Annotated in this window: 100 protein-coding genes, 4 pseudogenes and 1 riboswitch (2 of these 105 cut by a window edge); of the genes and pseudogenes, 58 read left to right on the forward strand and 46 right to left on the reverse strand. The window is 66.8% G+C overall.

What is annotated here, in order from left to right; translation table 11 throughout:
• On the reverse strand, positions 1 to 672 hold the 5' portion of the coding sequence (gene cysQ / locus ASD25_RS14950; RefSeq protein WP_056618289.1) for a 3'(2'),5'-bisphosphate nucleotidase CysQ. Its footprint begins 114 nt before the window's first position; only the first 672 of its 786 coding nucleotides appear in the window; its start codon is at positions 670 to 672; its stop codon lies beyond the left edge, outside the window.
• A gap of 89 nt (positions 673 to 761) precedes the next feature.
• Here cysQ and chpT point away from each other — a divergent pair, with 89 nt between their 5' ends.
• From chpT to ASD25_RS14970, 4 genes are all read left to right on the forward strand, one after another.
• Positions 762 to 1,430, forward strand: coding sequence for a histidine phosphotransferase ChpT (gene chpT, locus ASD25_RS14955; protein ID WP_056618290.1), 669 nt, complete (start codon positions 762 to 764; stop codon positions 1,428 to 1,430).
• A 98-nt stretch (positions 1,431 to 1,528) separates the two neighbouring features.
• On the forward strand, positions 1,529 to 1,900 hold the full coding sequence (locus ASD25_RS14960) for a PleD family two-component system response regulator (RefSeq protein WP_056618291.1): 372 nt from the start codon (positions 1,529 to 1,531) through the stop codon (positions 1,898 to 1,900).
• A gap of 7 nt (positions 1,901 to 1,907) precedes the next feature.
• Positions 1,908 to 2,723, forward strand: coding sequence for a protein-glutamate O-methyltransferase CheR (locus tag ASD25_RS14965; RefSeq protein ID WP_056618293.1), 816 nt, complete (start codon positions 1,908 to 1,910; stop codon positions 2,721 to 2,723).
• A gap of 81 nt (positions 2,724 to 2,804) precedes the next feature.
• Positions 2,805 to 3,584, forward strand: a complete 780-nt coding sequence (locus ASD25_RS14970; RefSeq protein WP_056618295.1) for a hypothetical protein — start codon at positions 2,805 to 2,807, stop codon at positions 3,582 to 3,584.
• Between the two features lie 67 nt (positions 3,585 to 3,651).
• Here ASD25_RS14970 and ASD25_RS14975 read toward each other — a convergent pair whose 3' ends face one another.
• Positions 3,652 to 4,083: a hypothetical protein gene (locus ASD25_RS14975; protein ID WP_056618296.1), complete on the reverse strand. Its 432-nt coding sequence runs from the start codon at positions 4,081 to 4,083 to the stop codon at positions 3,652 to 3,654.
• Between the two features lie 163 nt (positions 4,084 to 4,246).
• Between ASD25_RS14975 and ASD25_RS14980 the strand changes: the two genes are divergently transcribed.
• From ASD25_RS14980 to ASD25_RS30505, 7 genes and pseudogenes are all read left to right on the forward strand, one after another.
• On the forward strand, positions 4,247 to 6,127 hold the full coding sequence (locus ASD25_RS14980; RefSeq protein WP_056618298.1) for a M20/M25/M40 family metallo-hydrolase: 1,881 nt from the start codon (positions 4,247 to 4,249) through the stop codon (positions 6,125 to 6,127).
• Positions 6,124 to 6,570 carry a MaoC family dehydratase gene (locus ASD25_RS14985; protein ID WP_056618300.1) on the forward strand — a complete coding sequence of 149 codons (447 nt, stop codon included), beginning with the start codon at positions 6,124 to 6,126 and terminating at the stop codon, positions 6,568 to 6,570. Before ASD25_RS14980 ends, ASD25_RS14985 begins: the two co-directional genes overlap by 4 nt.
• Before the next feature lie 111 nt (positions 6,571 to 6,681).
• Positions 6,682 to 6,969 carry an LPXTG cell wall anchor domain-containing protein gene (locus tag ASD25_RS14990; RefSeq protein WP_056618303.1) on the forward strand — a complete coding sequence of 96 codons (288 nt, stop codon included), beginning with the start codon at positions 6,682 to 6,684 and terminating at the stop codon, positions 6,967 to 6,969.
• Positions 6,970 to 7,201: 232 nt separating this feature from the next.
• Positions 7,202 to 8,058: recombinase RecA (recA, locus tag ASD25_RS14995; protein WP_235562742.1), on the forward strand; the 857-nt coding region annotated here is incomplete at its 3' end.
• Between the two features lies 1 nt (position 8,059).
• Positions 8,060 to 8,131 (forward strand): annotated as a pseudogene (locus tag ASD25_RS33220) (hypothetical protein); the annotation flags it as partial.
• Positions 8,132 to 8,140: 9 nt separating this feature from the next.
• Positions 8,141 to 8,352, forward strand: a pseudogene (locus ASD25_RS32030) (DNA recombination/repair protein RecA); the annotation flags it as partial.
• Positions 8,353 to 8,527: 175 nt separating this feature from the next.
• Positions 8,528 to 8,695, forward strand: a pseudogene (locus ASD25_RS30505) (DNA recombination/repair protein RecA); the annotation flags it as partial.
• A 249-nt stretch (positions 8,696 to 8,944) separates the two neighbouring features.
• Here ASD25_RS30505 and ASD25_RS15000 read toward each other — a convergent pair.
• Positions 8,945 to 9,280 (reverse strand): hypothetical protein, encoded by a 336-nt coding sequence (locus tag ASD25_RS15000; RefSeq protein ID WP_056618304.1) that lies wholly within the window; start codon positions 9,278 to 9,280, stop codon positions 8,945 to 8,947.
• Between the two features lie 154 nt (positions 9,281 to 9,434).
• On the opposite strand from ASD25_RS15000, the gene ASD25_RS15005 reads away from it, so the two are divergent.
• Positions 9,435 to 9,905, forward strand: a complete 471-nt coding sequence (locus ASD25_RS15005; protein ID WP_056618307.1) for a hypothetical protein — start codon at positions 9,435 to 9,437, stop codon at positions 9,903 to 9,905.
• A 91-nt stretch (positions 9,906 to 9,996) separates the two neighbouring features.
• Positions 9,997 to 12,660, forward strand: coding sequence for an alanine--tRNA ligase (alaS, locus tag ASD25_RS15010; RefSeq protein ID WP_056618308.1), 2,664 nt, complete (start codon positions 9,997 to 9,999; stop codon positions 12,658 to 12,660).
• On the opposite strand, the gene ASD25_RS15015 is transcribed toward alaS, so the two are convergent.
• The 3 genes and pseudogenes from ASD25_RS15015 to ASD25_RS15025 all read right to left on the reverse strand — a co-directional run bounded on the left by ASD25_RS15015 (position 12,657) and on the right by ASD25_RS15025 (position 15,184).
• On the reverse strand, positions 12,657 to 13,217 hold the full coding sequence (locus tag ASD25_RS15015; RefSeq protein WP_056618313.1) for a DUF2939 domain-containing protein: 561 nt from the start codon (positions 13,215 to 13,217) through the stop codon (positions 12,657 to 12,659). The two genes, alaS and ASD25_RS15015, sit on opposite strands and share 4 nt — an antisense overlap.
• 76 nt (positions 13,218 to 13,293) lie before the next feature.
• Complete coding sequence (locus ASD25_RS15020; protein WP_056618317.1) at positions 13,294 to 13,896, reverse strand: DUF2939 domain-containing protein; 603 nt, start codon at positions 13,894 to 13,896, stop codon at positions 13,294 to 13,296.
• Between the two features lie 153 nt (positions 13,897 to 14,049).
• Positions 14,050 to 15,184 (reverse strand): annotated as a pseudogene (locus ASD25_RS15025) (NADP-dependent isocitrate dehydrogenase).
• Positions 15,185 to 15,374: 190 nt separating this feature from the next.
• Here ASD25_RS15025 and ASD25_RS30510 point away from each other — a divergent pair.
• From ASD25_RS30510 to ASD25_RS15040, 4 genes are read left to right on the forward strand one after another with little or no spacing between them, the layout of a single operon-like run.
• On the forward strand, positions 15,375 to 15,560 hold the full coding sequence (locus tag ASD25_RS30510) for a hypothetical protein (protein WP_156389330.1): 186 nt from the start codon (positions 15,375 to 15,377) through the stop codon (positions 15,558 to 15,560).
• On the forward strand, positions 15,505 to 15,714 hold the full coding sequence (locus ASD25_RS15030; RefSeq protein ID WP_056618318.1) for a DUF2945 domain-containing protein: 210 nt from the start codon (positions 15,505 to 15,507) through the stop codon (positions 15,712 to 15,714). Before ASD25_RS30510 ends, ASD25_RS15030 begins: the two co-directional genes overlap by 56 nt.
• Before the next feature lie 19 nt (positions 15,715 to 15,733).
• Complete coding sequence (locus tag ASD25_RS15035) at positions 15,734 to 16,813, forward strand: DUF1176 domain-containing protein (RefSeq protein WP_056618320.1); 1,080 nt, start codon at positions 15,734 to 15,736, stop codon at positions 16,811 to 16,813.
• Positions 16,810 to 17,724: an NAD(P)/FAD-dependent oxidoreductase gene (locus ASD25_RS15040; RefSeq protein ID WP_056618323.1), complete on the forward strand. Its 915-nt coding sequence runs from the start codon at positions 16,810 to 16,812 to the stop codon at positions 17,722 to 17,724. Before ASD25_RS15035 ends, ASD25_RS15040 begins: the two co-directional genes overlap by 4 nt.
• A gap of 161 nt (positions 17,725 to 17,885) precedes the next feature.
• Here the strand turns inward: ASD25_RS15040 and ASD25_RS15045 are convergent, their stop codons facing one another.
• Positions 17,886 to 19,730, reverse strand: a complete 1,845-nt coding sequence (locus tag ASD25_RS15045) for a DUF885 family protein (protein ID WP_056618324.1) — start codon at positions 19,728 to 19,730, stop codon at positions 17,886 to 17,888.
• A 204-nt stretch (positions 19,731 to 19,934) separates the two neighbouring features.
• Positions 19,935 to 20,066: a hypothetical protein gene (locus ASD25_RS32835; protein WP_255356164.1), complete on the reverse strand. Its 132-nt coding sequence runs from the start codon at positions 20,064 to 20,066 to the stop codon at positions 19,935 to 19,937.
• 99 nt (positions 20,067 to 20,165) lie between these two features.
• On the opposite strand from ASD25_RS32835, the gene ASD25_RS15050 reads away from it, so the two are divergent.
• Positions 20,166 to 21,092 carry a LysR substrate-binding domain-containing protein gene (locus ASD25_RS15050; protein ID WP_056618325.1) on the forward strand — a complete coding sequence of 309 codons (927 nt, stop codon included), beginning with the start codon at positions 20,166 to 20,168 and terminating at the stop codon, positions 21,090 to 21,092.
• Here the strand turns inward: ASD25_RS15050 and ASD25_RS15055 are convergent.
• The 5 genes from ASD25_RS15055 to ASD25_RS15075 form a co-directional block, all read right to left on the reverse strand.
• Positions 21,089 to 22,882: a DUF885 family protein gene (locus ASD25_RS15055; protein ID WP_056618326.1), complete on the reverse strand. Its 1,794-nt coding sequence runs from the start codon at positions 22,880 to 22,882 to the stop codon at positions 21,089 to 21,091. The genes ASD25_RS15050 and ASD25_RS15055 overlap by 4 nt on opposite strands.
• A gap of 35 nt (positions 22,883 to 22,917) precedes the next feature.
• Positions 22,918 to 24,750 carry a DUF885 family protein gene (locus ASD25_RS15060; protein WP_056618328.1) on the reverse strand — a complete coding sequence of 611 codons (1,833 nt, stop codon included), beginning with the start codon at positions 24,748 to 24,750 and terminating at the stop codon, positions 22,918 to 22,920.
• Between the two features lie 82 nt (positions 24,751 to 24,832).
• A complete protein-coding gene (locus ASD25_RS15065; protein ID WP_056618331.1) occupies positions 24,833 to 26,677 on the reverse strand; it encodes a M61 family metallopeptidase in 1,845 nt (614 codons plus the stop codon).
• A gap of 67 nt (positions 26,678 to 26,744) precedes the next feature.
• Entirely contained in the window at positions 26,745 to 28,775 is a 2,031-nt protein-coding gene (gene cckA, locus ASD25_RS15070) for a cell cycle histidine kinase CckA (protein ID WP_056618333.1), read from the reverse strand.
• A 211-nt stretch (positions 28,776 to 28,986) separates the two neighbouring features.
• Positions 28,987 to 30,078 carry a Glu/Leu/Phe/Val dehydrogenase gene (locus ASD25_RS15075; protein WP_056618334.1) on the reverse strand — a complete coding sequence of 364 codons (1,092 nt, stop codon included), beginning with the start codon at positions 30,076 to 30,078 and terminating at the stop codon, positions 28,987 to 28,989.
• A 176-nt stretch (positions 30,079 to 30,254) separates the two neighbouring features.
• On the opposite strand from ASD25_RS15075, the gene ASD25_RS15080 reads away from it, so the two are divergent.
• Complete coding sequence (locus ASD25_RS15080; protein WP_156389331.1) at positions 30,255 to 30,446, forward strand: hypothetical protein; 192 nt, start codon at positions 30,255 to 30,257, stop codon at positions 30,444 to 30,446.
• 41 nt (positions 30,447 to 30,487) lie between these two features.
• Here ASD25_RS15080 and ASD25_RS15085 read toward each other — a convergent pair whose 3' ends face one another.
• The 3 genes from ASD25_RS15085 to ASD25_RS15095 are packed head-to-tail and all read right to left on the reverse strand — an operon-like array spanning position 30,488 to position 32,395.
• Complete coding sequence (locus tag ASD25_RS15085; protein WP_056618337.1) at positions 30,488 to 31,486, reverse strand: alpha/beta fold hydrolase; 999 nt, start codon at positions 31,484 to 31,486, stop codon at positions 30,488 to 30,490.
• Entirely contained in the window at positions 31,483 to 32,091 is a 609-nt protein-coding gene (locus ASD25_RS15090; protein WP_056618338.1) for a uracil-DNA glycosylase family protein, read from the reverse strand. The genes ASD25_RS15085 and ASD25_RS15090 overlap by 4 nt, the downstream gene beginning before the upstream one ends.
• Complete coding sequence (locus tag ASD25_RS15095; RefSeq protein WP_056619181.1) at positions 32,075 to 32,395, reverse strand: DUF3253 domain-containing protein; 321 nt, start codon at positions 32,393 to 32,395, stop codon at positions 32,075 to 32,077. Before ASD25_RS15095 ends, ASD25_RS15090 begins: the two co-directional genes overlap by 17 nt.
• An 83-nt stretch (positions 32,396 to 32,478) precedes the next feature.
• Between ASD25_RS15095 and ASD25_RS15100 the strand changes: the two genes are divergently transcribed.
• Positions 32,479 to 32,913 carry a PaaI family thioesterase gene (locus tag ASD25_RS15100; protein WP_056618341.1) on the forward strand — a complete coding sequence of 145 codons (435 nt, stop codon included), beginning with the start codon at positions 32,479 to 32,481 and terminating at the stop codon, positions 32,911 to 32,913.
• 6 nt (positions 32,914 to 32,919) lie between these two features.
• Here ASD25_RS15100 and ASD25_RS15105 read toward each other — a convergent pair whose 3' ends face one another.
• Positions 32,920 to 33,534, reverse strand: a complete 615-nt coding sequence (locus ASD25_RS15105; protein ID WP_082572432.1) for a TetR/AcrR family transcriptional regulator — start codon at positions 33,532 to 33,534, stop codon at positions 32,920 to 32,922.
• 104 nt (positions 33,535 to 33,638) lie between these two features.
• Between ASD25_RS15105 and ASD25_RS15110 the strand changes: the two genes are divergently transcribed.
• The 8 genes from ASD25_RS15110 (at position 33,639) to acs (ending at position 47,067) form a co-directional block, all read left to right on the forward strand.
• Entirely contained in the window at positions 33,639 to 34,838 is a 1,200-nt protein-coding gene (locus ASD25_RS15110) for an efflux RND transporter periplasmic adaptor subunit (protein WP_056618344.1), read from the forward strand.
• A gap of 7 nt (positions 34,839 to 34,845) precedes the next feature.
• Positions 34,846 to 38,100, forward strand: coding sequence for an efflux RND transporter permease subunit (locus tag ASD25_RS15115; protein WP_056618348.1), 3,255 nt, complete (start codon positions 34,846 to 34,848; stop codon positions 38,098 to 38,100).
• Positions 38,100 to 39,533, forward strand: coding sequence for a TolC family protein (locus ASD25_RS15120; protein WP_056618351.1), 1,434 nt, complete (start codon positions 38,100 to 38,102; stop codon positions 39,531 to 39,533). The genes ASD25_RS15115 and ASD25_RS15120 overlap by 1 nt, the downstream gene beginning before the upstream one ends.
• A 65-nt stretch (positions 39,534 to 39,598) precedes the next feature.
• A riboswitch (SAM riboswitch) is annotated at positions 39,599 to 39,720 on the forward strand.
• A gap of 104 nt (positions 39,721 to 39,824) precedes the next feature.
• Positions 39,825 to 40,808, forward strand: a complete 984-nt coding sequence (locus tag ASD25_RS15125; RefSeq protein ID WP_082572434.1) for a homoserine O-succinyltransferase — start codon at positions 39,825 to 39,827, stop codon at positions 40,806 to 40,808.
• A complete protein-coding gene (gene metB, locus ASD25_RS15130; RefSeq protein ID WP_056618356.1) occupies positions 40,805 to 41,995 on the forward strand; it encodes a cystathionine gamma-synthase in 1,191 nt (396 codons plus the stop codon). The genes ASD25_RS15125 and metB overlap by 4 nt, the downstream gene beginning before the upstream one ends.
• Before the next feature lie 9 nt (positions 41,996 to 42,004).
• Positions 42,005 to 43,231: a homoserine dehydrogenase gene (locus tag ASD25_RS15135; protein WP_056618357.1), complete on the forward strand. Its 1,227-nt coding sequence runs from the start codon at positions 42,005 to 42,007 to the stop codon at positions 43,229 to 43,231.
• Between the two features lie 229 nt (positions 43,232 to 43,460).
• Positions 43,461 to 45,116, forward strand: a complete 1,656-nt coding sequence (locus ASD25_RS15140; RefSeq protein ID WP_056618358.1) for an MFS transporter — start codon at positions 43,461 to 43,463, stop codon at positions 45,114 to 45,116.
• Between the two features lie 13 nt (positions 45,117 to 45,129).
• Complete coding sequence (acs, locus tag ASD25_RS15145) at positions 45,130 to 47,067, forward strand: acetate--CoA ligase (protein ID WP_056618359.1); 1,938 nt, start codon at positions 45,130 to 45,132, stop codon at positions 47,065 to 47,067.
• 386 nt (positions 47,068 to 47,453) lie between these two features.
• On the opposite strand, the gene ASD25_RS15155 is transcribed toward acs, so the two are convergent.
• Positions 47,454 to 50,642, reverse strand: a complete 3,189-nt coding sequence (locus ASD25_RS15155) for an autotransporter outer membrane beta-barrel domain-containing protein (RefSeq protein WP_056618364.1) — start codon at positions 50,640 to 50,642, stop codon at positions 47,454 to 47,456.
• Positions 50,643 to 50,855: 213 nt separating this feature from the next.
• Complete coding sequence (locus ASD25_RS15160) at positions 50,856 to 52,331, reverse strand: hypothetical protein (protein WP_156389332.1); 1,476 nt, start codon at positions 52,329 to 52,331, stop codon at positions 50,856 to 50,858.
• A gap of 226 nt (positions 52,332 to 52,557) precedes the next feature.
• On the opposite strand from ASD25_RS15160, the gene rfbC reads away from it, so the two are divergent.
• The 4 genes from rfbC to rfbA are packed head-to-tail and all read left to right on the forward strand — an operon-like array spanning position 52,558 to position 56,044.
• Positions 52,558 to 53,178 (forward strand): dTDP-4-dehydrorhamnose 3,5-epimerase, encoded by a 621-nt coding sequence (gene rfbC, locus ASD25_RS15165; RefSeq protein ID WP_235562743.1) that lies wholly within the window; start codon positions 52,558 to 52,560, stop codon positions 53,176 to 53,178.
• A gap of 14 nt (positions 53,179 to 53,192) precedes the next feature.
• A complete protein-coding gene (gene rfbB / locus ASD25_RS15170; protein WP_056618368.1) occupies positions 53,193 to 54,245 on the forward strand; it encodes a dTDP-glucose 4,6-dehydratase in 1,053 nt (350 codons plus the stop codon).
• A gap of 30 nt (positions 54,246 to 54,275) precedes the next feature.
• The gene (gene rfbD / locus ASD25_RS15175) at positions 54,276 to 55,178 is read left to right on the forward strand and encodes a dTDP-4-dehydrorhamnose reductase (protein WP_056618370.1); all 903 of its coding nucleotides are present in this window, start codon (positions 54,276 to 54,278) and stop codon (positions 55,176 to 55,178) included.
• Positions 55,175 to 56,044, forward strand: a complete 870-nt coding sequence (gene rfbA / locus ASD25_RS15180) for a glucose-1-phosphate thymidylyltransferase RfbA (RefSeq protein WP_056618377.1) — start codon at positions 55,175 to 55,177, stop codon at positions 56,042 to 56,044. The genes rfbD and rfbA overlap by 4 nt, the downstream gene beginning before the upstream one ends.
• Before the next feature lie 19 nt (positions 56,045 to 56,063).
• Here rfbA and ASD25_RS15185 read toward each other — a convergent pair whose 3' ends face one another.
• The 9 genes from ASD25_RS15185 to ASD25_RS15225 are packed head-to-tail and all read right to left on the reverse strand — an operon-like array spanning position 56,064 to position 64,632.
• Positions 56,064 to 56,663: a sugar transferase gene (locus ASD25_RS15185; protein ID WP_056618379.1), complete on the reverse strand. Its 600-nt coding sequence runs from the start codon at positions 56,661 to 56,663 to the stop codon at positions 56,064 to 56,066.
• Positions 56,660 to 57,877, reverse strand: coding sequence for a glycosyltransferase family 4 protein (locus tag ASD25_RS15190; RefSeq protein WP_056618380.1), 1,218 nt, complete (start codon positions 57,875 to 57,877; stop codon positions 56,660 to 56,662). Before ASD25_RS15190 ends, ASD25_RS15185 begins: the two co-directional genes overlap by 4 nt.
• Positions 57,878 to 57,884: 7 nt before the next feature.
• Positions 57,885 to 59,000, reverse strand: coding sequence for a non-hydrolyzing UDP-N-acetylglucosamine 2-epimerase (gene wecB / locus ASD25_RS15195; protein ID WP_235562744.1), 1,116 nt, complete (start codon positions 58,998 to 59,000; stop codon positions 57,885 to 57,887).
• Between the two features lie 19 nt (positions 59,001 to 59,019).
• Positions 59,020 to 60,129, reverse strand: a complete 1,110-nt coding sequence (locus ASD25_RS15200; protein WP_056618381.1) for an NAD-dependent epimerase/dehydratase family protein — start codon at positions 60,127 to 60,129, stop codon at positions 59,020 to 59,022.
• Positions 60,126 to 61,169: a polysaccharide biosynthesis protein gene (locus ASD25_RS15205; protein ID WP_056618382.1), complete on the reverse strand. Its 1,044-nt coding sequence runs from the start codon at positions 61,167 to 61,169 to the stop codon at positions 60,126 to 60,128. Before ASD25_RS15205 ends, ASD25_RS15200 begins: the two co-directional genes overlap by 4 nt.
• The gene (locus tag ASD25_RS15210; RefSeq protein WP_056618385.1) at positions 61,166 to 61,948 is read right to left on the reverse strand and encodes an AglZ/HisF2 family acetamidino modification protein; all 783 of its coding nucleotides are present in this window, start codon (positions 61,946 to 61,948) and stop codon (positions 61,166 to 61,168) included. The genes ASD25_RS15205 and ASD25_RS15210 overlap by 4 nt, the downstream gene beginning before the upstream one ends.
• Positions 61,942 to 62,562 (reverse strand): imidazole glycerol phosphate synthase subunit HisH, encoded by a 621-nt coding sequence (gene hisH / locus ASD25_RS15215; RefSeq protein ID WP_056618389.1) that lies wholly within the window; start codon positions 62,560 to 62,562, stop codon positions 61,942 to 61,944. The genes ASD25_RS15210 and hisH overlap by 7 nt, the downstream gene beginning before the upstream one ends.
• Complete coding sequence (locus ASD25_RS15220) at positions 62,559 to 63,788, reverse strand: N-acetyl sugar amidotransferase (RefSeq protein ID WP_082572436.1); 1,230 nt, start codon at positions 63,786 to 63,788, stop codon at positions 62,559 to 62,561. Before ASD25_RS15220 ends, hisH begins: the two co-directional genes overlap by 4 nt.
• Complete coding sequence (locus tag ASD25_RS15225) at positions 63,781 to 64,632, reverse strand: glycosyltransferase family 2 protein (protein ID WP_082572438.1); 852 nt, start codon at positions 64,630 to 64,632, stop codon at positions 63,781 to 63,783. The genes ASD25_RS15220 and ASD25_RS15225 overlap by 8 nt, the downstream gene beginning before the upstream one ends.
• A gap of 282 nt (positions 64,633 to 64,914) precedes the next feature.
• Here ASD25_RS15225 and ASD25_RS15230 point away from each other — a divergent pair, with 282 nt between their 5' ends.
• Genes ASD25_RS15230 through ASD25_RS15250 form a run of 5 tightly spaced genes read left to right on the forward strand, consistent with a single transcriptional unit; the run spans position 64,915 to position 72,072 of the window.
• Complete coding sequence (locus tag ASD25_RS15230; protein ID WP_162252084.1) at positions 64,915 to 66,222, forward strand: flippase; 1,308 nt, start codon at positions 64,915 to 64,917, stop codon at positions 66,220 to 66,222.
• A gap of 7 nt (positions 66,223 to 66,229) precedes the next feature.
• Positions 66,230 to 67,969, forward strand: coding sequence for a cyclopropane-fatty-acyl-phospholipid synthase family protein (locus ASD25_RS15235; protein ID WP_082572440.1), 1,740 nt, complete (start codon positions 66,230 to 66,232; stop codon positions 67,967 to 67,969).
• Positions 67,956 to 69,887 (forward strand): nucleoside-diphosphate sugar epimerase/dehydratase, encoded by a 1,932-nt coding sequence (locus ASD25_RS15240; RefSeq protein ID WP_056618397.1) that lies wholly within the window; start codon positions 67,956 to 67,958, stop codon positions 69,885 to 69,887. Before ASD25_RS15235 ends, ASD25_RS15240 begins: the two co-directional genes overlap by 14 nt.
• Before the next feature lie 59 nt (positions 69,888 to 69,946).
• Positions 69,947 to 71,224 carry an O-antigen ligase gene (locus ASD25_RS15245; RefSeq protein ID WP_056618398.1) on the forward strand — a complete coding sequence of 426 codons (1,278 nt, stop codon included), beginning with the start codon at positions 69,947 to 69,949 and terminating at the stop codon, positions 71,222 to 71,224.
• The gene (locus tag ASD25_RS15250; protein ID WP_056618399.1) at positions 71,224 to 72,072 is read left to right on the forward strand and encodes a glycosyltransferase; all 849 of its coding nucleotides are present in this window, start codon (positions 71,224 to 71,226) and stop codon (positions 72,070 to 72,072) included. The genes ASD25_RS15245 and ASD25_RS15250 overlap by 1 nt, the downstream gene beginning before the upstream one ends.
• Before the next feature lie 16 nt (positions 72,073 to 72,088).
• On the opposite strand, the gene ASD25_RS15255 is transcribed toward ASD25_RS15250, so the two are convergent.
• Positions 72,089 to 73,270, reverse strand: coding sequence for a DegT/DnrJ/EryC1/StrS aminotransferase family protein (locus ASD25_RS15255; RefSeq protein WP_056618400.1), 1,182 nt, complete (start codon positions 73,268 to 73,270; stop codon positions 72,089 to 72,091).
• 637 nt (positions 73,271 to 73,907) lie between these two features.
• On the opposite strand from ASD25_RS15255, the gene ASD25_RS15260 reads away from it, so the two are divergent.
• The 4 genes from ASD25_RS15260 (at position 73,908) to ASD25_RS15270 (ending at position 79,234) form a co-directional block, all read left to right on the forward strand.
• Positions 73,908 to 76,160: a polysaccharide biosynthesis tyrosine autokinase gene (locus tag ASD25_RS15260; RefSeq protein ID WP_082572441.1), complete on the forward strand. Its 2,253-nt coding sequence runs from the start codon at positions 73,908 to 73,910 to the stop codon at positions 76,158 to 76,160.
• Between the two features lie 113 nt (positions 76,161 to 76,273).
• Positions 76,274 to 77,422, forward strand: a complete 1,149-nt coding sequence (locus ASD25_RS15265) for a lipopolysaccharide assembly protein LapB (RefSeq protein WP_156389333.1) — start codon at positions 76,274 to 76,276, stop codon at positions 77,420 to 77,422.
• 152 nt (positions 77,423 to 77,574) lie between these two features.
• Positions 77,575 to 77,802, forward strand: coding sequence for a hypothetical protein (locus ASD25_RS30515; protein ID WP_156389334.1), 228 nt, complete (start codon positions 77,575 to 77,577; stop codon positions 77,800 to 77,802).
• Positions 77,803 to 77,896: 94 nt separating this feature from the next.
• Entirely contained in the window at positions 77,897 to 79,234 is a 1,338-nt protein-coding gene (locus ASD25_RS15270) for an O-antigen ligase (RefSeq protein ID WP_056618405.1), read from the forward strand.
• Positions 79,235 to 79,279: 45 nt separating this feature from the next.
• Here ASD25_RS15270 and ASD25_RS15275 read toward each other — a convergent pair whose 3' ends face one another.
• From ASD25_RS15275 to neuC, 4 genes are all read right to left on the reverse strand, one after another.
• The gene (locus ASD25_RS15275) at positions 79,280 to 80,125 is read right to left on the reverse strand and encodes a metallophosphoesterase family protein (RefSeq protein ID WP_235562745.1); all 846 of its coding nucleotides are present in this window, start codon (positions 80,123 to 80,125) and stop codon (positions 79,280 to 79,282) included.
• 109 nt (positions 80,126 to 80,234) lie between these two features.
• A complete protein-coding gene (locus tag ASD25_RS15280) occupies positions 80,235 to 81,284 on the reverse strand; it encodes a nucleotidyltransferase family protein (protein ID WP_056618406.1) in 1,050 nt (349 codons plus the stop codon).
• Positions 81,284 to 82,381, reverse strand: coding sequence for an N-acetylneuraminate synthase (gene neuB, locus ASD25_RS15285; protein ID WP_056618410.1), 1,098 nt, complete (start codon positions 82,379 to 82,381; stop codon positions 81,284 to 81,286). Before neuB ends, ASD25_RS15280 begins: the two co-directional genes overlap by 1 nt.
• Positions 82,374 to 83,513: a UDP-N-acetylglucosamine 2-epimerase gene (neuC, locus tag ASD25_RS15290; protein ID WP_200943638.1), complete on the reverse strand. Its 1,140-nt coding sequence runs from the start codon at positions 83,511 to 83,513 to the stop codon at positions 82,374 to 82,376. The genes neuB and neuC overlap by 8 nt, the downstream gene beginning before the upstream one ends.
• Before the next feature lie 112 nt (positions 83,514 to 83,625).
• Here neuC and ASD25_RS15295 point away from each other — a divergent pair, with 112 nt between their 5' ends.
• Positions 83,626 to 84,258: a NeuD/PglB/VioB family sugar acetyltransferase gene (locus ASD25_RS15295; protein WP_082572443.1), complete on the forward strand. Its 633-nt coding sequence runs from the start codon at positions 83,626 to 83,628 to the stop codon at positions 84,256 to 84,258.
• Between the two features lie 37 nt (positions 84,259 to 84,295).
• On the opposite strand, the gene ASD25_RS15300 is transcribed toward ASD25_RS15295, so the two are convergent.
• Positions 84,296 to 85,306 (reverse strand): NAD-dependent 4,6-dehydratase LegB, encoded by a 1,011-nt coding sequence (locus ASD25_RS15300; protein ID WP_056618415.1) that lies wholly within the window; start codon positions 85,304 to 85,306, stop codon positions 84,296 to 84,298.
• A 177-nt stretch (positions 85,307 to 85,483) separates the two neighbouring features.
• Between ASD25_RS15300 and ASD25_RS15305 the strand changes: the two genes are divergently transcribed.
• Positions 85,484 to 86,485, forward strand: coding sequence for a M48 family metalloprotease (locus tag ASD25_RS15305; protein ID WP_056618417.1), 1,002 nt, complete (start codon positions 85,484 to 85,486; stop codon positions 86,483 to 86,485).
• Here the strand turns inward: ASD25_RS15305 and ASD25_RS15310 are convergent, their stop codons facing one another.
• The 5 genes from ASD25_RS15310 to gluP form a co-directional block, all read right to left on the reverse strand.
• Positions 86,486 to 87,172, reverse strand: coding sequence for a cytidylyltransferase domain-containing protein (locus ASD25_RS15310; RefSeq protein ID WP_056618421.1), 687 nt, complete (start codon positions 87,170 to 87,172; stop codon positions 86,486 to 86,488).
• Positions 87,169 to 89,379 (reverse strand): AGE family epimerase/isomerase, encoded by a 2,211-nt coding sequence (locus tag ASD25_RS15315; RefSeq protein ID WP_056618424.1) that lies wholly within the window; start codon positions 89,377 to 89,379, stop codon positions 87,169 to 87,171. Before ASD25_RS15315 ends, ASD25_RS15310 begins: the two co-directional genes overlap by 4 nt.
• Positions 89,380 to 89,454: 75 nt before the next feature.
• Positions 89,455 to 91,515 carry a S8 family peptidase gene (locus tag ASD25_RS15320; protein ID WP_156389358.1) on the reverse strand — a complete coding sequence of 687 codons (2,061 nt, stop codon included), beginning with the start codon at positions 91,513 to 91,515 and terminating at the stop codon, positions 89,455 to 89,457.
• A 384-nt stretch (positions 91,516 to 91,899) separates the two neighbouring features.
• Entirely contained in the window at positions 91,900 to 92,487 is a 588-nt protein-coding gene (locus tag ASD25_RS15325; protein WP_056618427.1) for a hypothetical protein, read from the reverse strand.
• A gap of 106 nt (positions 92,488 to 92,593) precedes the next feature.
• On the reverse strand, positions 92,594 to 93,886 hold the full coding sequence (gluP, locus tag ASD25_RS15330; protein ID WP_056618430.1) for a glucose/galactose MFS transporter: 1,293 nt from the start codon (positions 93,884 to 93,886) through the stop codon (positions 92,594 to 92,596).
• A gap of 194 nt (positions 93,887 to 94,080) precedes the next feature.
• Between gluP and ASD25_RS15335 the strand changes: the two genes are divergently transcribed.
• Positions 94,081 to 95,100: an NAD-dependent epimerase/dehydratase family protein gene (locus ASD25_RS15335; RefSeq protein ID WP_056618433.1), complete on the forward strand. Its 1,020-nt coding sequence runs from the start codon at positions 94,081 to 94,083 to the stop codon at positions 95,098 to 95,100.
• 57 nt (positions 95,101 to 95,157) lie between these two features.
• Here the strand turns inward: ASD25_RS15335 and ASD25_RS30520 are convergent, their stop codons facing one another.
• The gene (locus ASD25_RS30520) at positions 95,158 to 95,379 is read right to left on the reverse strand and encodes a hypothetical protein (RefSeq protein ID WP_056618436.1); all 222 of its coding nucleotides are present in this window, start codon (positions 95,377 to 95,379) and stop codon (positions 95,158 to 95,160) included.
• The gene (locus ASD25_RS15345) at positions 95,345 to 97,960 is read right to left on the reverse strand and encodes a pitrilysin family protein (RefSeq protein ID WP_056618438.1); all 2,616 of its coding nucleotides are present in this window, start codon (positions 97,958 to 97,960) and stop codon (positions 95,345 to 95,347) included. Before ASD25_RS15345 ends, ASD25_RS30520 begins: the two co-directional genes overlap by 35 nt.
• A gap of 294 nt (positions 97,961 to 98,254) precedes the next feature.
• Here ASD25_RS15345 and ASD25_RS15350 point away from each other — a divergent pair, with 294 nt between their 5' ends.
• The 6 genes from ASD25_RS15350 (at position 98,255) to ASD25_RS15370 (ending at position 105,367) form a co-directional block, all read left to right on the forward strand.
• A complete protein-coding gene (locus ASD25_RS15350) occupies positions 98,255 to 99,571 on the forward strand; it encodes an ammonium transporter (RefSeq protein ID WP_056618441.1) in 1,317 nt (438 codons plus the stop codon).
• 54 nt (positions 99,572 to 99,625) lie between these two features.
• Positions 99,626 to 100,006: DNA polymerase ligase N-terminal domain-containing protein (locus ASD25_RS29500; RefSeq protein WP_304439654.1), on the forward strand; the 381-nt coding region annotated here is incomplete at its 3' end.
• A 46-nt stretch (positions 100,007 to 100,052) separates the two neighbouring features.
• A complete protein-coding gene (gene ligD / locus ASD25_RS15355; protein WP_369816610.1) occupies positions 100,053 to 102,383 on the forward strand; it encodes a DNA ligase D in 2,331 nt (776 codons plus the stop codon).
• A gap of 217 nt (positions 102,384 to 102,600) precedes the next feature.
• Positions 102,601 to 103,644: a UbiA family prenyltransferase gene (locus ASD25_RS15360; RefSeq protein ID WP_056618444.1), complete on the forward strand. Its 1,044-nt coding sequence runs from the start codon at positions 102,601 to 102,603 to the stop codon at positions 103,642 to 103,644.
• Complete coding sequence (locus ASD25_RS15365; protein ID WP_056618447.1) at positions 103,641 to 104,465, forward strand: RsiV family protein; 825 nt, start codon at positions 103,641 to 103,643, stop codon at positions 104,463 to 104,465. The genes ASD25_RS15360 and ASD25_RS15365 overlap by 4 nt, the downstream gene beginning before the upstream one ends.
• A gap of 23 nt (positions 104,466 to 104,488) precedes the next feature.
• Positions 104,489 to 105,367 (forward strand): DUF3298 and DUF4163 domain-containing protein, encoded by an 879-nt coding sequence (locus ASD25_RS15370; RefSeq protein ID WP_056618450.1) that lies wholly within the window; start codon positions 104,489 to 104,491, stop codon positions 105,365 to 105,367.
• On the opposite strand, the gene ASD25_RS15375 is transcribed toward ASD25_RS15370, so the two are convergent.
• Genes ASD25_RS15375 through ASD25_RS15385 form a run of 3 tightly spaced genes read right to left on the reverse strand, consistent with a single transcriptional unit; the run spans position 105,364 to position 106,893 of the window.
• Positions 105,364 to 106,305: an alpha/beta fold hydrolase gene (locus tag ASD25_RS15375; RefSeq protein ID WP_056618453.1), complete on the reverse strand. Its 942-nt coding sequence runs from the start codon at positions 106,303 to 106,305 to the stop codon at positions 105,364 to 105,366. The two genes, ASD25_RS15370 and ASD25_RS15375, sit on opposite strands and share 4 nt — an antisense overlap.
• A gap of 31 nt (positions 106,306 to 106,336) precedes the next feature.
• A complete protein-coding gene (locus tag ASD25_RS15380; RefSeq protein ID WP_056618456.1) occupies positions 106,337 to 106,534 on the reverse strand; it encodes a helix-turn-helix transcriptional regulator in 198 nt (65 codons plus the stop codon).
• Entirely contained in the window at positions 106,534 to 106,893 is a 360-nt protein-coding gene (locus ASD25_RS15385; RefSeq protein WP_235562746.1) for a hypothetical protein, read from the reverse strand. The genes ASD25_RS15380 and ASD25_RS15385 overlap by 1 nt, the downstream gene beginning before the upstream one ends.
• Before the next feature lie 171 nt (positions 106,894 to 107,064).
• On the opposite strand from ASD25_RS15385, the gene ASD25_RS15390 reads away from it, so the two are divergent.
• The 8 genes from ASD25_RS15390 to ASD25_RS15425 all read left to right on the forward strand — a co-directional run bounded on the left by ASD25_RS15390 (position 107,065) and on the right by ASD25_RS15425 (position 111,740).
• Positions 107,065 to 108,030: a fatty acid desaturase family protein gene (locus tag ASD25_RS15390; protein WP_056618460.1), complete on the forward strand. Its 966-nt coding sequence runs from the start codon at positions 107,065 to 107,067 to the stop codon at positions 108,028 to 108,030.
• A gap of 56 nt (positions 108,031 to 108,086) precedes the next feature.
• The gene (locus ASD25_RS15395; RefSeq protein ID WP_056618462.1) at positions 108,087 to 108,413 is read left to right on the forward strand and encodes a helix-turn-helix transcriptional regulator; all 327 of its coding nucleotides are present in this window, start codon (positions 108,087 to 108,089) and stop codon (positions 108,411 to 108,413) included.
• A complete protein-coding gene (locus ASD25_RS15400; RefSeq protein ID WP_056618465.1) occupies positions 108,410 to 108,841 on the forward strand; it encodes an SRPBCC domain-containing protein in 432 nt (143 codons plus the stop codon). Before ASD25_RS15395 ends, ASD25_RS15400 begins: the two co-directional genes overlap by 4 nt.
• Before the next feature lie 9 nt (positions 108,842 to 108,850).
• Positions 108,851 to 109,276 carry a DUF1801 domain-containing protein gene (locus tag ASD25_RS15405; RefSeq protein WP_056618468.1) on the forward strand — a complete coding sequence of 142 codons (426 nt, stop codon included), beginning with the start codon at positions 108,851 to 108,853 and terminating at the stop codon, positions 109,274 to 109,276.
• Positions 109,277 to 109,288: 12 nt separating this feature from the next.
• Complete coding sequence (locus ASD25_RS15410) at positions 109,289 to 109,720, forward strand: DUF1801 domain-containing protein (RefSeq protein ID WP_056618470.1); 432 nt, start codon at positions 109,289 to 109,291, stop codon at positions 109,718 to 109,720.
• The gene (locus tag ASD25_RS15415) at positions 109,717 to 110,379 is read left to right on the forward strand and encodes a methyltransferase (protein WP_056618473.1); all 663 of its coding nucleotides are present in this window, start codon (positions 109,717 to 109,719) and stop codon (positions 110,377 to 110,379) included. Before ASD25_RS15410 ends, ASD25_RS15415 begins: the two co-directional genes overlap by 4 nt.
• Positions 110,380 to 110,437: 58 nt before the next feature.
• Positions 110,438 to 110,821: a hypothetical protein gene (locus tag ASD25_RS15420; protein WP_056618476.1), complete on the forward strand. Its 384-nt coding sequence runs from the start codon at positions 110,438 to 110,440 to the stop codon at positions 110,819 to 110,821.
• A gap of 70 nt (positions 110,822 to 110,891) precedes the next feature.
• Complete coding sequence (locus tag ASD25_RS15425) at positions 110,892 to 111,740, forward strand: neutral zinc metallopeptidase (protein WP_056618478.1); 849 nt, start codon at positions 110,892 to 110,894, stop codon at positions 111,738 to 111,740.
• Here ASD25_RS15425 and ASD25_RS15430 read toward each other — a convergent pair.
• Together ASD25_RS15430 and ASD25_RS15435 are read right to left on the reverse strand one after the other, a co-directional pair.
• Positions 111,737 to 112,684, reverse strand: coding sequence for a retropepsin-like aspartic protease (locus tag ASD25_RS15430; protein WP_056618481.1), 948 nt, complete (start codon positions 112,682 to 112,684; stop codon positions 111,737 to 111,739). The genes ASD25_RS15425 and ASD25_RS15430 overlap by 4 nt on opposite strands.
• Positions 112,685 to 112,916: 232 nt before the next feature.
• Positions 112,917 to 113,392: the 3' portion of an LD-carboxypeptidase gene (locus ASD25_RS15435; RefSeq protein WP_056618485.1), read on the reverse strand. The gene runs 346 nt beyond the window's last position; the window shows 476 of its 822 coding nt (coding positions 347-822); the start codon falls outside the window, past its right edge; the stop codon is at positions 112,917 to 112,919.

A 113,392-nucleotide genomic window follows, 5' to 3' on the forward strand; every position in this document is an offset into this window, starting at 1 on the left:
CGCCGCCGTGTCCCACTCGGACGTCGGGCCGGTCCGCGGATAGGCGTCGAACCGTCCCTCGGCGATCAGACAGAATTTCAGCGAGGAATCCGTCCCCTGCCACTGCACGCAGCCGTGGCGCGAGGCGAGGCGCTCGGCCTCGGCGTCGGTCATGCTGTGGCTCATCACGGCCATGGGAGAGGCGGGCCGGTTGCGCACCTTGATCGCCTGCCAGCCTTCACCGAAGCGACGGCGGAAGGCGCCGCCTTTCGTCGGGCCGCTGCGCCAGGTCGTGGCCGTGGCCGGGGCCGTGACCACACCCGCCACAGGCGCGCCCTTGTGGATCAGGGCGATGTTGACGGTGAAGCTTTCGCGTCCCTCGACGAAGCCGCGCGTGCCGTCCAGCGGATCGATCAGCCAGAACCACTCGGCGGTCTCGGTCGGCGCGCCGTCGGCGGCCACGGCCTCTTCAGCGACGGTCTGGACGCCCGGATACAGCGCCTCCAGCCGGGCCAGGATCAGCGCCTCGGCCTCCTTGTCCGCCTGGGTCACGGGGCTGTCGTCAGCCTTGGTCTCGGCCACCACGCCGCTGCGCCAGTAGGGCAGGATAACGCGGGCGGCGTCCTCGGCGATGTCGGCCAGGGACTCGGTCAGGGCGCCGGACTTCAGGTCGGCGGTCAGTCGTTTGATCATCGCGCGGCATTAGAGCATCCGGGCGGTTTCGCGAACCGGCAAATCAGGTCAGCGTCGGGCGCGATATCCGACTGTTGCCCCGGGGCCCTATGACCGACACCTCAACCACCCTGCCCGACGGGCAGGCTCTTCCTGACGGACAGGCCCTGGCCGCTCTGATCGCGGGAAAGCTGTGCCACGACTTCATCAGCCCGGCCGGCGCGATAACCTCCGGCCTCGACCTGCTGAAGGACCCGTCGGCCCAGGACATGCGCGACGACGCCATGGGCCTGATCGAGGCCAGCGCGAAGAAGATGGTCGCCCTGGTCTCCTTCGCCCGCGTGGCCTTCGGCGCCGCGACCTCCGCCGAACGCTTCTCGGGCGCCGAGCTGGGCGAACTGGTGGCGGGCCTGACCGAGGGCGGCCGCGCGACGCTGAGCTGGACCGCCGAGGACGCCAGCTATTCCAAGGCCCAGTCGCGGGCGCTGGTGAACCTGGCCTATCTGACCATGGCCGCCCTGCCGTCCGGCGGAACCGCCACCGTCTCGACCCGCCGCGACGACGGCGATCTGATCATCGAGGGAAACGCAGAGGGAAACCGCGCCCGCCTCAAGGGCGAGGCCGTCGCCGGTCTGGCCGGACAGCCCCTCAGCGAGGGCCTGCCGGGCCAGTGGATTCAACCGTACTGGCTGTGGCTCACCGCCCACGACGCCGGCGGCTCGCTGGACGTCCGGACCGAAGAAGGCCGCGTTATCCTCACCGTTCGCATGCCTAACTGACCCTTAAGCCGGTTTCCCAAGGACTCGTTAACCGGCTCGGGGCGACTATAGATGCGCGCACACGCGGGCGTTGTGCGGCGCTGAATCGGAACCCGACCTTGACCCCCAGAACCTGTCTGATCGTCGACGACAGCCGGATCATCCGGAAGGTCGCGCGCCGCATCGTCGAGGGACTCGGCTTCGAAGTCGACGAGGCCGCGGACGGCTCCGAGGCGCTGGCCTTCTGCGCCGGCGTGATTCCCGAAGTCATCCTGCTGGACTGGTCCATGCCCGTCATGGACGGCATGACCTTCCTGCGCCGCTTGCGCGCCCTGCCCGGCGGCAAGGCCCCCAAAGTCCTGTTCTGCACCATCGAGACCCGCGCTGAACGCATCGCCGAGGCCCTGTCCGCCGGCGCCGACGACTATGTGATGAAGCCGTTCGACGGCGAGATCCTGACCTCCAAATTCGCCGAAGTGGGGGCCGTCTGACACCGCCATGACGCCTGACGACTTCGATCGCCTTCAGAATCTGATGGCCTCGCGCGCGGGGTTCAGGCTGACGCGCGACCGGATGAAACTGGCCGAACACCGTCTGGGCCCCGTCGCCCGGCGCGAGGGCTTCGAGAGCGTCGACGTCATGCTCGCCACCCTGTGGGCCAAGCCGGTCGCCTCGCTCGGCTGGGCCGTGATCGAGGCCCTGCTGAACCCCGAGACCTGGTTCCGCCGCGACCGCACCAGCTTCGACACCCTGGCGCAGGACCTGCTGCCGGCCCTGGGCAAGGCCCGCGCAGGCCAACCCGTGCGTGTCTGGTCCGCGGGCTGCTCCACCGGTCAGGAAGCCTGGTCCCTCGCCATCGCCGCGCAGGAAGCCCACGTCCCCGTCGAGATCATCGCCACCGACCTGTCCCAGCGCGCGCTCGAAAAGGCGCGATCGGGCGCCTACACCGGTTTCGAGATCCAGCGCGGGCTCAGGGCCGAGACCATGCTGCGCTGGTTCGATCAGGCCGAGGATGCCTGGATCGCCAAGGCCGAGCTGCGGGCCACCGTCCATTTCGCCCGCGCCAACCTCGCCGACGCCCCGACCGACGATCATCGCTTCGACGTCATCTTCTGCCGTCATGTGCTGGGGGACGCCGACCCGGCGCGCCGCCGCGACATGTTCGACAATCTGGAACGCCGCCTCGTCGACGACGGCTGCCTGTTCCTCGGCCCCGAAGAACAGCCGGACGGCGACAGCATCGCCTTCCGCGCCGTGGCCGGCCGCAAGGGCCTGTTCGTCAAATCCCCCGCCGCCCTGCGCCGCGCCGCCTGACCGCACGCCGCTTCGTTCAGTACTGGCGCGCGGTCGCAGACCCGTGCAGGGTGAACGCTGATTTCTCGGCGGGGACCCAACATGAAGACGACTGCCTGCGCGGCCATGGCTGCGCTGCTGCTGGGCCTTACAGCCTGCAATCAGGCCCCGATCGCCACAGGCGCTGAAACCGCGCCCGTTACCTTCGAGGCCCGGCCGGATCTGGCGCAGAACGTCGGCGCCCTGCCCCGGCTGGTCGGCGAGGGCGCGGCCATCGCGGCGATCAACGCCGACCTCGACCTCCGGGACACGGCGGCCAAGGCCGAGGGCTGCGACGAGGGTGACGGCGGGTACAGCCGAAGCGTCAGCCAGCCGATGACGGGCCCCGACTTCGTCAGCTTCATGATCACCCAGGAGTACGCCTGCCAGGGCGCGGCGCACCCCAGCTTCGACCAGACCGCCATCACCTATGATCTGGCGACCGGCCGGGCTGTCGACTGGGTCGCGGTCTCGCCCGGGCTGGAGCTGGCGCGCGTCGAGATGGACGAAATGCCGGCGGACTATGTGCCCGGCGTCTACTCCCCCGCCCTGTCAGCCTGGTACAGCGCAAAGGCTCTGGCCTCGACGGACCGCGAGCATCTGACAGATTGCGCCGAGCTGTGGTCGACCGACGCCCTTGAGAGCAAGACGTTCAAGGTCTGGCTGGACGCGCAGAACGGCGGAGTGTCGTTCAATCCCGAGTTCGCCCACGTGGCCCAGGCCTGCGCCGACACCGCCACCCTCACTGCGGAAGAGATGCGACGCTTCGGCGTCTCACCGGCGATCATCGACGCAGTCACGGCCGCCCATGCAGCCGGCTCCTGGGCGCCGAAGGACGAGTAGGGCGACCAGCCGCGCCGCCCTGCGCCTTCCCGCGCTATCCGCTGGAGCAGGCGGGGACGCGATCGCGCTATTCAAACGCCCCGAGGACGGTGTCGAGCCGGGCGATGACACCGGGCTCACCTGAACGGGCGTCACGCATGGCGCGGGCCTCGGCGATCAGTTCGTCTCCGCATCGAAGCTCGTCCATTTGCGTGTTCAGCCATTGGTCGCGTTCGGAACCGTCCCCTCCGAACTCCCCCGAATAGTGAGCACACAAAACGGCACGCCGCTCCAGAGCTTCCAACGGGTCGGACGGCGCAACCTCGACCTGCCGATAGCGGTCCTGCATAGCCTCCCATGATACCGAAGCGGAAGGCTGCGGAGCGCTTGTCGCCGCGACCGGCGCAGCAGCCTCTGGCTGCGCCGTCTGATCCGCAGGCTTGCAGGCCGCAAGGACGAGGACGGTCAGGCCAAGAACCACAATGCGAGACATGATGCGCCCCTCCCCGGGCATGTTCATGTGACGCTACTCCGGCTTCCGCGAACTCTGAAATGCAATATTCCGGATGCCGGGCCGCCCCCCGTCCGCCGCTGTGGGCCGCAGCCGGTCTTCGCTCCATCGCTGAAGGATGACGAACCCGCCATAGCCCGCTAGCGTGGCCTTTCATCGGGGAGGATGACCTATGCGGCTGCTCTGGCTTGGCGGATCACTGGCGCTGGCGTTGCTGATCGCGGTGCCCACCCTGCAGAGTCCCCGCCCCGTTCCCGCCGACGCGCCGGCGACAGCCTTCTCCGCCCAACGCGCCATGGTCGACGTCCACGAGATCGCGCAACGGCCCCACCCCGTCGGCTCGGCGGACCACATCCGGGTCCAGACCGTCCTTCTGGATCGCATGGCCGCGCTCGGCCTGCAGACCTCGACACAGACCGGCCCCCTGTCGCCCGAGGCGGTGCAGAGGATCGAGCGCAACGGCGGATCCGCGGCCGGCCTCGAACTGGTCAATCTGATCGGCGTCCTGCCCGGGCGCGATCCGCGCCTGCCCGCCGTCGCCCTGATGGCCCACTACGACACCGTGCCCGACTCCGCCGGCGCCGCGGACGACACGGCCGGCGTCGCCGCCATTCTCGAGACCGTCCGCGCCATCCGGGCCCGCGGTTCGGCCGACCGCACCCTCGTCGTCCTGCTGACCGACGGCGAGGAGCTGAACCTCGACGGCGCCCGTGTCTTCTGGGGCGGTCATCCCCTGCGCGACCGGATCGGCGCGGTGGTCAATCTGGAGGCGCGCGGCGGCGGCGGCCGCGCCATGATGTTCGAGACCGGCCGCGGCAATGCGCAGACCATCGACCTGTTCGCCCGCACGGCCGTCAAGGCGACCGGCGGCGTCTCGTCCAACTCGCTCGCGGTCTTCGTCTATGAGCTGATGCCCAACGGCACGGACTTCACCATTCCCAAGGATCGTGGCGTCCAGGGTATCAACCTCGCCTTCATCGGCCGCCCCGCCCAGTATCACGCCGAGGCCTCGACTCCGGACGCGCTCGATCAGGGCAGCGTCCAGCACATCGGCGCGCAGGCGCTGGAGGCCTCCGACGCCCTTCTGCGCGCCCGCGCCCTCCCGGCCGCGACGCAGAACGTCGTCTACTCCGACCTGTTCGGACGCGTGATCGTCGGCCACGCCCCGGCCACCGGCTGGCTATTGCTGGGCCTCGCCTTCCTCGCCCTCGGCGCCGCCATGTGGAGAGCGCGGTCCCATGCCGGCCTGACCTTCGCCGACGTCGGCCGCGGGATGGTCGACGGCCTGTGGTTCCTGTCGACCGGTCTGGTCCTGACCCAGGCTGTCCGCCTGCTGGCCGGTCCGATGTCCGCGCGAGCCGAAAGCGCCGACGCCTACTACACCCTGCTGGCCCGGCTGCCGTGGATGGAGGCCGGGACCGCGCTCACCGTCCTCGCCCTCGGCCTCGCCCTGATGGGCGGGCGCACCCGGCCCGACCGCCGCGTCGCCGCCGGCGGCATCGCGGCGGCGGCCGTCCTCGCCGTGGTCCTCGGCGGGATGAACCTCATCGTCATCGGCGCGGCGGTGATCGCCATCGGCCTGTCCCTGTTCCCCGCCCTGTCGGCCCGTTCGGTCTGGGGCGGATGGAGCGGGCTGATCGGCCTGATCCTGATCGTCGCCTCGGCCGCCCAGACCGCCGCGCCCGAGGCCGCCTTCCTGTTCGTCTGGACGGGTCTGCTCGCTGCGCTGGTCGCCGCCGTCGCGGCCTTCCTCGATCCCGGCCTCACCCGCCCGAAAGCGCTGGCGCCCGTCGCTGTCGCCGCCGTGCTCGGCTCCGGCTGGATCGCCGGTCTGGCCCATACGACCTTCCTCGGCATCGGCATGGACCTGCCCGGCGTCTTGGTGCTGCTGGGCCTGCTGATCCTGATGTTCGTGCGTCCGCTCAGCCCCGAGCGGGCGGCGGCGCGGCCCCTGCTGATGGGGGCGATGGCGATCCTGCTGCTCGGCGCCGCCCTGTCCGGGGCGGCCCGTGTCGCCGAGCCCCGGCCCGCCGCAACGGTGGCCGCCGCATGACCGCGCCCCTGTATCTGGAAGACCTCCACATCGGCCAGACCTTCGTCTCCGGCTCCGTCACCCTCACGGCCGAAGAGATCAAGACCTTCGCCCGCCAGTTCGACCCCCAGCCCTTCCACCTCGACGACGAGGCGGCGAAGGACAGCCTGTTCGGCGGTCTGGCCGCCAGCGGCTGGCACACCGCGGCCCTGACCATGAAGCTACTGGTCGAGGCCTTCCCGCTCGCCGGCGGCCTCGTCGGCGCCGGCGGTGAAACCACCTGGCCCCGCCCGACCCGGCCCGGCGACACGCTCAGCGTCCACGTCGAGGTGCTGGAAATCCTGCCGCCCCGCTCCCGCCCCGACCGCGGCATGATCCGCACCCGCACCGAGACCCGGAACCAGAACGGCGAGGCGGTCCAGATCTCGACCACCCGCATCGTGGCTTGGCGCCGGCCTGTCTGAAATTTCCGGCAAGCCGCAACGGCCTCGCCGAAATGTCCACTTCCGGTCGAAGGTCTCGTAACCGCTCCCGACCCCTTGCGGACACCGACTTGTCCTTGCAGGTTGAACGCCATGCACCTGCCCCCACACACTCCCCGGCAACTGCTAGATGGGCTCGCAAAGCAACCGAGCCTACGCCTCCGGATCGCACGCGGGTGGATCATCATCGGCGCGCTGATGGTGGTGTTCATCAGCGCTATGGCTATCGCTCATTATGCCTATGGCATGCCGATGCACGACAGGAACACGGGTGAATCCTCAACGCCGGCAAACACGCTGTTTATCTTCATGCTGCTTGGCGGCGGAGGTGGGTTCTTCCTGGTGATGGGCATCTTGCTGCATAGGTGGAAGCCCGCCTGACGAATGTCCGCTTTGCCCCCCTAGCCGACACTCCGAGAGTCCGCTTGTTACGTCGGCCATCCACTCGCCGCGGAACTTTATACGTCAAATTTGGTCGTACCCTTTCAACGTTCCGAAAAGAACATATTGGCAACCGGAACAAACCGTGTACTAACTGCGTCTCAACAGGGAGCGGGTCCAGGCGGGTCTCTCCCGGAACCAGATGGGAATCATGGCAAGGGAGAGTGGCAAGGTGGCAGCTCAGGCGAATTTGAAGTTGGTGACCCGGGACGACGGCGACAAACAGCGGGCTCTGGAGGCGGCGATCGCCCAGATCGACCGCGCCTTCGGCAAGGGCTCGGTCATGAAGCTCGGCAAGGGCGGCGTGACCCAGGCCATTCCGTCCGTGTCGACCGGCTCGCTCGGCCTCGACATGGCCCTGGGCATCGGCGGTCTTCCGCGCGGTCGCGTCATCGAGGTCTTCGGGCCTGAAAGCTCCGGCAAGACGACCCTGGCCCTGCACACCGTGGCCGAAATCCAGAAGGCCGGCGGCGTCGCCGCCTTCGTCGACGCCGAACACGCGCTGGATCCGGGCTACGCCCAGAAGCTGGGCGTCAACCTCGACGACCTGCTGGTGTCCCAGCCCGACACGGGCGAACAGGCGCTGGAAATCGTCGACACCCTGGTGCGCTCGGGCGCCGTGGACATCGTGGTGGTCGACTCCGTCGCCGCCCTGACCCCCCGCGCCGAGATCGAGGGCGAGATGGGCGACAGCCTGCCCGGCCTTCAGGCCCGCCTGATGTCGCAGGCCCTGCGCAAGCTGACCGCCTCGATCAACAAGTCGCAGTGCATCGTCCTGTTCATCAACCAGATCCGTCACAAGATCGGCGTCATGTACGGGTCGCCGGAAACGACGACGGGCGGCAATGCGCTGAAATTCTACGCCTCGGTCCGCCTCGACATCCGCCGCACCGGCGCGATCAAGGATCGCGAGGAAGTGGTCGGCAACACGACCCGGGTGAAGGTGGTCAAGAACAAGGTCGCCCCGCCGTTCCGCGAGGTCATCTTCGACATCATGTACGGCGAGGGCATCTCGAAACTGGGCGAGATNACCCGGGTGAAGGTGGTCAAGAACAAGGTCGCCCCGCCGTTCCGCGAGGTCATCTTCGACATCATGTACGGCGAGGGCATCTCGAAACTGGGCGAGATCATCGACCTGGGCGTCAAGGCCGGCATCGTCGAGAAGTCGGGCAGCTGGTTCTCCTACGACAGCCAGCGGATCGGTCAGGGCCGCGAGAATGTGCGCGCCTTCCTCAAGGCCAATCCCGACGTCGCCGACTCGATCGAAAAGGCCGTGCGCGCCTCGACCACCAAGATCGCCGAGGAGCTGCTGGGCACGCCCGANGGCCGTTGGTCGGCTCGTCAAGCACCAGCACCGGGGGCGCGCCCAGCATGGCGCCGCGCGAGGTCAACGCATAGGCCGCGCGCCACGAGAAATCCCACTCGCCGGCGCTTCAACGAGGCCTCGACCACGCCGTCCAGTTCCGATTTGGACGCGGCCAGACCGTGGATACGGGGAGACAGCCAGCGGATCGGTCAGGGCCGCGAGAATGTGCGCGCCTTCCTCAAGGCCAATCCCGACGTCGCCGACTCGATCGAAAAGGCCGTGCGCGCCTCGACCACCAAGATCGCCGAGGAGCTGCTGGGCACGCCCGAGCCCGACGAAGGTCAGGACCTCGAGGGCTAGGGTCTATCCGCCCGGGCGTCCGCTGTTCGCGACGGACGTTTCGCCTGCTCGCAGTCCGATGTGTCCGGTTGTCCGCGGCTTTCGCAGCGGACTCCGGTCACCCGAACACACTTCTCCGGCCGGGTCCGCCGACCCGCCATCCGACCCCCGCCGGGCCGGGCCGGACGGAGCGGCCGCTCGATCCCCACCCGGGTCGAGCGGCCTTTTTTCGTCGCCCGGCGACGCGCCGCCGGATGCGTCATCCATCAATCAGGTGCCGTAGGTGAAGTCCGGCAGCAGTTCCGGTCCCATCCCGCCGCAATGGTGGATGGTCACCTCATCGTAGTACGGTGTCGGAATGTAGGGGTGTGAGGCGTGGCCGGCGTACCATTCGTCGTAGCTGATCGTGCAGGTGTCGTACGCTGTGCCCAGCACCTCGGTCTTCCCGGCGTCGGCGTAATAGGTGTAGCTGTAGGCGATCCCCAGATACTGCTGCTGGTTCCAGACCCACGTGTATTCGACGTGGGCTGTTGCTGTCGCCACGCCAAGACCGACCGTCGCGGCGACGGCGGTCAGGACCCCAAGGCCCAGGTTCCTGAGTTTCATTGCATCCTCCAATGCGAAGCACGACATGGTGCAACCATAGCTAGGACTCGCCCTACCATCAGTTGCAAGTCACATAACCGTGCTACCTGCGCGACGGCCGGGGCTTGCCCTTCCGCGGGCGAAGCGTAACCGTTCGCCTGGAGAGGGCGCACACATGACGACCAGACTTCGGCCCCTGACGCTCGCCGCCATCCTGGCCGGCCTCGCGGGCGGGGCGGCGGACATCCTGATGGCTTTCGTCATCTACCGCCCCGCCACTCCGATGCTGATCTTGCAATCCGTCGCCAGCGGCCTGATGGGGCCCGCCTCGTTCGAAGGCGGCTGGAACACGGCGACCCTGGGCCTGATCGCCCACTTCGTTATCGCCATCATCTTCGCCGCCATCTTCATCGCCGCCGCCCTTCAGGCGCCCGTAGCCCTGCGCAGGCCCGTGCTGTCGGGCCTGCTCTTCGGCGTCACGGTCTATGGCGTGATGAACGCCATCGTCGTGCCCCTGTCGATGTCGCCCCCGCGCCCGGCTCCGTCCGCGCCCGACATCATCGCCCTCGGCCTGCTCGCCCACGCCCTCTTCGGCGTGGCCCTGTCGCTCACGGCCGCCCGGATGCTGCGCAAGACGGCGCCCTGATCCTCCATCCCGATCACGGGCGGGTGATGCATTGAGGCCCAAACCCCTATATGAGGCGCGTTCCCCGTTTCTCCCCGACGAACGCACCAGCATGTCCAGCCTCAAACAGATCCGCTCGACCTTCCTCGACTATTTCGCCGCCGATGGGCACGAGAAGGTCCACTCGGCCCCGCTGGTGCCGCAGAACGACCCGACCCTGCTGTTCGTCAACGCGGGCATGGTGCCGTTCAAGGACTATTTCACCGGCGCCTCGACCCCGCCGTACCCCCGCGCCACCAGCTCGCAGAAATGCGTTCGCGCGGGCGGCAAGCACAACGATCTGGACAACGTCGGATACACCGCCCGGCACCTGACCTTCTTCGAGATGTTGGGGAATTTCTCCTTCGGCGACTACTTCAAGGAACACGCGATCGATCGCGCCTGGCAGCTGGTCACCAAGGATTTCGGTCTCGATCCCAACCGCCTGCTGGTCACCGTCTACATCGATGACGATGAGGCCGCCGCGATCTGGAAAAAGGTCACCGGCTTCGGCGACGACAAGATCATCCGCATCGCCGGCTCGGACAATTTCTGGGCCATGGGCGACAACGGCCCGTGCGGTCCCTGCACCGAGATCTTCTGGGACTACGGCGACCACGTCCCCGGCGGCCCTCCCGGCAGCCCGGACGAGGATGGCGACCGGTTCGTGGAGATCTGGAACAACGTCTTCATGCAATTCGAGAAGGAGAACGACCAGATCGTTCGCAGCCTTCCCAAGCCCAGCGTCGACACCGGCATGGGCCTCGAGCGGATCGCCTCGGTGCTGCAGGGCAAGAATTCGGTCTTCGACACCGACCTGTTCCAGACCCTGATCGCGGCCTCAGCCGACGCCACCGGCACCAATCCCAACGGTGACATGGCGGCCAGCCACCGGGTCATCGCCGACCACCTGCGCTCGTCGTCCTTCCTGATCGCAGACGGCGTCACACCCTCGAACGAGGGCCGCGGCTACGTCCTGCGCCGCATCATGCGCCGCGCCATGCGACACGCCCACCTGCTGGGCGCCGCCGATCCGCTGATGCACCGGCTGGTGCCGACGCTCGTCTCCGAAATGGGCGAGGCCTTCCCCGAGCTGAAGCGCGCCCAGGCCTTCGTCGAGGACACGCTGAAGCAGGAAGAGATCCGTTTCCGCACCACGCTGGGCCGCGGCATGGGCCTGCTTGAGGACGCGTCGCGCGACCTCGGCGAGGGCGGCGTCCTGTCGGGCCAGACGGCCTTCACCCTGTACGACACCTATGGCTTCCCCCTCGACCTGACGCAGGACGAGGCGCGCCGCCGCGGCTTCACCGTCGACACCGACGCGTTCGACGCCGCCATGAACGAGCAGAAGGCCCGCAGCCGCGAGCATTGGACCGGTTCGGGCCAGACGGCCTCGACCGGCGAATGGCTGGCCCTGCGCGACCGTCTGGGACCCACCGTCTTCACCGGCTATGACGCCGTCGAGGGTTCGGGCGAGGTTCTCGCCATCGTGCGCGGCGGCGCCTCGGTCGACGAACTGGCTTCGGGCGAAACCGCCGAGGTCCTGTTCGACCAGACCCCCTTCTACGGCGAAGGCGGCGGCCAGGCCGGCGACCGCGGCGAGATCGAATGGACCGATGCCACGGGCCAGCAGGGCTCGGCCACGGTGCTGGATGTCCAGAAGCACGCCGGCGACCTGTTCGCCCACCGTATCGAAGTGACCTCGGGCACGCTGGCCATCGGCGCCCGCGCCCAGCTGCGCTCCAGCGCCGCCGCCCGCCTGACCACCCGCGCCAACCACTCCGCCGCCCACCTGCTGCACAAGGCCCTCGCCAATGTGCTGGGCGGTCATGTGGCCCAGAAGGGCCAGATGGTCGACGCCGAGCGCCTGCGTTTCGACTTCAGCCACAACGCCCCCGTCACCGAGGACGAGCTGGCCCGGATGGAGGATGAGGTGAACGCCGTCATCCGCCAGAACCTGCCCGCCGAGACGAAGATGATGGGTCCGCAGGAAGCCATCGCCGCCGGCGCCGTCGCCCTCTTCGGCGAGAAATACGGCGACGAGGTCCGCGTCCTGACCCTCGGCCGCGATCTGATCGAGGCCGACAAGCCCTATTCGGTCGAGCTGTGCGGCGGCACCCATGTGGCCCGCACGGGCGACATTGCCCTGTTCAAGATCACCTCCGAGACGGGCATCGCCGCCGGCGTGCGCCGCATCGAGGCCCTGACCGGCGAGGCCGCGCGCCAGTATCTGCTGGCCCAGGCAGGCGTCGCGAAATCCTTGGCCCAGAGCTTCAAGGTCCAGCCCGCCGACGTACCCGCCCGCGTCGAGTCCCTGACCGCCGATCGCCGCGCGCTGGAGAAACAGGTCGCCGACCTGAAGAAGCAACTCGCCCTCGGCGGTGGCGGCGCATCCGCCAACGCCGCCCCGGAAGAGATCAACGGCGTCAAACTGATCGCCCGCGTCCTCGACGGCGTCGACGGCAAGGGCCTGCGCGGCGTGGCCGAGGACTTCCGCAAACAGGTCGGCTCGGGCGTCGTCGCCCTGATCGGCCTGACCGACGGCAAGGCGGCGGTCACCGTCGCCGCGACCTCGGATCTGGCAGGCAAGGTCAATGCCGCCGATCTGGCGCGGGCGGCCGTCATCGCCATGGGCGGACAGGGTGCGGGCGGCAAGGCCGACTTCGCCCAGGGCGGCGCCCCGGACGGATCGAAGGCCGAAGACGGTCTGGCGGCGGTGCGGGCGGCGCTGGCCTAGGGCGCCGGCGGCGCGCTCTGCAGATCAACCGCGGCCAGCTTCCACTCGAACAGGCCGCGGCGCTGCATGATCAGCGCCAGATGGTCGTCGGGCCGGTCGCGGTCGGTCAGGGTGACGGCGAATTCGTTCAGGCTGCGATAGCCCCACGACTGGTGGATGTCGTTCCCGTCGTGCTCGTCCACCGGGTTCGGATCGCCCGGCTTGGTCGGATCGGGCGCCTCGGCGGTCGTGACCATGTTGGCCACCACCTCGGGCGTCACCAGCGTATCGACCGCGCCCGACAGCAGCATGGGCGCCAGCATCATGCCCAGCCCGCCGAGGCCGCTTTCGACCACGCGCGGATCGCGCCGCATGCGGGCGATCAGCTCATCATTCAGCTCTTCCTTCAGGCTGGTGCGCAACGACGGGAAGTCGACCAGCTGCTCGATCTTGCGCGTGTCACCCGCCTTGGCCGCATTGATCAGGGCCCGGGCGGCCAGAATGGGCGACGCCGCCCACGCAAGCGCGAATCCTGCCACGGCCGCCACGGCGACGCCGACGATAAGCTTTCTGGCCATGCTTCCCTCTGGCGTCGCAACGCCGCCTTCCCGTCGTCACGGTAGCCGGGAATCGGCCGGCGGCGCCAGCCCGCGATCAGCCGCCCTTGCCGCCGCTGTGGCGGAGCATGAGAGGTTCATTCGTCGGCGCGGGCGCGACGCCCTCGGGCAGGCCGATGTGAACCAGCTTCCACTCGAAAGGCCCCTTGCGCTCGAAGGTGAAGATGGTCGCCGACCCGCCCTCGTCGGTGACGCTCATCCGCGCGCGGTTCATGCCCCAGTAGACCGGTCGCGGCATCGGCCCGCCGGTGGTCGTTTCATCCGGCGAAGGCAGCGGGCCGCCCGTGCGCTGCGAGGCGTACCGCCCCTCGCCGCGCGTCAGGGCCGCGAGGGCTGCGGGTGTCAGATAGACCTCCACGTCCGGCGCCTGGGGCGCGGCCGCCGCCTCGATCTGGCGGCGAACGGCGCCGATAGGATCTTCAAGGAAGGATGGAGCCGGAGCAACGGCGGCGGGGTTGCCGTCCAGCTGCGGCCGCAGCGACTGGCGTACGGCGGCGTAGTCGATCAGCCGCGCCAGCCCGGAGGCGTCATTGGTCTCCGCCGCCGAGCGCAGGGCGAAGAAGGCCACGCCGGGCGCCGCGAAGAAACACACCACCGCCGTGGCGATGAGAATGACGATGAGCCTGCCGACAAACTTCATGGTGGGTCCCCGACGTCCAGCTTCAACAATGCACGAACGCCGTTCGGGCTCAAACGAAAGGCTCGCCGGACGCGAGTCCGGCGAGCCCTCGGTTGGTCTGACACAGTCCGCGCTCACGCAGCGAGCGACCGCGTCGCGATCGACAGCGCCCTTCTAGGAAGCCTTCATCGCCTCGGTCAGGTTCTCGGCCACCTTGTCGAGGAAGCCCTCGGTGGTCAGCCAGCCCTGCTGATCGCCGACCAGCAGCGCCAGATCCTTGGTCATGTAGCCGGCCTCGACCGTCTCGACGACGACGCGCTCCAGCGTGTCGGCGAAGCGCTCCAGCTCGGCATTGCCGTCCAGCTTGGCGCGGTGCGAGAAGCCGCGCGTCCAGGCGTAGATCGAGGCGATCGAGTTGGTCGACGTCGCCTCGCCCTTCTGGTGCTGGCGGTAGTGGCGGGTGACGGTGCCGTGGGCGGCTTCCGACTCCCGAAGCCCTGCGCCACCACGTCGGACTGCACGTCGCCGTCGTAGTTCTTGCACGCCCAGACGAAGCCGCCCGACCACTTGATGGCCGCGGCCACCATGTCGTCGATCAGGCGGTGCTCATAGGTCAGGCCCTTGGCCTTGAAGTCGGCGGCGAATTCCTCGTCGAACACCTTCTGGAAGATGTCCTTGAAGCGGCCGTCGTAGGCCTTCAGGATCGTGTTCTTGGTCGACAGATAGACCGGGAAGTTGCGGCCCAGACCGAAGGCGAAGCTGGCGCGGGCGAACTCGGTGATCGAGTCATCGAGGTTGTACATGCCCATGGCGATGCCGGCCGAGGGGAAGTCGAACACCTCGTGCTCGATCTCCTGCCCGTCGTTGCCCACGAACTTGATCGTCAGCTTGCCCGGACCGGGGATAAGGAAGTCGGTGGCCTTGTACTGGTCGCCGAAGGCGTGACGGCCGACGACGATCGGCTGGGTCCAGCCCGGCACCAGACGTGGCACGTTCGAGCAGATGATCGGCTCGCGGAAGACCACGCCGCCCAGGATGTTGCGGATCGTGCCGTTCGGCGACTTCCACATCTTCTTCAGGCCGAACTCCTTCACCCGCGCCTCGTCGGGGGTGATGGTGGCGCATTTCACGCCCACGCCGTGCTTCTGGATGGCCCTGGCCGCATCGATCGTCACCTGATCGTCGGTGGCGTCGCGGTTCTCCATGCCGAGGTCGAGACCAGCTTGTCCTTGATCATCTGCCAGATGATCCGGGTCATCTCGTCGCCGTCGATGTCCACGATGGGGTTGGCGACCTTGATCTTGGCCATGCGGTGTTCGCCTCTGACTGGGAATGGGGAGTGAGGCGCGCGGTATAGCGGGGCGCGCGGGCGGGCGCAAAGGGCGAGGCCCCGCCGGGTTAACCCTGCGGTCGAAAACTCTTCCACGGCCAAGCTGAACCAGATCGAGAAATGACGGTTTCCCGTCCTGGAAGGGCGCCTTCCTGCCGGGAGACGTCTGATGGATGCCGAGACACGAAATCTGGTCCAGCGCTGGATCATCGCCTTCTGCGAAATGCCGATCCTGATCGACAAGGAACTGATGCGGCGCGTGCTCGCTGATGTCGAGCAGAAGCCAGGGACCGCACGCGATGCCGAAGAGTCTGAAAGCCGGGGACAAGGTCAGCTGGGATCACAGCCAGGGTGAGACCACAGGCAAGGTCATCCGCAAGGTCACCAGCCCGATGAAGATCAAGGGACACAAGGTGGCGGCGTCACCCGACAATCCGGAGTACATTGTCGAAAGCGGCAAGACCGGCGCGCGCGCCGCGCACAGGCCGTCGGAACTGCGCAAGGCCTGAACGGCCCCGGGGGAACGACATGAAGATCATCCACACAGGGGCCGCCTGCCTTCTGCTGGCGAGCTGCGGTCCGGACGGCGCTGACGCCGTCCCCGCCCAGCCTGCGCCGGCGGCCGCCGCCGAAGCAACGGGCAACGAAGGCGGCGCGTCGTCTGCGCGCCGGACGTTCCGCGACTGGAAGGCCGTCTGCGACAACGGCAAGCGCTGCATGACGTACAGCGGCACGGGCACGGGGGGCTGGCTGGCGGTTCGCCTTGACGCGGGACCGGACGCACGGCCGGAAATCCTCATGGACCTGTCCGCGATCAGCGGGGTCCCGATCCGGCTGGTGATCGACGGCCGGGCCCAGACCCTGACCGCCCCGACCGAAGGCGAGGCCGGCTTCCGCGTTCCCGCCGCCGACGTTCCTTCCACCCTCGCCCGGCTCGCGGCGGCCACCGAAATCAAGCTGGTCGCGCCTGAGCTCGAGGGCGAAATCCCCGCCTCCGGCGCATCCGCCGCCCTGCTGTGGATCGACGAACAGCAGGGACGGCTGGGCACGACCACCGCCCTGATCCGCAAGGGCGACCGCCTCGCCTCCACCGTGCCTGCGGCCCCCGCCCTCCCCGTCGTTGTCGCCGCACCGGCCGTCAGCCAGACCGGCTTCGGCGATGGGGGCCAGACCCTGCCGGCCGCGCTCGAGGCCCTGCCTGCGGTCAAGGCCTGCCGGGCCGAGACCAGCTTCAACGCGGACATCTCGAAGGCCGTCATGTCGGCGCGGCTCGACGCCTCGACCGAGCTGTGGGCGGTGCCCTGCTTCTCGGGGGCCTACAACATGGGCCATGACTGGTACGTCACCGGACCGGGCGGACGCGACCCCCGTGGCGCGGCCCTGACCGTCGGGGACAGCGAGACTCCCAACGGCACGGTCAACGGCGGCTACGATCCCGACACCCGCACGATCGAGGCCTTCTCCAAGGGACGCGGCCTCGGCGACTGCGGCATTGCCTCCACCTGGACCTGGACCGGTCGCGCCTTCGTCCTGACCCGGGAGGCGGAGATGGAGGATTGCGAAGGCATTCCCGCGGACGTCTGGCCGACCACCCGGCGCACGCGATGAGCGACGCCGGCCCCGAAGTCCTGATCATCGGCGCCGGGCCGGCCGGCCTGACCGCAGCCACCTATCTGGCGCGGTTCCGGCGGCGCGTCCTGGTCGCCGACGGCGGGGCGCCGCGCGCCTGCTGGATCCCGCTCAGCCACAACATGCCGGGCTTCCCCAGCGGCATCACCGGCGACGCCATCCTGAAACGGATGACAGAACAGGCGACGGAATACGGCGCGGTCATCGAGGGCGGCCAGGTCGAAAGCCTGACCCGCGACAGCGACGGCTTCGTCGCCCGGCTGAACGGCCGCGACCTGCGCGTCCGCGCCGTACTGCTGGCCACCGGCGTGATCGACCACCACCCTGACCTGCCCGGCGTCGAACGCGCCATCGAACGCGCGCTGGTCCGCATCTGCCCGATCTGCGACGGCTATGAGGCCATCGACAAGGCGGTGGCGGTCATAGGCGACGACGACAAGGGGGTGCGCGAGGCCGCCTTCCTGCGCACCTATTCCGACCGCGTCACCCTGATCCACATCGGCCCCGCCGACGCCCTGACCGAGCATGGGGAAATGGCGCGGATGGGGATCGAGCTGATCCGCGCCCCGATCGACAACGTCCAGCTGGAAGGCGACCGCGTCACCGCCCTCAGCTGGGGCGGGACCTTCCGCAGCTTCGATCTCGTCTATTCGGCCCTCGGCACCTCGCCCAATGCGGACCTCGCCGGCGGGCTGGACGCGCGGGTGGGCGAGGACGGCCGCCTGTTCGTCGACGCCCATCAGCAGACCAGCGTGAAGGGCCTTTACGCCGCGGGCGACGTGGTTCGCGGTCTCAACCAGATCGCCGTCGCCGGCGCCGAGGCCGCCGTCGCCGCCACCGCCATCCACAACTGCCTGCGCGAAGCCGACGGCTGGACCGTGCGGGAATAGCAGCGGCGCGTACGGCCTGCGTCCAATTCTGACGTAGCCGTATGATTGACTGACCGAACCCGAAGGGTCTGGTCTTTGACAATCGAATTCAACGAAGCGCGCCGCCGCCAGATGAGACTCATGAGACTCATGAGACTGTTTTTTCGCTCACGCCCACCGGGTCAGGCCAGCCGCGCCGCCGTCCACTGGTCGACCACCCGGCCCAGCACCTCCAGCGGCATGGCCCCGCCGTCCAGCACCGCCGAGTGGAAGCTCTTGATGTCGAACCGGTCGCCGGTCTTCTGGCGGGCGACGGTCCTCAGGCGGTCGATCTCGGTATGGCCGATCTTGTAGCCGCAGGCCTGACCTGGCCAGACGCAGTACCGCTCGATCTCGCTCTCGGCCGCGCCGGGGGCCAGGCCGACCGTGTCGATCATATAGGCGATGGCGCGCTCGCGGCTCCAGCCGAGGGCGTGGATGCCGGTGTCGATCACGATCCGCGCCGCGCGGTACAGGAACGACTGGTGGTAGCCCAGCTTCCCCTCGGTGAAGTCGTCGTACATGCCCAGTTCGTCCGCCAGCTGTTCGGCGTACAGACCCCAGCCCTCGCCATAGGCGTTGAAGCCCATCGACTTGTGCAGCATCGGCGTATCTGTCGCCTCCAGCGCCAAGGCGCCCTGAAGGTGATGGCCCGGCAGGCTCTCGTGATAGGTGAGGGTCGGCAGCGCCCAGCGCGGCCAGATCCCGGTATCGACCAGATTAATGTAGTAGGCGCCCGGCCGCGACCCATCCAGCGACGGGCTCTGGGCGTAGCCGCGCGGCGCCCCCAGTTCGATGGCCGGCGGCACCCGTCGCACCTCCACCCGCGCACGCGGCAGGCGCTCGAACACGTCGGGCAGGCGCGCCTCGATGGCGGCCACCTGCCGGTTCAGGTCCGCCAGCATCGCGGCCCGGCCATCGTCCGTGTTCGGATAGAGGTACTCGGGCTGCCGGCCAAAGGCCGTCAGCCGCGCCCCGACCGAGCCCTCGGTGTAACCACGCTGGCGCAGCAGCGGATCGGCCAGAGCCTCGATCTGCGCCACCTGATCCAGCCCGACCTGATGCGCCTCTCGCGGGCTCATGCCCGTCGATGTCTGGAACCGGAGACAGAGGTTGTAATAGGCCTCGCCGTTCGGGCGCTGGCCGATCCCGGCGTCATGCGACGCGTTCGGAAGGTGGCGCTCCATCTGCGCGATCTGGGCGTCCAGCGCCGCCGCGACCGGCCCGTCCACCAGAGCCGCCGCCCGTCGGCCCCAGTCGCCGGCGATCCCCGCCTCGGTTGTCTTGCGCACGAGCGACCGCACCAGACCGGCCTCCTCCCCCGTCTCGCGGCGCAGGGCGCGAAGCTGGGTCAGCGCCTTGTTGATCACGAAGTCGGGCGGGACGATCCCGTGCTCCGCCGCGTCCGAGGCGGACCGCGCCGTCTCGTGATTGAGGCCCTCGGCGAAACTCTCCAGCCGCGAAAGATAGGCCTCGGCGTCGGCCGCCGATGCGACCGTATGCTGGCTGTCGAGGAAGTCCGGCACGGCCTGATACAGGCCGGTCAGCTGGGTGATCACATAGGGGCAGGGATAGCCGTAGCTGTCCACGCCGCCGAACGGGAAGGCCGCGATCTCCGCCGACCGGTCCGCCATCCAGACCACGGTGTCGAAGTCCGACCGGTCCCGGCCGCTCAGGCCCGAAGCGTCGATGGCTGCCAGCGCCGGGCGGGCCTCCACCATCGGCTTGAAGAGGTTCAGCCGGTCTTCGTAGCTGCGGCTGTCGAGACGGGATTTCAGCGCCGCGCGAGGCCCGACATCCAGCCCGAGGCCCGTTGCCCCGATCGGCGAAGCCTTCAGCGTGCCCTCGAAGATGACGTCATACAGGGCGCGGGCCTGGGCCTTCGCCTCGCCCTGCCACATGGGAACACCGGCGCGGGCTACGGCGGGAAGGGCCAGAAGCCCCATGCCGCCAGCGGCGGACGTCAACAGGCGGCGGCGGCTGAGCATGTGTGTTCCCCAATGAGGGGCGCACCCTCGCGCGGCGGCGTCTGCCTGACAAGGCTGGGAAAGGTTCAGCGCCGGACACGGCTCGGCCCGAACCCCGGGAGCAGGAGACTCCGGGATCCGGGCCCCGACCCTTCAGAAGGGCCGACGGTCATGCATGGGGAGAAGGGAATTTCGCCTGCGGCAGACCGGATGGGGATAAGGGCCTCAGCGGCTCCAGGGCGTGATGATGCGGTCCGGCGTGCGCAGGCGTTGGCGGGTTCGGCTGCGGCGCCAGTCCTGCAGGACCGTGAGCCAGCCCCATGCAGGCTCCTTATGGGTGTGATGCACTTCTTCCATCGTGGCCTCCTCTGGCCTTGCTTTGCTGATATGACCAAGATGGACTTGACAGCGGCGCCGTACAAACCAGATTGTGGTCGCCTCACATAAGGTTCGCTTATGGCCGATCCCCTCGCCGGCATTCCCCTCGCCTCGATCCGCGTGTTCGAGGCGGCCGCCCGCCTGAAGAGCTTCACCCGCGCCGCCGAGGAGCTGGGCATGACCCAGGCCGCTGTCAGCTGGCAGATCAAGGCGCTGGAGGGCCGGCTGGGCCAGAGCCTGTTCCGCCGCCTGCCGCGCGAGGTCCAGCCGACCGAGGGCGGTGAGCGCCTCTCACGCGCCGCGACCGAGGCCATGACCCTGCTGCGCCGCGCCGTCAGCGATCTGACCGAGGCCGACGAGCACATCCTCTCCATCACCACCCTCGCCTCCCTCGCCGCCCAGTGGCTGGCCCCGCGGCTGGGCGCCTTCCAGGTCGCCAACCCCGGACTGGCCGTGCGGCTCGACACCAATCCCGTCCTGCTGGACCTGTCGCGCGACGGCTTCGACGTGGGCATCCGCTCTGGACACGGCGACTGGCCGGGGATGGAAAGCCAGCTGCTGATGCCCAGCGTCTTCACGCCCGTCTGCAGCCCGGCCATGGCCGAGCGGCTCGGGCTGAAGGAGCCGGCTGACCTGCTTCACGCGCCGCGCATCGGCATGGAGAAGGAGTGGGCGGCATGGTTCGCCGCGGCCGGCGTCAGCGGCGGGGCCCAGCCCATGACCCGCCTGACGGCCGACTATCAGGTGCTCGAGGTCGCGGCGGCGCTGGGCGATCAGGGCGTCGCCCTGGCCTCGCCCATCCTGTTCGCGCGCGAGCTGCGTAACGGCCTGCTGGTCCGACCGTTCGCCCAGTCGGTGTCATTCCACACCGGCTACTATCTGGTCTGGCCCGAAGGCCGCCGGCGATCGCCCAAGATCGCCCGCTTCCGGGACTGGCTGGTCGCGCAGACCGACGCCGATCCGATGATCGTCGAGGCCCGGCAATCGGTCGCTGAGGGCCCCTAGGCCCGCATCAGCCCTTCCAGCACCGCCAGGGGCACAGAGCCGTTCAGCAGCACCCGGTCGTGGAAGGTCTTCAGGTCGAAGCCCGGACGCGCCTCCGCCTCGGCCCGCAGCCGCGCGATGACCGTCTGCCCCAGCTTGTAGGAACAGGCCTGACCGATGGAGACGCAGTAGCGGTCGATCTCCTTCTCGGCCGACTCCGGCGGCTCGCCGCACTCCTCGATCATGTAGCGGATGGCCTGATCACGGCTCCAGCGCTTGTGATGCAGGCCGGTATCCACGACCAGTCTGACCGCGCGGAACAGGTAGGATTGCAGGTATCCGACCCGCCCCAGCGGGTTCTCCGCATAAACATTCAGATCGTCGGCCGCCACGCGCTCGGCGTAAAGCGCCCAGCCCTCGTTATAGGCGGAGTTGCCGGCGACCCGGCGATAGATGGGCAGGCTGCCCGCCTCGCGCGCCACGGTGACCTGGAAATGGTGGCCCGGACTGGCCTCGTGATAGGTCAGGGTCGGCAGCCCCCACTTGGGCCAGTTCGCCGTGTTCGACAGGTTGATGTAGTAGGCGCCCGGCCGCGAGCCATCCAGCGACGCCGCCTGGTAGTAGCCGCCCGGCGCGCCGAGCTCGATCGCCGGCGGCACACGGCGGATTTCCACCGCCGCGCCCGGCAGGGTGTTGAACACCCGGGGCAGCAGCGGCCTCAGCTCGTCCATCTGGCGGTTTAACGAACCGATCAGCTCGACCTTGGCCTCGTCGGTGTTGGGCCAGAGGTATTGCGGGTCCTCGCTCAACGCCTTGATCCGCTGGCCTACGGTCCCGTCGGCCATGCCCATGCCCTTCAGGATCGTGTCGATCTCGGCCTGGATCTCCGCCACCTGCCGGACGCCGATGTCATGGACGTCCTGCGGGCTGTAGTCGGTAGTCGTGTAGGCGCGCAGGGCCAGGGCGTAGGTCTTGTCGCCCTGCGGCAGTTTCCAGGCGCCGGCGTCTTCCGTGGCGCTCGGGCGCTGGGCCTCGAACACGGCGATCTGGCGCCCAAGCGCCGGCTTGATCTCGGCCTCGACGATGGCGGCGGCGCGGGCGCCCCAGTCGCCGGCGATCGACTTCTCGCCGGTCTTGCGAACGAGGGCCTGCACCATCGCCATGTCGGCCGGCGCCGTGTCGCGCAAGGTGCGCAGCTGGGTCAGCGTCTTGTCCATCAGGAACGACGGCAGCATGACCCCCAGCGCCGCATCGGCCGTGATCCGCTCGTTCTCCTGATCCAGCACGACCGCGAAGGCCGACAGGCGCGACAGGAAGGCTTCGGCGTCGGCCGGGGTTTCGACCCTGTGCTGGTTGGCCATGAAGTCCGGCACGGAGAAATAGGCGCCGGACCGCTGGGTCACGATGTAGGGACCGATGCCGCTCCCGTACGGAATGTCCGCCGCACGAGCCGCGCCCTCGGCCGTGAAGCGGTAGACCGCCAGCGACACCTTCGCCTGATCCGACAGGCCTTCATCCGACACGGTCTGGATCTCGGCCCAACGGGCGCGGGCGCGCTCGCGGTCCGCCTGCGCGTCGGCCAGTCCGACCTGCCGCAGCTTTCCGGTCAGGCTCGCCCGTGCGTCCCGGTCGAGGCCCAGATTGGTGGCGTACTCCGGCGACAGGTCGACGTTCTCGTTGAACCAGCGCGTCAGCATCGCATCCAGCCGGGCATCCGCTTCGGACAGGGCCGGAGCCTGCGCAGCCGCGGGCGCGACCGCCAGCAGGCCGAGACCGGCGGTGGAGAGCAGCAGGCGGCGGCGGTCGATCATGGAAAAACCTCTGACTGGAAGAATGGCCGACGGGATCAGCGGCGCTGGCTCGCGACCCAGTCGCCGACCACGCCCTTCAGCGTCTCCAGCGGCATGTCGCCCGACGCCAGGGCCGTGTCGTGGAAGCCCTTGATGTCGAACCGGTCGCCCAGAGCCGCCTTGGCCTCCTCGCGCAGCCGCACCCATTCGGTGTGGCCGATCTTGTAGCTGGAGGCCTGACCGGGCCAGACGCAGTAGCGCTCGACCTCGGTGGTGACGCTGGATTCCTGATCACCCAGGGTGTCGACCATGTAGCGAATGGCCTGTTCGCGGGTCCAACGCTTGTGGTGCAGGCCGGAGTCGACGACCAGACGCACCGCCCGGAACATCAGCGACTGCAGATAGCCCAGCTGCCCCCAGGGATCGTCCGCATAGACGCCCATCTCGTCGGCCAGCTGTTCCGAATACAGGGCCCAGCCTTCCGAGAAGGCCGAGAAGCCGAGGATCTTGCGGATGAAGGGGATGCCCTGCGCCTCGATCTGCAGCGACTGCTGCAGGTGGTGGCCCGGAATCGCCTCGTGATAGGTCAGGGTCGGCAGCGACCATTTGGGCCACTCGGCCGTGTCACGCAGATTGATGTAATAGGCGCCCGGCCGCGAGCCATCGAGCGTCGGTCCCTGATAGTAGCCGCCGGGCGCGCCCGCCTCGATCGCCGCGGGCACGGCGCGGATTTCCACCCCGGCCTTCGGCAGCTTGCCGAAGAACTCCGGCAGACGGGCCTGCATGGCGCGGGTCTGGGCGTTCAGGCTCTCCAGCAGGGCTGCTTTGCCCTCCGGCGTGTTGGGCCAGACGAACTGGGCCTCCTTGCCCAGCGCGCCGATACGGGCCCCGACCGTGCCCTCGGTTCGTCCCTGCGCCTTCAGGATGGCGTCGGCGCGGGCGCTGATGTCGGCCACCTGGGTCAGGCCCAGCTCGTGCACCTCGTCGCCGGTCAGGGCGGTGGTGGTGTAGTTGCGGATGCCGAAGCCGTAGTAGCCGTCGGCGTTGGGCAGACGCCACACGCCGGCGTCATGCGTCGCACCGGCCTGAGCCGCCTGAAGCACCGCCGCCTGTCGGCGCAGCGCCGGATGGACCTTGTCGGCGACAAGGGCGGTGGCGCGCGCGGCCCAGTCTCCGGCGATCGACTTCTCGCCCGTCCGACGAACCAGCGAGGTGACCATGCCCGAGCTGGCGGGGGCCTCGGCGAGGAAGGCGTTCATCTGCACCAGGGTGCGTTCCAGCACGAAGTCCGGCGGCACGGCGCCCAGGGCGTAGTCGGCCTGGGTAAGGGCGGTTTCCTGATCGAGCAGGGTGGCGAAGGCGTCGAGACGCGACAGATAGGCCTCGGCGTCGGCTGCGGTCTCGATCGTGTGCATGGTGTCGAGGAAGTCCGGCACGTCGCGGTACGAGCCGGTCAACTGGGTCACGCGATACGGCGTCGGCTGACCCCGCTGGCCGAAGGCGTAACGGTCCAGCCCCATGACCGCGGTGTCGAGGGTGTAGAGGACGGCGTCCAGATTAACCCGGTCCATGCCGGTCAGGGCGTTGCGGTCGACGGCTTTCAGCTCGGCCTGGCCGCGCCGGTACATGGCTTCGCTGCGCGCCAGGTCCTCGGGCGATTGCATGTCCAGCCTGCCCTTGGCCGCAGCATTGTCGCCCTTGTCGAGGCCGAGGTAGGTCGCCAGGAAGGGCGAGTTGGCCAGTACCTCTGCGAACATCCGCTCCAGCGCTGCAGCCAACTTCGCCGCCTCTCCGGTCGCGGGAGCTCCGGTCTGGCTGCGGGCCTGTGCAGCGCCGGCGAGCGCCGAGGCGAGAGCGGCGGTGACGAGGAAGCGGCGGCGATCCAGCATGGCGAGGCTCCGGGGGTTGAGGCGGGCGTAATGGACGGCGCCGCGACCCGCTTGGCAAGGCGGGCGCGGTCAGCCGGCGGTGCTATTGCGTCGCGGCTCCCAGCCAGGCCTCGCGGAGGGCCAGTTGGTCGGCGCTGACCTGCCCCCCGGCGGTTTCGGTGCGGACAAGCTCGATCGCCGGATCGTTGGCGAACCGTAGACGGGCGCTGCGTTCGATGCCGCGCTGGATGAAGCGGATGTCGGCTTCCTCGCCGGGTCGGCCTTGCTGAAGCGCCCGGTCCCAGGCCGCCTGGCTGTCGATAGCCGCGCCGCCGAGGCTGACGATCTGGTCGCCGCGCTCGATCCCGGCGACGTACAGCGGAGTTCCGGGAACCGTCGCGCTCGCCAGTCTGACCACCGCGCCCGCGACCTGCAGGCGCGCAGGACCCGCCCACGCGGCAGTCGCGCTTCGGGGGCGCAGGGTCACGCCGGCCCGCGCGAGCAGAGGGGCGAAATCAGGCAGGGCGCTGCCATCCACCGAGGCGGCGAAGAAGGCGTCGGCGAAGCGGGCGTCGCGGGTGACCTCGGCCAGACCGCGACGCAGGTCGTCGGGCGTATAGGGCTTCTCGTTCGCTCCGTGGGTCCGCCACATGTGCTTCATGTAGTCGTCCAGCGTCAGACCCTCGAACCGCTCCCGCAGCGTCAGGTCCAGCGCCATCGCGATGACCGCGCCGTACGGATAGTAGGAGGCGAAGATGTTGGGGTTGGTCGGATCGATGGAGGTCGCGGCGTCGGTGAAGGGCGCGCGCAGGCTCATGTCCCGGGGCGAACCGTACTGACGCGCCGGCGAGTTCAGGATGAAGTCGAGCTGGCCGCCCATCTCCTCGAGGAAGCCATCGACGGTCGACTCGCCCGCGCGGCGGATAGCCAGCGGGCCGTAGTAGCTGGTGAAGCCCTCGGCGAACCAGAGCGAGGGCGTCGGATTGGCGCGGGTGAAGTCGAAGGGTTCGAGCTCGTCGGGGCGGATCCGCTCGACGTTCCACGAATGGAAATACTCATGGCTCAGGGTGCCGAGCTGGTCGAAGTTGGCATCCTTGAAGGAGCGGGTGTCAGTGATGATGGTCGAGTTGCGGTGCTCCATGCCGTCGCCGCTGACGTGGGGCAGGTAGTCGGCGAGGAAGGTGTAGGTCCCGAAATCGTAGTCAGGCACGTCGCCGAAGATCGCGATCTGCTGGGCGACGACCTTGCGCGCCTTCTCGGCGAAGGTGTCGGCCTCGGCCGCCGTGCCCGCGTGGTGGACGGCGATGCGGATGGTGCGCGGCGTCCCCGCGTCGTCGACCTGCCATTCCCGGACCATGTGGTCGCTGAGCTCGGTCGGGCTGTCCATCAGGTACTGGAGGTTGGGGGCGGCGAAGGTGTTGGCCTCGGCTGTCGGTCGCAGCTGGGAGGCGACCCTCCATGAAGGGTCGAAGGGGTGGAAGGTCAGGGTGGCGGGACGGTCGTCCTGACCGCGCGCCCACATCAGGGTGGCGGGCATGTTCAGGTGGGCGTGGGTGGCGTCGATCTGGGAATAGGTGCCGTCCGCCCGGTCCGCATACAGGGTGTAGGTCAGGCTGACCGTCCCGTCGTGACCGCCGACGGTCCAGCCGTAGGGATCGGTCCGATCGACCGTCAGGGGGCGGCCGGCGCCGTCGACGGCGGAGACCGAATAGACGTTCTTGGCGAACTCGTGGATGGCGTACCGGCCCGGCGATGAGCGGGACATTTCGAACCGGACGGGCGCGTGGCCCATGTCGCGGTAGGTGACGGTGATCCGCGCCTCGTGGTGGACCGCATTGGCGAAGCTGAGGTCGTAGTGGACAGGGGATCGCCCGCCCTCATCCGCCGCCGCCGCTCCGGCCGCCAGCAGGATCGCCGCGCCGATCAGTCCGAACCCGAGTTGTCGCATTGTCGTCCCCGCACAAAAGAGGCGGGACCGTCGCTTGGGGCGCCCGGGTTGGCAAGTTACGGATGGTTCAGCCTGCGTGCAGTTCCTGTTTCACTCTTTCCGCCAGCGTCTTGATGTCCAGCGGCTTGGGCAGGAAGGAGACGCCGACCTCGTCCTGCAGCAGGTCGGAGAAGTCGCTTTCGGCATAGCCCGAGATGAACAGCACGGGCGCGTCGCCCAGGAACGGCCGGGCCTTCTTCAGCAAGGCCGGCCCGTCGAGCCCGGGCATGATGACGTCCGAGATCATCATGTCGATGGTCCCGGCGTGCTGTTCGGCCAGCTCCAGCGCCTGTTCGCCGTCCTCGGCCTCGATGACCTCATAGCCGCGCTGGCGCACGGCTGCCTCGTCCTCGACGAACAGGATGCGGCCGGCGCCCGACAGGTCGCGCGGCGCCTTGGCGACCTTTTCGATCACCGGGGTTTCGGCCAGTTCGGCCTCGGCGGCCTCGGGCAGGAAGATGCGGAAGACGGCGCCGCCCTCGGGCGCGTTCGACACATTGATGTGGCCGCCGGCCTGTTCGACGATGCCGTAGACCGTGGCCAGACCCATGCCCGTGCCCTCGTTCACCGCCTTGGTGGTGAAGAAGGGTTCGAAGATCTTGTCGAGCAATTCCGGAGGCACTCCCGGGCCGCTGTCGGCCACCTCGATCAAGGCGACGGCGTCGGTCGCGGGGTTGACCCAGCCGAGGGCGCGGGCCTCGTCGGCGCTCAGGCGGGCGGTGCGGATGATGACCACGCCGGCGCCCGGTTCGACCACGCCGCGCATAGCGTCGCGGGCGTTGACGGCCAGGTTCATCACCGCCGTCTCGAGCTGGCTCTTGTCGGCCAGGACCACCGGCAGGTCGCGGCCGTAGTCGGTCTCCAGCCGCACGTCCTCGCGCAGCAGGCGGCGCAGCAGGACAGCGAACTCGCCGACCAGTTCGCCGAGATCGAGGCGCTCGCGCCGGACCGTCGACTTGCGAGAGAAAGCCAGCAGCTTGCGCACCAGATCGGCGGCGCGGATGGCCGTCTGGCGAATTTCGTTCAGGCCCTCGTAGGAGGGATCGCCGACGGGATGGCGCTCCAGCAGGCCCGACAGCTGCAGCTGGATGGCGGTCAGCAGGTTGTTGAAGTCGTGAGCCACGCCGCCGGCCAGCTGGCCCACGGCCTGCATCTTCTGGGCCTGCGACAGCTGCAGCTCCATGGACTTCTGGGCCGAGACGTCGAACAGCCAGATGCGCCGCTTGTCGCCCTCGGGCGCGACGTAGAGGTGCAGCATCTTGTCCGGCCAGGCGCGGGCGATCAGTTCGATCGGGCCTGACGAGCCGGCGTCCAGTCGGGCGCGGGCCTCGGTGACGAGGGCGGGATCGAACAGATGGCCGAAGGCGGCGTCGCGGGCGGCGGCGGGGCCGGTCAGGACCGACAGGGCGGCGTTGGCCTCCTCGACCTTGCCGGCGAACAGGTCCTCGGCGGCGATGACGGCCGAGCCGAAGGGGGCGCCGGCGGCCATGGCGCGGCTCTCGACGGCGTTGGAGATCGTGGCGGGACGGCTGGTCGTCGCGGAGCCCACGGGCAGGACGGCCTCGGGCGCGGCGCGGACGAGGAACCGGCCCTCGCCGGCGGCGCCGATCAGCACCTCCTGCTCGCGCTCGCCGATGACGACGATGGCGCGGCCCTGTTCCCCGGCCCGGGCCTGGGCGAAGGCCATGTAGAGGGCGGAGGCGGACTTGCCCTTGGGCAGGGCGGTGGTCGCGCCGTTGGCCTCGGCCCATGCGCCGTTGAAAGCCAGCACCTGGCCGGTCGCCCAGACCAGGGCGGCGGGCTCGGCCATGGCGTCCAGCAGGTCGACGGCGGCGTCGCCCATCGGCTGGCGGGACTCGCCGCGGGTGAAGGAGAACAGGCCGATGAGGGCCACGGCTCCCACGGTGAAGATCAGCACCAGCCCCGGCGCGCTCATGGGATCGGAGCGGAAGGCGGGATAGGCGAGCGCGCCGACAGCCACGACAAACCCGACCGCCATCAGCAACAGCAGCGGGTCGAAAGCTTTGGCCGGCGGTGCGGTCCTGGGGATTGCGGTCATGTCGCCTCGGCCCGAATCAGAAGGGCGGTTCCGGCGATAGTGGGCCGGATGCCCCCGGGGCGCGAATCCGGGGGATCGAGGAAAAAAACAGTCTCATGAGTCTCATGAGTCTCATCCGCCCGATCGCCGGGCCCAGCCGCGGCGCCGATCACCGCAGACTAGACCGACGGTACGTCAATTCCGGACGTAGGCCGCCTGCCCTCGCGGGAAATTACGCCGCCTTGCGCTGTTCGGCCTTCTGGTCGCGGGCGGCGTTGATGCGAGCCTCGGCGATGGCGTCGGCGATCTCGTGGGTCGGGCGCTTTTCGGCAGCCGAACGATCGAGAACTTCCTCGAAGGTTTCCATCAGGCGCGACAGCTTGGTCTCGACCCAGGCCGGGTCGTAGGCGCTGTTGGTCTGGCGGGCGCGCAGTTCCGAGGCGACGTTGATGATGCCGCCGCCGTTGACGACGTAGTCGGGGGCGTAAAGCACGCCGCGCTCGAACAGCGTCTGGCCGATGTCGGGGGTGGCCAGCTGGTTGTTGGCGGCGCCGACCACGGCCTTGACAGTCAGGCGGTCGAGGGTCTGCGGGTTCAGCGTCGCGCCGAGGGCGCAGGGCGCATAGATGTCGGCCTTGACGTCATAGATGGCGTCGGGAGCCACGATCTCGGCGTTGGTGCGGGCGGCGACCTCGGCCAGCAGGGCCGTGTTGACGTCCGTCATGATCAGCTTGGCGCCGGCTGCGTACAGCTTGTCGGCCAGATAGCCGCCGACGTGGCCGATGCCCTGGACCGACACGGTCAGGCCGGTCAGATCGTCCTGGTTCCACAGGCGTCTGGCGGCCAGCAGGGTCGAGCGGAACACGCCCTCAGCGGTCACCGGCGACGGGTCGCCCGAGGCTTCCGGACCGTCGGACAGGCCCAGCACATAGGGGGTGACCTTGCGGGCTTCGGCGATGTCGGCGACCGACACGCCGACGTCTTCCGCCGCGTAATAGATGCCGCCCAGCGTATCGACCGCGCGGCCGAAGGCGCGGAACAGCTCGGGGGTTTTCTGGGTCTTGGAGTCGCCGATGATGACCGACTTGCCGCCGCCCATTTCGAGATCCGCGACGGCGTTCTTGTAGCTCATGCCGCGCGACAGGCGCAGGACATCCTCGAGCGCCTCGGCGCTGGACGCGTAGTTCCACATCCGGGTGCCGCCGACGGCCGGGCCGCGGGCGGTCGAGTGAACAGCGATAATCGCGCGCAGGCCGGTCTTTTCATCAAAGACAGCGTGAACGCCTTCGTGGTTCGCGAAGGACGGGGAATCAAACAGCGTCATGCTCACTTGAGCGTCTCCCGGGGTGTTTTTTTGTTGGGCGGGTGCTTACGCCCCGGCGCTTAACACCGCAAGCATGGCGGTTTCGAGACTGGAGAAGGGCGGCCGGCCTTACCGATCGTTCACTGGACAGCCTGCGCGCGCCCCGACACGGCTGGTTGAGGTTGAGGGAGGCGATGATGAGAAGAATTGCGTTGGCGGCGTTTGCACTGGCGACGGGGATGCTCCTCGCATCGTGCGGAGAGCCGAGAAACGAGGTTTCCGTCAAGGTCGAGACGGAGGACGGGCGCAGCGCGGAAGTGCGCGAAGAGGTCAGTCCCGAGCAGGCGGCTGCCGTGAAAGATCAGTTGCGCGAGAAGACCGGACAGTAGGGGATCCTGAGGCGGCTGCGGATCAGCGGCCGGCGGCGTTGTCACCGTGTCGCAAGAGACGGCAGCACTTCGGTTGCGCCTGAAGGAAGAGGCGCAGCCGCGTCCCTGAGCCAGACCTCAATGTCGCGATAGACGGTCTCGGCCTGCAGGTCCCGGTTCAGGATGTGCCAGCCGTCCGGATAGAAGGCCGTGCGGAAGCCGGGCCGCTCGCCCGCCCTTGCCAGCGCCGCGCGCATCGGGGCTTTCCGGATCACGTTGTCGTGGCCGCCGTACAGCAGCAGCGTGGGCGCGCGGATGTCGCCGATGTGCAGCGAGGCCTGCTCCATCAGATCCACCAGACCGTAGAGGGCGTCGAACCGCGTCGGCAGGATGCTGTTGGGATCGCGGCCGTTGCGGATCAGTTCGACGCGGTTATCCGAGGCCGGAAGATCCTTCACGGCCCATTCGGGCGCGCCGACGGCCCGGTCGCCCATGGCGCGGGCGGCGACCCACAGGCCGGCGGAATTGACAGGCCCCTGCGCCGTCCAGCCCCAGACCGCCGGAGCCAGAAGAATGACGCGGTCCGCGGCCGGCGGGCGGTCCGAACCGAAGGCGGCGACGGCGACCGCCCCGCCCATGCTCTCCCCGGCGACGGCGATCAGCGCGCGCGGGTGACGCGCCCGGGCCAGGGCGACGGCTGTGCGCAGGTCTTCGGTCATCCGCGCCTCACCCGCCCAGACGCCGCGGCCTGGCGCCTCGCCGAAGCCGCGCTGATCGACCGCCCAGGTCTCGATGCCCCGCTCGGCCCACCAGGGTCCGGCGAGGCGGAAGGAGGCGCGGCTGTCGTTCATGCCGTGGAGGCCGACGATGACGGCCCATGGCTCGCCGTCCGGGGTCCAGCGGGCGAGAGGCAGACGCGCGCCGTCGTCCATGAGCAGGGTGCGGGCCTCAAGCGCGGGTCCGGCGAAACCGGGCGGCGGGGTCATGTGAGGCTGGATGGCGGGCGTGGCGCAGGCCGCGAGGGTCAGGACGACGGACAGGACGGCCAGTGCACGGATCATGGTGTCAGGATGCCACGCACCCGGTCGCGCAGGTAGGGCACGACTTCTTCCTCGAACCACGGGTTCTTCCGCAGCCAGGCCGTATTGCGCCATGACGGATGCGGCATCGGCAGGATCGACGGGGCGTAGTCGCGCCACGACCGGACGGTCTCGGTCATGTTGATCTTCGCACGGTCCCCAAGCGCCCAGACCTGGGCGTAGCCGCCGACCAGCAGGGTCAGCTCGACGCCCGGCAGTTCCGCGAGGAGCTGCGGCCGCCACAGCTCGGCGCAACGGCGCGGGGGCGGATAGTCGCCGCCCTTCGGGGCCGTGCCGGGATAGCAGAAGGCCTGGGCCGCCACGCCCAGCCGGTGGTCGGCGTAGAAGGTCTCGTAGTCGACGCCCATCCACTGGCGCAGCCGGTCGCCCGACGGATCGGTGAACGGCAGACCGCTCTCGTGCACGCGTCGGCCGGGCGCCTGGCCGCAGATCAGCAGCCGCGTTTCGGGAAAGACGCGGACCACCGGTCGCGGCGTATGCGGAAGATGGCCGAGGCAGGCCCGGCAGGCGCGGATGTCTGAAAGGACGGCCTCAAGACCGTCCGACTGATCAGGCGAAGTCGTCATCGTCCTCGACGACGGGCGGCAGGGCCGCCAGCGCCGCCGCGGTCTCGGCCTCGGTCGGCAGGCGCAGGCGGATCACGCCCTTGAAGGCGTTGGGATCAATCGCCTTGCCCTTCTTGGTGACGGTCAGCTTGCCCTGACGCATCAGGCCCAGCGCGCAGTGCCGCACCTTGGGCAGCATCCGCTGCCACTGCTCGGGCTGCAGTTCCTTGGCTACGTCAGCCGGTTCGATGCTCTTGCCGCCGACGCCCTTGGGGTCGGCCTTCGCCAGTTTTTCGAAGATGGCGGTTTCGATGGGGTCGCTCATCAGGCCTGTATGGTGCATTGCGGGATCAGAAAGAAGGCGCCCGGCTAAAGTAGCGCGCCGCGCGGCAGCCAAAGAGGACGTCCATGGTTCAGAAAGTGACTGTCGCCGAGGGCGAGTTCGCCGGCTGGCAGATGTACGATCTGCACGGCACCTTCGATCAGGTGGTGGGGCCGTTCTACTTCAAGCCGGACCCCGACGGACGGATGCGCTGCGCCTTCCGCGCCGAGCCCAAGCATATGAACGCGGGCCACCGGATGCATGGCGGCTGTCTGATGACCTTCGCCGACATCTCGCTGTTCCAGACCGCCTATCAGGAGATGGAGGGCGCCTCCGGGGTGACGGTGTCGCTGGATTCGACCTTCATCGACGGCGCGTATGAGGGCGAACTGGTGGAGTCGACGGGCGAGGTCGTCCGGGCCGGCAAGAGCCTGATCTTCGTCCGCGGCCAGATCACCACGGGAGACCGGATCCTGATGACCTATTCGGGCGTGATCCGGAAGTTCGAGAAGCGCAGCTGACGCCGGTCAGTCGTCGATGATGGTCTGAAGGATGACGCCCATTCGCGCCGCCATCCGTTCGCACTCCTCGGGCGTCAGCCCGAAGCCGGCGGTGATCTCGCGGCTGACGGCCATGCCCATGATGGTCGCCGCGGCGAGGCGCGCCCGAACCGCGGCGTCCTCTCCGCCGACCCAGGCGGCGAAGGGATCGAAGAAGCTCTCGCTGCCTCTCTTCTGAACCAGGTCCATAGCCTTGGCCGACCCGACCGAGCGCAACATGATCAGCAGGCTCTTGAGCTTGCCTTCGTTACGCCGCTCGAAAATGACTTCACGGGCGACGCGACGCCCGAAGTCTGCGCGGTCGCCGTCCATGAGCTCGGTCCCGTTGGAGCAGCTGTCCAGAACCGCGGTGAATAGGTCTTCCTTCGAGCCGAAGTAGCGCGAGACGAGGGCCGCATCCACTCCAACGTCCCCGGCGATGTCACGCATGCCCACGTCGTCGTAGCTTTCACGTGAAAAGCGCTCGAGCGCGGCCGTCAGTATGGCGGCGCGAGTCGCCTCGGCATTCCGGGGCCGGGGCGCGACGTGGCAAAACAATTCGTGATCTCCGCAATAGCCCCAAAATGCATATGGCTTTGTCATCCGCCGTTGACAAGCGAAACCGCGATCACCATTAAGTCACCGGGCGTTGACTACCGGCTTCCTCCCCGTTCGCCGCGTCGACAAAGACAGGGATCTACCTTCCGATGCGAACCGCGAAGATCGTGGCCGCGGCCGTCCTTATGACGACCGTGCTCTATGGCTGCTCACAGAAAAGCGAAGCCCAGGCGCCGCCCGCGCCCGCCGTCACCGTCGCCGTGCCGCTCGTGCGCGCCGTGCAGGACTGGGATGAATTCACCGGCCGGTTCGAGGCGACCCAGTCGGTCGAGGTGCGCGCTCGCGTCGGCGGCTACATCTCGGGCGTCCACTTCCGCGACGGCGACTATGTGCGGCGCGGCCAGCTGCTGTTCACCCTTGATCCGCGCCCGGCGCAGGCGGCCCTTGCCTCGGCCCGCGCCCAGCTGGCGCAGGCGCAGGCGCAGATCAGTCTGGCCCAGAGCGAACTGACCCGTTCGGAAACCCTGCTGGCCTCGCAGGCCGTCTCGCAGGCCGAGGTCGACACCCGCCGCGCCAATCTGATGACGGCCCGCGCCGCCATCGCTTCCGCCAACGCCAATGTCCGCGCCCGCCAGCTGGATCTTGAGTTCACACGCGTCACCGCCCCGATCTCGGGCCGCGTCTCGGACCGCCGCGTCGATGCCGGCAACCTCGTCGGCGGCGGATCGTCGGCCGCCGATGTCCTGACCACCGTGGTCTCCAGCGCGCCGATCCACTTCGTCTTCGACGGCTCCGAAGCCGTGCTGCTGAAATACCAGCGGCAGGCCCGCAACGGCGCCGCGCCGATCCAGGTGCGGCTGCAGGACGAGAGCGACTTCAACCGCTCGGGCACGCTCGATTTCACCGACAACGCCGTGGACACCGCCTCGGGCGTGATCCGGCTGCGGGCGGTGATCCCCAACGCCGACGGCTTCCTCAAGCCCGGCATGTTCGGTCAGGCCCGTCTGGCCGGAGCCGGGACGTACAACGCCATGCTGGTGCCCGACGCCGCCATCGCCACCGATCAGGCCCGGCGCATCGTCTATGTCGTCGCCGCCGACGGTTCGGTCGCGCCCAAGGCGGTGCAGCTGGGGCCGCTGGTCGATGGTCTGCGCGTGATCCGCTCGGGGCTGGCTCCGACCGACCGCGTCATCATCAACGGCGTCCAGCGCATCCAGGCGCCGGGCATGAAGGTGAAGGCCACGAACGGCCAGATCCGCGCCGTCGCGACGCCGCAAGCCGCGCCGATGACCACGACCGCCCCGGCCTCCAGCGCCACCTTCGCCAACAGCCTGTCGTCGGGCGACTGAGCCCGTCATGAACATCTCACGCTTCTTCATCGACCGGCCGATCTTCGCGGCCGTGATCGCGGTGTTCATCACCCTGATGGGGGTGTTCGCCTATCCGCTGCTGCCGCTGTCGCAGTATCCGGAGATCGCGCCGCCCACGATCACCATCAACACCGCCTACCCCGGCGCCTCGGCCGAGACCGTCGCCGAGACCGTCGCCGCGCCGATCGAGCAGGAGGTCAACGGCGTCGAGGGCATGCTGTACCTGTCGTCCTCGTCCACCTCGGACGGGACGGTGTCGGTCACCGTGACCTTCAACCCGGGCACCGATCTGGATGCGGCGCAGGTGCTGGTCCAGAACCGCGTCGCCCTGGCCGAACCGCGCCTGCCCGAGCAGGTCCGCCAGATCGGCGTGACCGTGAACAAGCAGGAGAGCGGCTTCCTGATGATCCTGGGGCTGACGTCCCCGGACAAGTCGCTGGATAACGACTACGTCGGCAACTACGCCAACTCGACGCTGCGGGACCGCCTGCTGCGGGTCGACGGCGTGGGCGCGGTGCAGGTCTTCGGCGGCGGCAACTATTCGATGCGGGTCTGGATCGATCCGGCCAAGGCCGCCGCGCGCGGCCTGACCGGACCAGACATCGTCGCCGCCCTGCGCGCCCAGAACGTGCAGGCCGCGGCCGGCGCCATCGGCCAGCCGCCCTTCGCCACCAACGCCGCGGCCTTCCAGCTGCCGGTGCAGGTGCAGGGCCGCCTGTCCGATCCCGACCAGTTCAGCGACATCGTCATCAAGACGGACGCCGAAGGCCGCGTCACCCGCGTCCGCGACGTCGCGCGCGTCCAGCTGGGCGCGCAGGATTACGGCATCAAGGGCTTCTTCGACGGCCAGCAGGGCGTCGGCATCGCCATCATTCAGCAGCCGGGCGCCAATGCGCTGGGCACCGCTGACCGCGTCATGGAAGAGATCGAGGCTTTCAAGGCCGACCTGCCCCAGGGCATGGACGTGTCCATCGCCTATAACCCGACCGAGTTCGTCGCGGCCTCGGTCGAGTCCGTGCAGCACACCCTGATCGAGGCCGTGCTTCTGGTCGTGCTGGTGGTCATCGTCTTCCTGCAGACCTGGCGCGCGGCGATCATCCCGATCGTGGCCATTCCGGTGGCGCTGGTGGCGACCTTCGCCGTCCAGCTGATGCTCGGCTATTCGATCAACTCACTCAGCCTCTTCGCCCTCGTGCTCGCCGTCGGCATCGTCGTCGACGACGCCATCGTCGTGGTCGAGAACGTGGAGCGCTACATCCGTCAGGGACTGACGCCCAAGGAGGCCGCCTACCGCTCCATGCAGGAGGTGTCCGGCGCCCTGATCTCGATTGGACTGGTGCTGGTTTCGGTGTTCGTGCCGACGATGTTCGTGCCGGGCATTCCAGGCATCTTCTACCGCGAGTTCGCCATCGTCATCACCACGGCCTCGGTGGTGTCGCTGCTGGTGTCCCTGACCCTGTCGCCGGCCATGGCCGCCCTGCTGCTGAAGCCGCACAAGGAACACGACAACGTCCGCAAACCGGGCGTCTGGGGCTCTCTCACCTACTACGGCGGCTATGCGGGCCGTAAGTTCAACGAGGGCTTCGACTGGCTGTCCGAGAAGTACGGCCGGCTGACTGCGCGGCTGGTGCGGACCGTCGGCATCGTGCTGATCGTCTACGCCTGCCTTCTGGGTCTGACCGGCTGGCGTCTGATGGACACCCCGTCCGGCTTCATCCCGGAGCAGGACCAGGGCTTCCTGATCGGCGTCATCCAGCTGCCCCCCGGCGCCTCGCTTGAGCGGACCGAGGCGGTGATGACCCGCGCCTCGAACATCATCAAGGGCACGGACGGCGTCGAGGGCATGGTCGCCTTCGCCGGTCTGGATGGCTCCAGCTTCTCGTTCGGCTCCAACGCCGCGACCATCTTCGTCCGCCTCGACGCCTTCAAGGAACGCAAGTCGGCTGAACAGGCCGCCGCGGCCCTGGCCGGGGCCATCACCGGCGCCACCATGGGCATCGAGGACGCCAATATCTTCGTCATCGCCCCGCCCGCGGTTCAGGGCCTGGGCAACGGCAACGGCTTCCAGATGATGGTGCAGGACCGCTCCGGCGCCGGCTACCGTCCGCTGGAAGGCGCGACCTTCGCCATGATGGGCGCCGCCGCCCAGGCGCCCGATCAGGTCCAGCAGGTCTTCTCGACCTACAACACCGGCTCGCCGCGCATCGCCGCCGACGTGGATCGCGACAAGGCCCTGATGATGGGCGTCCAGCCGTCGGACGTGTTCAACACGCTGGGTGTCTATCTGGGCTCGTCCTACGTCAACGACTTCAACTTCCTGGGTCGCACCTTCCGGGTGACGGCGCAGGCGGAGCCGACGGCTCGCGACGACATCGCCGACATCGCCAATCTCAAGACCCGCTCAGCCTCGGGCGCCATGGTGCCGATCGGATCGGTCGCCAACCTGCGCGAGGACTCCGGCCCGTCCCGGATCGTGCGCTATAACCTGTTCCCGGCTTCCGAGCTTCAGGGACAGGCCGCTGCGGGCGTCTCGTCCGGTCAGGCGATCGCATCCATGGAGCAGCTGGCCGAGGCCACCCTGCCCCCGGGCTTCTCCTACGAATGGACCGGGCTGGCGCTGCAGGAGAAGCAGTCGTCCGGCGGCGCGACCGTGGTGTTCATCATGGCCGTGGTCTTCGTCTTCCTCGTGCTGGCGGCCCAGTATGAGGCCTTCACCCTGCCGCTGGCGGTCGTGCTGATCGTGCCGATGTGCATCCTGGCGGCCATGATCGGGGTCAACATCCGCGGTCTGGACAACAACATCCTCGTCCAGGTCGGACTGGTGGTGCTGATCGCCCTGGCGGCCAAGAACGCGATCCTGATCGTGGAATTCGCCAAACAGGCGGAGGAGGAACAGGGGCTGAGCCGCTGGGATGCAGCCGTTCAGGCGGCGCGTATCCGTCTGCGTCCCATCCTGATGACCTCGTTCGCCTTCATCTTCGGCGTCGTGCCACTGATGCTGGCCACGGGGCCGGGCGCCGAGATGCGTCAGTCGCTGGGCACCGCCGTCTTCTCCGGCATGCTGGGCGTGACCTTCTTCGGCCTGATCTTCACCCCCGTCTTCTACGTCATCAGCCGCTGGGCGGCGTCGAAGATCCCGCAGTCGCCGAAGAAGGACCCGACTGTCCCGACCACCGACGGCTTCCCCGCCCACGATCGGCCCGACGCCCTGCCAGCGACCCCCCGGTCCGGAGACGCCTGATGAAGACCCTACCCCCCATTCGGATCCTGACCGCAACCGCCTTCGCCGCGCTCGCGCTGGCGTCGTGCGCGGTCGGGCCGGGGGCGCCCGACGCCACCCTTCCCCCCTCGGCGTCGGGCGCCTTCGTCGGGGCCGCCACCCCCGCCGTGACCGCTGATGCGGCGCGCGACGACTGGTGGCGGCTCTATGACGACCCGACGCTGGACGGCCTGATCCTTCAGGCCCTGACCGAGAACAACGAGCTGGAGGCCGCCGCCGCAAATCTGCGTCGCGTCCGCGCGGCGCTCGGCGAGGCGCGGGTCGGCCTGCTGCCCTCGACCACGGTCGGCGCCACGGGCCAGTACGGCCGCGCCTCGGCCGCCACGGTTCCCGGCGGCAACGGCGGCCAGCCGCTGGACGAGGGCGAGCAGTACGATGTCGGTCTGGACGTCGCCTATGAGATCGACCTGTTCGGCCGCGTCAGCAGCTCGATCCGCGCGGCCGGGGCCGATGCAGACGCCGCCGCCGCCGCGCTGGAAGTCGTGCAGGTTTCGGTCGCCGCCGAGACCGCGCGCGCCTACGCCGACGCCTGTTCGGCCAACGCCTCCATCGCCGTGGCCGAGCGCAATATCGCGCTGCAGACCGACACTGCCCAGCTGACCGAGCGCCTGCTGGCGGCCGGCTCGGGCAATGGTCTGGACGTGGCGCGCGCCCGTTCGACGCTGCAGACGACGCGGGCCATTCTGTCCCCCCTGCGGGCCCAGCGCGACGGCGCCCTGTTCCGGCTGGCGACCCTGACGGGGCGCACCCCGGCCGAGGCCAGCGAAGCGGCCCGCGCCTGCGCCCGGCCGCCCCAGCTGTCGCGTCCGATCCCGATCGGCGACGGCGCCCAGCTGCTGGCGCGCCGCCCCGACGTGCGCCGGGCCGAGCGCAATCTGGCCGCCGCCGCCGCCCGCGTGAACGTGGCCACTGCCGATCTCTACCCCCGGATCACCCTGGGCGGATCGGTCGGGTCGACGGCGCTGGACGCCGGCGATCTGGGCAGCGACTCCAGCTTCCGCTTCGGCATCGGCCCGTTGATCAGCTGGTCCTTCCCCAACGTCTTCGCCGCCCGCGCGCGGATCGAACAGGCGTCGGCGGGGTCTGATATCGCCCTGGCCAATTTCGACCAGACGGTGCTGACCGCGCTGGAGGAAACCGAGACGGCGCTGGCCAACTACGCCAACGAACTGGACCGCCGGAACGCCCTGCGCGAGGCGCGGGACCAGGCCGCGCAGGCCGTCCGCCTGTCGCGTCTGCGCTTCGACGCGGGGGCTGACAGCTTCCTGTCGGTGCTCGACGCCGAGCGGACTCTGGTCGGGACCGAGGCCCAGCTGGCCAACTCCGAAGCCCTCGTCACCACCTATCAGATCTCGCTGTTCAAGGCGCTGGCGGGCGGCTGGAGCGCGGTCTGAAGCCCTTCTTCGCATCCGCAAAAATCCGGGGTTGACGCCCCGCCCACGCTTCGCCAACGTAAGGGCACTCATCAAGACCGGCGGAGGGATAGGCCCTTTGATGCCGGGGCAACCTTCCGGGATTTCCCAATCCCGGAGATGGTGCCAACTCCTGCGAGGCGTCTTCGGAAGCCGCGAGAGATGAGTGAAGCGACGGCCCCCTCACGATCGGGGACCGGCTGACTTCACGGGTCTGTCACGCAAGGAATTGGTTCGCCCCATCGGTCTCGCTGAGCGAGACCGGAGCGGACCGTGGCGTCCATCGAAACCCTTGAAGAGACCGCCGGACGCGACGTCCACGCGCTCATCCCCCACGATTTCCGACTGGAGTCGGGTCAGCGTCTGACCGCGACGCAGGTCGTCGGGCGGCTGCATGGTGCAGGCGGCCCGCTGGTCTTCGTCGCGGGCGGCATCTCCAGCGACCGGTTCGCGACCCGCTGGTGGCCCTCGGTGGTCAAGGCGGGCGGACCCGTCGACCTGAATCGCGTCCGGGTGCTGGCTTTCGACCTGCTGCCCGGCCGCGACGAACCGGGCGTCACCATCACCACCGGCGATCAGGCGCGCCTGCTGGCCCTGCTGCTCGATGCGCTGGGCGAGCCGCGCATCGACGCCTTTGTCGGCGCCTCTTACGGCGGCTGCATCGGACTGGCCTTCGCCGCGGCCTTCCCCGAGCAGATCGGCGAACTGGCCGTCATTTCGGCCGCCCACCGGGCCCACCCGTCCGCCACCGCCGTGCGCGGGGTGCAGCGCCGGTTGCTGGCCTTCGCCCGCGATTGCGGCCGCGAGGCGGAGGGCGTCGCCCTCGCCCGCCAGCTGGCCATGACCACCTACCGCACAGCCGACGAGTTCGGCCTGCGCTTCGGCCCGACCGCGCCCGCCGGGGCGGGTGAGGCCTACCCGGTCTGCGACTATCTGATCGCCAAAGGGGCGACCTATGCCGAGGCGACCAGCGCCGACCGCTGGATCAGCCTGGCGGACTCGCTGGACCGCCACAGCATCGATCCGCGCGCCGTGCGCTGCCCCCTGACCGTGATCGCCTTTGCCTCGGACACCCTGGTCCCGATCGCCGACAGCCGCGAGCTGGCCGATCGCGCGCCGAACCTGCGCCGCCTGATCGAGGCCCCCTCGATCTTCGGCCACGACGCCTTCCTGAAGGAGCGCGAGCTGATCGGCCGCGCCCTGCACGATTTCCTCTCTCCCCTCACCGCCCTCCAGACCCGCGAGATCGCCGCATGACCGCCCCCGCCCAAAGCCACCCCTGTACGACCGCCGCCCGTCATGGCGTGAACAGCGATCCGGCGCACGGCGCGGTGATGCCGCCGCTGTATCTGTCGTCGAATTACAGCTTCGACGGCCTCGATGGAAAACGGCGCTACGACTACACGCGGTCGGGCAACCCGACCCGCGACGTGCTGGGCGAGACGCTCGCCAAACTCGAGGGCGGCTGCGGCGCGGTGGTCACCGCGACGGGCATGGCGGCGGTCGATCTGGCGCTGTTCTCGCTGGAGCCCGGCGACCTGCTGATCGCGCCGCACGACCTGTATGGCGGCACCCACCGCCTGCTGTGCGCCCGCGCCAAACGCGGCCATTTCGACGTGCAGTTCGTCGACCAGAACGACCGCGCGGCGCTGGACGCCGCCTTCGCCCTGAACCCCAAACTGATCCTGATCGAGACCCCGTCCAATCCGCTGATGAGGGTGGTGGATGTGGCCGACATCTGTGATCGCGCCCACGCCGTGGGCTGCAAGGCTGCCGTGGACAACACCTTCCTGTCGCCGGCCCTGCAACAGCCGATCGCGCTCGGCGCAGACCTCGTGATCCATTCGACCACCAAATACATCAACGGCCATTCCGACGTGGTGGGCGGCTGCGTGGTGGCGAAGGACCTGGCGGATCTGGAGCGGCTGACCTGGTGGGCCAACTGTCTGGGCGTCACCGGTTCGCCCTTCGACGCCTACCTGACCCTGCGCGGCGTCCGCACCCTGTTCGCCCGGATCGAACGGCAGCAGGCGACGGCCGGCCGGGTCGCCGAATGGCTGGCGCAGCAGCCGGCGGTGAAGGCGGTCCACTATCCGGGCCTGAAGACCCACCCGGGCCACGCCGTCGCGGCGCGGCAGCAGGCCGGCTTCGGCGCCATGCTGAGCTTCGAACTGCACGACATCGAGGCGGTCCGCGCCTTCGTGGACGGGCTGGAAGTCTTCACCCTCGCGGAATCCCTGGGCGGCGTCGAAAGCCTGATCGCCCATCCGGCGCTGATGACCCATGCCGCCATGACGCAGGAGGCGCGCGTCACCGCCGGCATCACCGACGGCCTGCTGCGGCTGTCGATCGGGCTGGAGCACCCTGAGGATTTGCTGGCCGACCTCACGACCGCCCTCGCTCTGATCCCCCACGCGGCGCCGCTCGCCGCTCAAGCCGCGTGAGGCTCTGACATGACCGCCCTGCCCCTTCCCCGCATCCCGGCCGCCGACGACGTCTCCTCCCCCGTCGCCGACGAACCGGTGGCCCTGCTGCAGCTCGATCTCTCCGATCCCGTGGAGGCCGCCTCCGCCGTGTACCGTCAGGTCCGGCGAGGCCGCCGGGTCGTCGCGGTCGCCTGCGGCGGGGCCGAAGCTCCCGCACGTCTGGCCGAGGCGCTCGACGCCATCGGCGTGCGCGCGAGCCGCCCAGTTCCGGGCGACGCCCCCCTCTGCGCCGGCGTGGCCATCGTCGCCGGGTCAGCCGCGGCGCCCGACCGCGGCGCGGCGGCGCCGGTGCGTCCGCTCCGCGTGGCCCTCGCCGGATGCGGCGTAGTGGGTGGCGGGGTCCTGCCCCGTCTGCTGTCCGATCCCCGTTTTGAGGTCGTCGGCGTTCTGGTCCGGGATCCGGCCAAGGCGCGCGACGTCGTCATTCCGGCCGGGCTCGCCCTGTCCGACCCCGCCGCCCTGCTGGCGCGCGAACCGGATGTGGTGGTCGAGGCCATCTCGGACGCCTCGACGGGTCTGGCCCTCATCCGCGCCGCCCTGTCGCGCGGCGTGGATGTGGTGAGCGCCAACAAACAGGCGGTCGGCGGCGACCTACCCGGTCTGACGGCGCTGGCCGAAAGCGCCGGCGCCCGCCTGCTCTATTCCGCCAGCGTAGGCGGCGGCGCGCCCCTGATCGAGACGGTGCGCCGCGCGGCCGCGCAGGGTAAGATCGTGCGCATCAAGGCGGTGCTGAACGGCACCTGCAACTTCATCCTCAATCGTCTGGCGGAGGGCGGCGCTTTCGATGACGCGCTGGGCGCCGCCCGGGACGCCGGCTTCGCCGAGGAGGACCCGAGCGCCGACCTGACCGGGCTGGACGCCGCCGCCAAACTGGCGATTCTCGCCTACGAAGGGTTGGGCCGGTCACTGCGGATCGAGGCCATCGCCCGCCGGAGCCTGTCGGCCGAGGCGCTTCTGCCCGCGGGCCGGGTTCGGCAGATCGCGCGGCTGGATGTCCCCTCGGGTCTCGTTGGCGTGGCCTTCGAGGCGGTCGATGGCGACGCCCTGTTCGCCGTGCTGCCCGACGAGGCAAACGCGCTGCGCGTGACGCTGGCGGACGGCCGGACCTTCACCGCGACAGGGCGCGGCGCCGGCCGTCGGCCTACAGCGGAAAGCGTCTGGGCCGATCTGGAGGATCTGATCGAGGCGGCATGACCGCCGGCTTCAACTCTCTTGCTGTCGTCATCCCTGGGCGCGCAGCGACCCCGGGACCCAGCGGCGCGCGAGAGCGCGACGCTGTCGGGAGCGCTGGTGCGTGAACAGATCGCCTTCGGCGCCGCTGGGTCCCGGCCTTCGCCGGGATGACGACAAGAGGAGGCGAGAGCTTCCGCTCGCCTGGCGGGATTCCACCGTCTAGGGTCGCCCATCGTCTTGGGAGGGATGGATGACGGACGCCGCGACAGACACCGCGCCAATCGACCGCAACGACCGTCTGGTCATCCTGGCCTCGTCGGTCGGGACCGTGATCGAGTGGTACGACTTCTATCTGTACGGCTCGCTGGCGGCGATCATCACGGCCCAGTTCTTCTCGGGCGTGAACGAGACGACCGGCTTCATCTTCGCCCTGATGGCCTTCGCCGCCGGGTTCGCCGTGCGGCCGTTTGGAGCCATCTTCTTCGGGCGGCTGGGCGATCTGTGGGGGCGCAAGAACACCTTTCTGGTGACCATGCTGCTGATGGGACTGTCGACCTTCGTGGTCGGCCTGCTGCCGCCCTATGCCGCCATCGGCGTGGCGGCGCCGGCGATCCTGATCGCCATGCGGCTGGTGCAGGGTCTGGCGCTGGGCGGGGAGTATGGCGGCGCGGCCACCTATGTTGCCGAGCATGCGCCGCCCGGAAAGCGCGGCTTCTACACCTCCTTCATCCAGATCACCGCGACCGCCGGCCTGATGCTGAGCCTTCTGGTCATCCTCGGCGTGCGCACCGCGGTCGGAGAGGAGGCCTTCAAGGAGTGGGGCTGGCGCATTCCTTTCCTCGTCTCGATCCTGCTGCTGGGCGTGTCGCTGTGGATCCGGCTGAAGCTGGCGGAGAGCCCGGCCTTCGCCCGTATGAAGGCCGAAGGGAAAGGATCGAAGACGCCGCTCAAGGACAGCTTCGGAAAATGGCCGAACCTGAAACTGGTGCTGATCGCCCTGGTGGGGCTGACGGCGGGTCAGGCGGTGGTCTGGTACACAGGCCAGTTCTACGCCCTGTTCTTCCTCGAAAAGACGCTGAAGGTCGACGGGCCGCTGGCCAACATCCTGATCGCCACAGCCCTGCTGCTGGCCACGCCCTTCTTCGTCTTCTGGGGCTGGCTGTCGGACAAGGTGGGGCGCAAGCCGATCATCCTGACCGGCTGCCTGCTGGCCGCCCTGACTTACTTCCCGCTGTTCCACGCCCTGACCCAGGCCGCCAATCCGCAGCTGGCGGCGGCCACGGCGACGGCCCCGGTCAGCGTCTACGCCGACCCTGACGACTGCGCCCTCCAGTTCGATCCGGTCGGCAAGACGGTGTTCGACAGCTCGTGCGACCTGGCCAAGTCGTACCTGGCCAAGGCGGGCGTCACCTACGTCAATGTCGTCGCCCCCGCGGGCTCGACGGCCGAGGTCCGCATCGGGCCGGTGAGCGTGCCCAGCTTCGACGGCGCCGCCCTGCCCCGGCCCGACTTCACCGCCCGCAAGACAGAGTGGGAAGCCGGTCTCGGCGCCGCCCTGACCTCCGCCGGTTATCCCGCCAAGGCCGACAGCGCGCTGGTGAACAGGCCGATGGTGGTCGGCATCCTGTTCCTGCTCGTGCTGTATGTGACCATGGTCTACGGGCCGATCGCGGCGGCGCTGGTGGAGATGTTCCCGACCAATATTCGCTACACCTCGATGTCCCTGCCCTATCATATCGGCAACGGCTGGTTCGGCGGCTTCCTGCCCACGACAGCCTTCGCCATGGTCGCGGCCACGGGCAATATCTACTACGGCCTGTGGTATCCGGTGGTGGTGGCGCTGGTCACGGTGGTGATCGGTTTCCTGTTCGTCCGTGACCGGAAGGATGTCGACCTGCACGCGTGATGGACCTGCCAAGATGACCGATCCCGAGATTTATCCCGTCCCCACTGAATGGTCGCAGCGCGCGCGGATGAACAGCGCGTCCTACCAGTCCGCCCGCACCGCCGCGCGCGAGACGCCCGAGGCCTTCTGGAGCGAGCAGGCCCGCCGTCTGGACTGGATCACACCGCCGACCCGCATCAAGGATGTGTCGTTCGACAAGGCCGACTTCCGCACCCGCTGGTTCGAGGACGGGGTCCTGAACGTCGCCTGGAACTGCCTCGACCGGCATCTGGCCGGGCGTGGGGACGAGACCGCGATCATCTGGGAGGGCGACGAGCCGAACCAGTCCGGCAAGCTCAGCTACCGCGAACTGCACGCCGAAGTCTGCCGCATGGCCAATGTGCTCAAGAGCCTGGGCGTCGTGAAGGGCGACCGCGTCACCCTCTATATGCCGATGATCCCGGCGGCGGCGGTGGCCATGCTGGCCTGCGCCCGGATCGGCGCGGTCCATTCCGTCGTCTTCGGCGGGTTCTCGCCCGACAGCCTGGCGAGCCGGATCGAGGATTGCGGCTCGAAGGTCGTGATCACTGCCGACGAGGGCCTGCGCGCCGGCAAGCGCATTCCGCTGAAGGCCAATGTCGATGCGGCGCTGGAGAAGGTGGCGGTCTATAAGGTGCTGATCGTCTCGCACACCAACGCCGACATCCCGATCGTGGCCGGCCGCGATGTCCGCTACGGCGAGGCCAAACACGGCGTCAGCGACGACTGCCCGTGCGAGCCGATGAATGCGGAGGACCCGCTGTTCATCCTCTACACCTCGGGCTCGACCGGAAAGCCCAAGGGCGTGCTGCACACCACGGGCGGCTATCTGTTCTGGGCGGCGTGGACGCACGAACTGGTGTTCGACTACCGGCCCGGGGAAGTCTTCTGGTGCACCGCCGACGTAGGCTGGGTCACCGGCCACAGCTATTGCGTCTACGGCCCGCTGGCCAACGCCGCGACGACCCTGATGTTCGAGGGCGTGCCCAGCTATCCCGATCACAGCCGCTTCTGGCAGGTGATCGACAAGCATCAGGTCGAGATCTTCTACACCGCCCCCACCGCGTTGCGGGCGCTGATGCGCGAGGGCGACGGGCCGGTGAAGGCGACCAGCCGAAAGTCCCTGCGCCTGCTGGGCAGCGTCGGCGAACCGATCAACCCCGAGGCCTGGCGCTGGTATCATGAGGTCGTCGGCGAAGGCCGCTGCCCCATAGTCGACACCTGGTGGCAGACCGAGACCGGCGGCATTCTGGTCTCGCCCCTGCCCGGCGCCACGGATCTGAAGCCCGGCTCGGCGACGAAGCCGCTACCCGGCGTGGAACTGCAACTGGTCGACGCCGACGGCGTGGTGCTGGAGGGGGCGACGTCGGGCAATCTGTGCATCACCGACAGCTGGCCGGGCCAGATGCGCACCGTCTGGGGCGATCACCAGCGCTTCTTCGACACCTATTTCAGCGCCTATCCGGGCAAGTATTTCACCGGCGACGGCTGCCGGCGCGACGAGGACGGCTATTACTGGATCACGGGCCGGGTTGATGACGTCATCAACGTCTCGGGGCACCGGATGGGCACGGCCGAGGTCGAGTCAGCCCTCGTCCTGCACGACGAGGTGGCCGAGGCTGCGGTCGTCGGCTTCCCCCACGACATCAAGGGTCAGGGCATCTACGCCTATGTGACCCTGAACGCGGGCGTCGAGCCGACCGACGAATTGAAGAAGGCGCTGGTCGCGCATGTGCGCAAGGAGATCGGACCGATCGCGGCGCCGGATGTGATTCACTGGGCGCCGGGTTTGCCGAAGACGCGGTCAGGGAAGATCATGCGGCGGATCCTGAGGAAGATCGCCGAAGGAGACGTAGAATCGCTGGGCGATACGTCGACTTTGGCGGATCCGGCAGTCGTGGAGGAATTAGTGCGAAATCGCGATGGGATCTGATGCCGCCACAGCGTGCGCCGTTGTTTCTTCCCGCTTGAGTTCGACCTACCAGCTTACTTGGAGCTTCACGCCGATCTGGTTGTCCTGGAGGCGTTCGCTGAACAGGCCGCGGTATCCGGCGGAGACGGTGACGCCCTCGCCGGCGCCGATCTCGACGCCGAAGTCCGCGAGCCCGGCCAGCGGCGGGGCTTCGGCGCCCTCGACGGTGAAGGTCCCGAAGCCGATCGGCGCGCCGGTAAAGCGCATGTCGCCCGTGGCCTGACGGTCGCCCGCCATGGCCATGACACCGGCGCCGCCGTAGATCCGGAAGCCGTGGCCGTTGACGCGATAGTCCTGCGTCCCGCGGGCGCTGNCGTGGTTCCTGACCGCGGCGGCCAGCATCTTGTCTAGGCGATCATCGTATTGTCCGACACCTGGAAGCGGCGCGCCACGCTGGCCGAGAGCGCCTGGCCCTCGACATGGGTGTTGCCGATGGCCGTGCCTTTGAACGCGCCGACCGTGACGCCGCGACGGGTGTCCAGATCGCCGCCGTAGAACGCCGCGGTCACGTCAGCCGCCCAGACGCCGTCGTCGAAGGCGACATAGCCCGCCGCATGCGACAGGTCGCTTTCATAGTGGCCCTGACGCGAGGCGACGTCGCCTTCCACGCGGGTCACGCCGCCGGCCCCGCCCAGGCTCATGGAGCCGTTGCGCACGCCATAGCCGCCGGCGAAGCCGTTCAGATTGCTCTCCACCGTGGCCTGGCCGGGCTTGCCTTCCAGCGTCTGGTCGCCGGCGTAGGCCGAGACCCAGCCACCCGCGCCGCGCGCCGTCGAGGCCGACGGATCGTAGGCGTTCAGAACATCGCCCAGTCGGTCGGCGCTGTTCTCGCGGCCGCCGTTGAAGCTCAGGCGGTCGACGAAGTTCAGCGCCTCGCCGCCGTCGTTGCGGCCGCCCATGCCGCCCTCTCGCATGGCGTCCAGGAAGCTGTCGTTGGCGCTGAACATGGTGGTGGTGACATCGGCCAGCGGCTCGCCGCTGATGCTGTCGAAAGCCGCGGCCCGGTCGGCGGCGCCGAGGCTGGCGATCAGGCTGAGGATGGCCGCCCAGTCGTCCGACGCGCCCAGCTGCCCGCCCGACAGGGCTTGGCCGACGCTGCGCTGGTTGCCCGTTCCCGACGCGCCCGGATCGAAGTCGGTCAGCTGGCGCAGTTCCAGCACCGCCGCATTGGGCGCAAGATCGTAGCGGACCCGCCAGTAGACACCTGCCATTCCCGTCTCGGTGAAAGTTCCGCCGTTCGCGAACGTCCCCACAAGATTATTGGCCTGCAGGAACAGGTATCGCGTCGAGAAATCGAAGTCGGCGCCCGAACCCTGGAAGACCGGGGCCAGAAGGCCGCCAGTCAGGGTGGCGGCGCCGTTGATGCGCAACTGGTCCGTCAAGCTTCCGGCTGCAGTACCGAGGACGTCGATAGCCAGACCGCCGCCAGTGAGGTTGAGGCCGCCGGCGGTGAAGCTGCCGATGCCGTTCTGAACCCCTTCAAGACCCGGCGACAGGACCGCGCCGTTGGATGCCGTCAGGGCCCCGCCGATCGTACCGGCTCCGACTATACTGCCGCTCGAGGCCGATAGATTTCCGGTCGTTGTACCTAGGAAACGCAGCTGACCGCCGATATTGCTGATCGCGCCGATGGAGTGATCGCCGCTCAGGGTGAACAGGCCCCCGGTCTGAACCACCGAGCCGGCGCCGATGAGGCGCCCGCCGAAGTTGGAAGTTCCACCCCCCAAGGTCAGGCGGCCCGCGCCGACATCGACATCGCCAGTCCCGTACAGGGCGCCAATGCGCTCATTGAAGCCGTTGAGATTGAAGGCCGTGCCCGAGGCGACCGAAACCGTGGCCGTATCGGACAGGCGCTCGCTGGCGCCCAGAACCAGAGCCCCGGTGCGGACCTCCACCAGATCGGCGTCCGCCCTCCCGTTAAGCTTGGTCGTCCCGTAGGATCGGAGCCAGGCGCCACGTCCCAGGTTGGCGTCTATGGTTGCGTCGACGAGCGTATAGGCGGCCGCCGTCAGCGTGCCCGTTCCGGCCAGCGTCCCTCTGAAGTCCAAAGCTGTCGTCAAGGTCTCGTCGAAGGCGTTCAGATTCAGCGTCGCGCCGGGATCGACGGTCAGGGTGACATAGTCCGTGATCCGGTCGGACGCGCCCAGGGACACAGTCCCGGCCTGGATCACGAACCCGACGCTGTCGATCCGGCCGTTCAGTGTGGTGAAGCCACCGGTGTTAAACACACGTCGCTCCTTGAAGAAGAATGCCGCCAGATCGGTGTTCAACGTCGCTCCGTTCAAGGAGGCGGAAGTCGCTTCTATGCGTTGGGTGCCGTTGAGGATGCCGCGCAGGTCGAGGCGACCGACGTAGGTCACCCGGTCATTGAGGTTCATGACCGCGCCGGCGGCGATTTCAAGCTCGGTATCGTACCGCGTAATCTCCGCGTCGGGCCCAAGGGTCAAGGAGCCCGCCTGCACGATGATCGTCCCGTTTCCGGTTATGGTGGAGCCGAGGATCGATGCTCCACCGGTATTGATGAGCGTGCCGGCTGAAATGTCGGAGTTGATCGTCGCACCATTCAGCTCGATTCGGGAACCTGAGATGAAGCCTGCGCCGCTGGTCGTGCCGCTCAGATAGGCTTGGCCGACGGTCTGGGAGAAGGGGAGATTAAGCGTCGCGCCCTGAGCCAACCAAAGGGTGGACGTCGTGGACAGACGATCCCGCGCGCCGAAGGTCAGCGAGCCGGCGTCGATGTAGATCTGACTCGCGGTCGAAAGGCCGTTCAGGGTCGAGGCTCCGCTGACGTTCACGAGCGTGCCTGTACCCAGATTGGCGTTCACGGTCGCGCCGAACAGGTCGTATCGCGCCGCCGTCAACCTGCCGGTCCCCGCAAGCGTCCCGCCCAGCGACAGCGAGCCGGCGGTGTCGTTAAACCCCCGCAGATCGAGGGTTCCGCCAGCGGCGATATTCAGCGTCGTGGCGTTCGGCAACACGTTCGATGCGCCAAGACGGAGCGTCGATCCGTTGTTGACGGTGGTGACGCCCGACCAGCTGTTGGTCATGTTGGTCAGTACGATCGTTCCGGGCCCGGCGATCACCAGCGGCTGATTGGGATCGACGCCGGGGCCGGAGCCTTGCGAGATCCTTCCCGTCAGCGTCGCGACGACGCCCGCATCCGCTGAAAAGGTTGTGGGATCGCTGCTTGCGGGCGCTTGGACTTCCAGCGAGAAATTATTCGCATAGATGCCTGTGGCGCTGAAATAGACGGTGGGGTCGATCATGTGGATCGTTCCCGAGCCGAACGCGCCCGCGGTGAGCGCACGGATGTCGGCGCCGTTCACATAGATGTCGCCGGTGAGGTTGGCGCTGTCGATGAAGAGAAGCCGTCCGGCTCCGCGCGTGCCGTCGCCGGCGAAGATGTCAGCGTCGGCCGGCGCCTGTTGTCCGGTAACGACCCCGAGGCACGGTGTGGACGCGGTGTGACCATCCGAAACGAAGGGCTTCGTTTCGCAATCTAGCGCCTGGGCCTTCAGGGGCGAGACGCCCAGCATGCTCGCAACGACGAGCGTCCCGAGCCCAAGGGACGTCGAAGATGTGGCGCCCCGCCGGCGGTTACGGCCTGCGGCCCCCTTGCGCTTCGGCGTTCTCATCGGCGCGTCAACTCTTCTTCAACCCGACCACCTTGCATGAAATGTCTAAAATATCGAACTATTTCGTCGGCTTGGCGCAAGTGAGATGACCCCGCCGAACGTTATCGGGCTCGCTCAAACGCCGATGAACCCCATAGGCTTCCAGGCGCCTGGCGCGCCCGCCGTCACGCAGATCCAGCCCAGGGCGGCGCCCGGTGCGGGGGCGGTGTTGATGTGCCGGTCACCCACCTCCGCCGCCCCGGCGAGGGGCGACCTGGCGCCATACGTCACGCGCTGACCCGCTTCATACCGGAACACTAGGTCTGCCCCGACGGCCAGACGCCCGGCGTTGCCTTCGTACTGGACGGGGACCCTTGTCTCGAACCCCGTGGATGCATTCCAGGCGTTGCCTGCGATGCGATGTCCCCGGCCGCCCGTAATCCTGCAATCGCGCACGCGGGTCTCGATCAGGGAGCCGCCGCCGCTCCGGCCCTGGATCAGCTTGCTGTCGACGATGCTGATGTTCTCTATGAACGGGCCTTCGACGAGGTAGCCATGATCAAGGTTCGCGCCGCCGTATATGGCGATCTCATTGTTTCGGAGTGTCGTCCCCCGGTTGTCGTACCGATAGGCCGTCGCCGTTGAACGCAGACGGAACGCCGAGACGGCGGCCCCGGCCATGCCGCAATAGTTGTCGTTATAGTTGTTTCCGAAGCTGGGGGTTCGGTTGTCGCTTTCTTCCAGGACGGCGCACTCCGAAATTCCGTCGCAGATGGCGCTCGCCATCGTCACATTGATCGCTCCCTGAACCCAGAGCGCACGTTTGAAGCCGAAGATCAGCGTCCCCGGCTGAATAGTGAGCCCTTCAGGCTGGGGCTGTGTCAGATCGCCCACGCGAATGGCCGCGCTTCCAGGCGCGGCCTCCGTCCTGATGCTGCCGGCCCCGACGATCTGGCTGGCGCCCAGCACGACGTTATTGATGCTCTGGCCTCGAAGCCAGATCCCGTTGCCCACATAGACAGTCGAGACGTCGAAGGACGACTGGCTGAGAAAATCCCCGAGAATCCCATGACCGAAACCATCGATGAAGACGCGGCGGAAGTGGAAGCGATAGCAGGGGTTGCGCGCCGTACCGGACACGCGGAAAGCCGCGTGTGAGTTGGGAGTGACCCTTCCGTCCGCAGCCACGTGCCGCTGAGCGAGGGCAATATTGAACCCTTGCGGACTGAACGAACTGACGCCGGCCGCAAACGTGAAGCCGTCGCAGTCCATGCAGAGGATACGGGAAGCGCCTTCACCGTCGCCGGCTATTCGCAAAGGTCCCTTCACCGAAATCGGGGACGAGATCTTGATGTCGGTATTCGGATGCGTGCCCGGGAGGTGAAGAGCCTTGCGTTCAGAGACCGCAGTGTCCACTGCAGCCTGCAATGCCCTGGTCAGATCCGGTGTGCCTCCGCCTGTTTGCAGCGCCTGGCGATCCGCTGGCCCCACGAAGTCCCAGAGTGACAGCCGTCCGGATTCCTGGTGGTCGTTTCCGGATATCCCGGGGCCGGGCGGGGCGCTGCTTCCCGCCAAGGGAGCGGTGAGAACCCCTCCCCCGATGGCGAACATAGCTCGACGGTTCATCGAATCAGATATCATCAAAACAACCTTGCACGGATATACTCGGTGTTTGGTGATGTACGCGTCCGTGGCCTACAAATGAAGAAAATGACGCATTCACGGACGCGCCGCCCGGCCCTTGAGCGACGGACCGGAATCCGTCGCACGAGGTTGGAGCCCTTGCTTGCATCCGGCCGAATAACCCGACAAAAGCCGCTATCGCGACAGGCAGTGGTTGCGCGCCGCCGGTCTCACCGACGGGGGACGCAACAAGGTTTTATCGACGGGGCCGCTCTTGGCGAATGTAACCATCACTTCAGCGACAATTCCGGACGTGAAGATCGTCCAACCTAGAAAATTCGAAGACGCCCGCGGGCATTTTCTTGAAACCTACAGTTTTAACGCCTTTGCCGATCATGGGCTGGACATCCTTTTTGTCCAGGACAACCAGTCGCTATCGACAACCGCGGGAACGCTCCGTGGACTGCACTATCAGTTGCCCCCCTTTGCCCAGGACAAGCTGGTTCGAGTAACGAGGGGGCGGATATGGGACGTGGCGGTCGATATCCGCCGCAGTTCTCCCACATTCAGGCAGTGGTTCGGCATCGAACTGAGCGATCAGAATCAAACGCAGCTTCTGGTTCCCAAGGGCTTCGCTCATGGTTTCGTGACGCTCGTTCCGGATACGGAAGTCGTCTACAAGGTCTCCGCCCCCTACAGCGGCCCCCACGACGCGGGCGTGGCGTGGGATGATCCCGAATTAAAGGTGGCTTGGCCACCGCTTGCCGACCAACCTGTGCTGTCGGCCAAGGATTGTTCTCAGCCTGTGCTTGCTGACGCGATCCTGTTCGATTGAGGAGAGACCAGAGGATGCGAGTTATCGTTACCGGCGGCTGCGGCTTCATTGGCTCTGCGGTATGCAGGCATGTTGTTCACGACCTGAGTTGGGACGTCCTCAACATCGATAAATTGACCTATGCGGCCAACAAGGCAAACGTAGAAACCATCGCGGCGTCCGGGCGGTATCAGCTGGCCGAGGAAGATATCTGCGACCTTCCCGCCATTCGCGCCGCCTTTGACCAATTTAGTCCCGACGCCGTGATCCATCTGGCCGCCGAAAGCCATGTTGATCGCTCGATTACCGGCTCGGCAGAATTCATCCGGACGAATGTGGTTGGAACCCACAGCATGCTGGAGGCCGCCCGGGAATACTGGTCGTCGCTGAGTGGTCAAGCGCGGGATGCGTTCCGCTTCGTTCATGTCTCGACCGACGAAGTTTACGGCTCTCTTGGGCCGACTGGCCTGTTCACGGAGACGACCCCCTACGACCCGCGATCCCCCTACTCCGCATCCAAGGCGGCTTCAGACCATCTCGCCAGCGCGTGGTTCGAGACCTATGGCCTGCCGACCTTGATCACCAACTGCTCGAACAACTACGGCCCGTATCATTTCCCGGAGAAGCTGATCCCGCTGGTGATCTTGAACGCGCTCGAAGGAAAGACCCTTCCGGTCTACGGCGACGGATCCAACATTCGCGACTGGCTCTACGTCGAGGACCACGCCAAGGGCATCGTGGCGGCGCTCACGAAAGGCTCACCCGGCCAGAAATACAATTTTGGTGGGCGGGCCGAGAGGCGGAATCTGGACGTCGTGGAGCAGATTTGCGACGTACTGGACGCGACCGTCCCAATGGAGCGGTCTCGCCGCGAGCTCATCACATTCGTTGCCGACCGACCGGGTCACGACCGTCGATACGCCATAGATTCCTCAAAAGCTGAAAGGGATCTCGACTGGACTCAGACCGTCAGTTTCGAGGAGGGCCTCAAACAGACCGTGGATTGGTACCTCCAGAACGAGACTTGGTGGCGCCCCGTTCGTGACCGCGTCTATTCCGGAGACCGGCTTGGGTTGGTGGGGGGTTGAGGGTCGCTACCGGACTGACCAGGAACGATCATGCCTGAGACATCGCATATACTCATAACCGGCGGGGCCGGCCAGATTGGCCGGGAACTGGCGCTCCGCGACTGGGGCCCTGACGTGTACCTCCATTTTCCCTCCCGTGATCGCCTCGATGTGTCGGATGCGAAGGCGGTGGCGGCCATTTTCAGGACGACGCCCTTCCGGGCGGTCATAAACGCCGGGGCCTATACCGCCGTGGACCGGGCGGAAACTGAAGCCGGTGAAGCCTTCCGCACCAATGCCTTGGGACCGGCAATCTTGGCGGAGGCTACTTGCGCCGCAGGCATTCCGCTCATTCAGGTATCAACGGATTATGTTTTCAATGGCCGTAGTCAGCGGCCCTATACGGAAGAGGACGCGACCGATCCTCTCGGAGTGTACGGCGCGTCAAAGTTGGCGGGTGAAATGGCCGTTCGCGCCGCAAATACCCGACATGTGATTCTGCGCACAGCCTGGGTTCTAAGTCCGCATAGAGCGAATTTCCTGAAGACCATGCTGCGGCTTTCCAACGAGCGGCCGCAATTGCGGGTGGTCAGTGACCAGAAGGGTTCGCCGACGTCTGCGGCTGATATAGCGGCTGCGTTGCGGACAATTACCTTGCGCCTTATCACTGACCCGGCCGCCCCGACCGGGACCTATCACTTCGTGAATGAGGGCGTGGCCAGCTGGGCAGACCTGGCGGAAGCGATCGTCGCCGGGAACGCAGCGGCAGGCGGAGCGGCTGCGCAAGTCGTCCGCATTTCTACCTCCGAGTATCCGACGCTGGCGCGGCGGCCGGCCAACTCGGTTCTCAATACGGCGAAGATCGGCAGCGATTACGGCATCACACCCCGGAATTGGCGGGACGCCGTAGAGGAAATCATCAGTGAACTGACCAAGCTTGAGGAGCGCGCATGAAGGGCATTATCCTGGCCGGCGGATCGGGTACGCGGCTGCACCCCATGACCCTCGTCACGTCCAAACAGCTGATGCCTGTCTATGACAAGCCGATGATCTACTATCCCCTGTCGACCTTGATGTTGGCCGGTGTCCGCGAAGTTCTGATAATTTCGACGCCGCGGGACACGCCCCAGTTCCAGGCCTTGATGGGAGACGGGGCCCAATGGGGGATGGAAATCCAGTATGCGGTCCAACCCAGCCCGGACGGCCTCGCACAGGCCTACATTATCGGTGCTGACTTTGTGGGGTCATCCCCCTCAACGCTGATCCTGGGAGACAATATTTTCTACGGACACGGCATCACGGATCTCTTTACGAGCGCCATGGGAAGACCCGACGGAGCGACGGTGTTCGCCTATCACGTCAATGATCCCGAACGGTACGGCGTGGTCGCATTCGATGAACGGATGCGCGCGGTGAGCATAGAAGAGAAGCCTGTAAACCCGCGTTCAAACTGGGCGGTGACGGGCCTTTATTTTTACGATGCCGACGTCGTGCATATCGCCCGTGATCTCAAGCCATCAGCCCGGGGTGAACTGGAAATCACGGATGTGAACCGGGTATATTTGGAGCAGGGAAAACTGTCCGTGGAGATGATGGGCCGGGGCTATGCCTGGCTGGACACCGGCACTCCCGAAAGCCTCCTTGAGGCAGCCGAGTTCGTCAGAACTCTCGAGAAACGCCAGGGGTTCAAGATCGCCTGCCCCGAAGAGATCGCCTATCAGAAGGGCTTTATCGAGCGGAGCCAGCTTGAGCGACTTACGGCGGCGCTCGGCAAGAGCGAATACGCCGCCTACCTCCGGGATACGGTACTCACGACCTGAAACACGGTGGCACGTCGGGTCAGGCGGGCGGTGAGCCGGTAAATCGTGACATCGTGGCCTGCCCCTCCGCCGACACGCCTTCTCTTGAGATGACCCGGGACACCGTCATCAGCAGGATTTTCACGTCGAGCCAAAGGGTGCGGTGGTCGACGTACCAAGTGTCCAAGGCGAATTTCTCGTCCCAGGAGATGCTGTTGCGACCGCTAACCTGCGCAAGTCCGGTGACGCCCGGCCGCACAAGATGACGCCTCGCCTGTTCGGCGGAATAAAGGGGCAGATATTCCATCAACAAAGGGCGCGGCCCCACAAGACTCATATCTCCCTTCAGGACATTCCAGAGCGCCGGTATCTCGTCGAGACTGGAAGATCGAAACCGGGCTCCAAAAGGCGTCAGGCGATCAGCGTCGGGCAGCAACTGCCCATCAGGGCCACATGCGCAGGTCATCGTCCGGAATTTCAACAGTCGAAACGGTTTCCCGCCCTTGCCGGGCCGGTCCTGCGAGAAGATGACGGGGCTGCCAAGCTTTGATCGCACCAGCAGGGCGATGATGGCGGCCAAAGGCACGGTAAGGGGCGCGGTAAGCAGCACCGCCAGAACGTCGATTGTGCGTTTGATCATTCGGCGGCCACCTCGCAAAACAGCTTTTCGAACCGTGCCGCGCCGACGGCGAAGGACAGTTCGCGCTCATAAAACATCCGCCCCTGGGCGCCGAGCCGGGCCCGCTCAGCATCACCCATGCCCGCCAGCAATGCCACTGCCGCGGCGATGGAAACCGGGTTGCCGGGTTCCGCCACGACGCCGGCTCCAGCGCGTTCGACCAGCTGTGCGCTGTCTCCCCGGGTAGCCATCAGAATAGGCTTGCCCGCGGCCAGATAGGCCTGGGTCTTGGACGGGATCGTAATAGCGAAAAGGGGATCGTCGCGAAGGTGAACCAAAAGCGCGTCCGCCTGATCGAATATGGCGGGCATTTCGGTGACGGGCACAGCAGGGCGGAAAACGACGTTGGTGAGCTTGCGACGGGCCGCCATGGCTTCAAGCGCTGCCCGCTCCAACCCGGATCCCACAAACACCAAATCGATCTCTGCTCGCGCATCCTGCAGGATTTCGGCGGCTTCGATAACTGAGGTCAGCCCTTGGCCTTTCCCCATGTTGCCGGCGAACAGCAGCTGGAAACGTCGCTTTGAAGGCGCGTGCCGACCGACTTGCGGCTCCATCGACGCGCCCGCCGCCTCATCGGCCCAGTTGAAGATGACCTCGATCTTTCCGGCGGGCACTCCGCGCTCGATTAGCCGTTCGCGAAATCCAGGAGAAAGGACGACGATCCTCGCCATCCGTCTGTAGACTCGATCGCACACCGAACCGACCAGTCGCATCAGAACGCCGTTCCGGATCATTCCGGTCGCTGAAAGCGTGTCTGGCCAAAGGTCCTGGATATCGTAGACGACCGGACTTCTGCGCCAGAACCCGGCGATAGCGGCTGCGATGCCGGTCGTCAGCGGAGGGTGATAGGCATAGATTACGTCTGGTCGACGGGCACCGAAGGTTGCGAACAGGGTCGCCGTGAACATGAAGCTCACATAGTTCAGAACCCGGGCCACGGCATTGGCGTCGCGGCTCGGAAACAGGAATACGCGGTTCAGCCGGAAACCGTCGACATCGGATCGCTCAAGCAGTTTCAGCCGGTAGCCCGGATAGATCCGGCCCGTCGGGTAGTTGGGAAACCCCGTAATGACCTCGACGTCGTGGCCTGCATCAACAAGAGACCGTGCGAATGCCCGCCCCTTGAGCGCCAACTCGGGATCGAACCATTGGGTGACAATCAGGATACGCATTGACCGGTCAGTCGTAGTTCCGCCAAACCACCCGGCGCACATAATCCACATAGCTGTGAATGATCCGGACGACCTTGCTGGATACGTTCGGCATCGAGTAATCGCCGACCGGCCGCACCAGCCGGGTCTTGCCCCGCGGCTGATCCAGCGCGATCCTCAGGCATTGCAGGACCCGTTCGACGCCGAGCCCGCACATCATGACCGACGCCTCTTCCATGGCTTCCGGCCGCTCATGCGCTTCCCGCAGATTCAGGGCGGGGAAGTTGAGGATGGAGGATTCCTCATTGATCGTTCCACTGTCCGACAGGACGGCGCGGGCATTCTTCTGCAGGTTGACGTAGTCGAGAAACCCAAGTGGCTTCAGCAGCCGGATATTGGGCGAGAAGGTTCGGGCCGCCGCCTCGATGCGCTTTCGCGTTCTCGGGTGGGTCGAAACGATAACCGGGAGACCGTATTGGGTCGCCACGGCGTCGAGGGTTTCGCACAGCCGACCAAAGGCCCTGTCGGATTCGATGTTCTCTTCGCGGTGGGCGCTGACCAGGAAATATTCGAAAGGCTTCAATTCCAGCCGCTCAACTGCGTCCGACGCGTCGATACGCGCGGCATTGTGCTGCAGAACCTCGAACATCGGACTGCCGGTCTTGATAACCCGGTCGGCAGGCCTTCCTTCCGCCAGTAGATAGGTTCTGGCGATGTCGCTGTAGGTCAGATTCACATCCGCGACATGATCCACGATGCGGCGGTTCATCTCCTCCGGCACGCGCTCATCGAAGCATCGGTTGCCGGCTTCCATGTGGAAAATCGGGATCCGACGTCTCTTGGCCGGGAGGACCGACAGACAGCTGTTGGTGTCCCCCAGGACCAGAAGGGCGTCGGGAGCCGCGGCTTCGAGCAACCGATCCATGGCGACGATTATCTGACCGATTGTTTCAGCGGCCGTCGCGCCAGCGCATTCGAGGAAGTGGTCCGGTTTGCGCAGACCCAGATCCTCGAAGAAGATCTCATTCAACTCGTAATCATAGTTCTGACCCGTGTGGACCAGGGTATGATCGCAGGTCCTCTCCAGCTCGCTTATGACGCGGGACAGGCGGATGATTTCCGGTCGGGTGCCGACGACGGTCATGACCCGGAGGCGGGGAATTTCAGACGGTTTGGGCATAGGTATCCGGTGCACTGCGATCGAAAATCTCGTTCGCCCACAGCATCACGACGAGATCGGCTTCCCCGGTATTGGTGATGTCGTGGGTCCAGCCTGGGATGGTCTCGACGATGCGGGATTCCACATCGGAGGTCTTCAATTCGATCAGTTCGCCGGTGATGAGATGGCGAAACCGGAAAAGACCTTCGCCACGCAGTATGAGGAATTTCTCGGTCTTGGTGTGATGGTAGTGACCACCTCTGGTGATGCCCGGGCCGGCGGTGAAGAACGAAAACTGGCCCGAATCCTTCGTCTTGAGCATCTCTACGAATACGCCCCGGGAGTCAGCGTGTCGGGGTACGGCGTAGCTGAACTCCGCGGGAGGCAGATAGCTCACATAGGTTGCGTAAAGGGCGCGGACCAGGCCAGTCCCGACCCGCTCGCTGACCAGAGACGCGCGGCTCTCCGCAAAGGCCCGCAACTGGGCGGCTAGATCCCCGATCCTGACTGTATACTGCGGTTCCACGTCAACGGTCCCGGCGCCCGTCGTCAGGCGGCCGTCGAGGATCTCGAGGAATTTGGACACCACGTCGTCGACATACACCGCCGTAAACGACGCGGCCGGATCGTCTATGCGGATGGGAAGACCCCGCGCGATGTTATGGCAGAACGTCGCAATGGCCGAGTTGTAGTCGGGCCGGGCCCATTTGCCGAAGACGTTAGGCAGGCGGAAAACGTAGACCGGAAAACCGGCCTCGCTTCCGGCGTCCGTCAGCAGGGCTTCGGCCCGGCGCTTGCTCTGACCGTAAGGATTATCGAGCGCTGCCTGGGTCGATGATGAAAAGACCACGGGCGTCAGATGGCCCGTTTCCGCGATCAGGTCGCAGAGGGTTCTCGTCAGGTCGTAATTTCCGGTCTCGAACTCGCCCTCATTGGACGGCCGGTTCACGCCCGCGAGGTGAAAAACGAATTCCGCCGCGCGCACGTGAGCGGCGAGCGTCGCTAAGCCGTCACGACGGGTGAACGGCAGAACCTCGACATCGGCCCGCTCCGCCAGATGAACCAGAAGATTTTTGGCGATGAAACCGTCAGAGCCCGTGACCAGAACCTTCACGGGTGGGCTCTCTGCGGAAGCGGTTCCATGTTCCGGATATAGGGTAGGGTTTTCAGAAGGGCGATCATGGCGTCCACGTCCAGCCGCTCGGTATTGTGGGAATTGTAATCATTGGCTTCGGAGATACGGGCTTCGCCCTGCTCGACGAACTTCGAGTAATTGAGATCCCGGAGATCGGGCGGGACGCGGAAATATCCTCCCAGATCTTCTGCAGAAGCCATTTCCTCACGGCTCAGCAGAGCCTCGTACAGCTTCTCCCCATGCCGGGTGCCGATGATCTCGATGGGATGATCGGGGCGACCGAGGACCGAAAGGAGGGCGCGGGCCAGCACCTCGACCGTGGCCCCCGGCGCCTTCTGGACGAACATGTCCCCGTTCGTCCCCTGGTCGAACGCGTAGAGGACGAGGTCCACCGCATCATCGAGCGACATCATGAAACGGGTCATGTTCGGATCGGTGATCGTAATCGGCCGACCTGCCCGCACCTGCTCCACGAAAAGCGGGATCACCGATCCCCGCGAGGCCATGACGTTGCCGTAGCGGGTTCCGCAGATGACGGTGTCATTCCCCGTCAACTCACGGGATTTCGCCACCATGACCTTTTCCATCATGGCCTTGCTGATGCCCATGGCGTTGATGGGATAGACGGCCTTGTCCGTGCTCAGGCAGACAACCCTGCGCACGCCGGCCCGGATTGCAGCCTCAAGCACATTCTCCGTGCCGAGGATGTTCGTCTTGACCGCCTCGAGAGGGTGAAACTCACACGAGGGCACCTGTTTGAGCGCCGCTGCGTGGAAGACGAAGTCCACCCCGCGCATGGCGCTGGCCGTACTCTGGAGATCGCGAACGTCGCCAATATAGAATTTCAGCTTCGGGTTGTCGTAGCGCTTGCGGAGGTCATCCTGCTTCTTCTCATCCCTGCTGAATATACGGATTTCCCGCAACGGCGTATCCAGCAGCTGATTCAGCACGGTTCCGCCAAACGATCCCGTTCCTCCCGAAATCAGAAGGGTCTGTCCGGCAAAATCGGATTTTCTCATACTACGGTCCGGGTTACAGCGATCATGGCGTCCTTCGCGGCCTGATCAGGGTAGTTGATCAACACGGCGCGCAACCCTCCTTTGTAGACGAACAGGCTGCCGGCAGCCGCGCCTACGATCCCGCATGCAGCGAGGAGGTCTTCTATGTGAGAGGGGGCTCCCGCGCCACCGAGAATGGTGAAGGGAATGTTCAGGGTGTTTCGAGCGGTTCGGGCGAGGTCAAGATCGTAACCCGCCATCGCGCCGTCGCGATCGATGGAGTTGAACACGATTTCTCCGGCCCCCAGACGGGCGGACTCGACGGCCGCCTCCATCACGTCGCGTTTCGTGTTTCGGGTTCCGTTGCGGGTGAAGACCTCGTAACCGCGCCCGAATGTGCGCTTACGGAAGTCCAGAACCACGACAACGCTTTGCCGGCCGATCTCCGCGGATACTTCGGAAATCAGCGCCGGGGCTTCGACGGCGGCCGTGCTGAACGCGACCTTCTCAACCCCGAGACCGACAATCCGGCTCGCCTGCTCGGCCGTCCTGACGCCTCCGCCGTAACATAACGGCATCCGGCATTCGGCCGCGAGACGTCCGATGAGTTTGTAGTCCGGCTCGACGCCGTTCACCGTTGCGTCGAGATCAAGGACAATGAGCTCGTCGGCTTCCTTCTCGTTGAAAATCTTCACGGCATTGATCGGATCTCCGAGGTATCGGGGATCGCGGAATTTGACCGTCTTTACCAGGCCGCCGTCCTGGATCAGCAGACACGGAGTTATCCGCGGCCTTAGCACAGAGGTTGCTCAGCAAAATTCTGAAGCATCCTAGAGCCCCAATGATGGCTCTTCTCCGGATGAAACTGAACCCCGAACACGAGGCCGTTGCCCACCGCGCAGGCAAAATCGCCCCCGTACTCCACGGTCCCCAATACATGCTCCGCTTGGGCCGGCTCGTAGTAGAAGGAATGCAGGAAATAGAAGCGCAGGTCGTCCATGCCGTCAAACAATCCCACACCAGGAACAGGGGTCACGTCGTTCCAGCCCATGTGAGGCAAGGGCATGGGGGCAGAATGATTTCGCCCGCCCAGGGACCGCACCCTGCCCGGCACCCAGCCCAGGCCGGCCCGCCGCCCCTCATCGCTCCCATCCGCCAGCATTTGCATGCCGACACAGACGCCGAGAACCGGGCAGCCCTCCTCGTGGACCAGTTGCTCCACGCGATCGCGCATTCCGCTGGCGTCCAGCAGATCCATGGCATGGTCGAAGGCGCCCACCCCGGGAAGAATGAGCCTTTCCCCCGCCCGAAGCTGGGCCGGGTCGGAAACCGCCCGCGCCTCTATATCCAGTCGCTTGTAGACGTTGAGGAAGGCTCGGACGTTGCCCAGTCCGTAGTCAAGTATCGTGATCATCTGAACAGCCGCTTCTCGAGGCCCAGCAGCCGCATCATGTTTGCGCCGATGCCGATCAGGAAACGCTTGTTGCGATAATCCCGGAACGTACGGTTGGGGCCCTCGAATATCTCTCTGAGTTGCTCGGACCGGAGATCCAGCTTGCTCGCCACGTAATCAAACTCCTTGGCGAGGAACTGTTCGGTCATCACTGGCGTCCTAAGCCTTTTCAAGGCCTCTGCCCTGTCGAGCTGACCGGTCATGATCAGGCTTGAGAAATGCGCACGGCGCTTCTCAAATCCGAACTTCCTCGGCATCCAGTAGTCTTCATAGAAACGCGTAAAGCGAGACTCGTGGTGTTTATGCTCGAACTTCTGCCACCCGAACTCCCGTCCCAGCATTTCTTCGACTTCGGACTTTACATACCGAACATAATTCAGCGGCTTCACAACCGTCATTCCATACAGATATTTGTCGATTATCTTGTATTGGATAATATCGACAAGAGGGAAGGTCTTCAGCTTCCTTTGGCCAAACCTGTTATGAATATCATGAAAAAGAGTCTTATCAATTCCGGGGTATGCGCCCCACTCCTCCGGCTCTCTACAGCATTCCGTTGAATAGTTCGCGCCCGTCAGAACATACTTTATTTTGTTTGCGCGCGCATATTTGTACAGCGAAGAGAAGAATGCACCGTCCTGCGGCATGTCCTGGTCGGCGATCTGGGATTTCAGGAAGGCGACCTGAAGGTCCGCCATTTCCTTCCAGTTGATAACGTCCGTGTAAAGATCAAGGCCCAAACCTTCCACGAGACGCTCTATATTGCCGACGGCCTGATCCGTATTCCAGCCCGCGTCGACGTGGTAAAGCAGCGGCTTCAGGCCCATCACGCGTACGGCGACGTAGGCGGCGTAGGAACTGTCCAGCCCCCCGCTCAGACCTATAATGCAGTCGAACTCGCGGTTCCGGCGCCGGCTGTCCGCCTTGATCTTCTCCGCCACATTCATGAGCTCGGGCAATCGACTGTTGTCGTTTGACCAGGTGGGCAGGATTTGCTCGTGGAAATTGGTGCAATATTCACATACACCATCGTCGCCGAACGCGATGTTCGGGTCAGACGTGTCCATGACGCAGGATGTGCATATCTGATAGGGGCGCGCACCGCGGCCCTCGGGAGCCAGCAGCGGGTTCAGATGGTGGTCCCCATCCCCGCCCCGGACGGGCGCGCCGTTCTTCACGTTATCCATAGCGTTCAAGGTACTCTCGGTAGACACGATGGGATTCCCGGCTGATTTCCCACATTTTTCGGCTGGGGACCTCGCCCGTGGTGGCATGGTCAAGATGCTGCACCACGATCGAGGGCTCATAATAGATTTGTTGGCCGATCTGTTCGATTTGTTTTGCGAGGAAGAATTCCTCTCCCATCAGGAATGTCGGAGCCCACAGCTCGCTGTAGGACCGGAAGAACATTGGCGTCAGAACGTAGCATGCGCCATAACCCTCGATGATCGGTCCTGCTTCCTGATGCAGATGATGGTCCGTCCGTTGCGTCAGACGCCTGGACACGCGGGATGCCGCCGCGATCACCTGAGCGAGAAGGTAGTTTGAAAAATAGAGCCGCCATACAAGGCGCCGAAGAGGCGTGATCGGCCGGCTCACATGCGGATTCTGATGTTCACCGTCCAGGCCCACCAGATCCGGACAAACGACGGGGAACCGCTGCATTACATTTTCGGCCCGTTCCAGCTGCCTCGCAAAGTCTGCCGGAAATTCGAGATCATTGTTGCCGACGACAACAAGCTCGGGGACGTCATCGCCGGTGCGCAACGCGCGGATCCCGATGTTTAGGCCTTTGAAATACCCAGAGTTTTCTGGGTTATAGATAACCGATACGCCGGGATAGGTCTGCTCAATGCGGCGCATTTTCTCGACCTCTGCAGGCCGGGAGGCATTGTCTACGAACACAACCCTCGCCCGCCCGTCGTTCAACAGCGGGGTCACGGATTTCACCAGCGCCTCGCTGAGGTCGCTGTTGTTGTAGTTGGTGAACGCAAAACCGACCTGCACAACGACCCCCGCTTGTGTCGCCATCTCTCGAGCAATGGGCGACGAACCCGCGCCTTACCAAGGCAGACGCGCCAGGGCAAAATGTTCTTCTGGTGGTCACGGCCTGATGCTTCGGCGTCCGCCTCGCCGGAGGGGTCGACGCGCCGCGTATCGCGTAGAAAGTGCTTCAAACTCATTGCGATGTGCTATAGCCCGAAACCTCTCGAATAGCGCGAGCCGGGCCAAGCGCGTCACTAATGCGGGACACGCGGGGCCGATCGGCCAAGGGCATTCAGGTTTCTACGGCTAATGATCAGACTCGCAAGCATGCTCGGCGGCCGGGACGGCCGCGTTCTTCGCAACCTCGTCTGGACATTGGCCGGAACCGGCCTCCCCATGCTCGCGGCGCTCATCGCCGTACCCGTCCTTATTCAAGGCATTGGCCTGACCCGCTTCGGCGTTCTGTCCATCGCATGGATCGTTGTCGGCTATTTCAGCCTGTTTGACATGGGACTGGGGCGAGCCCTGTCCCAGATCGTAGCACGCCGGTTCGGGCGGGGAGAGCGCACGGAGGTGGGCGAACTTCTCTGGACCGCGACCGTGATGCTGTCTGTTCTGGGCGTCGTGATGGCTGCAGTTCTAGCGGCATGCTCCGCCTGGATCGTCCAAACCAGGTTGAACATCCCGGCGGATCTCTGGTCCGAAACAATCGCCGCCTTCTATTTGCTGGCCACCACGATCCCGCTGGTCATGCTCACCTCGGCCTTGCGAGGAGTCCTTGAGGGCGATCAGCGCTTTGGCATCGTCAATGCGATCCGTGTCCCTCTCGGCGTGTTCGCCTATGCCGGCCCGCTGCTGGTCCTGCCTTTCACGTCGAATCTCGCCTGGCTGATTTCAGCGCTCGTCGTGGTGAGGATCGCTGCCCTGGCGGCCCACATCAGTGCGTGTGGAGTGCTGTATGCCGACATATGGAAGGCCAGATCCCTGTCTTGGGCGGCGAGCAAGGAGTTGATCGTTTTCGGGGGCTGGATGACGGTCAGCAATATCGTCGGCCCGCTTCTCCTCTATCTCGGCCGTTTTGCCATCGCCGTTCTGGTGTCCGTCGCCGCCGTTCCCTTCTTTTCCACCATTTATGACGTTTCCATCAACCTGCTGGTCATTCCCGGCGCGATCGCCAGTGTCATGTTCCCCGTGTTCGCGGCCACGCTGGACCACAAGATCGACACGGCGCCACAGGCGTACCATCGGTCGTTGTTCTGGGTGGCGCTCATCATGGCACCGCTCTGCGCTCTTGCTTTCGTGGCGATGAAGCCCGCGGTCAGCCTCTGGATCAGCCCTGATTTTGCCGAGCAAAGCTTCAGGGTCGGACAGGTGCTGGCCATCGGCATCTTCATCAACGCGTTCGGCCACGTCAGCCAGGCCTTCATCCAGGCCCGCGGTCGTCCAGACCTGACCGCAAAATTGCACCTTGCCGAGCTGGCGCTGTATCTTCCCTACATGTACTGGCTCACCGTAGAATACGGCGTGGTCGGGGCAGCCATAGCGTGGGCGGTTCGCGTAACCATCAGCACGGTGGCCCTGGCGCTTATCGCCCGGTGGACTATCAAAACCCACGCCGCTTCGCGTCTCGCTTAGGTTGCTCATGAATATCAGTGATATCGTTTCCAACGACATTTTTATGGATGAAGGAGACGTATGGCGCCTGAGGGGCCACGAGAATTTCGGCTACAGCGACGGGCGCGCTTCGGAGATTCACCTGGACAAGGTGTTCCGTTCCGCAAAGGACCTGTCCAGCACGTCCAGCGAACTGGAAGACCACATCGTCGACTGGGCCAGCGAATATCATCTGACCCGCAAGCGCGCCCAGCTGCTCTCCGGTTTCAAGTTCGACCCGGAAATGACCGTCCTTGAGGTCGGGTGCGGCTGCGGGTCGATAACCCGGCTTCTGGGTGAACGCTTTGGACGCGTCATTTCAGTCGAGGGGAATATCCACCGGGCGCGTCTGGCCCGCCTCCGGACTCGCGATCTCGACAACGTAACCGTGATCTGTGCCCCGTTCGAGGAAATCGTTTTCGCTGAGAAATTCGATGCGATCGCGTGCATCGGCGTTTTCGAATACTCTGGATCGTTTGTTAAGGCGGAAGACCCTTATCGGACCGTACTTCAGTATTTCAGCGACATGCTGCTCGATGATGGAGTGCTCATCCTCGCAATCGAGAACCAGTTTGGCCTGAAGTATTTCAACGCCGCTGACGAGGATCATTGGGGGACGCCCTACGTCGGCATCGAAGGTTATCACAAACGGCCCAACTCCGTCCGAACCTTCGGACGATCCGAACTTGGCCGTCTGTTGTCGGAGCGGTTCACGGAGACCCGCTACTTCTATCCGTATCCGGACTACAAACTCCCGGATGTTGTGATCGCCGAAGACTTTCTTCGATCCGGGGAAGCCGGAGAGATGGTCTCCCAGGTCCGGTCCCGCGACTATACCGGTCGGCGTCCTGGCAATTTTGATGAACCGGCCGCTGTGCTGGAACTGGCCAGAAACGACCTGCTTGCGCCGCTCGCCAACTCCTTTCTGGTTATTGCCGGCAAGGACGCCGTCAGGGGCGTGAGTTTCGATCAGGAGGCGGTCGCCTACTCCAGCGGCCGCAGCGAACCCTTTTCCACCCAGACCCGCATCCGTCGTGACGCCGGGAACAAGCTGAGCGTTCACAAGACGCTGCGCAACGGCTCCCCGGTTGCGTCAAACGGTCTGCTGGAACTCGCCAACTGCTCTTCGTCCTGGGCGGATGGTCTTTCGCTTCAAACCCTTCTGATATCCCGATCCTCCTCAGGAAGCACCGAAGTCGCGAAGCTCGTCGAACCAGCCCGGGCTTGGGCGGCGGCCATGACCGCCGAGGCGAAGGACCGCGACGGCCGAATGATGCTTTCGGGCGAGCACATCGACAGCGTGTGGGGAAATTTCTATCCGGAAGCCAATCCGCCCGCGTTCATCGATCGGGAGTGGGTGTGGAAGGAAGACATTCCGCTGAATGCGCTGGCCATCCGCGCCGTCTACAACTTCCTCGTACGGCTAGAAGATGCTTCGCCCGGCGCCGGGATTCTGAAACGGGCCAGCGGTCAGACCCTGATAAGGGAAATCTGCAGCGCGCTGGGTATGGAACCCGAGGACCGCGACATCGACGACTTCGTGACCCTGGAGACCCGCTTCCAGGAAATGGCTTACGGCCTGGATCCTGCCCGCTATGGGAAATATCTTCGTTGGTACCTGGCTCACCGCCCAAGCCTGAAGGCGGCCCGTGGTCTGAAGACTCTCGCGCATCGCGTCCACGCCTCCCTGACGGCGCGTTTCAGTCTGTTCCGCCATGCCTCAGGATAACCAGACCGGGACCGGGGCCGAACCGGAAAACTTCGCCCGGCTGCTCCTCACGCTGCCGCGACCGGTCAAACGGGGCCTGGCCTTGGCGATGGACATCGTTCTGGTCGCCGCTTCGGTCTGGCTGGCCATCAATCTGCGGATCGGCGCGCTGCCCGAGCTGAATGCGCCGCTCGCCATCGCGGTCGGGATTGCGGTTGCCTGCGCGCTGCCCGCCTTCATCACCATGGGCCTATATCGGGTGATTTTCCGCTCGGAAAGCGGGCCGGCCCTGGTCACGGTCCTGCGCGCGGTCTGCATTTCCAGCGTGCCTTTCATTCTGATCATCACTCTGATCGGCATCGACGGGGTTCCGAGAACTGTCGGGCTGATCGAGCCGCCAATCCTGCTGCTGTTTATTGCAGGCGCCCGCGCCGTGATCCATCGGCTCCTTGCGGCGCCATACAAGGCGCGTCTGGGCGCTGATCGCTATCGCGTGTTGATCTACGGCGCAGGATCGGCTGGCCAGCAGCTGCACGCAAACCTTTACCGCAGCCCACAATTCAAGGTGCTTGGCTTCCTCGACGATGATCCGGTTCTCCACGGCCAGATGCTGCGGGGAGAACAGATTTTCTCTCCCTCGGAACTGGGCGCCTTGCGGGACCGGCTGGGCGTGACGGACATTCTGCTGGCCCTGCCCGCCGCGACCCGGCAGAAGCGGGCGGAGATCGTCAAGCGTACGCGCGAACTCCGGTTGCGCGTACGCACCATACCCAGCCTCCATGACATTGCCGTGGGCAAGGTGACGATCGCGGACCTCAGGGAAATCGATATCGCTGAGTTGCTGGGCCGGGAAGCTGTCGCGCCGGATCAAACGCTTCTGTCGCGCAACGTTCTTGGCAAGACTCTGCTGGTGACGGGCGCCGGCGGCTCTATCGGGAGCGAGTTGTGCCGCCAGATTGTGCTCCTGCAACCGCGGAAGCTGGTCCTTGTCGACAATAGCGAATACGCGCTTTACGGCGTTCACGCCGAGCTATCGCGAAATCTCGAGGTCGAGATTGTCCCGGTGCTGGGCTCCGTTGCCGATGAACCGAGGATGGCCGCGGTCATCGAACAGCACCGCCCGCACACCATATTTCACGCCGCCGCCTACAAGCATGTCCCGCTGGTGGAGTCGAACCCGCTTGAGGGAATCCTCAACAACTCGCTGGGCACTCTCGTCGTCGCGGAAATCGCGGCGCGGTTCGAAGTAGAGACCTTCGTCCTCGTCAGTACGGATAAGGCGGTCCGTCCGACCAATGTGATGGGCGCGACAAAGCGTCTGGCCGAATTGATTTTACAGGCGCTTGCCGAACGCGAGACCAAAACCCGGTTCTGCATGGTGCGTTTCGGTAATGTGCTGGGCTCGAGCGGTTCGGTAGTACCGTTGTTCAGACGCCAGATCCTGGATGGCGGCCCGGTTACCCTGACACACAAGGACATCATCCGGTACTTCATGACCATCCCGGAGGCCGCTCAACTGGTCATTCAGACCGGGGCCATGGCCGAAGGCGGCGAGGTCTTCGTCCTGGATATGGGGGAACCCGTTCGCATCTACGATCTGGCCCGCAACATGATCGAGCTTTCCGGGCTGACCGTGAGGGACGAGACCTTCCCTGACGGCGATATCGAGATACTCATCACGGGCCTGAGGCCAGGCGAGAAGTTGTACGAAGAGCTCCTTATCGGGGCGAACTCGGCTCCCACGTCCCACAGCCGGATCCAGAAGGCTCATGAAGACTTCCTGGCGTGGGACACGCTTTCCCGCGAACTCGAGGTCCTTCGCAAATTGGTGCGCGAGCAGGATGCGGAACCAGCCATCGTCGTGCTACGCCGGCTGGTGCCTGAGTACTTCAAGAGCGACGTTGTCGCTGATGCCTCGCTCGAGTACCGAGCGGTCTGATCCCTCTTGCTGGCCGTTGAAATCGGCGGCCAGCCATCGACACAGTTCGCGGAACAACCTTGGAAAACCCACAGACAATCCATTCTGCGTTCACCGGGGCCGCGAAGCGGCTCAGTGTTTCCGCCGTCCTTCTCCTGACCACGATGATGACCATCCCTCGATCCTACGCGGGTGCGAAGATCGGACTCATCGCCCTTTTTGTGGTCCTGAACTTTCGATACGTTTTCCACACTCGCTACCGTCACGCCGATCGCGACATCGTGGTCTTCTATCTGCTGACGGCCGTCATCGGCATCATATGGGCCGGCATCGGGTTGTTAAACGGAGGTGCGATTGAGGGCATCGTAGACTATCTTCGGCTGTATGTAGGATGGAGTCTGGCCTACCTTATCATCTTGGTCATTCTTAAAACCGGTAATGTTTTTCTCGCGATCCACTGGTCTATTGTTATAGCGGGCATTATTATTGCGATAATCAATATTTTCGCGATCGCTGAATATCGTTTTTCTCTTGGCCTCATAAACCAGGAGATTATCGATCAGCTCGACATGCGCGTGGGCTTCCACGACGGATACATTCAGGTTGTTACCCAAAACATCGGGTCCCTGTTCTTTATATGCCCGTACCTGATCGCCTCCCAATTCAGGACCGACAAGGTGAATGTCGCGCCGAGGCTGACACAAATCTCTCTCGTGTTGACCGTCCTGATTGCTGTTCTCTCGGGCCGACGCGCGCTCTGGATCGTTTTGGTGCTGACGCCGCTCCTGATACTTGCCTATTCGTTTCTCACGCAGACCAGGGATCGAAACCGGCGGCTGGAATGGCTGTTCGCTCTGGGAGGGGCGGTGGCGATCATTTTTGCCCTCGTCGTCGTCCGGACCTATGGCATGGCGACGATCTCATTCCTGACCGATGCCTTCTCGTCCGTGGACGAAAGAACTATCCAGAGCAGATATCTGATCGACGGGTTCAAGGACTATCCCGTGTTTGGTTCCGGCTTCGGACTGGATGTCGGCTATATCCGAAGCAAGATGTCGCCCTGGCTCTACGAGCTCAGCTATCACCAGATCCTGTTCAATTTCGGCGTGGTAGGCACTCTGATCCTCGGGACCATTTTGTTCTACTACATGAAGAATTCCCTCCAGATGATCGCCCAGCGGATTCCGGGAACGGAGGGGGCCTTCTGCATCGTCATAGGCCTGTCGGCCTTCCTGGTCGGCGTATACTCCAACCCTTATCTGGGCTCGTTCGACTTCCTGCTCATTCTCGCAACCCTTCCTCTACTCGCATCGTACCGCATCACTGCGCATGACCTGAGTCCGGGGGCGCGAGCCTGATGCAGGAAGGCGTCACTGCGGTCATCATCAGTTTCAACGGCCGCCTGCATCCCGGCGAGTGCGCCGACAGCCTGTCCGGCCAGGTCGACCATATCGTCATCGTCGATAATGGGTCGGACGATACCTCTCGCCTGGACCTTCAGCGCTCGGCGGCGGGCAAGGACTGGGAGATTATTTGGCTGGAAACGAATCTCGGCATCGCCGCCGCGCTGAATATCGGGCTGACGGCTGCCGTCCGGCACGGATCACGCTGGATGCTCACGATGGACCAGGACAGCGTTGCGGCGCCCGATATGGTGAGCGCACTGAGCCAGACCCTGTCCGCGGAGCCTTCGGCTGCATGCGCGTCAGCAGCGCTCCCGGGCATCAATCCGGGGGGCAGCGGCACCATGCTTCGGTACGCCATCACGTCAGGAAACATGGTGCGGACTGACGTTGCAGTCGCAATCGGCGGCTATTGGGAGGAACTGTTCATTGACGGCGTCGATCTCGATTTTTCGCTTCGTCTGAGGGACGCCGGCCACAATATCTACCGGTCACCGAATGCGCAGATATTCCATCGCCTTGGAGACAGGGCGTCCCGTATTCCGTTTCACAGCTATCACTCCCCGCTGCGCCGGTACTACATCTTCAGAAACTACTGGGCGCTGATGGGACGCCACGCGCGCCGCCATCCGGGGTTTGCCGCGCGGCTTACGGCCTCTCATCTTGTGCAGCTGGTGACCATAGTGATCTTCGGCGAACAGCGCTGGCGCAGCCTCGCCGCGATTGCGCAAGGTTGCGTCGACGCCCTGCACAATCGGCAAGGAAAGTTCCAGAGCAGTCCGCCCAAGCCCGCGCACTCCTGATAGAGCGACGCAGGGCTTATGCCCTGCGCGCAGAGCCAAACACCCGGCCAATCGCATCGCACGTCGTCGCAATTTCCTCATCAGTCAGTGTCGGATGAACGAGGAAGGCGATGCTGGTTTCTCCCAGTTCCTTCGCCGCCGGAAGTCGCTCGGGAGGACGCCAGCCCGTCCCGTCAAAAGCGTGCTCCAGGTAAACTTCGGACGCCGATCCGTGGAAGCAAGGGACGCCCAGGGCGACGATCTCCTCGATCACCCGATTTCGGGTCCAAGCATCGGCCAACCCTTCTGGGCGAACGAAGGCATAGAACCGGTACCAAGCGTGATCAACGTTGTCGGGAATCGGCGCAACCCGCGCCATATCGCTGAACGGCTCGAAGGCTGACCTCAACGCACCCGCGACAAGGGTTCTGCGCGCCGTCCAGGACGGCATGAGATCCAGCTGAACCAGGCCGATCGCCGCCTGCATCTCGATCATTCGCCAGTTCGTCCCGAAGGTGTCGTGCACGAGGCGCGGGCCCGGCGGATGATCGCGTTCGTATACGGCCTCCCAGCTCTTTCCATGATCCTTGTAGGACCACATGAACGACCAGAGATCGGGATCCGAGGTGGTGACCATTCCCCCTTCCCCGCCCGTCGTCATGATCTTGTCCTGGCAGAAGGACCAGGCGCCGATGTGTCCGATTGAACCCACGCTTTTCCCGCGATAGAGGGCGCCGTGAGCTTGGGCGCAATCCTCGATGACCTTCAGGCCATGGCGCTCTGCGAGCTTCATGATCGGGTCCATGTCACAAGGCATTCCGGCCAGGTGCACGCAAATGATCGCTTTCGTACGAGGCGTGACGACCTGTGCGATGGTTTCCGCCGTGATGTTCTGACTGTCACGATCAACGTCCGCGAACACCGGCGTCGCTCCCGCCGTGACAATGCACGAAGCGGAAGCGAGGAAGGTCCTCGGCGTCGTTATCACCTCGTCTCCGGGTCCGATTCCGAGAGCCTTCAAAGCGACGTCAAGCGCGACGGTCCCGTTGGTCAGGGCGACCGCAAACCCTGAGCCGACCCAAGCCGCAAACCGGCGCTCAAACTCGCGGCAGAGGTCTCCCGTCCAGTAGTTGACTTTGTTTGAGGTCACAACGTCGCTGACGGCCCTCACTTCTTCGGCAGTATAACTGGGCCAGGGTGAAAAAGGCGTATTCAGCATTCGTTCTTCTCTTCTTGACTATTTCAGACCCGTTAAGTCGACGGCGCCCCCGGAAAACAAGGAGGCAACAAATCTGCTCAGCCGTCGCCTTGGGTGTTCGGCAAACCAACTTCACCATGGGCAGGAGATTTCCAAAGGCAATTCACAGCGTATTTCGAATTGTCCACGGCAGCGCTCGCGCGCTTCCCGACGTCTGTCAGCGCAGGGCGCCGTGCAGTCCGACATTGTGCGCCCTCAACCCGCGAGGTATACGAAATGCACGCGCCCTGGTTTTCGTTGGGGATCGATCCCGTCGATCCTCAAAATGATGCGCTCAGGCGATCAGACTAGAATTTCACGGTTTTCCAGAAGCTAATGTGTTTCCTCCCGGTTCCTTATTGCGATGCGCGCTGCGGACGCCGCATACTTCGAAGGGTTGAATACGTTCTGGAGTTGGCGGGGTGGGCGCGAAATATCCCTCCAAGGCCAATGCCTTGAAGGCGGGGAGTTCTTACGGCAAGTGACGCCGTCAGAAAACGTGACCCGGAACGGGCCAAGTGTGAAGTTCGGCGGATTGCTCGATCTGTGTGAAGGTATGCGCTAATCAGCCCTCGAATAGAGTGCGGGACAACCGCACAGGTGTGAAACGGATTTGAATATGTTCGAAGGCCACGCGGCGTCAAAAAACGGCCCGCACTCTAATAACGCCGAAACCGGTCCGGCTTCGATGTTCGCGCGCGACGGCCAGATCGGCCTGTCCCACACGCCTCCGGCGTTTGGCTTCGTCGATTACTGGCGGCTGGCCCTCAAGCATAAATTCGTCCTGTTGGGCTCGCTGCTCACGGCCCTGGTCCTGGGCACGACCGCGACCTTGCTGATGACGCCCATCTACACGGCGACCTCAACGATCCAGATCGACCGCGAAGCCGCGCGAGTGCTCGATGTCGATGAGGTCCAACCCCGTGAATCAATGATCCAGGGCGAAGAGTTTTTCCAGACCCAGTACGGAATTCTGCGCAGCCGCTCGCTTGCCGAGCGGGTCATCGACAAGCTGGGATTGGCCAGCAACGACGCCTTCATCCAACAGATGGGCGAAGAGCCCGTACAGCGCGATCGAGAGACGGCGACGGCCTTCGCGGCCAAACGTCGTCAGGCTGTGTTGAGGCTCATCCAGGACAACCTGGGAGTCGCGCCGATCCGGGGGTCGCGTCTGGTCAGCGTATCCTTCAGCAGCCCGGACGCGGCGCTGTCGGCAAAGGTCTCGAACGCCTTCGCCGAAAACTTTATCGAGGCCAATCTTGACCGCAAGTTCGAGTCCTCGGCCTACGCGCGCAGCTTCCTTGAAGACCGTATCGCACAGACCAAGGCCCGCCTCGAAGACGCCGAGCGGGAACTGGTCGGCTATGCGGCTAACCAGACGATCATCAACGTTCGTGAAGCCAGCGCCGAAACCGGTGAAGCTCAATCGCTGACGACCAACAACCTCGTTGCGCTTAACTCCGCGCTCGCACAGGCGCGGGCCAACCGGATCGCCGCCGAGGAAAAGTGGCGCCAAGCCCGGTCGGCCCAGCTCTACACCCTGCAGGAGGTCCTCCAGAATCCGACGATCCAGCGGCTCACCGAGGAACGGGCCAAGTTCGATGCCGAGTACCAGCAGAAACTCAGTATCTATCAGCCTGACTGGCCTGAAATGCGCCAGTTGCAGGCGCGGATTGCCGAACTGGACGCCCAGACGAATTCCGTGGCTGCGGGCATCCGCAGCTCCATCCAGGGCCAGTACGCCGTCGCGCTCAACCAGGAACGCTCGCTTCAGGGGCAGGTGAGCGGCCTTCAGGATGACGTCCTGGACCTGCGTAGCCGCAGCATCCAGTACAACATTCTGCAGCGCGAGCTGGACACCAGCCGGACGCTGTATGACGGCCTGCTCCAGCGCTACAAGGAAGTGGGCATCACCGCCGGCGTGGCGTCGAACAATATTTCGATCGTCGACAAGGCCACGGCGCCGCAGCGCCCGTCGCAGCCCCAGCTCCTCATCAATCTCGCCCTCGCCGCCTTGCTGGGGCTGGGCCTTGGCGTCCTGGGCGCCTTCCTGTTGGAAGCCCTCGACGAGACGCTCGCGTCTCCCGACGATGTCGAGCTGAAGCTGGGCCTGTCTGTGCTGGGCGTGATTCCGCTCCTGAGCCGGGGAGTCATTCCGCAGCAAGCGCTGGAGGATGTGCGATCCGGTTTCTCCGAGGCGTACTATTCGCTGCAGACGGCGCTTCAGTTCTCGACGCCGGATGGAGCGCCCCGGAGCCTTCTGGTGACGAGTTCGCGTCCCGCAGAGGGAAAATCCACGACCGCCTACGCCACCGCGCTCAACCTGGCCCGGGCGGGACGGAAGGTGCTTCTCGCCGACGGCGATCTTCGCAACCCGTCCCTGCACCGGCTCATGGGCGTCGAGAACGACGCCGGCATGAGCAACGTGCTCTCCGGCGGCGGCGACCTTGGCGGACTGGCCAAGCCAACCAAACAACCCGGATTGCATTTCATTCCGTGCGGACCGCTGCCGCCCAACCCGGCGGAACTCTGGAGTGGAGACCGCGTGCGCCGTCTGCTTGCAAGCGCGGGAGAAATTTACGACCACGTGGTTATCGATGGTCCGCCGGTCCTTGGTTTCGCCGATGCGCCGCTCCTCGCGGCCGCCGTTGAGGGGACCGTATTCGCGATCGAGGCCAAGGGCACTCGCCGCGCCCAGGCGCGGGGTGCGCTTCGCCGCCTTCGGATGGGCAATGCACGCATCCTCGGCGCCGTGCTCACCAAGTTCAACATGACCGCGACGCAGTACGGTGGATACGACTACGCCTACGACTACAACTACGGCTCAACCGAGACCGACAGGAAGAAGACGAAGAAGGACCGTCGGTCCTGACGGCTTCCGAAAATGACGGAAACGTTGCTGTCCGGGGCACCGGAGGACAGGGGCGTCTGACCGAGATACTGCGCTTCGCGCTCATCATCTGCGCGGTCTGGTTGGCCTGGGAGGTGACCAAGGCGCTGCTGGTGACGCGGGGGCCGCCCGAGCTTGCGATCCGCGTCGCCCCGACGTCGCCGGAAGCCCTTCAGCGTCTCGCGGAACGGGCGTTGACGAACGATCGCATAACCGAGGCCGCCAGTCTGTCGGAGCAGGCGCTGTCCGGCGCACCCTTCAGTATTCGCGCTCTTCGCGTTCGCGGACTTGCGGCCGCCAGAAACGGCGAAACTGACAAGGCCGAGCAGATCCTGACGCTGGCGGGTAACTGGAGTCTGCGGGATGATCCCGCACATGCTTGGCTCGTCGAAAACCGGTTGCGCAACGGTGATTACGGGTCGGCTTTTGCGCATGCGGACACGCTCGCCAGGCGCCGGCTTGAGATGCAGCCGGGCATCTTCAACCTGTTTACGACGGCTGCACTCAACGATCCGCGTTCTGTGTCGCCCTTGCTTCGTCAGATGGCGAATGATCCGCCCTGGCGTCTCGCCTATCTCGATTATCTGTATGAGCGCGACGACGGAGACGCGGTCCTGCTCACCTTGGCGACAGGGCTTGAGCGAACCAAAACTCCATTCACCCGCAACGAGCTGGAGAAACTCTACCTGTCGTGGACGGCCGATCGCCGGTACCTGGCGCTGCGGACGGTGCGAGGCATGCTGCGGCGGCCCCCGTTTTCTCCAGCGGTCGTCAACGGGGATTTCTCGGCCGATCCCCAGACCCAGCTGCTGCCCTTCACATGGCGGCTGGGCGCCGCGCCCGGACTCATCGCGGAGGTAGCGGAAGACGATCTTCGTCCAAGGAACGCTGCGCTCCGGATCGATTATGACGGCGTCGGGTCCGACATTTTCGCCGATCAGGTGCTGATGCTCTCTCCCGGACGCTATTTGCTCCGGGGCGAGGGACGAATGGAATCGAGTCCCGTTCCGGCCCGGATAACGGTGGAGCTGACCTGCGTCGAGAGCGGCCTGAGGCTGCTCACCTACAGGCCCGAAGCCGCGCCGGGATCATCGGCGGCTTGGCGCCGTTTCCAGGCGCCCGCGACAGTGCCCACCTCGGGTTGTTCGATCCAGATTCTTCACTTCGCGCCGGACCCCGGAGACGCCCCGGCGTCAACTATTGCCTGGTTCGACAATCTCGAACTGAATCCCCTCGCGCAATAACCCCTCCCTGAAAGGCCCTGCCTACAACCAAGGATATCGACCTCACACGCGAGCCGCGGTTTTTTGCTTGCGCAGGAAGGGTCTGAGCCATATAGATCGGCTTCTGCCATCCCGGTTCGGGAGGTCGTAATCACGTCTTGAAGGGGATTATCATGCGTAAGACTATCGCCGCCGTTACGGCGGGTCTGCTGCTCGTTGCTGGCCAAGCCGCCGCCGCTGGATCGCAAAGCGCTGTTGCTCGCGTTGGTGATCGCGTGGGTGCCGCTTCGGAACAGTCCAGTGAGTTCGCCGGCATTCCGCTTCCGGTCCTGCTGATCGGCGCCGCCGTTGTCGTGGCCACGATCGTGGTCGCCACCGACGACGACAGCGAGAGCGACTAAGAACCAACTCCCCCCGAGTAGCGAGTAACACGCTCCGGTGGGCGATTTAGGTAAGTACGTAAGGAACCAGCAGGGCGCCGTCGCAATCGCGACAATGGCCCTGCTGGTTTTTTCGTATCTGCTGGGCGGCGCGAGCCGGCAGAACGAAGTTCGTCTGGCCTTACTGGAATTGGCTGCGCTTCCGCTTCTGGTTCTCGCCCTGTTCGCCCTGTCCCGCCGATCCGATCTTGCCGGGCATCGCCTTGCGTTGGCTTTGATGGCGGGCGTCGCGATTCTGCCCCTAGCCCAACTCGTGCCGCTGCCGCCGCAGATCTGGAGGGGCCTTCCCGGCCGGGAACAGCTCGACCTCGCACTCTCCACGGTCGGCATTCCCGGTGGATGGGCGCCCCTCAGCCTGACACCTGACCGGACCTGGCGTTCATGGCTGGCTCTTCTACCCCCCATGGCGATCTTCGCGGCCTTGCTCGTGTGCCCCGCGAGTTTCAGGCTGCGTCTTCCCTTTGTGATCATAGGCGGAACGGTGCTGGCCATCGTTCTCGGCGCGGCGCAACTCGTGAGCGGCGGCGACGGCCTCTATCCTTGGCGTACAACGGACCCGGGCAACGTTGTCGGGTTCTTCGCCAACAGGAACCACCTCGCCACCTTCTGCCTGATGAGCCTGCCCATGGCCGCCATTCTGGGCGCCCGCGTCGTCAAGCGGCGGGGCTCGCCGCAGAAGTCCCTGCTTCCCTGGATTTCCATCCTGTTTGTTGCGCTTGTCGTCGTCGCGCTCGGAGCGATCCGGTCCCGAGCCGGCATCGCCTTGGTCGGCCCCGTTCTGGGCGCCTGTCTGGTGGCGGCTTGGGTCGCCGCCGGGCGTGGGCGTCCGGGCCCGGTCTTGCTTGGAATGCTGGGTGCGGCCAGCCTCGGCGCCTTGGCTATCGCCGTGTTCGCCCTTGGCCCGCTGCTCGTTCGCTTTGACACGCCTGGTGCCCGCGAGGGCCGATTCGAGAACTGGCCGATCGTGGCCGAGGCCGCGCAGGGCTATCTTCCAGTGGGCTCCGGGATCGGGTCATTCGACGCCGTCTACCGATCCGTCGAACCGCTTGAACAGCTGGACGCCACCTTCTTCAATCAGGCTCATAACGACTATCTCGAGCTGGCCCTTGAAGCGGGCCTCCCAGCCGTCGCTCTGTTCATCATTTTCGGAATCTGGTTTGTCCGACGGTCGTGGACGGCGTGGGGCGGTCGCGCCTCGGCCGAACGTGATCTGCAGCGTGCAGCGACCATCTGTATCGCAGTCGTGCTCGTGCATTCGGCCTTCGACTACCCGCTGCGAACGACCTTTATCGCCTGCCTGTTCGCGCTTTGCTGCGGGATTCTGGAACTCGCCTCCCGCCCGGAGTCGGACCTGTCCGAACCGGGACAGGGGCGTCACCGCTCCCGCGCCTGAGGTGCTGGCTGCATCCGGCCGCCCCCGGGTCGGTCGAATCAGCGATCACTCAGACGGCGCTGATAAGTGTGCGGTGCGAACGAGGATGTCTTCCGGCTGCGCCCCTGAATTGTCGCTCGGAGCGATCGTCTGCATTACGCTCCGTTCCCGCCCCGAAAGCCGAAGCGCGGTGAGAATCCCGGACTCATAGGCCTTGGTGTCGATGCCCACACGACGCTGGTCGGCATACACCTCGGCTGTCGGCGTATGGCCGTGCACGACAATCCGATCGAATTCCGTGGAACTGTCGAGGAACGACCGTCGGATCCAGAGAAGGTCCTCGGCCGACTGCCGATCGAGCAATTCGCCGGGACGGGCGCCGGCGTGGGCGAAGAAATAGTCTCCGACCGTAATGCTGAGTTCCTGGGCGTCCAGGAACGCGCGCATTTTTGAGGAGACCTTGTAATTCAGGTCGGCGGACAGATGGGTCCAACCCTCGGTCCGGTGCTTCAACGCAGGCGGGCGCAATCCGAAGGACCGCAGAGTCGCATCTCCGCCGTATTCGCACCATTTCACACCGACCGATGGATCGTCGAGAAACTCGATCATGGTCTGTTCGTGATTGCCTTTGAGGAAGCGCCATTCGATCCCGTCGACCGGCTCAAGCTCTGCAAGGTATTCGAGGACACCCCGGGAATGCGGCCCCCGGTCGATATAGTCCCCAAGAAATATAACGAGTTTTCGTGTTGCGATCGCCCCGCGAAGGTCTTCGCGGATCGCGTCTACCAAGGGAACTAGAAGATCCAGCCGGCCGTGAATGTCACCAATGGCCCATACCACCGTCCCGGTCGGAACGGCGGGGTCGGCGGGAGCCGTGATCGATTGTTTGCGCTTCAGAAGCTTTGAAAACATGGCTCTCTGTCAGATGCGCCTCCGACGCACCGCTATCCGCGATGAATATGGAGGTTGCCGCGCCCCAAGATAATCCGAACGGAAGTCCGGAAAAGGGCAATGGGCCGCCCTAACCCTCGAACACAGCACCAAAATCGGCGTTCGCCTGCGCATATTCGGTCGGGCGGCCGATGTCCATCCAGTACCCCTCCGCGCGCTGCAGCCGGACGGAGAGTCCGCGCGCGATCATGTCGGCGATGAGCGACGGCATGTCGTAGAAGGCGTCCTTCGGGATCAGGTCCAGCACGGCGGGGGACAGGACATAGACGCCCGCGCTGATGGTGTAGCTCTGCGTCGGCTTCTCATCGATGCGCGTAACCTGCGCGCCGTCGGCGTTCACGACGCCGAAGGGCACCTGCATCTGGTAGTCGCGCACCACGACCGTGGCCAGGGCGTCCGACTGCAAGTGGGAATCCAGCAGGTGGCTGTAGTCGGCCTTGGCCAGCACGTCGCCGTTGGTGACCACGAAGGGTTCGTCGGGCGGCGGCATCAGGCTGAGCGCGCCGCAGGTGCCCAGCGGCTTGTCCTCGCGCAGATAGTGGATGTTCAGACCGAGGGCTGATCCGTCGCCGAAATGGCCCTCGATCTGCTCGGCCTTGTAGTTCACGGCCAGCCAGAAATTGCGGAATCCCTGCCCGGCCAGATTGCCGACGATGGTGTCGAGGATCGGCCGCGAGCCGACGGTCAGCATCGGCTTGGGCGTGTCTCGGGTCAGTTCAGCCAGCCGCTCGCCCTTGCCGCCGGCCATGATGACCACCGGATTGGTGCGAACGGGGATGTTGAGGAAGTCCTCGACCGTGACCATGCCGACCACCCGGCGGGCGGCGTCGAGGATCGGCAGCTGGCGCAGGCTGTGCGCCCGCAGGGTGGCCAGCATCGCCGCGGGGTCCTGATGCTCATCGGCGCAGACGGGGTTCCTGTTGGCGGCGCCAGCGGCGCGGTCCTCCATCCCCGCGCCCCTGATCAGGGCGCGGCGCACGTCGCCGTCGGACAGGGCCCCCAGCAGCCGGCGGTCGCCGTCGACGACCAGGGCGATGCCGGCCCCGGTCGAGTCGATCGACACCAGGGCGTCGCGGAACGTCGCCTCGGGCCCGACCAGGGCCTTTTCCCATTGACGCATCACTGTGTCCCCTGCCCGTCCTCGACGTGCGCCTCCAGCGCATCGTCGGGCGCATAGTCGCGCTGCGCCGCCGTGCCGATCAAGCGCCATTCCTCCATCGGCGACAGACCGTCCGCGGGGCGTTTTGCGGTCATGGCGTCGGGCGTCAGGATCTCGCCCCGCCGGATCGACCGGGCGGCGACCAGCGAACGGCGCGCGATGGCCAGATTGCCCAGCTCGGCCGGCGCGGGCGCCTTCTCCGGCCGACCGAGCGCGATCTCCACGTCGCGGATGCCCCGGACCATGGCGGCCAGTTCGTCCGGCTCCAGCGAGGCCGGATGATCGGGGCCCGGCCGGCTGCGGCTGAGGGTGAAATGCTTCTCGATGACGCAGGCGCCGCGAGCCACGGCGGCGACCGCCACGGTCTGACCCAGGCTGTGGTCGGAGTAGCCGACCTTCAGGCCGAAGGTCTGCGCCATCGTGTCCATGGCGCGCAGGTTGATGGCCTCCAGCGGCGCCGGATACTCGGTCGTGCAGTGCAGCAGGGTGACCTTTTCGCGCAGGGCCGCCTGACCGTCGGCGAAGGCGCGTTCGAGGTCGGCGGCGCCGGTCGGATCGCCTTCACGCGTCAGACCGAAGGCGATGACGGTCAGGGCCTGACGCACCTCGTCCAGCGTGGCCATGCCGGTCGAGACGATCAGCGGCGGCCCCACGCGGGCGGCCGCCAGCAGCATGGCGCCCCAGGTCAGGTCGCCGGACGGGATCTTGATCGCCGGCATGTCGAGGCCGGACAGAAAATCCAGGCTCTCCATATCGAAGGCGGTCGACATGAAGCGTACGCCGCGCAGGGCGCAGCGGTCCGCCAGCACGCGATGGTCGTCCCGGCTCAGCGCCAGCTTGCGCACCATGTCCAGCTGGGTCCCGCCCTCGCCGGTGTTGGTCTCCTGATAGGCGGCCTTCATGGCGCGCATGGTAAGGACGGCCTCGGGGACGAAGGTCTGGAATTTGACGACGTCGGCGCCGGCCTCGGCGGCGACGTCGATCATCCGGCAGGCGTCGTCCAGCGACCCGTCATGGTTCACCCCGGCTTCGGCAATGATGAGGACGGGATCATGCATGGGGCGGCTCGCCGTCGAAGAACCGCTTGCGCAGCAGGATGTCGCGGGGCGGGGCGGAGATCAGGACCTGAACAATGCGCGCCGAGCTCTGGCCGTCGCCATAGGGATTGTCGAAGCCGGGCACGTCGCCGGCCATGGCCCGAGCGATGGCGGCCGAGATCGCCGTCGGGTCCGCCTCGCAATGGATGACCGAGGGACCGGCCAGCCGGCCCGCCTGCCGCAGGCCGACGTCGACCGTCGGGGTGCGCACGGAGGGCGCCTCGGCCAGTCCGCTGGACGAGTTGCCGATCACGGCGTCGCAGGCGGTCAGCAGCGGCAGATAGGCCGGGCCGAGTGCGTCGTGCAGGCTGACGTTGCCGCGACCGGCGGCGAAGGCCTCAAGCGCGGCGTTAACCGCCATGCCGCCCGGATCGGCGTTGGCGCGGGTGATCCACAGCGTCACGTCCGTCAGCGGCTCCAGCGCCTTCAGCAAGGCGTCCAGTTCGGCAAGCCCCTTGTCCGGCAGGGTCGTCACCGGATGGAAGGTCACGAGCAGATTGCGCGCGCCGGGCGGACGACCCAGCCGGGCCTCCAGCGCATCGCGGGCCATCGCCGGGGCGCGGGCCAGCATGTCCAGCCCGGGGTTGCCGACGACGTGAATCCGGTCGGGCGCCTCACCCATGCGGGCGACGCGGCGGGCGGCGTCCGCGTGGGTGACCAGATGCAGGTGGGAAAGTTTTGTGATGGCGTGGCGGACGCCCTCGTCGATCGCGCCCTCGGTCACGTCGCCGCCGCCGATGTGGGCGATGGAGACGCCGGCCAGCATGGCGGCCTGGGCCAGGACCAGGGTCTCGAACCGGTCGCCGAGCAGCATCAGCATGTCAGGTTGCAGGCGCAGCAGCGCCTCGACCGCGCCGGTCAGGCACGAGGCGCTGGAGCGGGCGAGGCCGGCGGGATCGTCGGCGGTCAGGCCCATGGGCACGCGGGCGTCGATGGCGAACCCGTCAGCCTCGATCTGACCGACCGTCATGCCGTGGCGCGCTTCGAGATGGGTCCCGGTGACGAGGAGCTGGAGCGACAGGCCTTCGGCGGCGGCGATGTCGCGCATGGGCCAGGTCAGCAGGCCGTAATCGGCCCGCCCGCTGGTCGCCACGCAGATTCGCCGAGTCCCCAATCGCGCCTCCATGATGAAGCTGTAGGCTGCGCGCCTTAGCAACCTGCTACCATGCTAGGCGTCAGCTGCTACAATGTCCGGGGAGGATCTCATGCGAATTGGTTTGTGCGGAACAGGTGGCTTCGGTCGGGAAGTAGCGCCGCTCGCTGTTGGACAGGCAGGCGCGAGCGAGGTCTGTTTCGTTACACCGGAGCCGGGCGAGGGCGAATTGAATGGCTTCCCGGTCATGAGACTCGAGGAAACCCCGGCTGAAGCGGCCATATCGATCGCCATCGCGGATGCCGCCGTCCGCCGGCGGCTGGACACGGAACTGAGGGCCGCGGGGCGGTCGTTCGTTTCCATCGTCGCCCCGACCTGCGTCTTCCGCGGACCGTCGCAGATCGGAGAGGGCGCGATCCTCTGCGATCACGTCGTGATCACGGCCAACGTCGTGATCGGGCGGCATTTCCAGGCGAATCTGTTTAGCTACGTCGCCCATGACTGCGTCGTCGGCGACTTCGTCACCCTCGCTCCGCGCGTCTGTATCAACGGCAATACGGTGATCGAGGACGACGTCTATGTCGGCACCGGGGCTGTGCTCAAGCAAGGGACGCCAGACAAGCCGCTGCGCATCGGCCGCGGCGCGGTCATCGGCATGGGCGCAGTGGTGACGAAGGACGTGCCTGCCGGCGCCGTCGTCATCGGCAACCCGGCGAAGCCGCTGGACCGTCGGGGCCCGGCCTAAGCGGCGTGCACCGCCGCGAGGACTTGCTCGGACAGGCTCACAGCACGTACCGATCGGCCTTGTAGCGCGCCAGGTTCTCCGGATCGCTGAACCAGTCGATGGTCTGTTTCAGGCCGCGCGCAAAGCCCTCGCCGCCGCCGTATTCGGGCGACCAGCCTGTCAGGGACCTCATCAGACTGCTGTCGGCCCAGAGGCGTTCGACCTCGCTGGCCTCGGGGCGCAGGCGCTGGTCGTCGGTGACAATGGCCACGTCGCGGCCCATCAGGGCGATGATCTGGCGCGCCGTGTCGCCGATGGAGACTTCGAAGCCGCTGCCGGCGTTGACGGTCTGGCCCACAGCCGCGTCGCATTCCGCCAGCGCCTCGAACGCCCGCGCCGTATCGGCCACGAAGGTGAAGTCGCGGGTCGGATGCACGGCGCCCAGCTTGATCTCGCTCGCGCCCGCGGCGACCTGGGTGATGACCGTCGGGATCACCGCCCGCGCCGACTGCCGGGGCCCATAGGTGTTGAACGGCCGGATCACCGTCACCGGCGTGCCGAAGGCGGCGTGGAAGCTCAGCGCGATCTGGTCCGCGCCGATCTTGCTGGCCGAATAGGGCGACTGGCCCTGCAGCGGATGGGCCTCGGTGATCGGCACGAAGCGGGCGGTGCCATAGACTTCGCTGGTCGAGGTGTGGACCACCCGCTCGACACCCAGATCGCGCGCCGCCTGGACGATGTTCAGCGTGCCCAGCACATTGGTTTCGACGTAGGTCTGGGGCGAGTGATAGCTGTAGGGAATGGCGATCAGAGCCGCGAGGTGCAGCACCACATCGCACCCGGCCATGGCCGTGCGAACCCCGTGCGGATCGCGGATGTCGCCGGCGAAGACGTCCAGATTCTTGCGGATGTCCGCCGGGCTCTCGTCCAGCCAGCCCCAGCTTCCGAGGCTGTTGTACTGAACGAAGGCTCGCACGTCGCAGCCGCGCCGCACCAGCCGTTCCGTCAGATGCGAGCCGATGAAGCCATCCGCGCCGGTGACCAGTATGCGCTTGCCGTCCAGTCTCATGGGGTCCGTCCCGGGCGGCCGATGCGCCGTGGGGCCAAGGTGGTTGATGGCCGTTAAGGAACCGAAAAGGCGACGCTTGCCGCCATCGGGCTGCGGCGGAAAAGCGGGTTGCCTCCTCTGCGTCTATCCTGTTTCTGGGCGGGCCGGCTGTCCAATGCCTGCGATGCAAGCTGAACCATGCTGTCTCGTCGCCTGCTGTCCACGGTCCTCACCCTTGCGCTCGCTGCCGGCCTGACCGGTTGCGGGCAGGCTGCGGGCGGTTCGATGACCGCGGCGGTCGATGGGGCGGCTTCGCAGCGCCTGAGCACCCTGACCGCCCTCGATCAGCGCGTGGCCCGCGTGGCGCAGCGGTTGTCCGAGGCCAATGTCGAGCTGTGCCCCGCCGTCCGGCTGGCCGCTGGCTGGGCCCTGCATTCGGCCAGCCAGTACAGCAACGAGCTGCGGCCGCTCGTCCAGTCACGCTTCGGACTTGAAGGCGACCTGCCCGGCGTGCTGTCGGCGCCGCCCACCTCGGCGGCCGCCGAAGCCGGGTTGCGCGAAGGCGATCTGATCCTCGCGGTGAATGGTGCGGCGCTGAATACGGGTCCCGCCCGCATACAACCCGCCTTCGAAGGGCTGGCCGCCAATATCGCGATCCTCGATGGCGCCCTCGCCTCAGGTGCGGCCCGGCTCGATATCCGTCGGGGCGGCGAACCGGTGGTGCTGACCGTCGAGCCGCACCGGGCGTGCGGCTATGAGGTCCAGCTGAATCCTTCGGACGAGTTGAACGCCCGCGCCGACGGGCGGCGGCTGTTCATCAGCACGGCGTTGGCCGGCTTCACCCAATCCGACGACGAACTCGCCCTGATCCTCGGCCACGAACTGGCCCACCACGTCCTGCGGCACCGCACATGGAGCGACGTCGGCGGCGCGGGGCGTGAGGCCAATGAGGCTGCGGCCGTCAGCGGAGCCGGCGACAAGGAGACCCAGGCCGATCGCGTCGGCCTGTTCCTGACCGCCCGCGCCGGATACGACACCACGATCGCGCCTGCTTTCTGGCGCCGGTTCGGGGCCGCCAACTGGCGCGTCCGCTACCCGCAGCTGCGCCACGCCTCGGCGGAAGCCCGCGCACGCGCGCTGGAACAGGTTCAGGTGGAGATCGATGCGAAACGGGCGGCGGGCGGACCGCTGCTGCCCTGACTAGTCCGCAGCGCGTTCGGCGGCCAGCAGATCCTCGAGGGTGTCGATGTCGATCGAACGCTCGACCGGCATTTCATAGGCGGCCGTCTCGCCGGCCTTGCACAGGGTCCGTTCGGCCCTCAACCAGGCCAGATCCGCCGCATAGACGGCGCCGTTGATGCGGTACGCAGGCGGCAAATCCTGACGCCGCCAGCCCATGTCGGCCGGCTTTTCGACGAAGGGATTCAGCCGCCCCGCCGCATCCCGCTGGAAGATCAGATACGGATGGCATGGCGCTTCGCTGACCGACACGGCGCCCGGCGCGCCGCTTTCCGCCATCGCAGCCAGTGTCGCCTCGATGTCCGCGGCCGTCCTCAGCGGCGAGGTCGGCTGCAGCAGCACGACGACGTCATAGCCCGGCACGCGGTCGGCGGCGTCCAGCAGCACATCGATCGAGGCGGCCGTGTCGCCGGCCAATTCGGCCGCGCGCTGGAACGGCGCCTCGCAACCCAGCGAGCGGGCTGTGTCGATGATCTCCGGATCGTCCGACGACAGGATCAGCCGATCGATGCCCGGCGCACCCTGCGCCGCGCGGATGGTCCAGGCGATCAGGGGCGCGCCCCGGAACGGAGCGAGGTTCTTGCGCGGCAGACCCTTTGAACCGCCCCGCGCGGTGATCACGGCCAGAACGGAGCGGCCGCCGATCACGACCCGGCCTCGGCCGATCCGCCGAGCTCCGGCACGGCGCCCGCCGACGCCCTCACCTGCTCGTACGCGACCATGATGTGGTACAGCGAGCTGGCAGGCGCCGGCTCGTCAATGAAGCCGCCATCGGCTCGCATCTTGTCGCGCCACAGGCCCGACGGCTCGAGATAGCGCTGCAGTCCCGCCATGGCCTTGCGCGCATCGTCCACCATCAGGATCCGGCGACCGCCCTCGGCTGTCTCCGCAAGGATCAGCGCCGCCTTCAGTCGCTCGGTCTGGGGCCACAGCCGGGCCTGATCCGAGCGAACGGAAAGGTCCTCGTTGAGCGCATCTATGGCCACGCCGCGCGCCTGATCCACACCGCGCGCGCCGATGTCGTACAGCCGGATCGCCGCCTCCAGCGCCCAGGCCTCGCCGCGCAGACGGCCCCAGCGCGTCAGCAGCCAGGCCCATTCGAACTGATGCCCCGGCTCGACCAGCCGGCCGTCCTCGCCTGCCGCCGGCGTCCATGTCTCGTCGAAGAATTCGCGCAGGAAGCCGCCTGCCGGATCGATGAAGGCGCGTCGGGCGAGGGCGACGATCTCATCCGCCATGGCGCGCCATTCACGCCCGGGCTCGATCCCCTCCCACGCCATGCAGGCCTCGAGCAGATGCATGTGCGCGTTGGCCTGATACGGACGGTCGCCCGTCTCGCGCCAGCCGCCCGCCGGAACGCGCAGCACGGCAAGGGCCTCGCGCAGGGCGTGGGCCCGCTCGGACATCATCATCGGGGCGATCCCGGCCCTGGCCGCAGCCGCGAAGGCGAACAGGGCGAAGGCCTGATCGTAGAGCGAGGCGCTGTCGTCGAGCGCGGCGCCGTCCGCAGAGATCCGCGTGCGGTACAGGTCGTCCGGGCGCCGGTTGGTCGCCTCGAACCGTTCCAGCCCGCGACTGACCAGCGACCGCCACGGTCCGGCCCAGCCCGACGCCCCCGCGACCGCATAGACATAGGCCTGACGCGTCTGCACCCGGGCCCGGCGGAAGTCGCCGACGGGCCGGCCCGACAGGTCGATCGCCTCCCGGAAGCCCCCGTCCTCATCCACACCGAGGGCCGCCCACATCGGCAGGGCGTTCAGCCGCATCCAGCTGTCGAAATAGCGCGCCCGTTCGGCCAGCGTGCCGCCCGCCTCCCACCGCCCCTTCGCATGGGGCGGAGAGATGTCGCGCAGTCGTTCGACCAGCCCCTTCACCTCCTGCGCCCGGTCCAGACTGCAAACCAGAACGGCGTCACGCTCGGCGATGATGGCCAGATTCGTCACTCCGGCGGTGGCGACGACCATGCCTTCCGCCGCCCGCACCAGTCCGCTGTCGCCGTCAGCGGCGATCCAGACGCCGCGATCGCCGGAGCCGCCGTCCGCGACGGAGTCCCACGCCCCCAGATCCGACCAGTGGTAGTCGACCGGCAGGACCGAGATGCGGCGGCTGTGCTCCATGACCGCATAGTCGATGGAGATTTTCGGGGCGGTCCTGAAGACGTCGGACAGCAGGACAACCCGACCCGCGTCCTGTGGCGCGGCCGCGCGCGCGACACGGGCCACATCGGGCGCGAACGCCTCGAGCTCCTCCAGCAGGACCGAGGCCCGCACCATGAAGTTGCCGCTGTTCCACAGATAGCCGTCGCGCACATGGCGCTCCGCCAGCGCCCGGTCCGGCTTCTCGACGAAGGCCGCCACGGGCGACAGGCCCGGGCCCTCGGGCCGGATATAGCCGTATGACGTCGCGGGGCCGGTGGGCCGGATGCCGAAGGTGACGATCCGCCCGGCCTCGGCCGTCGGCAGGGCCTCCCGCACCGCGGCCCGGAAAGCCTCGGCGTCCGGTATGTGATGGTCCGACGCCACGAACAGCGCGACCCCGTCGGGCGCAGCGCGCGCGATCCACGCCGCCGCCGCCGCCATGGCCGGCGCCGATTCCCGGCCCTCAGGCTCAAGCAGGATGGTGGCTTCCAGTCCGAGCGCGGCCAGCTGGTCGTCAACGAAGCCGCGATGCGCCTGTCCGGATACGACCAGCAGCCGTCCGCCCCCGTGTGTCAGGGGCGCCGTCCGCAGCGCCGTCTCCTGGAACAGGGACAGATCGCTGGCCAGATCGATGAACTGTTTGGGGCGGGCAGGCCGCGAGGCCGGCCAAAGCCGCGTCCCGGCGCCCCCACACAGAATGACCGGAAATATCGCCACGCTTGCTCCCCTTTCAGGAGGCATAGCCGGGCGAACGGCCGGCGGCAAACATGCTCCCGCCGACCGCCACGGGCCCTAGAAGGTCTTTCCCCAACTTCCCATCAGGGTGAAGGTCGTCGGCGACGCCCGCACATTCTGGTCGTCGCGCGTGACCATGCCGCGCAGGCTCACCGCTGAACCGTCGCCCAGCCGGTGCACGCTGCCCAGCGACATGTCGATCTGACGCCCGCTCGGCGTCGCCGAGAAGGCGCGCTCCGAGAAGGTCAGTTCGTCGAAATAGCGGGCCGGCGCATCCGGCAAGTAAGCGCTGAACACGCCGCTTTCCGTCCGCAGGGGCTGGGAAACCGACCAGGTCAGGGTCTCGCAGCCGAGGCCCAGCTGCTTGCAGAAGGTCGTCAGACCCAGGGCCCAGGTCGAGCTGATCGCTGTCTCCGACAGGCTGAGGAACCGGCCTGTCAGGTCCGTGCGCGCCCAGCCCATTTCGGCGTTCAGGAACAGGTTGGAGCGCAGGGCGAACTGGCCGCCGACCGAGCCGAAGGTGGTGGTGCTGGGCAGGGCGAAGCCGGAGTCCAGAGGCGCATAGGAGCCGAGCGGCCCCATCTTCTCGTCCAGGCCTCCGACCGCGAAGCGCAACCGGCTGGTCGGGGAGGTCTGCCAATCGGCCGCGAAGCGCGCATAGCTGGAAACGTCTTCCTCACGCGCCTGGAAGGGCATGGCGCGGTCGCCCACGCCCGTGTCGGCCGTCAGGGTCACGGCCCCGACGGTCACGGCGCCCAGCCAGGCCCGGTCGACCTGGGCAAGGGAGGCGAAATTGTCGCCGGCGCCCAGCTGGAACGGCGAGCGGGCGCCGTTGCGGCCCTGCCAGTAGGCGACGGCCCCGCGTCCGGCCGAGAATTCCACCGTCATGTCCTCGCGGCGGCGCTCATCCAGCCAGGGCGTGATGACGCTGGTCGAGGCGGCCAGATCCCACGGACTGTCCTGAACCGCCGCGCTGGTGGTGAGGGACAGCCTCGAGCCCATCGGCCCCTCGGTGGTCAGCCGCGCCTGCTGGCGCGGCGCCTGGGGCAGCATGTTGGCGGCGCCGCGCGGGGCCATGCCGTAGCTGCCGGCCAGATCGACCCGGAACAGACGTTTGTAGTCGTCGTGTCCCACGGTCTGCAGGCCGCCCCCGGCTTTCCTGAGGGCGTCGCCGAACGCCGCGCCGGTGTAGGCGAACCGTTCAGCCGTCACCGACACGCTCCCGCTGCTGGTGCCGACCTGGGTCGAGCCAACCGGCTGGAAAGCCTTGGTCAGGTCCAGCAGGCCGCGGCCATAGACGGCGTCGATCCCGGGAGCGCCACCATCCCGCGCGGTGGTCAGAAGAATCTGGACCGCATCGCGGCCCGTCAGATTGGGGAAGGCCTGCAGCAGCAGGGCCAGGGCTCCCGCGACCGCCGGCGACGAGAAGGAGGTGCCGTTGACCCGGAAGCAGCTGGTGCCGTCGCAGCCGGTGATGATGTCGACGCCCGGGCCGCTGAGATAGCCCGCCGCCGCCACCCCCGCGCGATTCGAGAAGCCGGCCATGACGTCGGAGCTGTTGTGGGCGCCCACCACGATGATACTGCCGGCGAAGCGGGGATCGACGGCGTAGCGGCCCGGCCATTCCGGATTTCCGCCGTCAGCGCCGGCTCCGTCATTGCCCGCCGAGATGGCGAAGACCAGACCGGCGTTGACCGCGCGCAGCAGCGCGGCCTCGAAGGCCGGCGTCAGGGCGTCCGGGCCGCCCAGCGACATGTTCACGACCCTGACGTTGTTGGCGATCGCATAGTCGATCGCCCGGGTCAGGTTGGCGGAGCCGAAACAGACATCGTCCTCGGGATCGTCGTCGCAGTCGCCGGTCGTATCGGCGCGGATCGACACGATGGTCGACTCATAGGCGACGCCGACGGTGCCGAACCCGTTCACCGCCGCGGCGATAACCCCTGACACAAGGGTCCCGTGGTCGTCAGGCCCGTCCGGCGTGAGCCGGCCCACCACGACGTCTGTCGATGTGGTCGAGATGCGCCCGGCGAGATCTGGCTGGGAAAAATGGATGCCGGAATCGATGACGCCGACATTGATCCCCAGACCCGTCGCCCCTGCGTTCCAGGCGGACATCGCCCGGATATTGGCCACGCCATAGTTCCGCAGATACTCGGCCGAGCTCGAGGACGGCGGCGGCGTCACCGGCGGCGGAGGGGGAGGCGGCGGCGGAGGGGGCGGTGGCGGCGGAGGCGGGGGTGGGGGGGGAGGAGGCGCCGGCGGCGTGACGATTCCGCCCCCGCCTCCGCCGCCGCCACCACCTCCACAGGCCGCGAGCGGGGTCAGAACGGCGGCGAGAAAGAGAGCCCGGGACACCAGTCCCACGGAAAATCGGCTGCGCATGTAATTACCCGACCTGGCCCCACAACGACCCTAGAGGCCGTATTGCCGGTTAGGCAATGGTTACAATGACTTTCACCGCGGTAAACATATTGCGAGTTCACCCCTCGCCGACCGTGCTCAGACCCATGGCGCAGGCGTGATCGCTGGCTCCGGAGCCGGCGCGGGCGCCGACGTCTCCCGCCATGCCGCCGCGGGATTCAGGGCCGCCGTCGCTTCCAGAAAGGTCCCCGGCTTCATCGACGGTTCCCGCGCCGTCCGGAGACCGGCGACCCGCGCCAGATCGGCGATATAGCTGATGCAGTTACGACGCCGCAGGTCGTACAGCGACCCCTCCGGCCCGTTCCACCATTCCGAGCGCGCGCGCACCGCCCGGTAGACCGCGTCGCTGACCGTCAGTCTCAGATAAGGCTTCCCCTCCCCCACATAGCGGGCCTCGGGCGTCGCCACGATGCCCGGACCGTTAGCCAGCAGCAGATGGGGGCCGGGATATTTCGCGGTGAAGCCCGCCGCCCAGTCGACGGGGTCGCCGCTGTCGTCCAGCGTTCCCGAGGCGTGGACATAGGCGTGGGGGAACAACAGCTCTCCCCCCCGCACGCGCGCGCCGGGATGGGCGTAGAAGGTCAGGGTCACCGCCGCCCAGGCGGGGGCGGCCATCAGGGCCAGGGCGAGACCCAGCAGCCCCGCGCGTCTCATCATGGCGATCATTCAGCTCTCCGCGCCCCGCGCCCCGCGCCATCCTGCGAGACCGGGACCCAAACGCGCAAGGGCCGCCGACGATGCCGCCGGCGGCCCTGCCGTGTCGTTTACAGCCTCAGTGGCCGCCGGGCGTCGCCGCGACGGTGGTGTTCCGGGTCTTTGCGCGCGAGGCGGCGATGGCGAAACCGACCAGCAGCAGATAGCCGACCAGCGGTACATAGAAGACCGGGTTCAGCGTGGCTGCATTGTCGGCGATCTGGCCAGCGACCGGCGGCAGGACGGCGCCGCCGATGATGCCGAACACCAGCAGCCCCGAGGTCGCCGGAACCGGCGCCGTCGACCGCTCCAGAGTCAGGGTGAAGATGGTCGGGAACATGATCGAGTTGAAGAAGCCGATGGCTATGGCGGCATAGGCCGCGGTAGTCCCGCTGGTCTGGGTGACGACGAGGCACAGGGCCGCCGCCACGGCGGTGTTGACGATCAGGATGGTCGTGGCCGGAATCTTTGTCAGCATCAGCAGTCCGCCGACCAGACGCCCGACCATGGCCCCGCCCCAGTACCAGGCGACCATGCTGCCGGCGGCGGCCAGCGGGATGTTGAGAATCTGCGGGCTGTGCAGGAAGTTGGTCAGCAGGTCGCCGATGGTCACTTCGGAACCGACGTAGAAGAAGATGGCCAAGGCGCCGAAAACGGCCCACGGCGACTTCAACGCCACCAGCGGCGACATGCGGTCATCGGCGCTCGGGGCCGGGGCGGCGGCGTTGATGGTCTTGCGCGCGCTGAAGATGAAGCCCGCCACGACGGCGAAGAAGACCGCGACGGCGAGGAAGGCCAGATCGATGCTTCGCAGCGACTCGGCGCGCGATGCCGGGTCGGTGATCACCGCGTCAGCGGCGAAGACGCCTCCGGTCAGCAGGATCGGCGCCGCTATCAGCGGCCCGAGCGTCGTGCCCAGCGAGTTGAAGAACTGCGAGAAATTCAGCCGCGCGTGCGAGCTCTTCTGCGCCCCCAGCGCCGCCACGAGCGGATTGGCGCCGACCTGCAGCAGGGTCACGCCCGAGGCGATCACGAACAGGGCGATCAGCACGCCGGGGTAGAAGTCGGCCAGGGTGGCGATCGGCACGATCAGGCAGCCGGCCACCATGGTCACCAGCGCCACGATGATCGCCTTGCTGTAGCCCAGCCGGCCGAGGATGGCGGCGGCGGGGATCGAGGCGATGCCGTAGGCGATGAACCAGGCGAAGGTGGTCAGCGTCGCCTCGGTATAGCTGAGCTCGAACACGCGCCGGACCGCCGCGATCAGCGGTCCGATCAGCGAGGTCACGAAACCCCAGGCGAAGAACAGCGTGGTCACATAGGCGAAGGCGAGGCTCGTGCCCTTGCGCGGCGCGCTCTGGTTGTCGGTCATATCTCTTCCCTGGGATCGCCGCATCGTCCCCGCGTGCGGCTGTTGGCGTCTTTGGTTTCATCCGTGGGCGGTCTCGTCCAGCAGTTTGAGCCCGATCGTAACCAAAAGTGGCCGCCGCCGGCGTCACGCGCCCTCGCGGCCGGAGACGGAGGGATGATCTGGCGCATCCCGCCGGGCGGCGCTAACGAAGGTCCATGAGCAACGGTCCCGTCCTCGTCACCGGCTCGGCCGGCTTCATCGGCTTTCACACCGCGCAACGTCTGCTGGCGCGCGGCGAGACCGTGATCGGCGCCGACAATCTCAACAGCTACTACGATCCGGCGCTGAAACAGGCGCGGCTGGACCGGCTGTTGACCCAGCCGGGCTACATCCATCATGGACTGGATCTGGCGGACCGCGAGGGCATGGCCGCCCTGTTCGCGAAGCACGCGCCACGCCGTATCGTGCACCTCGGCGCCCAGGCCGGTATCCGGTACAGCGTCGAGAACCCCGAAACCTACATCGACTCCAACGTCGTCGGCTTCCTGACCGTGCTGGAGGGCGCGCGGGCCACCCGCGCGGAGCATCTGGTCTTCGCCTCCACCAGTTCGGTTTTCGGGGCGAACGCCGCCCTGCCCTTCTCGGTGCAGCAGGGCGTGGCCCACCCCCTGAACGTCTATTCCGCCACCAAGATCGCCAATGAAGCCATGGCCCACGCCTATGCCTACATCTTCGGCATCCCCAGCACCGGCCTGCGCTTCTTCACCGTCTATGGACCGTGGGGCCGGCCCGACATGGCCCTGTTCAAATTCACTCGCTCGATCCTCGAAGGCCGGCCGATCGACGTCTATGGCGCCGGCGCCATGGAGCGGGACTTCACCTATGTGGACGACATCGTCGACGGCGTGATCGCCGCCCTCGACACGCCTCCCGCCAAGGACCCCGACTGGAAGGCCGAAGCCCCGTCCCCCGCCACCAGCGGGGTGGCGCCGTGGCGCGTCCTGAACCTGGGTGCCGGTCGTCGGGAGAAACTGGCTCGCTACATCGAGGTTCTCGAACAGGCCCTCGACCGCAAGGCCGTCCTCAATGTCATGCCAACGCAGGACGGCGAGATGACCCGCACCGAGGCCGATGTCGACGAGACCCGCGCCCTGCTGGGCTACGCCCCCTCGACGCCCATCGACGTCGGGGTAAAGCGGTTTGTCGACTGGTACCGCGACTTCTACCGGGTCTGACCCACGAGAAAGGGCGGGACCGTCCCCGGCCCCGCCCCCATCGTTGATCCGCCGAGCCTACTGGACCGGATTGCCGTAGATATCGACCACCTGCACATCGGCGAAGCCGAGCGCGCGGATCTTGGGCTCGATCGACGCCCGGTCGCCGACCACCACCCAGGTCGTGGGTCCCGAGCCGACCACAGCCTGGGCGGCCACGGCCGCCTGGGCGGCGGTCATGGAACTGACCGTCCCGGCATAGGTGTCATAGTAATTTTCCGGCACGCCCCAGACGACCATGTTCGAAAGCTCGCCGGAGATGGCCGCATTGGTTTCCCAATTGCCGGCCAAACCCTGCACCATGTTCGCCCGGGCCGCCTCGATCTCGGCCTGGGTCAGCGGACGCGTGCACCTCGGTCAGTTCGCGGCGCAGTTCGGCCAGGCTCTCGGCCGTCTTGTCCGACTGCACCCCGGCGCTGACCGAATAGATCCGGTCGCCGCGGCCGTACGGCACGCCGCCGCCGGCGCCGTAGGACCAGCCCTTGTCCTCGCGCAGGTTCATATTGATCCGGCTGGTGAAGGCGCCGCCGAGGGCGGTGTTCATGGTGTCGATCGAGGCTTCGGTGGCCGGATCGAATGCGGGGGCGATGCGGCCGGCCAGGATGGTCGACTGCGGTCCGGCGCGGTCCACGATCAGGATGCGCGGCTGGCCCGAGTGCTCGGGCGCATCGGCCAGACCCGGCCGGGCGGGCATGGGCGCCGACGGCGCCCGCCAGCCGGCGAAGGCCCGCTCCAGCTTCGGCGTCAGCTCGGCCAGGGTGGTGTCGCCGACCACGACCAGCGTCGCATTGTCGGGGCGGAACCAGGTGCTGTGCCAGGCCTCGGCGTCGGCCGGGGTCAGGCTCGCGACCGTCTGCTCCGTGCCGGAGCCGGGACGGCCGTAGGGGCTGGTCGGGCCGTACATCTCGCGGCTCAGCACCCGGGAGGCGATCGCGCCGGGGGTCCGGTTCGACTGCTGGATGGCCGCGACCTGAAGGGTCCGCGTCCGCTGGAAATCCTCCTGCCGGAAGGCCGGATTCAGAACCACGTCGGCGAACAGGTCCAGCGAGGGATCGAGGCGGGCCGACAGGGCCGTCATCGTCACATTGGTCGAGTTCGTGCCCGAACCGGCGCCGAGCGTGGCGCCCAGCAGCTGCAGCCGGTCGCTGATCTCGATCGCCGTCAGATCGTCGGTGCCGTTGGTCATGACCTGCGGCGTCAGCTGGGCCAGCCCCGCCTTGTCGTCGCTGTCGACCACCGCGCCGGCGTCGAGGATCAGGTTCATGCTGACGGTCGGCACGCTTTCGCGCCGCACGAACATGACCTTCATCCCGTTCGACAACTGCGCCCGCTCGATGCTCGGGAACACCGCCTGCGGGGCCGCGCCGACCGCCGGCACGCCGGCCGTGCGGTCCACGCCCTGGGCGACGGAATAGTCGGGGAAGGGCAGGACCTCGAGGGAATAGCTGCCGTCCGTCAGCCAGCGGCGGCCCGCGTCGGTCAGATTGCCCGGACGGGCGTCGACGACGCGCTGATAGCTGTTCCGCCACGCCGCCGGGCCGCCGTAGAAGACCTGCGACTGGGCCAGCAGATCGGACTTGCCGCCGAAGCCGCCGATCCGCTCCAGCCCGCGGATGTAGCCGGCCGCCGTCTGGGTGCGCACGCGCTCCAGCTCCTCGGCGGTCGGACCGTCGCGCAGCAGGCGCGCCATTTCCTCGTCGACGATGGCCTCGATCCGGTTCAGGTCGCCGCCCGCCTTGGCCGTGGCCGTGACGATGAACTGGCCCGCGATCTGGCGTCCGCCGGCGCCGGCGGAGACCGCCGTGGCCAGTTGCTCGTCAATGACCAGCCGCTTGTAGAGGCGCGACGAGCGACCGGACGCGAGCACGTTGCCCAGCATGCCCAGATAGTCGGTGTCGGCCTCGCCCGACGGGGTGCTGTTCCAGACCTTGTACAGGCGCGGCTGGCCGACGCGGTCATACATGACCTCGCGCTGGGCGCCGACCATCGGCACGACCATGCGACGCGGCTGGGTCACGGGCGGGCCCGAGGGAATGTCGCCGAAATAGCGCTCGACCTTCTCGCGCGCCTGCTCCGGCGTGATGTCGCCGGCCAGCACGATCACGGCGTTGGCCGCGCCATAGTAGTCGCGGAACCACTGCTGCACGGTCGGCAGGTCGGCGGCGTTGAGGTCCTCCATCGAGCCGATGACGGTGTGGCCGTACGGATGCTCGTCGGGCCAGGTCGCCGCGGTGATGGCGTTGAAGACGCGGCCATAGGGCTGGTTCTCGCCCTGGCGTTTTTCGTTCTGCACCACGCCGCGCTGCTCATCGAGGCGCGCCTGGTCGATGGCGCCCAGCAGGTGGCCCATCCGGTCGCTTTCCAGCCACAGCATGGCGTCCAGCGCCGAGGTCGGGACGTTCTGGAAATAGTTGGTGCGGTCGGTGTTGGTGGTGCCGTTCTGGTCGGTGGCGCCCAGCAGCTCCGTACCCTTGAAGAAGTCCGTGTTGTAGTTCTCGGACCCGTTGAACATCAGGTGTTCGAACAGGTGGGCGAAGCCGGACCGCCCCTCAGGCTCGTTCTTGGAGCCGACGCCGTACCAGATGTTGACCGCCACGATCGGCGCCTTGTGGTCCTCATGGACGATCAGGGTCAGGCCGTTGTTGAGGACGAATTTGGTGAAGGCGATGTCCACCTCGGGCAGGGGCGCCAGGCGCTCCTGCGTGGCGGGCGGGGCGATGGCGGCGGCGGACGGCGGCGCGGTTTCGGCGTGGGCGGCGGCGGCGATCAGCAGGGTCGATGCGACCCCTCCAAGCAGGGCGAGACGGCGGGCGTTGCGCATGGTGTTTCCCCAGAACTGCGATAACGGCGAATGGCCGGAAGCAGTGACACCCGGACAGCCCCAGCGCGCAATATGTGAATCATTGCAACTCCGTAATGAATACCGCAGGTGCGATGCTTCCAGGTCGGTTTGTGCTCGGAGCCACCGGCTTGGCCCAGCTGACGCAGCGTCACCGCGAAATATTGCGCCGCACACGAAATGAATTGCCTTGTGCGCTGCAATAGGCTCCTTTCCATTTCCGCGGCGTCGAACGCGGTTCGGGCCGACTCATTCTGACTCCGGACCGGAACCGCGATGAACGCTCGCCTCCCCCTCGCCGTGTCGACCATCAGCGTCGGCGCCCTCGCCGCCGGTCCTGCCCTCGCGGCTCCGACCCTGCTCGCCCATCAGACCCCGCTGGTGCTGAACGAGGCCGCGACGGCGTGGATCCTGACCTCCACGGCGCTGGTCCTGCTGATGACCCTGCCCGGTCTGGCGCTGTTCTACGGCGGCATGGTGCGGCGCAAGAATGTCATCGCCACCATCGCCCATTCGACGGCCGCCCTCGCGATCGTCACCGTCCTCTGGTTCATCGTCGGCTACAGCCTGTCCTTCGGCTCCAGCGGGCCTGCGACCAACGGCTTCATCGGCGGTCTGCAGGCCGCCTTCCTGAACGGCGTCACCCCCTCTACCGCGCACAGCCTCGCGGCCGGCCTGCCCGAGTTCCTCTGGATCGCCTACCAGCTGACCTTCGCCATCATCACCCCGGCCCTGATCGCCGGCGCCTTCGCCGAGCGGATCAAATTCTCGGCCTCCATCCTGTTCTTCGTCCTGTGGCACCTGCTGGTCTATGTGCCGATCTGCCATCAGGTCTGGGGCGGCGGCTGGATGGGCTCGCTGGGCGTGCTCGACTTCGCCGGCGGCTCGGTGGTGCACGTCAATGCGGGCGTCGCCGGCCTCGTCTGCGCCCTCGTGCTCGGACCGCGCCACGGTCACGGGCGAGACAATATGGCGCCGCACAACCTCGCCTTCACCGCCATCGGCACCGGCCTGCTGTTCGTCGGCTGGCTGGGCTTCAACGCCGGATCGGCCTGGGCCGCGGACGGCATCGCCGCCATAGCCGCCTTCAACACCATCCTCGCCGCCGCAGCCGCCGCCATCGGCTGGACCGTCGTCGAGTGGATCGACCACAAGCGCCCGACCCTGCTCGGCCTGCTGTCCGGCATCGTCGCCGGCCTCGTCGGCATCACCCCGGCCGCCGGCCTCGTCGATCCCAAGGGCGCCTTCATCATCGGCATCCTCGCCGGCCCCGCCTGCTACGCAGGCGCGGTCTGGCTGAAGCGCACGTTCAGATACGACGACAGCCTCGACGCCTTCGGAGTGCATGGCGTGGGCGGCATCGTCGGCGCCCTGCTGACCGGGGTTCTGGCCACCGCCGCCATCAACCCCGCCGCGGCGAACGCCAACCTGCTGAACCAGTTGATCGGCCTGATCGCCGTCATCGCCTGGAGCGGGATTGGCACCTTCCTGATCCTGATGATCTGCAAATTCACCACCGGCCTGCGCGTGGCGAAGGAGGAGGAGATCGAGGGCCTCGACTACACCCAGCACGGCGAGACGATTCACCAGTAAGGGCATGTCGGAAAGCCGACGCAACGCCGCACAAAGCTTGGCGTTGAGTCGGCCATGGCAGCCCGCGGCGAACTCAAGACATATCAGGCCAAACGGAGCTTCGCGGAGACGCCGGAGCCGAAGGGCCGCAAGGGCAAGGCGAAGACCACCGCCCTGACCTATCTGATCCAGCGCCACGCGGCGACGCGCCTGCACTACGACTTCCGCATCGAGGTCGACGGGGTGCTCAAGTCCTGGGCCGTGACCAAGGCCCCGTCCCGCGACACCTTGGTCAAACGCCTCGCCGTCGAGGTCGAGGACCACCCGCTCGACTACGGCTCGTTCGAGGGGACCATCCCCGCCGGCAACTACGGCGCCGGCACGGTGCAGATGTGGGACCGCGGCACATGGGAGCCGCAGGAGCCCGATTCTTCCAGCGTCTTGCCCTGCAGGCTCNGAGGTCGAGGACCACCCGCTCGACTACGGCTCGTTCGAGGGGACCATCCCCGCCGGCAACTACGGCGCCGGCACGGTGCAGATGTGGGACCGCGGCACATGGGAGCCGCAGGAGCCCGATCTCGATGCGGCCTTTAAAAAGGGCCAGATCAAGATGGTCCTGCACGGCGAGCGGCTGAAGGGAAAATGGGCCCTGATCCGCCTGCGCGCCGACCGCGGCAAGCCGTCGAAACGCAACAACTGGCTGCTGATCAAGGAGCGCGACGAATACACCGTCGAGGGCGAGGGCGACGCCAATATGGAGATCGACGCCTCCATCGTCTCGGGTCGGACCATGGCCGAAATCGCTGGCGGTTCGAAGGAATGGAAGTCGTCGAAGGCGACCACCCGCAAGGCCCCGCCCAAACCCGCACCGACCAGGGCCGCCGCCAGCAGTTCGAAAAAGCCGCCTGCCTTCGTCCCCATCCAGCTGTGCAAGATCGCCGACTATCCGCCGCGCGGCGCCGGCTGGGCCCATGAGATCAAGTTCGACGGCTACCGCATCCAGATCGGCGTCGGCGGCGGCAAGGCGACCCTGCGCACCCGCAAGGGCCTCGACTGGACGACGAAATTCCAGGCCCACGCCGACGACGCCGCCCACTGGCCCGACGCCGTCGTCGACGGCGAGTTGTGCGCCCTGGCCGAAGATCACATGCCCGACTTCTCGGCACTTCAGGCGGCCATCTCGGAAGGCAAGACCGGCGAACTGATCTATTTCGCCTTCGACCTGCTGTTCGAGGGCGACGAGGACTTGCGGGGCCTGCCCCTGTCGCACCGCAAGGCGCGGCTTCAGGCGTATATCGACCGCATCCCGAAGAGCGCCGCGAAACGCATCCGCTACGTCGACCACTTCGCCACCACCGGTCAGGCGGTGCTCGACAGCGCCTGCCGCATGGATCTGGAAGGCGTCATCTCCAAATCGCTGGACGCCCCCTACACCCCCGGCCGCTCGACGACCTGGCTGAAGTCCAAATGCCGCGGCCGCGACGAGGTGGTCATCGGCGGCTGGACGTCGGAGGGCGACCGCTTCCGCTCCCTGATCGTCGGGGTGCAGGACGTGGACGCGAAGGACGGCAAGGGTCTGCGCCATCTCGGCCGCGTCGGCACCGGCTACGCTCAACCCTTGCTCAAGACCCTGCTGCCCGCCCTGAAGAAGGCGAAGACCGACCACAGCCCCTTCGTCGGCAAGGGCGCCCCGCGCCGTTCGGCCGCCGCGGGCCAGACCATCCACTGGGTCACCCCCACCCTCGTCGCCGAGATCGAACACGGCGGCTACACCGACACCGGCTCCCTGCGTCAGGCGTCTTTCAAGGGGCTGCGCGAGGACAAGACCGCGCCCGAGGTGACGGAGAAACCGCAGGCGCCATCGAAGCCGTCGAAGGCGACCGGCAAGGTCTCCGCCCCGCCCCAGCTTCACATTCCCGGCGAACCGCGCGGCAAGCAGAAGCTTGTCGTCGCCGGCGTCACCATCTCCAACCCCGACCGCATCCTGTGGCCCGCCGCGGACGGCAAGCCCGCCCTGACCAAGGCCGACCTCGTCCGCTATTACGAGATGGCCGCCGAGCGCATCCTGCCCCACGTCGCCGACCGGCCCGTCTCGATCATCCGCGCGCCGGAAGGGATCACCGGCGAGAAATTCTTCCAGCGCCACGCCATGCCCGGCTCCAATCCGCGGCTGAAGCTGATCGATGTGAAGGAGCGCAAACCCTATGTCGGCGTCGTCGACGTCGGCGGTCTTGTCGCCATCGGCCAGTCCGGCGGGCTGGAGCTCCACCCGTGGGGCTGCAAGCCCAACGACCCGGAAACGCCCGACCAGATCACCTTCGACCTCGACCCTGACGAAGGCCTGAATTTCGCCGACGTCATCGCCGCCGCGAAGACGGTTAGGAAGGAGCTGGAGTCCCTGGGGCTCAACGCCTTCGTCAAGACCACCGGCGGCAAGGGTCTGCACGTCGTCGTCCCGATCAAGGCCGACGCGAAAAGCCGCATCGAATGGGATCAGTGCAAGGCTTTCGCCAAGGCCGTCAGCGAGCGCGTCCGCGCCGCCGACCCCGACCATTTCACCACGACGCTGGCCAAGAAGGCGCGCGGCGGGAAGATCTTCCTCGACTATCTGCGCAACGGCCGGATGGCCACGGCGGTCGCCCCGTGGTCCCCCCGCGCCCGCCCCGGCGCGGGCATCGCCTTCCCCCTGTCATGGTCGCAGGTAAAGACCGGTCTCGACCCCCGCGCCTATTCGATCCACGACGCCGCCGCCTTGCTGAAGAAGCCCGACCCGTGGAAGGATTTCCGCGACGGGGCGGTGAACCTCCGGCCGGTGATCAAGAAGGTTCTGTAGTCTCTCACTGCCGTCATCCCGGCGAAGGCCGGGACCCAGCGGCGCCGCGACGGCGGCGAAACCGGCTGGCCGAAAAGTCGCACCCTCGGCCAAGCTCCCGACAGGTTCGCGCTCACGCGCGCCGCTGGGTCCCGGGGTCGCTGCGCGCCCCGGGATGACGACAAGGCAGGCGAGCTCTGCCCTTCTCCCCTTCCCCTCGACAGGCTATCTCCGAGGCATGATCTCCGCCCCGCTTCCCGACGCCGGTTCGAACTGGGTGGACCGCCACGCGCCGGAAGGCCTGAAGCCCTGGCTCAAGCTGGGCCGCTTCGACCGCCCCGTCGGCATCTGGCTGCTGTTGCTCCCCGGCTGGCAGGGGATCGCTCTCGCTTTGGCCGGACGAGCCCCTGACGCCTACGACGTCTGGCTGTTCGCCGGCTTCGCCACAGGCGCCTGCCTGATGCGGGCCGCCGGCTGCGCCTTCAACGATATCGTCGACCGCGACATCGATGCGAAGGTCTCCCGCACGGCGATGCGGCCCATCCCGTCGGGCCGGATCAGCGTCAAACAGGCATGGGCCTTTGTGATCGGCTGCAGCCTGATCAGCCTGCTGATCCTGCTGACCCTGAACGTGTCGGCGGTCCTGCTCGGCGTGGCTTCACTCGCCCTCGTCGCCGCCTACCCCTTCATGAAGCGGATCACGTGGTGGCCGCAGGCCTGGCTTGGCCTGACGTTCAACTGGGGCGCGCTGATGGGTTTCGCGGCGGCTACGGCGCTGCTGGCCGCCAGCCTGCTCCATGAACCCTATGTCCCCGTCGAACTGCGCCCGTTCGTACTCGAACCGTGGCCGACCCTTCCGGCTGGCCTGCCCCTCGGTTCGGTCCTTATGCTGCAGGTCGCCGGCGCCCTTCCCGCCCTCCTGCTCTACCTCGGCGGCGTCTTCTGGACCCTCGGCTACGACACCATCTACGCCCTGCAGGACATCGAGGACGACGCCATGGTCGGGGTGAAATCCTCCGCCCGCCGTCTGGGATCGAATGTGTCGCGCGGGGTCGCGATCTTCTACGCCCTCGCCGTGGCCTGCGCCGCGACCGCGGGCTGGATGGCCGGCCTTGGCCCCCTCTACTGGCTCGCCCTCGCCGCCTACGCGGTCCACCTCGCATCGCAGGTACGCCGCGTCCGCACCGACGATCCCGCCCTCGCCCTGCGCCTGTTCAAGTCCAACCGCGATGCAGGCCTGATCCTGCTGGCCGCGATCGGCCTCGGAGCCCTGACCCTGTGAACGCCCGACCCGCCCTCCCGCGCATCCTGATAGCCGCGATCTCGCTGCTGTCCGCAGCCTGCGCCGCTGCGCCGCCAGCCATGGGTCCCGTCGATCCGCAGCCGATCGCCTACAAGCTGGAAGACGGCCGCATGACGACCGAGCTCACGCTCGATCCGGCCTTGCGAGCCCATCCGCAACTGCGCGCCCGCCTCTACGCCGACGGCATGGCCGCCGTCCGCGAGTTCGAGGCCGACGTCCGCAGGGCCCAGTCAGAGGAAGGCGGCGAGCTCGATTACAACATGGACCTGATCCTGCGCTGGGACGCCCCTGTCGAGACCGGACGACTTGTCAGCGCCGACGGCATGGTCTGGTCCTTCACCGGCGGCGCTCACGGCAATCCCGGCTTCCACGCCATCCTCTGGGACCGGGCAGCCCAACGGGCGGTCGCCCCGGCCGAGCTGTTCCGCGTCGGCGCCGACCTGTCGAAACTGGACCGCGCCCTGTGCGACTCCATCAACGCCGCCAAGGCCGCGCGCGGCGGCGATCAGGCCTGGGACCCCGCCCCGTATCGCGGCGAACAGGGTGACGGCATCTGGGTCTGCCCCGCGGCGCTGGACATGCCCTTCTCCCTTGCGCCCGGCGACACGGCCGGCAAGGCCGGCGGGCTGGTCTTCCTGATCGATCCCTATGTCGTCGGCCCCTATGCCGAGGGCGTCTACACCGCCGTGGTGCCCGCCGCCGCCTTCTCCGCCCTGCTCTCGCCCGAATGGGCCGATCAGTTTGGCGGGGCCCCATCGCCGGAATACCTTGACCAACTACACGCCGATCAGGCCCCCTGACCGTGACGCCCCGGGAGATACGCATGACCTCGACCGCCACGCCGCCCCTCCGACTGCTGCTCCTGACCGCCGCTCTCGCGACGACGCTCGCCGCCTGCAACCGCGACCGCGAGCCGGAAGCGGACGCGCCGGTCGCGCCGGGAGCCGCCGCAGTGGTCACCCCCGCGGACGCCGCGGCCCCGATGTCGTTCGATAGCAAGACGGCCTGGGCCGACGTCAGCCTGACCCTGCCGGCCGGCATCAAGCCCCAGGGCGACCTGCACGCCCGTCTCTACGCCGAGGAGGTCCGTCGCCTGCGCCAATTCACCGAGGGCGCCCAGGGGGAACTGACCGAGGCCGGGGCCGACACCGACCGTCCCAAATACCAGAAGACCATCACCATCACGGTCGCCGCCGAGACCGCCAAACTGCTCAGCCTCAAACGCTCCGATTTCGACTATTCGGGCGGCGCCCACCCCAACACCCTCACCGACGGCCTGCTGTGGGACAAGGCGCTGAAACGCCGGGTCGGCGTGGCCGATCTGTTCGGCAAGGGCGCGGACCTGTCCGTCCTCGATCAGGCGCTCTGCACGGCGATCAACGCCGCCAAACGGGCCCGCGCGCCCGAAAGCGCCAGCGTAATCCTGGGCGGCGGCAAGACGTTCTCCTGCCCCCGCGCCGCCGACACCCCGTTCGTGCTGACGGCGGGGGATACGCCGGGCAAGGCCGCGGGCCTGACCTTCCTGATCGGCCCCTATCAGGTCGGCCCCTATGTCGAGGGCGCCTATGAGATCGCCATCCCCGCCACGGTCTTCCGCTCCCTGCTGGCCGTCGCCTACGCCAGCGAGTTCGGCGGCCGGCTGGTCAAGGCCGGGGACGTGACTCCGGTCGCCGCTCCCGCACCCGCCGCGCCTGCGATCTAGTCCGCCAGGAACTGATCGACGATCTCCGCGAACCGCTCCGGCTGGTCGGCCATGATAAAGTGCCGGCTGCCGTCGACCCGGATCATGCGCACGCCCGGCAGGGCCGCATACTCCCGCGTCCACAAGGCGTCGGCCATGGCCGCCGGGGCACCGCCGTCCTCGTCGGCGGCGTAGATTGCCCAGACCGGCGTCGTCATTGCGGCCAGACCCGGCCGGAGATCGGTCGTCATCACGTCGCTGATCGCCGAGGCCATCGCCTGTCGATCCGAGGCTACCGACCACTCGACCATGGCGGCCCGTGTCGCCGGCGTCCGCGAATAGCCGATTGCTCCCTGGGCCTGACCAGCGCGGAAGCCTGCCTCATCGGCCGCCAGGATTCCCGCCGCCGCCTGCTGCGCGAACGGCCGCGCGCTCTCGACGGTCGCCGTCGGCCCGAAGAGGGCCGAAAAGAACGGCAGGCTGTCGACGCTCATCACCCGGCCGACGAAGTCGGGATGCCGCTGGGCCAGCATGACCGCGCTCATCCCGCCCATCGAATGGCCGATGATCGCGGGCCGCTGCAGTCCGCTGTCACGGATATAGCGGGCCAGCGCCTCGACCGCCGGCTCCACGAAGGGCCCGTCGCCATGCGTCCACGGCTCTCCCGCGAACCCGGCCAGTTGCACCAGATGCACCCGGTGCGTCGCCTTCAGCCGTTCGGCCTCGGCGCGCCAGACCTCGCGGGACGAGGCGAAGCCGGGGATCAGGATCACGTCCGGTCCCTGCCCTGCGACCTCCACAGACAGACGGTCGGACGCAAGGACGGGCGAACTCTGGACGACCGGTGCGGCCTCCGCGTGCGTGGCGAGGACGACCCCGCCTGCGACCGCAAATGACGCAGAGGCCAGCAACAATACGCGCAGGGTCGAACGCCCGACGAAGTGACGGAGGTGCAGCATGGCGATGTCCTTTGAACGACGACCGACGGAGTCAGCCGTGCGGGTTTGCGAAGATGTCTTCCACGGGCCGCGCGAACAGCACGGCGATGCGGTAGGCCAGATCAAGCGACGGGTCGTGTTTCTCGGTCTCCAGGGCGTTCACCGCCTGACGCGAGACGCCCAGCGCCTGCCCCAGCTGTTCCTGGGTCCAGCCGCGCTCGACGCGGAGCAGTTTCAGCTGGTTTCGCATCAGTTCGACGACTTGATGAAGGGCGCGATGACGCCCAGCGAGGCCCAGAACAGCGGATAGATCAGCCAGCCCTCGGCGTGCGGCGCGTTTGCGAACGATTCCGCAAACCCCCAGGCCGTGAACAGGGCCATGGATATCCCGGCGGCGAGGATGAACTGCTTGGCCATCACCGCCCGCACGAACTCGTCCGAGTCCCGCATCACCGCCAGTGTGGTCCAGATCTGCCCGACGATCGGAGCCGTCACCGTCAGAGCCAGCCCCCAGGCGGCAGGGGTGCCCTGAATGTCGTCGAACGCCCCGAAGATGACCGCGACCATGATGGCGACATAGCCGCCCATGAAGGCCATGGTGCGGATCACATATTTGCGTTGGGCTGTGGTTGTCGGTCTTGCGATCGTAAGCATGGTTTCAACTCCCTTTGTAAGGCCAACCTTACATCGTCATAATGTCATGTCAACCTGACTTTTTGTCAGGATCGCGTGACAGACGTCGCACTTGGAGCGCAGCCGCTGCGGACGTATCCTGACGTCATGCCCGCAGCGCCCCGCATCCGGCCCGCCGACCTTTTCAGCCCCGAAGACTGGGCGCCCTTCCAGTCGCGCCGCATCTGGGTCGGCCCCCTGCTCGTGGCCCACTGCTGGGGCGTCATCGCGCTTGCGGTTGTCGCCGGCGTTCTCTGGCCGTTGCTCATTCCGCTATGCGTCGCCGTGATCGGCACGCGGCAGCTCGGGCTCGCCATACTGATGCATGAGGCGGCGCACGGCGGCCTGTCCTCCGACCGCCGGCTGAATGACTTTCTCGGGCACTGGTTCTGCGCCGTGCCGGTCGGAGCGTCGCTGAACGCCTATCGGCCCTACCATCTGGCGCATCACAAATACGCCCAGCAGGTCGAGGACCCGGACCTCGTCCTGTCGGCGCCCTTCCCCGTCAGCCGCGCCTCGCTGCGCCGGAAGATGGTGCGCGACCTGACCGGACAGACCTTCTTCAAGCAGCGCGTTCTGCTGCCTCTGGCGGGCCTGCGAGGTCGCGCCGCACAGACCACGACCGACGACCACGCCTATGAGGCCATTGTGACCGGCCGTTCGGTCGCGCCCTTCCTGCTGGTCAACGCCGCCCTGCTGGCGACCGGCGTCGTGGCGGGCGTCTGGTGGGCCTTCTTCGCCCTGTGGCTGCTGCCGATGGCGACCTGGTTCCCGATGGTGACCCGTCTGCGCAACATCGCCGAACACGCCTGCGTCGAAGGCTCGGCCACCGACCCGTTCCGCGCCGCCCGCACGACCCGCGCCTGCTGGTGGGAACGCGCCTTCATCGCCCCCTACTGGGTCAATTTCCACGCCGAGCATCACCTGTTCATGCATGTGCCCTGCTGGAAACTGCCGGCCCTGCACAGGGCCGTCCGCGCACGGCCCCAAGGCGAGCGGATGGAAGTCGCCCCCGGCTATCTCTCCGTGATCCGGGACGCTTCGCGAAAACCTGAGACGTCGCCGGCGAATTGACTCACGCATAGCTCATTGGTTATGAGTTCTATCAATAGCCATAGAGTTATGGATTGATGACTGAAACCGCCGCCGACACCTTGTTCAGATCGCTGGCCGATCCAACCCGCCGGGCCATTTTCGAGCGTCTGTGTCACGGCGGCGAGCAGACGGTCGGGGCGCTCACCGCCCTGTCCGGCGTGTCCCAGCCGGCGGTCTCGAAACATCTCGGCGTTCTGAAGCTGGCCGGGCTGGTCAGCGATCGCCCCGAAGGTCGGCAGACCCACTACCGCGCCTGCCCCGGCGCTCTCTCTCCCCTGCTGGACTGGACGACACAGATGGCCGGCTTCTGGGAGGGCAAGTTCGACGGCCTCGAAGACCTGCTGAAAAGGATGGACCAGTGACCCCGACCGCCCCCGAAACCCGCTCCGTCGTCGTCGAACGGGAGTTCGCCTTCCCGCCCGCAAAACTCTGGCGCGCCCTCACCCAGCCGCATCTGATGGAGGCCTGGCTGATGAAGAACGATTTCCAGCCCGTGGTCGGCCATGGCTTCAAGCTGACCGGCGAATGGGGCGGCGTGCTGGACTGCGAGGTCCTCGCCGTCGAGCCGGAGAAGATCCTGTCCTACAGCTGGGATTTTGCGAACGACGATCCGGCCTACAGTCTGAAGAGCGTGGTGACCTTCACCCTCACCCCGACAGGGTCCGGCACGCATCTGCGCATGGAACAGGCCGGCTTCCGGCCCGACCAGAAGCAAGCCCTGGCCGGCGCAGTGGCGGGGTGGGGAGAGATGTTCGGCAAGCTGGAACAGGTTCTGGCGCAGGGCGACTAGGGAGAGGTCATGAGCGACAAGCCGAAAGACGCCGCGCCCGTCCTGCTTTCCGGCGGCAACCCCCAGATCGCCAAGGGCTATGGCGACGCCCCCGTGCAGGCGTGGATCGCAGCCGCGCCGGGCTGGAAGGGCGAGGCCGGGCGCCGGATCGACGCCCTGATCGAGCGCACGGTTCCGGGCGTGAAGAAGGCGGTCAAATGGAACACGCCGCTGTACGGACTCGAGGACAATGTCTGGTTCGCCAGCTTCCACGCCTTCGACCGCTATCTGAAGGTGGCCTTCTTCCGCGGCGCGTCGCTGGACCCGATACCGCCCGTGGGGTCGAAGCAGAAGGACGTCCGCTATTTCCACATCCACGAGGACGATCCGGTTGACGAGGCTCAACTCGCCGAATGGATCAGACAGGCCAGCCGGCTGCCCGGCGAACGTATGTGAGCTGACAAACCCATGGGAAAGATGACCCCCGACCCCAATGAGGACGGCATGACCGCCTCCCAGCGGATCGATGCGAGGATCGCCTCGTTCGACGACTGGCGCGGCCAGACGCTGGCCCGCATCCGCGCGATCATCCATCAGGCCGACCCCGATGTGGTCGAGACGGTGAAGTGGGGGCGTGTCCCCGTGTTCGAACACGACGGGATCCTCACCACCGCCGAGACCTACAAGACCGCCGTCAAGATGACGTTCGCCAAGGGGGCGTCGCTGGACGACCCGTCAGGTCTGTTCAACTCCAGCCTCGAGGGCAATACGCGCCGCGCCATCGATTTCCACGAAGGCGACCCGATCGACGAGGCAGCGCTGAAGGCGCTCATTCGCGCAGCCGTGGCGCAAAACACATCGACCCACGCCGCGAAGAAGGCCAAACCCGGCGCTGTATGACCCGCATCGCCGACCCCGCCGCCTTCATCGCCGCCAACACCCGCCTGCAGCCGGTCCCGCACGCGCCGGAGATTTCGCTGTGGCTGGCCGATGAGGTCACGCCGATCTGGCGGCTGACCGAGGAGGAACTGGGCGAGCAGGGCCTCCCGCCGCCGTTCTGGGCCTTCGCCTGGGCGGGCGGCCAGGGGCTGGCGCGTTGGTTGCTGGACAATCCGGCCGAGGTGTCGGGCAAGCGGGTGCTGGATTTCGCGGCCGGCTCGGGACTGGTCGGGATCGCGGCGATGAAGGCGGGCGCGGCCTCGGCCCTGTGCGCCGACATCGATCCCTTCTGCGGCGCGGCCGTCGCACGCAACGCCGCGGCCAACGGGGTGACGCTGGACTTCACCGCCGCCGACCTGCTGGACGCCGCGCCGCCCGAGATCCAGGTCATCTGCGCCGGCGACGTCTTCTACGAACAGCCCATGTCCGGCCGGGTCCTCGACTGGCTTCGTCTGGCCGCCGCCCGGGGAACGCGGGTGCTCGTCGGCGATCCGCTGCGGACCTATTTCCCGAAAGACGGCTTCGACCTGCTGGCCGAATACGCCGTGCCGACCACGCGCGAGCTCGAGGACTCCGCCGTCAAACGCACCCGCGTCTGGACCCTGTCAGCAAAGCGTTGAGGCCGGATCGTCGCGGCCACGCTTGGAGCGTGCGCGGTCCGGCGCCATCTTTCTCCCCATGAACGCCGCCGGTCCTCTGACATTCATGCTGATCCTCGCCGCCGCGCCGGTTCAGGCGCAGGTTCCGCAGGTGCGTCCCGGCCTCTCCACGCTGGACCTTCACCGCTATCAGGCCGACCAGCATCGTTACGAAATGGACCGGCTGCGTCTGCAGGCCGACCAGCGGGAGATGAACGCCCGCCTCCACGAGACGGAAACGCGTCTGAACCGCCTGCGCATCGAAGCGGCGCGCCAGCCGGCGCCCGTCCTGCCGCCACCGTACCGCCCTGTGCGCTCGCCGGAAGAGGAGCGGGCCCTGCGCCTTTCCGCCGAAGAGCGAAATCGCGCCATGACGGACGGGGTCGGCCAGATCGACGCCTGGCTGGATCGTCAGCCCGACTGAGGGGCCTCTCTGCATCCCTTCCGTTCCCTCCGCGTTCCTGCCTCGCCTGAATCAGGGACGGGAGAACGACATGCGGTGGCAGGGTGGACGGCGCGGCGGCAATATCGAGGATCGGCGCGGCATGGGCGGCGGGGCCGTCGGCGGCCTCGGCGTCGGCGGACTGGTGCTGGCGGCCATCGGCTATTTCGTTTTCGGCATCGACCCTTCCACCACGACCCAGCTGGCCAGCCAGTTCGGCGGCGTCGGCGCGGCGGAACAGGGGAAGTTGGGCAGCCCCGAGGATCAGGCGGGCGCCTTCGTCGACGTGGTCGGCTCCAATGTCGACGACGTCTGGAAGACCAAGCTGCAGGGCTATCAGCCGCCGACCGTCACCCTTTACGAACAGGGCACCTCGACTGGCTGCGGCTTCGGCCAATCCGCCATGGGGCCGTTCTATTGCCCCAACGATCGCAAGGTTTACCTCGACCTCGCCTTCTGGCGGGACATGGAAACCCAGCTTGGGGCCTCCAGCGCCGACTTCGCGCGGGCCTACGTCATCGCCCACGAATACGGCCATCACGTTCAGACCCTGACCGGCGCCTCGCAACAGGTGCAGCAGGCCCAGCAGCGCGCTTCGGGTCAGGCCGAGGCCAACCGCTATTCCGTCGCGCTCGAGCTACAGGCCGACTGCTACGCCGGGGTCTGGGCCGCCAATGCTGCGGCCGTCTCGAACGGCGAGGTCGCGGTGGACGCCCGGGATCTGGAAGCCGGCATGCAGACCGCCTCGGCGATCGGGGACGACACCCTGCAACGCCGTCAGGGCGGCCGGGTCCAGCCGGACGGCTTCACCCACGGTTCGTCGGCCCAGCGGGTCGAGTGGCTGCGTCGCGGCTATGAATCCGGCGACCCCGCCACGTGCGACACCTTCGCGTCGCTCTAGCCCACCGTCAGATCCAGCGGCCGGGACACGTGCAGCGTCCCGGCCCCCAGATCCATCGCCACGCGCCGGCCCGCGAACGCCTCCATCCCCACCAGTCCGCCCGGGAAGTTGGGCAGGGGCGGCTGGTCGAACACGCCCACCGGCACGCGCCTGTATAGCTGGTCGGCGAACGTCACGGTCCGGGCCTCGATGATCGCTGTCCGCGCCGCGCCTCCGAGCACCAGATGCATGCCGCTGGTCTGGGGCCGTCCGTCCAGCAGGCCGACACGATCCGCGGTCTCGCGGTTCAGGCCCAGCAGGGACGAGGCCCCGGTGTCGACCACCGCCTCGATTATCGCCCCTTCAACCGTCACCTCGGCCGTCAGCGCACGACCTGCGCGCTGAACCGGGGTCTCGGCCAGATCAGCCGGGCGTACGAACGCGTCGCGCGCGACCAGCCGGCTATGCCGCCGCGCCGGATCAAGCGCCAGAACGGCCTCGCCCAGCAAATCCTGTCCCAGGACCAGCGGCGTCCCCAGCCACTCGCGCGAGGCAAGCGGCCCGAGGTCGAGGATCGCGGCCCTGAGTCCGCTGACTCGCAGTCCCGCCAGGTCGATATCGAGCGCCGTGCCTCGCCCCACCTGCGCGCCGCCGCCCACGCCATAGGCCACCAGCGGCATGTCGAACAGCGATCGCCCGGTGTCGGGCAACTCGGCGAAGAGGCCGCGATCGATGACGGAATACTGGGCCCCGCTGTCGATCAGGGCGACGACCTGCCGCCCGCCCAGCCGCACCGCCACGGTCGGGGAAGAGCTCCGCCGCGCATAGGGCATCCACGGCGTCGCGCCGCCTGCCGCGAAGGCGAGTCCGGGCTTCGGCCACAACAGATGATCGCGCGCCCACCAGGCGCCGCCGAGGACGGACGCCAGACCGGCCGTGCGGATCAGAAGGGAGCGGCGGTTCATGCTGGCGCAAAGATGGCGTGGCGTCTGCCCGGGCGCCAGCGGCGCCTTTGTCGCGGCGGTGGGAGACGGCCCGATCCGCGCCCCCCGACGCAGACCGGACCGCCACCTCGCGCCCATCCCCCGAGGGACGCGGTGCAGGCGGGGAAGGACTCACCCGCCAGCTGGGCCGCAGGTGGCCTTGAGATGACAGCGGTGTCCATACGGTTCCCCGACCGCGCGAAACGAAGTCCGGCTACCTGTTGCCGAAGGGAACCACCTTGTTCTCGCGGTCGTGGCCGATGTCCGCCGTCCCGAGATACGGAATTCCCGACCTCTGGCACCAGTAGCGGGCGATTTCCTCGGCTGTCAGGCCAAAGTCGGGATCGTTCTCGACGATGTCCGACACCCGCCCCATACGGATGCCGGCCACGCGCCGGATCGAGGCCTGACCGGTCAGGTGGAACATCATCCGGTCGATCCGGTACATCGGCTCGGACACGTCCTCCAGCATCAGGACGTGGCCCGTCAGGTCGGGCTCGAGCGATGTTCCCACCAGAGCGTCCAGAATGCTGAGATTGAAGGCGACGGCCGGCCGCGGATCGTCCGCCAGCGACGGCTCCCACGAGGACGGGTCGCCCGATTTCAGCCAGTTCAGGGCCCGCCAGGCGGTCGCGTCATGCCGCACCGCGTCCGACGCCAGCGGCCCGTGCGCCACGTGCGGGAAGCCCG

The sequence above is a fragment of the Brevundimonas sp. Root1423 genome (assembly GCF_001426805.1).

What these genes read in the sequence shown, in the direction of transcription:
- chpT (WP_056618290.1), top strand. Translation starts at nt 762, where the DNA reads ATGACCGACACCTCAACCACCCTGCCCGACGGGCAGGCTCTTCCTGAC.
- ASD25_RS14965 (WP_056618293.1), top strand. Translation starts at nt 1,908, where the DNA reads ATGACGCCTGACGACTTCGATCGCCTTCAGAATCTGATGGCCTCGCGC.
- ASD25_RS14970 (WP_056618295.1), top strand. Translation starts at nt 2,805, where the DNA reads ATGAAGACGACTGCCTGCGCGGCCATGGCTGCGCTGCTGCTGGGCCTT.
- ASD25_RS14975 (WP_056618296.1), bottom strand. Translation starts at nt 4,083, where the DNA reads ATGAACATGCCCGGGGAGGGGCGCATCATGTCTCGCATTGTGGTTCTT.
- ASD25_RS14980 (WP_056618298.1), top strand. Translation starts at nt 4,247, where the DNA reads ATGCGGCTGCTCTGGCTTGGCGGATCACTGGCGCTGGCGTTGCTGATC.
- ASD25_RS14985 (WP_056618300.1), top strand. Translation starts at nt 6,124, where the DNA reads ATGACCGCGCCCCTGTATCTGGAAGACCTCCACATCGGCCAGACCTTC.
- ASD25_RS14990 (WP_056618303.1), top strand. Translation starts at nt 6,682, where the DNA reads ATGCACCTGCCCCCACACACTCCCCGGCAACTGCTAGATGGGCTCGCA.
- ASD25_RS15000 (WP_056618304.1), bottom strand. Translation starts at nt 9,280, where the DNA reads ATGAAACTCAGGAACCTGGGCCTTGGGGTCCTGACCGCCGTCGCCGCG.
- ASD25_RS15005 (WP_056618307.1), top strand. Translation starts at nt 9,435, where the DNA reads ATGACGACCAGACTTCGGCCCCTGACGCTCGCCGCCATCCTGGCCGGC.
- alaS (WP_056618308.1), top strand. Translation starts at nt 9,997, where the DNA reads ATGTCCAGCCTCAAACAGATCCGCTCGACCTTCCTCGACTATTTCGCC.
- ASD25_RS15015 (WP_056618313.1), bottom strand. Translation starts at nt 13,217, where the DNA reads ATGGCCAGAAAGCTTATCGTCGGCGTCGCCGTGGCGGCCGTGGCAGGA.
- ASD25_RS15020 (WP_056618317.1), bottom strand. Translation starts at nt 13,896, where the DNA reads ATGAAGTTTGTCGGCAGGCTCATCGTCATTCTCATCGCCACGGCGGTG.
- ASD25_RS30510 (WP_156389330.1), top strand. Translation starts at nt 15,375, where the DNA reads ATGGATGCCGAGACACGAAATCTGGTCCAGCGCTGGATCATCGCCTTC.
- ASD25_RS15030 (WP_056618318.1), top strand. Translation starts at nt 15,505, where the DNA reads ATGCCGAAGAGTCTGAAAGCCGGGGACAAGGTCAGCTGGGATCACAGC.
- ASD25_RS15035 (WP_056618320.1), top strand. Translation starts at nt 15,734, where the DNA reads ATGAAGATCATCCACACAGGGGCCGCCTGCCTTCTGCTGGCGAGCTGC.
- ASD25_RS15040 (WP_056618323.1), top strand. Translation starts at nt 16,810, where the DNA reads ATGAGCGACGCCGGCCCCGAAGTCCTGATCATCGGCGCCGGGCCGGCC.
- ASD25_RS15045 (WP_056618324.1), bottom strand. Translation starts at nt 19,730, where the DNA reads ATGCTCAGCCGCCGCCGCCTGTTGACGTCCGCCGCTGGCGGCATGGGG.
- ASD25_RS32835 (WP_255356164.1), bottom strand. Translation starts at nt 20,066, where the DNA reads ATGGAAGAAGTGCATCACACCCATAAGGAGCCTGCATGGGGCTGGCTC.
- ASD25_RS15050 (WP_056618325.1), top strand. Translation starts at nt 20,166, where the DNA reads ATGGCCGATCCCCTCGCCGGCATTCCCCTCGCCTCGATCCGCGTGTTC.
- ASD25_RS15055 (WP_056618326.1), bottom strand. Translation starts at nt 22,882, where the DNA reads ATGATCGACCGCCGCCGCCTGCTGCTCTCCACCGCCGGTCTCGGCCTG.
- ASD25_RS15060 (WP_056618328.1), bottom strand. Translation starts at nt 24,750, where the DNA reads ATGCTGGATCGCCGCCGCTTCCTCGTCACCGCCGCTCTCGCCTCGGCG.
- ASD25_RS15065 (WP_056618331.1), bottom strand. Translation starts at nt 26,677, where the DNA reads ATGCGACAACTCGGGTTCGGACTGATCGGCGCGGCGATCCTGCTGGCG.
- cckA (WP_056618333.1), bottom strand. Translation starts at nt 28,775, where the DNA reads ATGACCGCAATCCCCAGGACCGCACCGCCGGCCAAAGCTTTCGACCCG.
- ASD25_RS15075 (WP_056618334.1), bottom strand. Translation starts at nt 30,078, where the DNA reads ATGACGCTGTTTGATTCCCCGTCCTTCGCGAACCACGAAGGCGTTCAC.
- ASD25_RS15080 (WP_156389331.1), top strand. Translation starts at nt 30,255, where the DNA reads ATGAGAAGAATTGCGTTGGCGGCGTTTGCACTGGCGACGGGGATGCTC.
- ASD25_RS15085 (WP_056618337.1), bottom strand. Translation starts at nt 31,486, where the DNA reads ATGATCCGTGCACTGGCCGTCCTGTCCGTCGTCCTGACCCTCGCGGCC.
- ASD25_RS15090 (WP_056618338.1), bottom strand. Translation starts at nt 32,091, where the DNA reads ATGACGACTTCGCCTGATCAGTCGGACGGTCTTGAGGCCGTCCTTTCA.
- ASD25_RS15095 (WP_056619181.1), bottom strand. Translation starts at nt 32,395, where the DNA reads ATGAGCGACCCCATCGAAACCGCCATCTTCGAAAAACTGGCGAAGGCC.
- ASD25_RS15100 (WP_056618341.1), top strand. Translation starts at nt 32,479, where the DNA reads ATGGTTCAGAAAGTGACTGTCGCCGAGGGCGAGTTCGCCGGCTGGCAG.
- ASD25_RS15105 (WP_082572432.1), bottom strand. Translation starts at nt 33,534, where the DNA reads ATGACAAAGCCATATGCATTTTGGGGCTATTGCGGAGATCACGAATTG.
- ASD25_RS15110 (WP_056618344.1), top strand. Translation starts at nt 33,639, where the DNA reads ATGCGAACCGCGAAGATCGTGGCCGCGGCCGTCCTTATGACGACCGTG.
- ASD25_RS15115 (WP_056618348.1), top strand. Translation starts at nt 34,846, where the DNA reads ATGAACATCTCACGCTTCTTCATCGACCGGCCGATCTTCGCGGCCGTG.
- ASD25_RS15120 (WP_056618351.1), top strand. Translation starts at nt 38,100, where the DNA reads ATGAAGACCCTACCCCCCATTCGGATCCTGACCGCAACCGCCTTCGCC.
- metB (WP_056618356.1), top strand. Translation starts at nt 40,805, where the DNA reads ATGACCGCCCCCGCCCAAAGCCACCCCTGTACGACCGCCGCCCGTCAT.
- ASD25_RS15135 (WP_056618357.1), top strand. Translation starts at nt 42,005, where the DNA reads ATGACCGCCCTGCCCCTTCCCCGCATCCCGGCCGCCGACGACGTCTCC.
- ASD25_RS15140 (WP_056618358.1), top strand. Translation starts at nt 43,461, where the DNA reads ATGACGGACGCCGCGACAGACACCGCGCCAATCGACCGCAACGACCGT.
- acs (WP_056618359.1), top strand. Translation starts at nt 45,130, where the DNA reads ATGACCGATCCCGAGATTTATCCCGTCCCCACTGAATGGTCGCAGCGC.
- ASD25_RS15155 (WP_056618364.1), bottom strand. Translation starts at nt 50,642, where the DNA reads ATGCTGGGCGTCTCGCCCCTGAAGGCCCAGGCGCTAGATTGCGAAACG.
- ASD25_RS15160 (WP_156389332.1), bottom strand. Translation starts at nt 52,331, where the DNA reads ATGTTCGCCATCGGGGGAGGGGTTCTCACCGCTCCCTTGGCGGGAAGC.
- rfbB (WP_056618368.1), top strand. Translation starts at nt 53,193, where the DNA reads ATGCGAGTTATCGTTACCGGCGGCTGCGGCTTCATTGGCTCTGCGGTA.
- rfbD (WP_056618370.1), top strand. Translation starts at nt 54,276, where the DNA reads ATGCCTGAGACATCGCATATACTCATAACCGGCGGGGCCGGCCAGATT.
- rfbA (WP_056618377.1), top strand. Translation starts at nt 55,175, where the DNA reads ATGAAGGGCATTATCCTGGCCGGCGGATCGGGTACGCGGCTGCACCCC.
- ASD25_RS15185 (WP_056618379.1), bottom strand. Translation starts at nt 56,663, where the DNA reads ATGATCAAACGCACAATCGACGTTCTGGCGGTGCTGCTTACCGCGCCC.
- ASD25_RS15190 (WP_056618380.1), bottom strand. Translation starts at nt 57,877, where the DNA reads ATGCGTATCCTGATTGTCACCCAATGGTTCGATCCCGAGTTGGCGCTC.
- wecB (WP_235562744.1), bottom strand. Translation starts at nt 59,000, where the DNA reads ATGACCGTCGTCGGCACCCGACCGGAAATCATCCGCCTGTCCCGCGTC.
- ASD25_RS15205 (WP_056618382.1), bottom strand. Translation starts at nt 61,169, where the DNA reads ATGAGAAAATCCGATTTTGCCGGACAGACCCTTCTGATTTCGGGAGGA.
- hisH (WP_056618389.1), bottom strand. Translation starts at nt 62,562, where the DNA reads ATGATCACGATACTTGACTACGGACTGGGCAACGTCCGAGCCTTCCTC.
- ASD25_RS15220 (WP_082572436.1), bottom strand. Translation starts at nt 63,788, where the DNA reads ATGGATAACGTGAAGAACGGCGCGCCCGTCCGGGGCGGGGATGGGGAC.
- ASD25_RS15225 (WP_082572438.1), bottom strand. Translation starts at nt 64,632, where the DNA reads ATGGCGACACAAGCGGGGGTCGTTGTGCAGGTCGGTTTTGCGTTCACC.
- ASD25_RS15230 (WP_162252084.1), top strand. Translation starts at nt 64,915, where the DNA reads ATGCTCGGCGGCCGGGACGGCCGCGTTCTTCGCAACCTCGTCTGGACA.
- ASD25_RS15235 (WP_082572440.1), top strand. Translation starts at nt 66,230, where the DNA reads ATGAATATCAGTGATATCGTTTCCAACGACATTTTTATGGATGAAGGA.
- ASD25_RS15240 (WP_056618397.1), top strand. Translation starts at nt 67,956, where the DNA reads ATGCCTCAGGATAACCAGACCGGGACCGGGGCCGAACCGGAAAACTTC.
- ASD25_RS15250 (WP_056618399.1), top strand. Translation starts at nt 71,224, where the DNA reads ATGCAGGAAGGCGTCACTGCGGTCATCATCAGTTTCAACGGCCGCCTG.
- ASD25_RS15255 (WP_056618400.1), bottom strand. Translation starts at nt 73,270, where the DNA reads ATGCTGAATACGCCTTTTTCACCCTGGCCCAGTTATACTGCCGAAGAA.
- ASD25_RS15260 (WP_082572441.1), top strand. Translation starts at nt 73,908, where the DNA reads ATGTTCGAAGGCCACGCGGCGTCAAAAAACGGCCCGCACTCTAATAAC.
- ASD25_RS30515 (WP_156389334.1), top strand. Translation starts at nt 77,575, where the DNA reads ATGCGTAAGACTATCGCCGCCGTTACGGCGGGTCTGCTGCTCGTTGCT.
- ASD25_RS15270 (WP_056618405.1), top strand. Translation starts at nt 77,897, where the DNA reads ATGGCCCTGCTGGTTTTTTCGTATCTGCTGGGCGGCGCGAGCCGGCAG.
- ASD25_RS15275 (WP_235562745.1), bottom strand. Translation starts at nt 80,125, where the DNA reads ATGTTTTCAAAGCTTCTGAAGCGCAAACAATCGATCACGGCTCCCGCC.
- ASD25_RS15280 (WP_056618406.1), bottom strand. Translation starts at nt 81,284, where the DNA reads ATGCGTCAATGGGAAAAGGCCCTGGTCGGGCCCGAGGCGACGTTCCGC.
- neuB (WP_056618410.1), bottom strand. Translation starts at nt 82,381, where the DNA reads ATGCATGATCCCGTCCTCATCATTGCCGAAGCCGGGGTGAACCATGAC.
- ASD25_RS15295 (WP_082572443.1), top strand. Translation starts at nt 83,626, where the DNA reads ATGCGAATTGGTTTGTGCGGAACAGGTGGCTTCGGTCGGGAAGTAGCG.
- ASD25_RS15300 (WP_056618415.1), bottom strand. Translation starts at nt 85,306, where the DNA reads ATGAGACTGGACGGCAAGCGCATACTGGTCACCGGCGCGGATGGCTTC.
- ASD25_RS15305 (WP_056618417.1), top strand. Translation starts at nt 85,484, where the DNA reads ATGCTGTCTCGTCGCCTGCTGTCCACGGTCCTCACCCTTGCGCTCGCT.
- ASD25_RS15320 (WP_156389358.1), bottom strand. Translation starts at nt 91,515, where the DNA reads ATGTCCGCCTGGAACGCAGGGGCGACGGGTCTGGGGATCAATGTCGGC.
- ASD25_RS15325 (WP_056618427.1), bottom strand. Translation starts at nt 92,487, where the DNA reads ATGATCGCCATGATGAGACGCGCGGGGCTGCTGGGTCTCGCCCTGGCC.
- gluP (WP_056618430.1), bottom strand. Translation starts at nt 93,886, where the DNA reads ATGACCGACAACCAGAGCGCGCCGCGCAAGGGCACGAGCCTCGCCTTC.
- ASD25_RS15335 (WP_056618433.1), top strand. Translation starts at nt 94,081, where the DNA reads ATGAGCAACGGTCCCGTCCTCGTCACCGGCTCGGCCGGCTTCATCGGC.
- ASD25_RS30520 (WP_056618436.1), bottom strand. Translation starts at nt 95,379, where the DNA reads ATGGTCGTCTGGGGCGTGCCGGAAAATTACTATGACACCTATGCCGGG.
- ASD25_RS15345 (WP_056618438.1), bottom strand. Translation starts at nt 97,960, where the DNA reads ATGCGCAACGCCCGCCGTCTCGCCCTGCTTGGAGGGGTCGCATCGACC.
- ASD25_RS15350 (WP_056618441.1), top strand. Translation starts at nt 98,255, where the DNA reads ATGAACGCTCGCCTCCCCCTCGCCGTGTCGACCATCAGCGTCGGCGCC.
- ASD25_RS15360 (WP_056618444.1), top strand. Translation starts at nt 102,601, where the DNA reads ATGATCTCCGCCCCGCTTCCCGACGCCGGTTCGAACTGGGTGGACCGC.
- ASD25_RS15370 (WP_056618450.1), top strand. Translation starts at nt 104,489, where the DNA reads ATGACCTCGACCGCCACGCCGCCCCTCCGACTGCTGCTCCTGACCGCC.
- ASD25_RS15375 (WP_056618453.1), bottom strand. Translation starts at nt 106,305, where the DNA reads ATGCTGCACCTCCGTCACTTCGTCGGGCGTTCGACCCTGCGCGTATTG.
- ASD25_RS15380 (WP_056618456.1), bottom strand. Translation starts at nt 106,534, where the DNA reads ATGCGAAACCAGCTGAAACTGCTCCGCGTCGAGCGCGGCTGGACCCAG.
- ASD25_RS15390 (WP_056618460.1), top strand. Translation starts at nt 107,065, where the DNA reads ATGCCCGCAGCGCCCCGCATCCGGCCCGCCGACCTTTTCAGCCCCGAA.
- ASD25_RS15395 (WP_056618462.1), top strand. Translation starts at nt 108,087, where the DNA reads ATGACTGAAACCGCCGCCGACACCTTGTTCAGATCGCTGGCCGATCCA.
- ASD25_RS15405 (WP_056618468.1), top strand. Translation starts at nt 108,851, where the DNA reads ATGAGCGACAAGCCGAAAGACGCCGCGCCCGTCCTGCTTTCCGGCGGC.
- ASD25_RS15410 (WP_056618470.1), top strand. Translation starts at nt 109,289, where the DNA reads ATGGGAAAGATGACCCCCGACCCCAATGAGGACGGCATGACCGCCTCC.
- ASD25_RS15415 (WP_056618473.1), top strand. Translation starts at nt 109,717, where the DNA reads ATGACCCGCATCGCCGACCCCGCCGCCTTCATCGCCGCCAACACCCGC.
- ASD25_RS15420 (WP_056618476.1), top strand. Translation starts at nt 110,438, where the DNA reads ATGAACGCCGCCGGTCCTCTGACATTCATGCTGATCCTCGCCGCCGCG.
- ASD25_RS15425 (WP_056618478.1), top strand. Translation starts at nt 110,892, where the DNA reads ATGCGGTGGCAGGGTGGACGGCGCGGCGGCAATATCGAGGATCGGCGC.
- ASD25_RS15430 (WP_056618481.1), bottom strand. Translation starts at nt 112,684, where the DNA reads ATGAACCGCCGCTCCCTTCTGATCCGCACGGCCGGTCTGGCGTCCGTC.